We start from the raw sequence: 115,343 nt of genomic DNA, 5'->3' as shown, positions 1-115,343 counted from the left end.
ATGATATGAGAGGAGGGCTGTGATGGCACAGATATGCAGTAGTGCAGGGAGCTTGGTTAACCGGGGAAACTGAGTAAAGGAGCTGGGATTTCCAGAGAAGAGCGCAGAATGACGCAATAAAAAAACCAGCCGTTGCCGGCTGGTTTTTGACTATCGGAGGCGGGATTAACCGACCAGCTGATAGAGGATGGCGGAGATGGCAGTCAGGCCCATCACGGTCACGAAGACGTTGCTGATGTGACCCTGATACTTCGCCATGGCCGGTACGCGCTTGATGGCGTACATCGGCATGATGAACAGGATGGTCGCGATGATGGGGCCGCCCAGCGATTCGATCATGCCCAGGATGGAGGGGTTGGCAATGGCAGTGCCCCACAGGGTCAGGATGAAGAAGGCGATGATGAACATCTCGACTTTCTTGGCGTTCGGCTCTTTGCCAGATTTGCGCATGTTCTGGACGATCATCCCTTTTAGACCTTCACGGGCACCCAGATAGTGGCCGAAGAAGGAGGAGACGATGGCGACGAACGCAACCAGCGGACCGAAGTAGGAGATGATGGGGCTCGCATGCTGGTTGGCCAGATAGGAGAGCACGGCGATGTTCTGGGCTTTGGCTTCAGCCAGCTGAGCCGGTGTCAGGCTCATCACGCAGGAGAAGACGAAGAACATCACGAAGCCCAGCAGCACCATGGCGGTACGCTTGAGGATGGCATCGGCTTTCTCGACGGCCTGATCACCGTGGTCGCGGCGCTGGGCCAGCGAGAAGCTGGAAATGGCCGGGCTGTGGTTGAAGGAGAACACCAGTACCGGGATGGTCAGCCACAGAGTGACGGCGAAATCCTTGGCAGAAGGCACTTGCTCCAGAGCGGCGCCAGTCCAGTCCGGGATCAGGTAGAGGGAGATACCGGCCAGGATGGCGATCAGCGGGTAGACCAGCACTTCGGTCACTTTCAGCATCAACTTCTCGCCTGCCAGCATCACGGACATCATGCCCATGATCAGCACGATGGAGAGGATCCAGCGCGGCGGTGCACTCATCTGCAGCTGGTTGACCATGAAGCTTTCCACGGTGTTGGTGATACCCACGCCGTAGATCAGCACGATGGGGTAGATCGCGAAGAAGTAGAGCAGGGTGATCAGCTTGCCTGCACCGGCACCAAAGTGCTCTTCTACCACTTCAGTGATATCCGCATTGGGCTTTTTGGAGGAGAGAACGAAACGGGCCAGACCACGGTGAGCAAGGTAGGTCATCGGGCCAACCAGCAGCGCCATCACCACCAGTGGCCAGAAGCCGCCCATGCCTGCGTTGATCGGCAGGAACAGGATGCCTGCGCCAACAGCAGTACCAAACAGGCTGATAACCCAGGTTGAATCTTGTTTTGTCCAGCCTTTACTCTGGACGAAGCTTGTTCCTTGCTTCTTTACGGTCGCGACATCCTGTGCGCCAGTGACAGTATTTGACATCTATCTCACCCCGAATTGTGGTTCTTATTAAGTCGGCGGCAAGGATACGGTTTTTTTAATCAAAAATGTTGATCAAATTCATCTTTAACAGACGAAAACCCCGAGTTTCTTATAGAAACGTGATCAAAACAGTAAAAAATCAATTTTTGTTTATCATTTGACACGTTAGTTTAATGTTAATGATTAAATTCCCCCCCCACTAAAAGTTGTCAAATTGTTATTTCTCGAGGTGCTGGGCCAGCTGACAGATCATGCTGGCTGTGGCACCCCAGATGTAGTGCTGTTGCCAGGGGATCCAGTAGACGGTGTGCTGTTTGCCCGCCCGAACAAAGGTGAGGGCGATATGATTGCGGCGATCGAGCAGGTGGTTTAACGGTACCTCAAAGGCATGCTCCACCTCATCTGCACTCAATTCGAGGGGGTAGTCGGCATCGAGCAGAGCCAGTACCGGCAGTACCTCGAAGCGCGAGATGGTATTGAGCGGATTGAGGGTGCCGATCACCTGCACGAGATGAGAGGGGATGCCGAGCTCCTCTCTGGTCTCCCGCAGCGCGGTGGCGATGAGATCCTGATCATCGGGGTCCTGGCGCCCGCCCGGAAAGCTTATTTGCCCGGCATGATGACGCAACCGGGTGCTGCGGCGGGTGAGCAGCAGGTGAAGGCCATCGTGGCGCTCCACGACAGGCACCAGCACCGCCGCCGGGCTGAGGCCGGCGATGGCAAGGCGATGGGCGGGCGCCGGTCGTTGCAGGGAGAAGCGGGTCAGCAGTTCGTGGCGATCCATGGCGTAACGTGGTTCCGTGGCAGTTTATCCGGGGCTCTGGCTCACAGTGCGGTGAGCAGGGGCAGAATGCGGGCGACCTTGTCATAGGTCTCCTGATATTCGCTGTCGGCGTCGGAGTCGGCGATGATGCCACCACCGGCCCAGCAGTGCAGACGGCCCGCTTCGGCAATCAGGGTGCGAATGCAGATGCTGGTGTCCATCCGGCCATGCTGGCTGAGGTAGCCGATGCTGCCGCAGTAGGCGTTGCGTCGCTGGGGCTCCAGCTCCTCGATAATCTCCATGGCGCGGATCTTGGGCGCACCGGTGATGGAGCCGCCCGGGAAACAGGCGCGCAGCAGATCTACTCCTTGCCAGCGGCTATCGAGCTCGCCATGAATGGTGGAGACCAGATGGTGCACTGCCGGAAAGGACTCTACCGCAAAGAGGTGAGGGACGCTGACCGACCCTGGCCTGCTCACCCGCCCGATATCATTGCGCAGCAGATCAACGATCATCAGATTCTCTGATCTGTCCTTGTCCGCCTGTGACAGCTCTTCGGCTATCTCCCGATCGATGACAGGATCAGGATGACGCGGGCGGGTGCCCTTGATGGGCTTGGTCTCGATATGGCGACCATCGAGCAGCAAGAAACGCTCGGGGGAGAGGCTTAAAATGGCGCTGTCCGGCAAGCGCAAAAAGGCAGAGAACGGCGCCTTGTTGGCCGCCGCCAGTGTGCAGTAAGCCTGCCACTCATCGCCCTGGTAGGGGGCACTGAAGCGCTGGGTCAGGTTGATCTGGTAGCAATCCCCAGCTGCGAGGTACTCCTGAATGCGGGCAAACTTCTCGCCATAAGCTTCCCGGCTCATGTTGCTTTGCCAGCTGCCTTGCAGGTGGAAAGGTGGTGCCGGTTCGGCAACTTGCTGCTCGAGCCAGCCGATACGTCTGGCAAGACCCGCTTCATCTCCCCAGTGCACCAGTTGCCAAGCGCCGGTCTCGACGCTGCGCAGCAGCGCCCAGTCATAGATCCCCACCGCCATGTCGGGCACCTTGATATCGGCGGCAGCCTGACTTGGCAGCTGTTCAAAGTGGCGGCCCAGATCGTAGCCAAACAGCCCGAGCGCCCCACCTATAAAGGGCAGCTTGCTGTCATGCGCGGCCGGTTGGCCAAGCAGTTGCTGCTGTAGTTCGGCCAACAGGGTGAGGGGGTCGCCATGATGCTCTTTTTCTACATTACTGCTGCGCACCGTGGTGAGTTGGCCGCAGGTTTGAAGAGTGGCCAGCGGATCGGCGGTGATGATGTCGAAGCCATTGTCGACACCAAGTGGCCCGGCTGACTCCAGCAGCATGGCCCACGGCTGATGTTGTAGCCGTGCAAATAGCGCGTGGAGAGGAGTGTGATGATCTGGATAATGGATATGCAGTGATGGCGTCATTTTATGTTACACAGGCAACAGTTTGATTCCCGAACCCTAGTCGGTGCTGGTGGGCAAGCGTATCATAGGTGTCGGTGACTAAAGAAAAAACTGCTGTGCTTCAGGTTTTTTGCTGACCGATAGTGTTTGGTTTGCGCCTCTACACAGCCATCATATGGAAGCCCTTGTTCATCGCACCCGTGCGACGCAAGGACCAGTGAGGATGATATGAGCATTATAAAAAAACAGGATTTTATCGATTCCATCGCAGATGCCCTCCAGTACATCTCCTATTACCACCCGCTGGATTTTGTCCAGGCCGCCAAAGCTGCTTATGATCGGGAAGCCAACCCCGCAGCCAAGGATGCGCTGGCCCAGATCCTGATCAACTCCCGCATGTCTGCCGAAGGCCACCGTCCGCTCTGCCAGGATACCGGCATCGTCACCTGCTTTGTGAAGATCGGCATGCAGGTGCAGTGGGACAGCGACATGACGGTGCAGGAGATGGTGGATGAAGGTACTCGCCGTGCCTACACCAATCCGGACAACCCGCTGCGCGCCTCTGTGCTGGCCGACCCGGCTGGCAGCCGCAAAAACACCAAAGACAATGCCCCGGCGGTCGTCCATATCGACATGATCCCGGGTGACAAGGTCGAGGTGAGCATCGCCGCCAAGGGCGGTGGTTCCGAGAACAAATCCAAAATGGTCATGCTCAATCCCTCCGATGATATCGTCGAGTGGGTGCTGAAAACCGTGCCGACCATGGGCGCGGGCTGGTGCCCGCCCGGCATGCTCGGCATCGGCATCGGCGGTACTGCCGAGAAGGCCGCCGTGCTGGCCAAAGAGGCGCTGATGGAGCACATCGACATTCAGGAGTTGATGGCCCGTGGCCCGCAAACCACCGAAGAGAAGCTGCGCGTCGAACTCTACGACAAGGTCAACAAGCTGGGGATCGGTGCCCAGGGTCTGGGCGGCCTGACTACCGTGCTGGATGTGAAGGTGAAATCCGCACCGACTCACGCTGCCTCCAAGCCGGTGGTGATGATCCCCAACTGCGCCGCGACCCGTCACGTTCACTTTGAACTCGATGGTTCAGGCCCCGCCGAGCTGACGCCGCCGAAACTGAGCGACTGGCCGGAGATCACCCGTGAAGCGGGTGGCAACGTGCGCCGTGTCAACGTCGATGGCATCACCAAGGCCGAGCTGGCCAGCTGGAAGAGCGGTGATACCGTGCTGCTCTCCGGCAAGATCCTTACCGGCCGCGATGCTGCCCACAAGCGTATCGCCGATATGCTGGCCCGCGGCGAAGGGCTGCCGGAAGGGGTCGATTTCACCAACCGCTTCATCTACTACGTTGGCCCGGTCGATGCGGTGCGCGACGAAGTGGTCGGCCCGGCAGGTCCCACCACCTCCACCCGGATGGACAAGTTCACCGATATGATGCTGGGTGAAACCGGCCTGATCGGCATGATCGGCAAGTCCGAGCGCGGCCCGAAAACCGTCGAGAGCATCAAGCAGCACAAGGCTGTCTATCTGATGGCCGTTGGTGGCGCCGCCTATCTGGTGGCCAAGGCGATCAAGAAAGCCCGCGTGGTGGCCTTTGCCGATCTCGGCATGGAAGCGATCTACGAGTTTGAAGTGGAAGATATGCCGGTGACCGTTGCGGTCGACTCCGAAGGCAACAATATCCACGAAACCGGCCCGGCCTACTGGTCTGCCAAGATTGCCGAACTGGATGGCAAACTCTCCTCCTGATCTAGTTTAAAGCTAGTATGGAATCTAGTTTAAAATCAGCGACTTAGCTCTTGTGAAAGGTCGCGGGGTGTCTGCGCTAGGGTATGATGAATGCTCTTAGTGCAGGCACTTCGCCTTAAACGAGAGGCAAGTTATGTTCATAGAACGCCGCAACAATGGCATTTGGTACTACAAGAAAACATGGATAGTTGATGGGGCTCGTAAGGTAACGAGAAAGAGCCTCAACACACATTGCAAGAAAGAAGCCCAGTTGAGGGCCATGCAGATCTACTTCAATGTTGAAGGGCCTCAATCAACAAATGGTGCTTTTGGCACCGAGGCCATAGGGCCTCAACACACATCTGACATCCCCACACAACAACATAGAACCTATGATGATGGTTTTGTTGTCGCTGCTGTTCCTGCTGTCCAAACAATACAGCCCGAGCCAGTGCCAGCTATTGAAGATGAGAGTCAAGCTGTAGGGGCTCTACAGCTCCAATCCATTATTGATGCTTACATCAAGGAAAACGGGCACTTGTGGGGCGTTAAAGAGACGAATTCCTATAAGTCATTGTTTAACCGATTCATCAAGCAATCTGGTGTGTCCTACTTGGAACAATGCACGAAACAGGTGGCTGTTGAATTCAAGCAGTCATTGATTCAGGCTAATTTGTCTAATATCACCATTAATAAATTTATTGGTAAGTTGTCTAATTTGTTTGATTACATTCATGGCCATTATGAACACCAGAATATATTTGATGGTTTGAAGATTAAGCGAGCCAAGCAAGAGACAACACGCACAGCCTATACAAAACAAGAAGCACAAGAGCTAATCAATTTTGCAAACAAGCAATCTGATAGCCATAAGTATATGATTTTATTGGGCTTGTATACTGGATGCCGTGCTAACGAGTTGGCACAGTTGTACACATCAGATATTGTTAAGATCGATGGTATTTGGTCGATTTTGATTCAGGCCACAAAATATGACCAGAAATTAAAGACAAACAACGCATCACGAATTGTCCCTGTTCATTCTATGTTGATTAAACAAGGCTTCATTGAATTTATGAAGGGTAGGGGGCACGATTGCCGATTGTTCCCAGAGTTTAAATATAGTGAAGCGTCAGGCTGTTCTAAAGCGTTTGTTCAATGGTTCTTGACTAACAAGCCAGTTGCTAAGACATATCATGAAATTCGCCATAGCTTTGCAACACAACTTAGATCGCACGATGTTTCATTAAACATTGCGGCGCAGTTGTTGGGACACGGAACGGGCTCCATCAGCTGGGATCGTTATGGTTCAACAGCACAAACACAGATTCATATTTTGAGAGAGGCAGTGGAATATGTCAGCTATGAATAAATCAATCATGTTGTTATCTCTCACACTATCATCATTTGTCTATGCTTCTGCATATTCACAATACAGGCTCATAAAACAAGAGACGATCAACAACAGCACTGTTTGTACTTACGAGAATGCACGTGGTGATATTGTTACCAGAACACACAAGCCTAAAAGGAAGTGTGCCAGCTACATCAACACAGATAGAAATTAAATCCATGTTTTATCCTGTGACCTATGTCATTGACACAAAACACAATAATAATATAGCCTCATTTAGCCCCTGAAAAGGGGCTCCCTGTTTCATGTGAGATGGGGAACACAACACAAGAGGTTATAGATGACTAATAATAAAATTGAAATATATAGCGGTAATGGAAAACTTCTAAAAGAATACAATGATGTTTGTGGTCATGATCTCTCAAGAACATTGTTTAACCACGTTGCTGAACTGGAAGGTTGGAGTGTTGAGGTTAATGAGATTGGGATGAATGGAGTGGAAAGGGGAAATGATAAAGATAAAGAGGATGAAGGTAAAAGAAGGCGTAATCAAGAGACTAGTGAAAAAGTTAAAATAATGAATTCTTTCTCTAAACATAACATTGGAAAAGTAGTTTTTATAGGTGTGAATAAAGAGTCTTTTTCAATTTCATACAAAAACAATTCGTTAATATTGGATAGGTCTCTGGATTAATTTATAATAATAGGGCGATCTCGATGGTCGCCTAATCACACGTTACAAATAGGTGTCTTGATGTCTATAGAAGAAGCAATTGCCAATAATATGGGAAGCGTTATTACTGGATCTGTAGCTATATTAACCTCATGTATAGCCGCAGGGGTTGCTGTGTGGGTATCTAGTATTAATCACGACAGAGCTTTAGAAAAGGAAAAGAAATCTGTTTTGATGGCTAAACTAGAAGATACCCTAAAAGAAACAATTAGATGGAGAAATGCTATCAGTCTTTATATACTATATATTAAAGATGATGTAATTAAGAGTCGTGACCACCTATCTGACATGAACAAGTTATATGAGAATCACCAGATATCATTAAATGATACAAATATTGATTCATTAACATTATATGTAAAACTGAGTATAAATGATGAAGTTATAAGCTCTTACGAAGACCTTTATAAAAAAAATTTGGCTTTGATGGACTTCATTATTAAATATTCTAAAGATAGTTCAGTTGAGGAGCTTGAAAGTATAGGTATGGCAATTCAAGTTAGTATTGTTAGGTTAATTGAGAAAATTGAAAAAGAACTTAGAGTACTGCTTATGTGACGCACACGGGTGCGAGACTAGGTAACGCATACGTATGCGTAGGTAGTGACGCACCCGTGTGCGAAGGGGTCACGCAGATATGTGCGTCGTAAAAGAATAGATATAATAAAAGATTAAAAGAAAAGATATTAAAAGAATATAAGGCTCGCCCTTGTCGTTGTCGTTGTCGCTTACGCTACACAACAACAATGTCGCCACCGCTTCGCTTGTGGTCGCCCTAAACACAGTCATGGAATGATAATGTAATGATTGTGTTATTTCTTATTTTATATATTTAGTTAGATAAAACAAATAACCACAACAATACATTCGCTATCACTCATTCCTTGTTGTGGTTTATAAGAATAGATAACACAAATATTATGTTCGTGTGCCACTCACTCCATACTTGTGTTTAAGGAACACATGGAATGAAAATGTAATGGGTTTCTTATTGTTCTTATAATACATAGAAGAATATATAACAAACTCAATACGCTAACGCTTCATGAGTCTGTTATGCACTGCCAACACAAAAATATAATATGTTTGTTGTGTTATAAATTTTATGTTGTGTTCAATATGGCCATGCCATTATATAAACTGTATGTGTTGTGTGATACCTGCATGACCACATGCTATATAACCTCACAGGACACGCGCTAAGCGCTTCTATTGTGTTGGGTAGTGTTGCGGTAGCCCAAGAGGGCGAGCATTGAGATTGGAGCAATACAGCTGGATTTATGTTGGTGATGGCGTGAAGCCTCAGATGCAAATTGTCATGGATAGCTTGCTATGTATTTTGTGGCTATCATGAAATGTAAGAAAAAGCATTATATTTTTTCATGAAAGCTTGAATTTTTTAAATTTAACTGATATAATGTATATTATGAAGTGAGAAAAGAAAGCAATTTTTCCTATAACTCCTTCATATCCCTACAAAATAAACATTATGCTTTGTGCCTTCTTGCACAACGGCAGATTTTTTATATTCAAAAACAAAAGAGGAATAATGGCCTATTACGACACACCAGACCAAACCGCGAAAGAGTTAGCAAACAAATACGGCATCACTAAAGCATTAGCTCGGGCTTCAGCCAATCGCTGCCGTGCAGTTGATGCGTTGAGGTTTGATTATTGGGATTCTGTTTTAGATGTCCTGAAATCAATGAAACCAAAGAAGCAATTCAAATCTAAAGAGGACGTATGAAATGCGGATCAATCTAGCCATCCCCGCACACTTAACAGCTTTTGTTAATAGCCAGCGTGGTACAAAATCAGTGCAGTCATACCTAATCGAATTGATTGCGGAGAAAAAAGAACTATCCCCGAACTATGAGGAACTAAATGAATCAGAAGAAAACCGAATCTAACTTTTTCCGTGCCTTTGATGAAATCTATAAAATTAAGAAAATCAAAGGTATAACCTTCAATCTAAACCACAAATCAGTTTACTGCTTTCTTCTAAATTATCAAATGATGAGCGGTAAAGTCTTCCCCTCTTATAAGCATATTCAAGATAATCTAGGTATTGGCAGCGACAATACAGTAAAAAAATATCTGGATGAATTAGAGGAAATGGGATTAGTAAAAGCCACAAGCCGGAAAGGAACGTCAAAGATTTATGAACTTGTGACACTGTCAGACTTCAATGCATTAGATACAGTAGAGCAACAGACAAGAAAACAACCAAATAAAAATTTACATATTAAGACCGTCGAGCAAAAAACTAAAGGTTGGGGTTATGGATCTGGAGATGAAGCTGAAATTGCTGTTACTGAAACTACAAGTACTAAAAATGCAAAAGGATATTCAAATTCACCAAGTTATGGCCAGCCTGTAAAACAAGACTACTTGCCAGACCCATTCCTTGATGATTGTGGTGTGTCCCATGATTCTATGTTTGAGGAATACAGCAAACCCCAACCAACAAAACAAACCAACTACCAAGAATATGGACGAAAGTGCTCTCAGTGTTACCAAAACCCTAATGGTGAGTGGGATTGCAAAGATAGTTGGTGTAGTAACAATATACCATTCTGATAGGACAATATGAGTAGACCAAAAAACCGTAGACGGTACTTTTACTTTCTGTCAAAACTAAACAATAAATAACCAAACTGGAGATATGAGAACATGAGTATTACAACCGAACAACTTACACACCTTGGCGGCATGATTTCCAAGAGCTCAATCAGCCAAGATGATAAATATGAAATTCTGGGTTTTCTTGATGAAATTATTGGATCGCAAAAGCACAAAGACCACTTCATTTTAAATTTAGCGGTTTTGTTTGACCAAAACGGTTACGCAGAGATGGCGACCGAATGCCGACAGTTTGTATTTGAATAATTTTAAAACTTAGTTTTCAGGGGCGTAAGCCTCGATGAATAATTAAAAAGAAAATAAGAATAACAAGAGGTTACGTGAACTATAAAGAATATAAAGCTCTGAGCAAATTAGAGCAAACAGCGGTTTTTGAATCCCAGACTAAACGGAAATACTTCCCAACCAAACGGCTCTATGGCATTGGTGTTTGTGATGTTGATTTTCCAGTCGTTCTAAATTTTGAAGGAAAACAAGCAGTGTGTCCTGCCTATACCACATGGCAAAACATGCTTCGCCGCTGCTATTATACAAAGAACACTACAAATTATAGCCCTGCAATTGTGTGTTCAGAGTGGCAAAAATTCAGTAATTTTCTGAGATGGTGGAAAAGTAATTTTGTGGAAGGCTGGGAGTTAGACAAGGATTTTAGAAGTCTACTAATGTTCCAAGATACACATACAAAACTATATTCTCCCGAGACTTGCCGATTTGTTCCAAAGTGGATGAACCTAGTTCATAGAACCAGAGATGGCAAACTGCTAAATATAAACCAAGCAGATTAATACTTTATAATACTATCCCAAAGCTCCTGTATCGCTCTATATTCAATTCTCTGATAGTTGTCTAAGCTACCCTACTGCTTATATCTTACAAATCGTTATAGAGCGTTATATTAGGTCTTATAAAATATCAAAATTAGTATGAGGAATAATGAGCCTATATGAACTACATGAAAACATGCTACCTACAAGCGAGCATTATTATAAATACGAACAAGCCATCAATCTTATAGCAAAGGATAAATGGAGTGTGTATAGAGTTAATGGTTGCGTCATTGCAATCAAAATGAGAGCCCTTCAATACATGCAAGGTTATATTGATAACCGTTCCTTTTTTGTACGCCATGGTGAATGGCTACAACATTCCTTCCGGTGTTACTCAGGGAACTTTGAAACAAACGTTACTAACCTCAAGAACTTTGGCAGATCATTAGTATTTGTTGAGAATAAGTGTAGATTGATTGGCACATATGACAATCTTTTAGATATTCCTATTCCCAAAAAACAAAATAACAATCATGAAATTATTAAAACAAAAGAAGAACTATCATATTCTTCACTCATTACATTTTAAAATAGAGGAATAATGACCGATCAAACCGTCTCCAAAATTGTCAATTTAATAACATTCAAGACAGACAATAACAGTTATAATGCAGCATTGAAAAAGATTCGCCGTGTAGCAGGCGCTTTCTCCGCCGCAACAAACCAATATAATAAGTCTATGGCAGCAGGAAAGCAGATTGCAGGAAGCCAAGCCAAAGCACAAGATAAGTTAATCCGTGCAGAAATCAGGGCTAACAAGACCCGCCGTGATACATTGAAAGCAGACCAAATTAGATATAAAGATCAGATTAAAAATAACAGTGAATTTCATAAAGGTCTACAGCGTATTAATAACGAGTTCTTACGGGGAAACATCAGTTTTAAAGAGCGAGCAGCCGCCGTGGGCCAGCTCAACAAACAATACCGAGCCTTGAACAACAATGCAGGCAAGCACAATTCGATTATCAAAGGTTTTGGTAGTCGCATCGCCTCTGGTGCTGTAGGGATGGCAGCAGGGGGCACAGCCCTACTTGGTGCGTCTGGTTATGCTACTACCCGTGGCTTTGATCGGGTTAAGGCAGAAGGGCAAAGCTATGAATCTCTCGTTATCAGCCTACGCAACACGTTTGGTAATGAGACGGTAGCTGTGAGTAACATCATCCGCCAAATCGCTACAGAGGGCGGTAGAGACCTTTTAGAGACAGGCCAGCAACTTGTTAACTACGTCTCGATTGTGAAATCCCTGGGCATTGATACCACCCAGGCGATTGATATGTTCAAGAAGCAAACGAACATGACAGCATCTTATGGCATGAGTAAGGATGCGGTAGCGGGTTTCCAGTATGGCCTCATGCAAACCATGGCATCCAATACCCTTGAAGACTTTAAACAGGCAATGGACTGGAGCCCACAAATTAAGGCCGATTTGTTGAAGTTTGTTAAGGACACCATGGGATTAAGTCAGAAAGATTTCATGTCTAATTTAACAAACGGCAAATACAACTTCAGAGACATATGGCTTAAGTTTGTTGAAGCATCAGCGCCACGCTATGCCCAGATGGCACAGGGATATAAAAATAGCTCAATGGCCCAAGATGCAAGGGCAGGGAATGCCGTTAGTATTGCACTCTATCGCGTTTTTGAGAGCACAGGATTTAAAACGGCGATGCAATATGGCTCTTTAATGGTCGAGCGCTTTGGTAGATTCCTAGAGACTAATGCAAACAACATCGGTCTAGTCTTTGGCAACCTATATAAAATTGCAGGAGAATTGTCTGATGGGGCATTACAGGAGCTTTCAACATGGCTTAAATCGTTAACTTCTGATGATATTAAGAAATATTTTGGTGATTTGAAACAAGGGTTAATGGACCTAGCTTTTATAATCAAGAGTGTTGCTAATGTTCTTCGTGGCATTATTCCAAATAACAACTCTGGTGTTACAGATGCACAACGGAACACAAAAGAATATCAAGACCTATATAACAGTAGCAGACACGTTTCACCGATTAAGGCTCAAGCGGAAGCAGATGCTCGATATTTAGCTTTGAAACAACAACAATTGTCGTTTACACCTCCATCTCTAGAGAATGCCTTGGTGTTACGTTCAAGCCAGAATACAAGCCAAATCTCTAACCTTGCAGGCAAGCTGTCTCTCGACATTGAAGCCAATGTTAAACAGTCTGGAATGACCGAATTCTTCGATTTTCGATATAACGAGAAACAAACACAACAATTCAATATTTTAGCCAACGGCTATTAATAATAAATAGTGCTTTGGCACAGAGGCTCACGCCTCAATTAATAAATATATATAGCATAAAGGGTCACACTTGATGGCCCTTATTTTCAATTTTATTCTAAGAGGATTAATGGAAAAGACCTATACCATGTTTATCGGAGGACTCCAGTTTGGCAGCCCCCAGCAAGACCGAGATGCAAAGCTAGTTAATTTAGCTCAAAACAATATCGCTATCATTTTTGATTCTATTGATTCATATTCTTATAATCACAGCAACGAGAAAACATCATATGCGGTCGAGAGCCGCACCTCTGTAACTGACCATGTATTTAGTCCTGATAGCAAATTCTCATTCACTGGTAGAATAACAAGTAGTCCTTTTATCCTAAGAAGCCAAAACGAGTGGGACAAGAATACAGACCCCACGAATCCTAAAGGCAGTAACAGGTTTCAGGCCGCGTATGATGTGTTGAAAGCGGCAAGGGATGCAAAGCAAGCCATCACCCTAAGCACCGAGGAAACCGTCTTAACAAATTACGTGATTGTTAATTTAAATATTGTCAGGGATTCGTCATTAGAGCAAATCATTGTCTCTATTGATTTGGAAGAGATGCGTACTGTGACAGTTGGCAAAACAGTATTAGCAAATGTTGGTGATAGCTTGAAAAATGAAGCTGGTGGCCCAAAAAACAAAGGGGCTACAGCAGCCAAGCCCGCAGGAGCAGATTCCCAAGTTAACACAGCACTGAAGAACCCTAATCCATTATCACAAAAAATGTTTGAATATGTTTTGCAGAAGTAGATAAATAAGAATGTATATTGACAAAACAACCAAAAATATCATCAAAATATGGCTGTAACTATTGAATTTTTCTTAATTAAATGTTACAATATATTTATATATTGAGAACACTAACAATCACTCTCAATATGTAACCTCTTAGGGCTCCTCTTAATTTCTCCAGAGTTGAGGGGAGCACCTTTCATTATCTCTAAGTGTTTTGCATTAGAATATTTAAAGATAAGTGATACTCCTCATCTTCGTTGTTTTCATTTATTCATAACCTCCTTGTTAATTTAATATGCCGGATAGGTAATAGTAGTCTGTCAACTTACCTCACCAATTCGGCCTATTTTTAAAGTGTTTTATAATAGAATATTTTAAAGATAGGATACACGTAACCTCTCTAGTCTTCTTCTCCAGAAGATATTTAATAAAGCTCCTGTGCAATGCAGGGGCTTTTATTTTGCTACTCAACAGCCATTTTTTGATTATTTAATGATTTAATTCAAAAATAAATCAATTTAATTCTCTAAATTTAGAGTCTATTTGGCTGCAAGCCTTATGTATCAAGGCTTCAGCACACATATTTTTTAATTTAAATTAGGAAATTAAATGAATGTCAAATCAAATATGTTGGCTGAATTGGAAAGGGTTAGACAAGATGCACAGTCTAAACAACCAGAACAGCCCGTAAAGAAAGAATCAAAACAACTTAGCCCGCACCTCGCCTTGTGTCACACAGACAACCCGAGCGCAAACAACCGCCACAAATCATTGATGCTGAAATCGAAAGATGATGCAAATGAAATTGGTATTGTTAGCTTAGTTAAATCTGAACATGAGGCCATTGAGTTTGAACAGTTCTGCAAAAGCATTAATGATCAACTTCCTGCTCTTTATGAATATGCTAAAGAAAATGGGATCCTTGAAGAAATTCTAAAGTCCCAAACACAACAACAATAATAATATTAATAAATATTACGAGGAATAAAATGGCTACCCTAGCTACTGAATTTAAAACACGCTCTGACGTGATGCAATACTGCATTGATCCACAGTTCGCTGTCAAAACTCTTGACCTGCCTTCTGCACTTACCGTTGACCTGCCAGCAGGCTCTTGTATTGATCCTGCAACTGGCGCACTCCTGAGCGGCTCTACCGCAACCGCCGTTGCTGTTGTCTCCGACTTTGTACCAAAGGGCAGCAAGGCTTTCTGCGTGTTCTACAAGCATGTGATCCTGCTTAAATCTGGGCTGACTGCTGGTAATGCTGCTGGCCTAACGAAAGCAATTTCACTACTTGACGCTGATCCCTATATCGAATTCAGCAAGTAATTAAAACATTACCACAATAACAATAAATAATAACAAGAGGATTACAATGGATTTTAATTATCTAGATTATACAGAAGTATTTGAACAGCACGGTTTTCCACTTAATCGTCTTTTGCTTAGTCTAAATGTCTTTGAAGAAACACCAGTTAATGAATTTAAAATTAACTTTGATTATCTTGTCTCCCAAGACCAAGAGCTTGCTGAACAGGTAGCAATTAATGCCCGAGAGTTTGGCGGTGTCTATCGTCCAAAATCACAACTCAAACTATTCGAGCTTGTTGGTTATGCCCTTGAGAACAGCGTCTCTGTGCAGGACTGGAAGGGCAAGCGCAAGACGGGCACCAAAGACACAGAAATGACTGCCGAAGATGTAGCAGCCGAGCTTCTCTTTGAACAACGCAAGAAGTACCAGCGCACCATGAATGCCCAACTAGCTGACTGCTTGGTTCGAGGTGTTCAAAATAACAAATATGGCAGCGAACAAGTTGTAAGTATGGCAACTGAGTTTGGTTCTAGTGCTGTGACCAAGAACATTGATCTGAATGCTTCTAGCACCCTTGTTGATATCGAACTAGACACCATCCAAACCACTATTCGCAAGAATCTAGGCCAAAAAGTTGATTACCTGAAGGGTTTTGTTGCACTGTGCTCTCCTGAATATTTTCGGGCACTAAAGAGTAACAGTTCTGTTCGTGATACTTTTAAATATTCTCAAGGTTCAGGCCAATATGGCATTGAAAACCTAATTGATTACAAAAACGAATATCCCAGCCTGCAAACATTCTTCTATAACAACGTAACGTTTATTATGGTGGACGATGCAGATATTGGCATCGGTGCAAATAAAGCTGTTTATTTCCCTGTCCTCATGAAGGGTGCAGGTGTGTTCAAGTGGTTCTGTGGCCCAATCAGCAAACATCAAGACCTAGCGGCAAACTCTAGCGGTGCTCCTGTGCATCATTACCGGATTAAAGATCCGAAATTTGGAGATATGTTTGCCATTAGCGAATGGTCAGCGCTGGCAATGAACATGCTGCCTAGCTGTATTGTCAATTCTGAAAACAAAGCATAAATAACACAAAGGGTTTGTTGGTTAATAGTCTAATAAACCCTTGTTCACAACTTGCAGGATAAGGGTAATTATCATCATGGACAACCTTATAGACCCCGTTGTTGCTGTTGTTATTGGCTTGTTGATACTAATTTTAATGTTTCCATTAATCTATGTATTATTTAAAGCAGGGTATTTTTATATATATCTTGTTTGGTTTTTTCTGCTTCAAATGTTTAAATGGTTGTATAGGAAATTACGAAAATGACAACACGATATCGAATTACGATTGAAGAATTTCAAGAAGGTTCTGGATGGGTGCAGATTGAGAAAACAACTGACAAGAACGTATGGAGCCAGTTTATTAACTTCTCTGCATTCTCTAAACTTGTTGGATTGACACGCGCACAACTCCGCTATCGCTTGAAACTTTAATTAATAAAGGCTACTTCATTAAATTGATGTGGCCTTTTTTGTTATCTGCAATTTGCTGCGGATTCAAATGACACTTGATATTTAATGAGTATTAAAAAACAATATTAAACATTAAAAACGATTTAAATTGATTTAATTTAAATAATTAAATTTGGCTGAAGCCTTGATACATAAGGCTTGTAGCCCTGTTTTACTTCTTAACCCCCGCCAGAAAAAAATTAATTAATACCCTATATGCCTATATATCTGCATTCCATAATATCTCAATTATCAATTCTCTTAGGCTGTATTAATTGACACGGAACACCTCGCCCCACAAGTTCCTCGGCATGAGTTCGTAATATCACAGCACTATTTATGCACCAATAGAGCCGATAGGCCGTAGCATCCTTGTTTATCCACAACCATCCTATTTATCCACAGAACACACTATTACAGCCATGTTGGCCTGTTCTATCCTGTCATTTCTCTATCTTTCATAAGCTACACAACAAGGTGCCTCAGCACTATTGCTATAAGCTACTGTTGTTATTGGTGTTTATAGGCATGTTGCCTCATATGTGCATACATGTCTGTATGTGGTCGGCGTAGATTGCCGATTCATATCTCGATGATCCTTGTTATCTCTCACACATTCATATTGTCAGTTTCAATCGTGGCATTCAATTTAGTTGCATATAGCAACTTTTCATATATTCACTAACTATTCTAGCACGTCATTTCCCCTTTATGACGAATGTAGCACGTCAACTCCCCTATGAGAGGGTGTTTTTGTAACGTGTGAAACAAAATAGGATTGAAAAGTTGGTATTGTCTAACACTGGATAAAATTACAGCCATTATCAAAAGTTGGTTCAAGTCAGGCTAGGCAAGGGGCAGAGGGTTGGGCAGTCAGTTTTACTTCGTGCTGGTTGTTCTGATTTAGATGCTTGTGGCCCTCTTGGGTGAGAATCTGGGGCCGATTATCAGGCTATTTAAGCGTGTTTAATCTGGTTTTATTGTCTGTTTTGGATAGGTTGGTTGTTGTATGTACTTGCTGTATAATCCCTTGTGAAAGAATGAGTTAAGTTACTGATAGGACTACTGGGATTGCTTGCAATCCACGACCCTGAAAGGGGAGTGACAGCCAAGATTGCCGAACTGGATGGCAAACTCTCCTCCTGATCCGGCGTGCGGCCCTGGTGCCGTGATTGGCTGGATAGAGCAGATAAAAAAGGATGGCCCGCAAGGCCATCCTTTTTGTTATCCACTCTTCCAGTGACGAAGTGCCGGAACCGGTAAAAAGAAAAAGGCGGGATAACCCGCCTTTTGTCGTCATGCCAGTGGCTGCTTAGTCGCAGGCAACCTGCATGACCTTGATGGCCAGACCGCCACGGGAGGTTTCACGGTACTTGGAGTCCATGTCCTTGCCGGTGACGTACATGGTGTCGATCACCTTGTCCAGCGAGACGCGCGGCTTGGAGGTACGACGCAGGGCCATACGGGAGGCGTTGACCGCTTTCATGGCTGCGATGGCGTTACGCTCGATGCAAGGCACCTGTACCTGACCGGCAACCGGATCACAGGTCAGACCCAGGTTGTGTTCCATACCGATTTCCGCGGCTTCGCAGACGTGCTCCGGGCTACCGCCCATCAGCTCGGTCAGACCGGCAGCGGCCATGGAGCAGGAAACACCCACTTCACCCTGGCAGCCCACTTCGGCGCCGGAGATGGAGGCGTTCATCTTGTAGAGGATGCCGACGGCACCGGCAGCCAGATAGAAACGGGTGTACTCGTCGCGGCCAACCGGCTGGATGAATTTGTCGTAGTAGGCCAGTACGGCCGGGATGATACCGGCAGCGCCGTTGGTCGGAGCGGTGACTACGCGGCCACCGGCTGCGTTCTCTTCACTCACGGCCAGAGCGAACATGTTGACCCAGTCAACGATGTTCATCGGGTCGCTCGAAAGGTTCTCGTTGGTGTTGAGCTGGCGGTAGAGCGGAGCCGCACGACGGGGCACGCGCAACGGGCCGGAGAGAACGCCTTCGGTACGGCAGCCGCGCTCGATACCTTCACGCATGGTGTTCCAGATCTTGCCGAACTTCTTGTAGATCTCTTCCGGAGTGTTGAAGCACTTCTCGTTCTCCATCATCAGTGCAGAGATGGAGAGACCGGTCTGGCTGCAGTGGGCAACCAGCTCGGCGGCGCTCTTGAACGGGTAACGTACGGACATGTCGCCGCTGTCAGCCTTGCCGAAGTTCTCTTCGTCAACGATGAAACCGCCACCAATGGAGTAGTAGGTCTTGCTGTAGACCACTTCATCTTCGATCAGCGCAGTCAGCTTCATGCCGTTTTCGTGCAGCGGCAGGGCTTCGTCGTGGAATACCATGGCATCGCGCGGGAAGCTGACGGTGTGGCAGTGCAGGCCGATCGGCAGGCGCTCGGTCTGTTCTACGCGGGAGATAAATTCAGGAATGGCATCGATATCGACGTTCTCCGGCAGGTTGCCGGCCAGGCCCATGATGATGGCGGTGTCGGTGTGGTGGCCTTTACCGGTCCAGGAGAGGGAGCCGTAGACATCGACATTGATGCGGGTGATATCGCGGATCTTGCCGCCTGCACGCAGTTCGTCAACAAACTGTTTGGCTGCTTTCATCGGGCCAACAGTGTGGGAAGAAGAGGGGCCTACACCGATTTTGAAGATATCAAAAACGCTGATCATGTCACTATTACCTCAGGGTAGAAGGGGGCGGCATGCCCACTCACAGAAATTTGGGAGATCCATGGAACGCGCTGGTTTGCGCAGGTCACTGAACCAGATAACCGTAGTGTAACGGCTCGCGACCTAAAAAAAGTTGAAATAGATCTATTTTTGTTGAGTTTGAGGTGCGAGTATAAAATTTATTTTGGTGCTTATCCATTTTGTTAAGCGTTTGCCCATAAAAATACCCGGCGATGCCGGGCATTTCGGAACCAAATGGAGTCAATTGCCGTTTTTTAACATTCGGTAATGTTAACGGCGAGGCCGCCTCGAGCCGTCTCCTTGTACTTGGTCTTCATGTCGTTGCCGGTCTCCCACATGGTTTTGATCACCTTGTCGAGCGACACCTTGTGCTCGCCGGTGCCGCGCAGGGCGAGACGGGCGGCATTGATCGCTTTCACTGCGCCCATGGCGTTGCGCTCGATGCAGGGCACCTGTACCAGCCCGCCAATGGGATCGCAGGTGAGCCCGAGATTGTGCTCCATGCCGATCTCGGCGGCGTTCTCTACCATGGCCGGACTGCCACCCAAGAGTTCGGTCAGCGCGCCGGCCGCCATGGAGCAGGCCACGCCCACTTCACCCTGACAGCCCACTTCCGCTCCCGACAGGGAGGCATTCTTCTTATATAAGATGCCGATCGCTGCCGCAGTGAGGAAAAAGCGCACCAGCTCGTCATCATCGACCTTGTGGACGAAGCGATCATAGTAGTGAAGCACCGCCGGAATGATGCCGGAGGCGCCGTTGGTGGGGGCGGTGACTACTCGTCCGCCTGCCGCATTCTCTTCGTTGACGGCCAGCGCAAACAGATCGACCCACTCCATCACCATCAGGGGATCCTTGTTGAAGTTGGTCTCGCAGCTGAGTTGGCGAAATAGCCCCGGGGCGCGGCGCCGTACCTTGAGCCCGCCCGGCAGAACCCCTTCGCTCTTGCAGCCCCGCTCGACGCAACCCTGCATCGCCTGCCAGATCTTGCGAAGACCGCTCTTTATCTGCTCGTCGCTGCGAAAGACACGCTCGTTGGCCAGAATGATGCCGGAGATAGAGAGACCGCTCTCCTGACAGTGTGCCAGCAGTTGGGCGCCGCTCTCGAACGGGTAGGGGATCGGGTGTTCGCTATCCGTTCTGGCTGCTTCCTCCTTGGCGGTTGCGAAGTGGCTCTCTTCAATGATGAAGCCGCCGCCAATCGAGTAGTAGGTCTGGCTGAGGCGCAGGTTTTCCTCTTTATCAAAGGCGCGCAGAGTCATGCCGTTGGTGTGGGCCGGCAGGGTTTTACGGCGGTTGAAGATGATGGCACCGGTGCGGGGAAAATGGCTTGGCTGTTCGCCTGCCAGCTGCAGGCTCTGCTCCTTTTCCACTAGCGCCAGAATGGCGGGGATGGCATCGATATCGACCGACTCCGGTTCAAAGCCCGACAGCCCCAGAATGATCGCCTTGCCGGTACCGTGTCCCTTGCCGGTCTGGCCCAGCGAGCCGTAACACTCCACTTCGACTCGCGCAGTATGAGGAAGATGACCATGGAGCTTGAGCTGCTGCACAAAGGCATAAGAGGCGCGCATGGGACCTACTGTATGGGAAGAGGAGGGGCCGATACCGATAGAGAAAAGGTCAAACACACTGATCATGACACCACTCCGGTGATGGTTTATGTCTGTTTATTCTAGGATTTTTGCCATGGATGAAAAGCGGGGATGTGCCGCGCTGTGACATGGGTAGAGATATGAAGAGCAGGAGGGGGAGAGAGGGCTGAAGGGATGAGCCCCTTCAGCCGGACAGATCAGTCGAGAAATTCACACAAGTAAGCGGTGGGGGTAGTCACCTCCAGTTTGAAGGAGGAGTGGCCCGCAACCAGGAAGGATTCACCTTGGCTGTAGGTGTGCCACTCATCTTCATCCGCCAGCTGGATGGTCAGGGCACCCTTGATCACCGTCATCCGCTCAGGGGCGGCGGTATTGAACAGGTATTCACCGACGTTCATGACGCCGACAGTAGATTTCTCGCCTTTTTGCTCAAAACCGATGGATTTTACATTTCCGTCAAAATATTCGTTAACTTTCAGCATCTTTACATCCTTGTATGTTCGGTTGTGCAGCCAAGCTAGCACAACATTTTGCCAATTGTCATTGGGCTGACTGCAAAAAACGCAACCAAAGGGTGGGAAATGCGCTTTTTAGAAAATTATTAATAGCTTCTGTTAACGATTTGTCGATTTCAAACAGCAATGAAATATGCGATAACACGCCGCAGCAGGGGAATGTGCAGGAGCTCATTCCCCTGTCTGGTTTATTGCACTGGGAAAGTGCGAATGTAGCTACATAAAGGAAAGTACTGTGTTGACTAAAGGACTCATAAAAAATATCGGCTTCCAGGTTGTGGTGGCCATGGTACTGGGGGCGGTGGTCGGGGTGCTCATGGGTGAGCAGGCCACCATCTTTGCCCCACTCGGTACCCTCTTTATCCAGCTCATCAAGATGCTGGTGATCCCGCTGGTGGCGGTTGCCATCCTCTCCGGCGCCGCCAATCTGGGTGCAAGCCCGGCTGCGGGCAAGATAGGGGTGGCCACGCTGGCCTTCTTCCTTGTCACTTCGGCACTGGCCGTGTTGCTGGCACTGGTGATGGGGCAGATCTTCAAGCCGGGTGTCGGTGTCGATTTTGGCTCAGTCTCCTCCATGTTTGGCGGTGATTATGCCGATAAAGGGGCGCTGCCGGATGCCGTCGCAACCCTGCTTGGCATGATCCCGACCAACGTGTTCCAGTCCCTCAACGAAGCGAACATTCTGCAGATCCTGGTGTTCTGCATGTTCCTCGGCATTGCGCTGGCCAAACAGCCGCGCGAGCGGGCCAAGCCGCTGGTCGATGGCCTCAATACCTTGGTGGATGCCTTTGTCTGGATGATCAACAAGGTGATGATCATCGCGCCGCTCGGGGTATTCGGTCTGATGGCTGATGCCATCGGCACCTATGGCTTCGATGTGCTGACGCTGGTGCTCAAGCTGTTCGTGGTCTATGTTGCCGCGATTTTGATCTTCGGCTTTGTGGTCTACCCACTGCTGGTGGCGCTCTTCTCCAACACGCCGGTGATGACCTATATCTCGGCGATGAAGAAGCCGCAGATCGTTGCCTTCTCTACCGCCTCCTCCATGGCGACCCTACCGGTCAATATGGAGACCTGCGAGCAGGATCTGAAGGTGACCAATGCAACGGCCTCTTTCGTGTTGCCGCTGGGGGCCACCATCAACATGAGCGGCAACGCCATCTATTACGGTCTGGTCGCCATCTTCTTTGCGCAGGTTTACAACATTGATCTGAGCGTTGGTGCCTGGGCTGCCATCATAGTGACGGCCACCCTGGGGGCGATTGGTCAGGCCGGTGTACCGGGCCCAAGCTTCCTGGTGGTGGCGGTGCTGCTGGCGGCAGGGATCCCCATCGAAGGATTGCCGCTGCTGTTCGCGCTGGATCGTCTGTTCGACATGATCCGGACTTCCCTCAATATCACCGGCGACGCAGCCTGCGCCGTGATCGTTGATCGCTTCAGCCCGGAGTATGACCCGCAGCGCTGGAACAAGGCATAAGCGGGATTAACCTTCTGGTTATGCCAAAAGCCTCCACCTTCGGGTGGGGGCTTTTTTGTGCCCGCTGGTTACAGAAAAAAAGGATTGGTCTGAACAAACAGCAAAGCGGTAGAAGAGGAAGAAAGGATAAGGAGAGAGCAAAGGTGTTGTCAGACGGCAGGTAGCAAAAAGGGGAGCTTGGCTCCCCCGAGGATGGTCTGACGTTGGCTCAGTCAGAGGTGTGGTTAAACAAGCAACCACAACAGCTTGAAATCATATCCATGTTGACCATTTCGGCACTGATGGCTGAAAACGCCAGTTTGTGGCGATTAAAGCGTCATGCCAGAGAGGCTCGTTCCCGATTGATGCCTCTCTATCCGACTCAGAGCTGTGACAGCGAGGGCAGAGAGACAGCAACCAGGGTGAAAAACACGGTAAAAACAGCGGTAACAACAAACTCTTTCATCTTTTTTCTCCCCAGGTTGTTGGTTGATGAGGTCAAGATACCATAACAGGAGCTTAAAACAAGGGTTTGGTTGATAAAATTGAGCTTTGTGTTCTTCGTGATGATGAAGGCTCTGTTTTTGCAATCTTGTGGCTATTTTATCCTCTATGCTTGAGGTGTTGGTTGTTTTAATGGGGCTTATATATTAAAAGTTCTTTATTTTCAGTGTGTTAGTTAAGTGAGTGGAATCTGAATTAGGGGTTTTGAATGGAGCCATTAATTGGTTTTACATTTTTTGTCGGGCTAGGCAGCCATTTTTAGCGTCAAAAAATGGCTGTGAATCTGGTTTTACCGCTTCTGGCGAAGATAATCCCCCTCTGAAAGAGAGTAATGCCGGTATCGGCATGCAATCCAGCGCCATGGTTAGGGTTTTATCACGATCTTCTGTTCATGGATCTGCATAAATAGCCCTGCTTTTAGCGATGTAGCCGGATCTGAGAGAGAAAAAATGCAGAGGTAGCCCATTTTTTAGCCTCTGACTATGGATGAGATAGCGTGATTGATATTGGTTGGTGCAATAGTGGCTTGGGAAGCGGTTTTTCCCTCAAGGGGACAAGTTGCAACCTGCAGGGGGGAGCGAGATAGGCCCCCGATCTGCGACTGCCTGTATCTGTAGCCAATGTTGAGCCCCGTCGGTGCGGATTAGAGATAACGCATCGCCTAACAGGAGCACTAGAGGACAACAGTAACAGTGGGGGAATAAGAGAGAGCGGATGAGATGATAAAGAGATGATGCTGGGCAAGCTGTCGGTAGCGACTGCAACGGTGGATTTGAAGCGCAACCTCAATCCCAACCTCAAGCCGGTTATATAGGCATTGTTGTTATTTCGCAGTTGGCAGATCAGCCTGATGACATTGCCAAATGTGCTGGCACCAATCCATTTTCTGGGCACCACGGTGAGTGACGGCTAGAAATAGAAAAACCCTCCGGATGGAGGGTTTTTGCATAACCAGCTTGTTCCGGCAGTGCTTAGAACAGGGTGGTGGAGAGGTTGTAAAGCTCCTGATCGAACGGACGCTTCATGTTCTCGATGCAGTCGATGATGTCGTGGTGTACCAGCTCGTTGCGCTGGATACCGACGCAGCGACCACCGTGACCAGCCAGCAGCTGCTCAACGGCATAAGCACCCATACGGCTGGACATGATGCGGTCACGGGCAGTCGGGGCACCGCCACGCTGGATGTGGCCCAGGATGGTGGCGCGGGTTTCACGACCGGTCAGGGCTTCGATATCTTTGGCCAGCGCGTTCACGTCGGTAACGTGCTCGCAGATAGTGATAATGGCGTGCTTCTTGCCCTTGGCTTCGCCTTCCTTGATCTGCTTGAGCAGCTTCTCTTTGTCGAAGGCTACTTCCGGCACGATCACGTACTCGGCACCACCAGCAACGGCGGCAGACATGGCCAGATCGCCACAGTGACGACCCATGATCTCGACCACGGAGATACGGTGGTGGGAGCTGCAGGTATCGCGCAGGCGGTCGATGGCGTCAACCACCACGTTCAGGGCGGTATCAAAGCCGATGGTGAAGTCGGTACCGGCGATGTCGTTGTCGATGGTGCCCGGCAGGCCGATGCAGGGGAAACCCTCTTCGGTCAGCTTCTTGGCACCCATGTAGGAGCCGTCACCACCGATGACGACCAGCGCATCGATACCGTGCTTTTTCAGGTTTTCGATCGCTTCGGCGCGCACTGCGGGGTCTTTGAAAGCAGGGAAACGGGCGGAGCCGAGGAAAGTACCACCACGGTTCACTACATCGGAGACGCTGTGACGCTCCAGTTTGACGATGCGATCCTGGTGCAGACCGAGGTAGCCATCATAAATACCGTAAACTTCCAGGCCGTAATGCAGACCGGCGCGAACCACAGCGCGGATGGCTGCGTTCATACCCGGTGCGTCGCCACCACTGGTCAGAACACCAATACGTTTGATTTGTTTGGTCATGAGTGCCTCTGGATCTGAGTTGTCAAATACGAATGTTTGGAAATAGACAAGCCACTTTTACTATATCGGCTTTCGTATGGGATGCGGGGGCCACCATAGGAAAAGCGATACAAGAGAGGGGACAAGCCCCTCTCTTTGCCGTAATCAGTGATTACTTGGCCGCGCCAGCGATGATCTGGGAGAAGTCGTCCACTTTCAGGGACGCACCACCGACCAGGCCACCGTCGATGTCCGGCTGACCGAACAGGTCGGCAGCAGTGGCGCCAGTGACGGAACCGCCGTACAGGATCTGTACTTTGGCAGCAACGGCGGCATCAAAACCGGCCAGGTACTGACGGATGTGAGCGTGAACGGACTGAGCGATCTCCGGAGTGGCAGTCTTGCCAGTACCGATGGCCCATACCGGCTCGTAAGCGATAACGGCGTTGTTGAAGGAGGCGATACCGCAACGGTCGATAACGGCTTTCAGCTGGGTCTCAACCACGTTCTTGGTCACGCCGGCTTCGAACTGCTCCAGAGTTTCACCGATGCACAGAACCGGCACCAGGCCGCCTTTCTGGATCGCTTCGTACTTGGCAGCAACCACGTCGTCACTCTCTGCATGCAGGGTACGACGCTCGCTGTGGCCGACCAGAGAGTAGGTGCAACCGAAGGCTTTCAGCATGGACGGAGCGTTTTCACCGGTGAAGGCGCCAGACTCGTGTACGTCGGCGTTCTGGGCACCGTAGGCGATTTTGGTGCCAGCGGTCAGCTGCTCAACCAGACCCAAAAAGATAACCGGCGGGCAGACGGCGACTTGCACAGAAGGATGAGCGGCAGCAGCCGGTGTCAGTCCTTTGATCAGAGCTTCTACAGAAGCCTTGGTGCCGTTCAGTTTCCAGTTACCCATTACCAGGTGCTGTCTCATCTTCTTAATCTCCTAGGCATTTGATTGCGCAACATTATATGAATTGAACCGAGCCCAAGATAGCTGACCCGGCGGCAAATGACGTAATTTTTTTTCGCTTTCCTGATCCAAATCAGGAATGAAACGCTTGATTGCTCATTCGTTAACCTGCCCCCGCAAGCGAGCCCACCATACCCCAATCCATTCGTGGATGGCAGCTTCGGAATACATCAGATAGCGCCCTTTGGGTAAATAACTGTAGAGCGGTTGGGCCACCTGGCTCTGCTTGGCGGTGTAATCGGTGGGGGCCGGCACGGCGTTGAGCCCCTGACCCTGATAGAGGGCCATGGCGCGCGGCAGGTGGGTGGCAGAACTGACCAGCGCCACCTCTTTTCCCTTCAGATGGCGGCTGATACTGACCGCCTCATCATGAGTGTCTTTGTTGTTTTCAAACAACGTCATTCGCGAACGGGGTATGCCGAGGCTCTCGGCCATCCGGGCGTTGACCTCGGCGTTGGAGAGGGTATCCCCCGACACATAGCCGGAGAACACCAGCTCGGCTTCGGGATAGGCCTGGGCAAGGCGCACCCCCTCCAGAGTTCGTGCCAGCGAGATATTGTTCTGCCAACTGCGCATCGGTACCGCCGGATCGCTGACATGGCCGTTGCCGAGCACCACGATGGCATCGATGTTGGGATGCTGGCTCACCTCGAACGGCGGGAAGGTTTGCTCCAGCCCGCGGGCCAGTTCGTAGCTCACCGGCCGCATTCCCAGCAGGGCGACCAGCAGCAGCGAGAGAGTTGCCAGCAGCTTGCCGGTTTTCTGAAAACGGGTAAACCAGAGCAGCAGCAGGGCGACCAGAAGCAGGGAGAGGGAGAAGGGGAGCGGCATCAATAGCTGACCCAGCCACTTTTTGAGCACAAACACGGCAGACACTTCCTTGAGTTTTCAGCAAATTCGGGATGTGACAGAATACCTCTCTTTTTTGGGATGGCCACAACCCTGTGGCGCTAATGTTGAGTTTCTCCTTGAAGCACGATCAGAGTTTTGACGGGCGCGCCGACAAGTTCGCCCGCAACATTTACGACTCCACCAAGGGGCGCATCCGCACCACCATTGTCTGGAGCGACATAGAAGCCTGCCTGGCCCGCCTTGGCAACCGACCGCTGCGCATCCTTGATGCGGGGGGCGGTTTTGGCTATTTCGCCCAGAAGCTGGCGGCCATGGGTCATCAGGTGGAGCTGTGCGATCTGTCAGCAGAAATGCTGGAACTGGCCCGCAGCCAGATCGCCGAGAAGGGGCTGGAAGACAAAATTCGTCTCATCCATTGCCCCATTCAGGATCTGAAGCAACACGTGACCGGGACCTTTGATCTGGTGCTCTGCCATGCGGTGCTGGAGTGGCTTGCCGAGCCGCGTCAGACCTTGCTGGGTCTGTTCCCTTTCGTCAATGCCGGGGGCATACTGTCGCTGCTTTTTTACAACCGTCATGGTTTGCTGTTCCAGAGCCTGGTGGTGGGCAATTTTGACTATGTGCGCCTTGGTCTTCGCAAGAAGCGCCAGACCGCGCTTACGCCCACCAATCCCCAGCTGCCGGAGCAGGTCTATGACTGGATTGGTCGCGGGGGGCTGCGCATCATCGGCAAGACCGGGGTGCGGGTGATCCACGACTATATGCGTCACAAGCAGGATCAGGTGGAGAAGTTCGACGATCTGCTGGCCATGGAGCAGCAATATTGCCGTCAGGAGCCTTTTGTCTCCCTCGGTCGCTATATCCATGTGATGGCCCAGAAGCCGGCCAGCTGATTGTTCGCTGTTCACGTCGATGTGGACCATGTTTTCGATGCTACCGGATGTAGCCGCGCGCACGATTTTGCGCCCAATACAACAACGAGATGACAACATCATGATGAGTACATCCCGTACCCTGCCAGAGATGGTGGGATGGGTCAGGCAGGAGGGGTTGGCGTTGAGCCTGCCGACCGACCGGCTGGCCTTTCTGATTGCAATCAAGACCTTGTCCGAGGATGAGTCGGACCTGTCGGAAGCGGCGCTGCACGATGCCTTTGGCTATGTCAGCAGCGCCTTCGGCCAGATGGACGAGACCCTCACCGGTCGCGCCAACAACGCCATCAACGATCTCATTCGCCAGCAGCTGCTGTCGCGTTTTAACACCGACATGGTGGCGGGGGAGAGCCTCTACCGCCTGTCGCGCCTGGGTGTGAGCATCGTCGACTTCTTTATGGATCAGCGTCAGGTTGACTCCATCAAGCTCTCCATTCTACTCGAGCACCTGGCTTCCGAGCTCGACACCGCCCGCAAGGCGGCGCTTGAAACCAACACCCGCGAGCAGTGGGATGCCGAGGTGCTGCCACGGCTCACCTTCTCGCTGGAAGAGACGCTGGGGCGGATCGATCTCACCCAGCGCGCCATGGATGAACAGCAGAATCAGGTCAAGAGCGAAATCGCGGCCCTGCTGACCCAGAACTGGGTCGATGCCATTCACAGTTGCGAAAAGCTGCTGCACGAGACTGGCCAGACCCTGCGCGAGCTGCAGGATACCCTGGATGCTGCCGGTCACCGCCTGCAGGCGGGGCTGCTCAATATTCAGGAAGCAGCGCAGGGGCGCGACGATCTGTTCCACGTCGAGGAGCTGACTCACGCCTTGCAAGGTCGTCTTGACGTCATCACTAGCTGGGGTCAGCAATGCATCGAGCTGTGGTCCCGCTACGACAGGCACGTCCACAAATTTATCCGCAACGCCATCGATATGGACAAGAACCGCGCCTTCAGCCAGCGGCTGCGCGAGTCCATCCGCAACTTCGAGCAGCACAACTGGCAGCTGCGGGTGGCCGAAGAGCCCCGTCTGCTGGAGCTGCGCGATGAAACCATCGCCATCCACGACGAGGAGGTGACCGGTGAGGTGCCCCTCGAGATGGAGTACGTCGAGATGGTGGACATCAATCAGGAGCTGGCCGAGCGCATCGAGCGCTATCTGGCCCGCTACCCTGAGCAGGGCCAGCAGCTGGATCTGGCCGATGTGCTGCGGGAATACCTGCTGGACTACCCGGCTCATGCCCACTTCGATGTGGCGCGTCTTCTGATCGACCAGGCCGTGCGCCTGGGCCATGCCAGCGGCGAGCGCGAACTGCATCGCCAACCCGCATGGAAACCCATTAACCAAGCTGGATCCAAGGTTCAGGCCTATGTCATTGATCAATTCTGAGTTTCCCTTGCCGCTGCGCCTTGCAGAGGCGATTGCCAACCCCTTGTTTCCGCGCATCGACACCGCCTTGCGCTCCGGTCGCCACATCAGTGCCGACGAGTTCGAGCAGCATTCGGCGCTGGTCGAATATCACAGCGAGCTGGAGATCTTCTACGGCCGCTATCAGGTGGAACTGATCAAGGCGCCGGAAGGCTTCTTCTACTTGCGTCCGCGCCCGAGCTCCGACATCGGCACCACAGTGCTCTCCGAGCTCGATATGCTGGTGGGCAAGGTGCTCTGCTACCTCTACCTGAGCCCGGATCGTCTGGCCTCGGAAGGGGTATTCGCCATGGCCGAGCTGCAGGAAGAGGTGCTGAGCCTCGCCGACGAGAAGCAGCTGCTGCGGATGGTCAACAGCCGCTCCGGCGGTACCGATCTCGACAAGAAGAAGTTGCTCGAAAAGATCCGTACCTCCATGCGCCGTCTGCGCCGCCTTGGCATGATCACCGCCCTTGGCAACGGGGATAAATTCCGGGTCAACGAATCGGTGTTCCGTTTCGCCGCCGACGTGCGCTCCGATGAAGATCCGCGCGCTGTCCAGCTGCGGATGATCCAGGAGGGTGAAGCCATCTTCCACGACGACGAAATGCCGAGCAGCGACTCGCTCTTTGATGACATCGAGGCGGATCTCGATGAAGAACAACTGGATCTGGAGGTATAACCGGTGCGAGGCAAGTTCAAATCCCTGACCATGGTCAACTGGAACGGCTTCTTTGCCCGGACCTTCGATCTCGACCAGCTGGTCACCACTCTTTCCGGCGGCAACGGCGCGGGCAAGTCCACCACCATGGCGGCCTTTATCGCGGCGCTCATCCCCGACCAGTCATTGCTCCATTTCCGCAACACCACGGAAGCGGGATCGAGCAGCGCCTCCCGTGACAAGGGGCTCTACGGCAAGCTGCAGCGCGGCCACTGCTACTCCCTGCTGGAAGTGATGAACAGCCGCGAACAGCGGATCTGGGTCGGCGTGCACCTCGAGCAGGTGGCCAACCGCGACAACAAGGTCAACATCACCCCGTTCGCGCTGGTGGATGTGCCGGAGAATCTGGCACCGACCGATCTGCTGCTGGAGAAGCTTGATGGCGGCAAGGGGCGGGTACGCGCCTTTACCGATCTGAAAGGGGCGGCCGCCGAGCTGGGGGCGCTGAAAGTCGCCAAATTCAATACGGTGACCGACTATCACAACTTCATGTTCGAGTTCGGCATCACCCCGAAGAAGCTGCGTGATCAAAAAGATCGCGGCAAGTTCTATCGCCTGATCGAAGCCTCCCTCTACGGCGGCATCTCCTCGTCCATCAGCCGTTCCCTGCGTGAATATCTGCTGCCGGAGAACTCCGGGGTACGCAAGGCGTTTGCAGACATGGAGGCGGCCATCTATGAAAACCGCCGCACCCTGGAGGCCATCAAGGAAACCCAGGGTCAGCGGGATCTGTTCAAGAACCTGATCACCGAGACCACCCACTATGTGGCGGCGGACTATGTGCGCAACGCCGCCGAGAAGAGCCGTCTCTCCGAGCTGGCCCTCAAGGCGCGCCAGGAGCTGGCCGACAAGCGCCGCATTCTGGCCGAAGAGAAACAGCGCGCCATCTATCTGGCCGACGAGGTGGAGCAGCTCACTAACCGTGAGAAACTGCTGACCGACGAGCTGGAGTCTGCCTCCGAGCATCTGGCCAAGGTGATGGCGGCTGTCAGTTTGCAGAAGAAGATAGAGATGTACCGCGCCGATCTGGCGGATCTCTCTGACAAACTCGAACAGCAGCAGGCTGTGGTGGAGGAGATCCACGGCCAGCTGCTGGAAGTGGAAGAGCGCAAGGAGCTGGCGCAGGCAGAAGTCGACAGCCTCAAGACCCAGCTGGCCGACTACCAGCAGGCGCTCGATATCCAGCAGACCCGCGCCATCCAGTACCGTCAGGCGGTGCAGGCTCTCGATGCTGCCCGCGAGCAGTGCGAGCTGCCGGGGCTGACCGCCGAACAGGCGAGCGACACCCTGCACCAGTTCCGCGCAGCCGAGCAGAGCCTCACCAGCCGAGTGCTGGGGGCCGAGCAGCAATTGGCGCTGGCCAAGGCAGCAGTGGCCGAGCACGAAGCGGCGCTGGCGCTGCTTTTGAGCATCGCCCCCGAGACAGTGCGCGAGGCCGCCTGGCCCACCGCGCAGGCGCTGCTCAAGCGTCACATCGAAGACAAGGCCCGTATTGCCCAGGGGCAGGGGCTGCGCGCCGCGCTGGCTCGCCTCGAGAAAGAGAGCGAAAGCCAGAAAAATCTCTTCAAGCTGCGTGACGAACTGCAGCAGGCCTCTGGCCAGCTGATTGCCAGCAGCGATGAGCTGGAGATCTTCCTCGAAGCCCAGCGCACCCGTCAGGAGGAGCTCTCCGAGCAGCAGGCCGAGGTGAACCAGCGCCGCGCCAGCCTCGAGCATCAGGGCTCCCAGCTGGGCCGTGATATTGCGGAGCTGACCAAGTTGGCGCCACGCTGGCTGAAATCCTTTGAAAAGCTCGAGCAGCTGCGCGAGCAGAGCGGTTTACCGCTGACTACCGCCGAAGAGCTTTCGGCCGGTATGCAGACAGTGCTCGACAAGGAGCGCGAGTTCGAGCAGGAGAGCAACCGCATCGCGGCGCAGAAACAGGCGCTGGAGCTGCAAATTCGCAACCTGCAGCTGGGAGCTGGCGAGGCGGATCCCCGTCTTGCCCGCATCGCCGAGCAGGTGGGGGGCGTGCTGCTCTCCGATGTCTACGACGACATCTCCATCGACGATGCCCCTTACTACTCGGCGCTCTACGGCCCGGCTCGCAGCGCCCTGGTGGTGCTCGACCTTGAGGGCGCCATCGAGCGGCTGAAAAAGCTGGAAGATTGCCCGGAAGATATCTACCTGATTCAGGGCAACCCCGACTCCTTTGACGAGGATCTGGTGGAAGCGGACGAGCTGGGGGACGCCGTGCTGGTGCGCACCAGCAAGCGTCAGGTGCGCTTCTCCCGCTACCCCGAGCTGCCGCTGTTTGGTCGCGCCGCCCGGGAAAAACGGATCGAGCAGCTCGACCTTGAGCGCGAAGGGCTCATCGAGGGTTACGCCAAGGCCGCTTTCGAGCAGCAGAAGTACCACCGTCTCTACGGTCACTTCCGCGACTTTATCGGCCAGCATCTGGATATCGCCTTCCGCCCCGACCCCGAAGCCGAAGTGCAGGCCAAGCAGGCCGAACTGCGCGCGCTGCAAGGGGCCATCGGTGAGTGCGACAAACAGCTGAGTGATGCCAAAGCGGCCGCCGCCCAGCTGACTCGCCATATCCAGCTGGTGCAGGGGATGCTGCCCTTTGCCCACCTGTTTGCCGAGACTGATTTGGCGGCCCGCCTCGAGGCGGCTCACGCCGATGTGGAAGCGCTGAAACAGGCCGAAGCCTTTATCGCCAAACACGGCAAGTCGCTGGAAAAACTGGAAACCATGGTGCAGGTGCTGCGTCAGGACCCGCAGGATCTGGCCGCGCTGCAGGCTGCCTATGATGAGGTGAGCGACCTGCTGGCCGAGCAGAAGCGCCGTTGCTACGCCCTCGATCAGCTGGTGGCCCGTCTGCCGCACTTTGCCTATCAGGATGCACAAAACCTGCTGGGCAAGGCCTCCGAGATGAGCGAGCGACTCAAAGAGAAGCTGAAAGCGGCCGAGCTGGCGGCCCGCACCGCTGGCGAGCAGCACAAGCAGATTGCCCAGCGCCATACCGAGGCGTTGCAGCTGCGCACCGCCCTCAACTCCAGCGTCGAGGCCAAGCGCCAGACCCTGACCGAGTTCGAGCTGGAGCTGGCGGCCATGGGGCTGACCCTCTCTGACGATATGGAAGAGAAGGCGCGCGCCCACAAGAAAGAGATTGAAGAGCTGCTGATCCGCACCCGTTCCCGTCGCACCAGCGCCGAGGCCCAGCTGCAGGTGACCAAGCGCGAGATCGAATCCCTTGGCGGTCGTCTCAAGCTGGAAGGCAAGGATTACTACAGCGCCCGTAAATCTCTGGTGGGTCACAAGGCGAGCTGGTCGCGGGTGGTGCGGCTGGCGCGGGAGACCGACGTCGAGAAGCGCCTCAACAAGCGCGAGCTGGCGTACCTTGACAGCGACGAGCTGCGCTCCATGTCGGACAAGGCCCTCGGCGCCCTGCGGGTGGCGGTGGCCCACGACGAAGCCCTGCGCGATGCGTTGCGTCTCTCCGAGGGCAACCGCAGCACCGAGCAGAAGGTCGCCTTCTACGTGCAGGTCTACCGCTACCTCAAGGATCGCATTCGCAACGACATCATCCGCTCCGATGATCCGGTCGAAGCGATCGAGGAGATGGAGATCGAGCTGGCCCGTCTGGCTGACGAACTCAAGCAGCGGGAAACCCACCTGTCGCTCTCCTCTCACGAGGTGGCGGCCAAGATCACCAACATCATCCGCCGCGAGCAGAACCGCATCCGGGTGCTCAACCAGGGCTTGCAGAACATCGCCTTTGGTCTGGTGCGCGGGGTGCGCCTCAACGTCAATATCCGCGAGGCCCACACCCGTCTGCTGACGGCGCTGGCCGATCAAACTGCCATGCACAACGATCTGTTCGCCGACAAGGAGCTCAGCTTCTCCGAGGCGATGGCCAAGCTGTTCCAGCGCCTGAACCCGCAGATCGAGCAGGGAGATCGCAGCTATCAGGTGATGGGCGACGTGCTGCTCGACTATCGCAACTATCTGGAGCTGGAGATCGAGGTGCAGCGCGGTGCCGACGGCTGGCTGCGTGCCGAGAGCGGTGCGCTCTCTACCGGTGAGGCGATCGGTACCGGTCAGGCCATCCTGCTGATGGTGCTGATCAGCTGGGAGGAGGAGTCCCGCCGTCTGCGCGGCAAGGATATCGCTCCGTGCCGTCTGTTGTTCCTCGACGAAGCGGCCCGTCTGGATGGCAAATCCATCGCCACCCTGTTCGAGCTGTGCGAGCGGCAGGATATGCAGCTGCTTATCGCCGCGCCGGAGAACATCAGTCCCGAGAAGGGTACCACCTACAAGCTCATCCGCAAGGTACAGGGCAAGCACGAGCATGTGCATGTGGTGGGTCTGCGCGGTTTCGGCTTTGCCGACGACAAGCTGATCGCCTGACTCTGATGGGCAAATAGCAGGAGAAAAGGGAGGCATTCGCCTCCCTTTTTATTGGGGAAATATGGCAAAGTAGCGGCGCTGCCCCTGATGGGGTAAGGCTGCGGATGAACGGGCTTGCCCGGTTCTGGTTAAGTATCCCTCTTGTTGTGCTGCGTTTCGGACGCAGATCGGAGGGTGTTTGCGTGCTCGAGTTGGCAAACGAGAGCAGAGAAGTTGCCCTTTGATTGTCTCTTGGGTGCAACAGTGGTGATTTAAATCCTGTGTTAATTGCAACAATCGCGGTGGCCACTGCACTGGCACCGGGCTGGGCGCCATGATGGCAAGGGGCCGCCTACATTGCGGTGGCTTGCCGGTATGGGGAGAATCTCCCCGTTACTGCGACGTGAGATGATCCGCCGGGCTATCTACCCGGCAAGGTGAGCGAGGAGAAGTAGATGCGCGGCATCGGGAGAGAAGGAGTGGTGCAATCGGCCTGCAAAGGGGGGCTGTTGCTTGTCTGCCTGCTGCTGGCAGCCTGTAGCAGCCGTTATGACGAGAGCCACGGCGGCAGCTGGCGCGGCTATAGCGAGACCGGTTATGCCAGCTATTATGCCGACCGCTATCACGGCAAAAAGACCGCCAGCGGCGAGCTCTATCGCAACAATCTCAATAGCGCCGCCCATATGGAGTTGCCCTTTGGCTCCATGGTGCGGGTGACCAACCTCGCCAATGGCAAGAGCGTAGTGGTCAAGGTCAATGATCGCGGCGCCTTTAAAAGCGGGCGAATTATCGATCTTTCCAAATCCGCCTTCGGCTCCATCGCCAATATTCGCGAAGGTGTTATCAAGGTGAAGGTTGAGGTGTTGTGACCGCTCGTGATGCTTCAGAATCTGCAGTCGTTTGGAAAAATCGTAATAGGGTGATTGTGCGCTCACAGCGTATCCCAATTATGGCTTGAGCAGGGAAAGAGATGGATATTGAGCTGATTAATATGCCGCAAAGTGAATTTGAGCAGGTCTTTATTGTCGTGAAACAGGGGATTTTTCCCTATGTTGAGTCGCTCTTTGGCTGGGATGACCAATTTCAACGCGAACGGCTAGCCAGCTCATATTTGCCGCAATGGTTTTCGTGGATCCTGCATGGGGGAGAGCGCATTGGTCTGTTATGTTGCAAGCCATATGAGGATGCCCAGCATGTTCATCTGCTGATCATTTTCCCTCAGTATCAGGGGCGGCAGCTTGGCGCTGCCGTGATGGAACGGCTTCATCAGGAGGCTGAGCGTGAGGGGAAATGCCGGGTCACCCTGTCCAGCTTCACAGAGAACCATGGGGCGATACGGTTTTATCAACGCCTTGGTTACAACGTGGTCGAAGAGGATCAGGCGTTTGTCTCCATGTCCCGGCCGTTGGGCAGTGACCTCGGATTGAAAAAAGTGGTTAATGGAGAGTTGTGATGGCGATTTTGAATATTTTGACGGCTCCCGATCCCAGGTTGAGGCTCAAGGCCGAGCGGGTTGAGGATATTGCTGCCGTACAGGGGCTGATCGATGACATGCTGGAGACCCTGTATGCGACGGAAAACGGGATTGGTTTGGCCGCGACTCAAGTCGGGCGTAAAGAGGCCGTCGTTATTATCGACTTGTCCGAGAGCAGGGATCAGCCGCTGGTTTTGATTAATCCACAAGTGATAAACGGTACTGAAAAGGTGCTTGGACAAGAGGGCTGTCTCTCCGTGCCGGATTATTATGCGGATGTCGAGCGTTACAGCTCGGTGGTGGTATCTGCACTGGATCGAAAAGGCAATCCGATCACCATCGAAAGCAGCGATTTTTTGGCCATTGTCATGCAGCATGAAATTGATCATCTGGATGGCAACTTGTTCATTGATTACCTGTCACCGCTCAAGCGGCAGATGGCACTCAAACGCGTTAAAAAATCGCTCAAGTCCGCCAGCTAATGTCTGCGGATAGTGGCTGGCCGTTTTAGTTATGTGGGGAGCAGGCAGAATGAAAGTGGCAAGATGGAATGTCAGGGCACTGTTTGGCCGCAATGGCAATGAGGTACGGGGACGTTATGGGCTGAAGGCACTGCTGTTGCTGGGAACATTGTGGGTCGCTCTCCCCGTATCAGCCGATGAAGAGCAGCTGCCGGCCGAATATCGCCCCTTTGTGCAGCAGTTGGTCGATGCGGCAGAAGCCCGGGATCATCAGGCCCTTGCCAACCAGATGAAGTACCCCTTCAAGCAGGAGTATCCCATTCCCGCCATCAAAACCCCGGCGGAGATGCTGATCCGTTTTGACGAGGTGTTTGATGACGCCATATTAAAAAGCATCGCTACCTCCCGGGTCGGGCAGGATTGGCAGACCATGGGCTGGCGCGGCATCATGCTGGGCAGTGGCGAGGTCTGGATGGATTTTGATGGCAAGGTCATCGGTATCAATCATCAGACGGCGCAGGCCGCCAAATTGAAAGCCGAGCTTATCGCCAGGCAGAAAAGCGGTCTGCATCCCAGTGTGCGGGAGTACAAGAGCCCCGCGTTGATGTGGCAGACCGAGAAATTTATCATCCGCATCGACGAATTGGACGATGGCCACTATCGCTATGCCTCCTGGGCCAGGGGCAAGACGCTCGCCGACAAGCCGGATCTGGTGCTGAAAAATGGTACCGTCAGGGTGGAGGGGACGGGGGGCAATCATACCTATCTCTTCACGAGCGGCCCCTATCGCTACGAGTGCGTCGTCACCGTATTGGGTGAGCGAGGCGTGCCACCGGGTGAGCTGGTGGTCTATAAAGACGACGTCGAGATAGTGCACCAACCGGTGATCAAGGTGCTGTGACAGCAAATCCACATAAAGAGAGATCAAGGAGCGGCCAGGTGCCGCTCTTTTGCTTTCGCAAACTGAGGGATGAGCTTCGCTAGCTTTGCGGCACCCTGACCCCTTTATCGAGATAGAGGCTGCTGTAGTTGGCCCTGTGGGTGACAAACATCACCTGATGGCGGCTACCGTCGGAGAGGATAAGGAAATCGCCCGCCTGGGCAGGGCTTTGCAAGGAGACCTCCTGCTCGGGGGCGGTCAGGCGGTCGACATCATCCTTGAAGGTGAGGGTGTAAGAGAACATATGGCGCTCCACTGCTGGCTCATATCAAACACTGCCTCCAAGGCTAGTTGCTGCGAGCACTGCATGCGGCGCCCGATTGGCGCTGTTCGACCAAATTTCTGAAACGGTATGCAAAGAGAAGGGGGATCACCTGGCATCGTCAAGCCAGTCCAGCAGTTGTGCACCGACCTCCGGGCTGCCGAGCAGGGCCATATGAGTGGTGCGATAGACAATCAGGGTATGTTCGGGGGGAAAGTCGAGTTGATGTGCGCGCTCCCGGTGCAGGCCCAGCGCGCTGCGCAGGGGGACCAGTCCATCGCCAATCAGCCGTTCTGCCAGCAGGGTGCGTTTGGCGGATGTGGTGCCGGCGATGGCAAAGCAGGCTACGTCGCTTGGAAGCGGGAGCGGTTGGCGGGGATCACGCCCTATGGTGCGCTCCCTGTTATTGCGGGAGGCGTCGATGACCTTGCCATGGCGAAGATCCCGAATGCCCTGGCTGCGTATGCGGGTCAGATTCACAAAGGGCATGCTGTAAGGGGTGACTGGCAGCAGCTGCTCCAGCCAGTGGCCAGCGGATTCGAGCGGCGCGCCGTGGTGCGGTGTGCCAAGAAAGATGAGATGCCGCAGTCGCTTGGGCCAGCGCAGTGAGTGGATTTGGGCGTAATGGCAGGCACTTCGGATAACCAGTCCCCCCATGCTGTAAGCCAGCACGCTGAGCTGCTTGATGGCCCCCGGCCATCGGTCACACAGCTCCTCCAGCTGCAGCGCCAGCGCCTGCCCGTTGCTGGCAATGGAGAGACCCGAGTTGTAGCGCAGATAGAGAGGCAGATAGCCAAGCGCCTTGGCTACCGCTTCGCCATGGTTGACGGATTTCCCCTGATAGCGGGTGTGCCACTGCAGATCGTTCATGCAGAGGCCATGGATCATCAGCAGCACTCGCCCCGTGTGGGGAAGGTCGGCTGGCATGGTCTGCCAATCGAGCTGCTTGCCCTGATAGCGCAGAGTCATCGGGGTGGCGAGGGCGTTTTGCTGCTCGACCAGCTTGTCACCCAGCACGCCATTGAGGGTTGCAAGCAGAGCAGCGCGCTTGGGCGTCTCTGCCGCAGAAGGTTGCGTCGGGAGTGGCAGGCGGGCCAGCAGGCCATTGATACCACTGCCGAGGCTATTGGCCGCCCCGTGAACCCCCTTGTAAATAAGCCCGGTGAGACCCGCCGTTTTACCCTTGTCCCGTCCCTTGATACCCATACCGCCCAGCACCGCCTGATGCACCGCTTCAGTTATCTGCACGGTAGCGGGCAGCGCCTGGGTCAGCAGTTGCGCCAGCTCGCGGATATCCGAAAGCTGCCAGGAGGAGGGCGACTTGTCAGCGGCATCGGTCATAAGCACTCCTTGCTGTGGTGAGTAACGTGGGTGGTAGCCATGCTGCGAATGGTCTGCAGGCCAAACCAGCTTGCGCCCTTTGGCCTGTGTTTACCAGTTTCATCAAATGCATTGGCGGGCGCACAGGCGTTGAAAAGTTCTCTTGCGAAGCTGGTCACGGTAACCGCAAGGAAAATCACATCTACTTCCTCATATGACGCTGTCAGGGAGAGGTGAGATGTCGTTGTTTGATGAGATCCGGGTACAGGAGTTGTGTGCAAGGTTGCTCGATAGCCGGAACGAGAAGGGTTGTTCTCTTGAGAGCAGACATGGTCGCGAGTTGAAGGAGCTGTTGCAGACTCATTGTGGCTTAAGACCTGTCGGACGCAGTGCCCGTCATGTATTGACCGAGGCGGGACGGGCTTATTTGATCGGACAATTGGCGCAGGTGGTGCCACCGGAACCGAACAAGCGTGAGCAACTGGCGCTTCTTGGCGTGACGTTGCCGCCGCGGCTGAATCAAGCCTGCGGGTATGCGCTCTGGTATGGGGACAGCAAGCATCCGCGCACTGAATGTCCGGATCCACAACTGGCGAATCTGACGCTGACACAGGATGAGGTGATCCGAATCCGTACCCTCGAACCGCTCTCGCTGGTCGATATGCACGGTCAGCAGCAAGATATGACGGCAGTGATGGCGCTGCTGGGGGAATTGGCGTTGCCGGAGCGGGCGCTGGGCACGCTGGCGGCCATCGGCTGGCAAGGGGAGCGCGTTATTACAGTGGAGAACAAAGGGGCCTTTATCGACTACCCGCTGCAGCCGGGACAACTGTTGCTGTTTGCCCCCGGGCGCAATACCAGACTTGCCAAACGGCTGATCCCCTTGCTGCCTCAAAGCATAGAGTGGGCTCACTTTGGCGATCTTGATCAACGTGGCATCGATATCGCCGTTGAACTGGCCCGTGAGCTTCATCGTCCCGCCATGCTCTGGCTTCCCGACGCTATCCACACTTATCTGGAACACTATGCCCGTCCCGTAGGAGCTTTTACGGAGGTGGTTGGCAAGGTGCACTGGCGTAAAGAGGAAAGAGTGAGGGGAGCTCTCCCTTGGCTCGATGAGTTGATCACCGATGGAAAGTGGCTGGAACAGGAGGTATTGATTGCTGCGCCGCACTGGCGTCTGTGGGCGCTTGAGTAGCAGAGTGTTAAAGGGGAGGGCAGTCACCTCCCGGCTGCTTATCATAATGATAAAGTTGGTCTGCTTTATATCATTTCAGCCCCGAGCGATGCGTCCAGATGATAATTATCTCTACCGTGACTCGGTTTTATCACCCCATAGGTATGTGGTCGCAGCAGGATAAATTCAGTGCGCGCATTACCTCATCAGCCAAATAGGGCTAATCGCTACTATTTTTGTGGCGCTCATCACATACTTTTGCCATTTTTTATTATTCCACAGCAAATCTTTACCTTGGCACGCTTATTGATTGCCCTATATCGACGCTAACCGATGAGCTCACCCATAACCGGGATGCTGGTGACATCGTGAGTGACTGGGGAGCTATTCATATATCATCCAACGAATTGGGGCGAACGATGAAAGCAGTGAACGAGTTAATCAAAGAGATCAAAGCACTCAAATCCAACCTGCATGAAAAAGATTTTCTGCTGACCTGGGAGCAAACACCTCAGGAGCTTGAACTGGTATTGAAACTGGCCGAATCCCTCAAGACACTGCGTGCCGAAAATATTGCTACCAAACTGTTTAACAGCGGGCTCGGTATCTCGGTTTTCCGCGATAACTCCACCCGAACCCGCTTCTCTTATGCCTCTGCACTGAACCTGCTCGGTCTGGCCCAACAGGATCTGGATGAGGGCAAATCCCAGATCGCCCACGGTGAAACCGTCCGTGAAACCGCCAATATGATCTCCTTCTGCGCCGATGCCATCGGTATCCGCGATGACATGTATCTGGGGGCCGGTAACGCCTATATGCGTGAAGTGGGCGCCGCACTGGACGAAGGGTTCGAGAAGGGGGTGCTGCCCCAGCGTCCGGCACTGGTCAACCTGCAGTGCGACATTGATCACCCGACCCAGTCTATGGCTGATCTCGCCTGGTTGCAGGAGCACTTCGGCAGCCTGGAAAACCTCAAGGGCAAGAAGATTGCGATGACCTGGGCTTACTCCCCGAGCTACGGCAAGCCGCTCTCCGTGCCGCAGGGCATCATCGGCCTGATGACCCGCTTTGGCATGGATGTGACCCTGGCCCACCCGGAAGGGTATGACCTGATCCCGGACGTGATCGAAGTGGCCAAGGAGAATGCCAAGGCATCCGGCGGCAGCTTCCGTCAGGTCACCTCCATGGAAGAGGCGTTCAAGGATGCCGATATCGTCTATCCCAAGTCCTGGGCTCCCTACAAGGTGATGGAACAGCGTACCGAACTGCTGCGTGCCAATGACCACGCCGGCCTCAAGGAGCTGGAGAAACACTGCCTTGAGCAGAACGCCAAGCATAAGGATTGGCACTGCACCGAAGAGATGATGAAGCTCACCAAGGGGGGCGAAGCGCTCTATATGCACTGCCTCCCGGCCGATATTTCCGGTGTCTCCTGTAAAGAGGGCGAAGTAACCGAAGGGGTATTCGAGAAATATCGTATCGCCACTTATAAAGAGGCGAGCTGGAAGCCCTATATTATCGCTGCCATGATCATGGCCCGTAAATTCTCCGCCCCAGGAGAGACCCTCGAAACGCTGCTGAAAGAGGCCCAGAAGCGGGTTAAATGAATAGCGTTGGCTGAAATAAATAAAAGAAATGGCAGGGGTAATCATTCCCCTGCCTGCTACAACAGCGGAATTGTCGTGAGTTTTCTCCCCGTGGTATCTGAATATCGGATTTCCCGGTGAGATGGCTCCCGACCCCATAATCTGGATGAGGTACGCATGTCCCAATTTTCTCTGAAGATGGATATTGCCGATAACCGTTTTTTTACCGGTGAACCATCTCCCCTGTTTTCTCGCGCCGAAGCACAAAAGGCCCGTGCCTTTCATAAAAAACTGGCCGGTTATGAACCGACTCCCCTGTGCGACCTGAAAGATCTGGCCGCCTATATCGGGGTAAAAAAAATTCTGGTCAAGGATGAGTCAAAACGCTTTGGTCTTAATGCCTTCAAGATGCTCGGTGGCGTTTACGCCATTGCCAACCTGCTCTGTGAAAAATACGGGGTGGCCGTCGAAGATTTCTCCTTCGATCTCATCAAACGCACCATCAAGGAGCCGATGACCTTCGCCACCACCACAGATGGCAACCACGGTCGCGGCGTTGCCTGGGCCGCCAAGCAGGTGGGTCAGCATGCGGTGGTCTACATGCCCAAGGGCTCTGCCCAGGAGCGGGTTGATCACATTCTCAATCTCGGTGCCGAGTGCATTGTCACCGATATGAACTATGACGACACCGTGCGCCTGACCATGAAGATGGCCGAAGAGCGCGGCTGGCACATAGTGCAGGACACCGCCTGGGAGGGCTACACCAAGATCCCGACCTGGATCATGCAGGGTTACTCCACTCTGGCCGACGAAGCGGTCGAGCAGATGCAGGATATGGGCATCAAGCAGCCGACCCACGTGCTGCTGCAGGCCGGGGTAGGGGCGCTGGCGGGCGGTGTGCTCGGCTATCTGGTGGACTGCTTCGGCGCGAAAAACCTGCACAGTATCGTAGTCGAGCCGGATCAGGCCGACTGCATCTACCGCTCCGGCGTGGCGGGGGAGATGGTCAACGTGGGGGGCGACATGCGCACCATCATGGCCGGTCTCGCCTGCGGCGAACCCAATCCGCTCGGCTGGCCGCTGCTCAGGGGCTGCACCACCCAGTTCATCTCCTGTCACGACAAGGTGTCGGCACTAGGCATGAGAGTGCTTGGCAACCCTCTTGGCAATGACCCCCGCATCATCTCCGGTGAATCGGGCTCGGTCGGCACCGGCGTGCTGGCGGCGGTGCGTCACCACCCGGATCGCGCGGCGCTGATGGAACGTCTGGGGCTGGATAGCAACTCGGTCGTACTCATCATCAACACCGAAGGGGATACCGATGTGAAGCACTACCGGGAAGTGGTGTGGGAAGGCAAACATCCTGCCTGCGATTAACCCCGGCTGTGAGTAATCCCTGCGAGAGCAGAGAGACGAATTGAAGAACTGATCGCGCCTCGCCAACGGGGCGCGGTAACGGGCACAGGGCGCGGCCGACGAACAGGCCGCGCACTCTCAGTTGTTATGGAGAATCACAATGAGCAAGCAAATTCCGTTTGAAATGGTGTTGGAGAAGGCCTACCAGTACAAGGCCGAGATGAGTCAGTTCCTGCGCGACATGATCGCCATCCCGAGCGAGAGCTGCGATGAAGAGCGCGTCGTGCTGCGCATCAAGCAGGAGATGGAGAAGGTTGGCTTTGACAAGGTCGAGATCGACCCCATGGGCAACGTGCTGGGCTATATCGGCCACGGCCCGCACCTGATCGCCATGGATGCCCACATCGATACCGTGGGCGTCGGCAACATGGCCAACTGGAAGTTCGACCCCTATGAGGGGATGGAAGATCACGAGATCATCGGTGGTCGCGGCGCCTCCGATCAGGAAGGGGGCATGGCCTCTATGGTCTATGCGGGCAAGATCATCAAGGATCTCGGGCTGGAAGATCAGTATACCCTGCTGGTGACCGGTACCGTGCAGGAGGAGGATTGCGATGGCCTCTGCTGGCAGTACATCATCGAGCAGAGCAAGATCCGCCCCGAGTTCGTGGTCAGTACCGAACCCACCGACTGCCAGATCTACCGTGGCCAGCGTGGCCGCATGGAGATCCGCATCGATGTGCAGGGGGTCAGCTGCCACGGCTCCGCGCCGGAGCGCGGTGACAACGCCATCTTCAAGATGGGCCCGATCCTTGGCGAGCTGCAGGAGCTGAGCCACAACCTCGGCAACGACGACTTCCTCGGCAAGGGCACCCTGACCGTCTCCGAGATCTTCTTCACCTCCCCAAGCCGCTGCGCCGTGGCGGATAGCTGCGCCGTCTCCATCGACCGCCGCCTCACCTGGGGCGAGACCTGGCAAGGTGCGCTCGACGAGATCCGCGCCCTGCCTGCGGTGAAAGCCGCCGGTGCCGAGGTCTCCATGTACCAGTACGACCGTCCGGCCTACACCGGTCTGGTCTACCCGACCGAGTGCTACTTCCCGACCTGGAAGGTGGAAGAGGATCACATCACCGTCAAAACCCTCTCCAAGGCTTATCGCGAGCTGTTCAACAAGGAGCCGGTGGTGGACAAGTGGACCTTCTCGACCAACGGGGTCTCCATCATGGGCCGCCACGGTATTCCGGTCATCGGTTTTGGCCCGGGTAAAGAGCCGGAGGCCCACGCCCCGAACGAGAAGACCTGGAAAGAGCATCTGGTCAAGTGCGCCGCCATGTACGCCGTGATCCCCATGCTCTATCTGGCCGAGCTGGACAAGTAAGGGGGCGCCGGGTGGTGACTCTCATCACCGTCCGGCAGTTGCAAGTGCCCCGTCTCAATTGAGGCGGGGCTTTGCTGTTTGAAGTGATGTTCGAGGTGGTGGGGATGAAACGGCTGATCAAAAACGGTGTGCTGGTCGATGCACAGGGTGAATATCGTCAGGATCTGCTGATCGATAACGGGGTGATCCGCGCGCGGGCCACCGCTATCCAGCCCGATGGCGAGACCGACGTGATCGATGCCAGCGGCTGTTATGTGATGCCGGGTGGCATCGACGTCCATACCCACTTCAACATCGATGTGAGCATTGCCCGCAGTTGCGATGACTTTTTCAGCGGTACCCGTGCCGCCGCCTGTGGTGGCACTACCACCATCGTCGATCACATGGGATTTGGCCCGGCGGGGTGCAATCTGCATCACCAGCTGGCCCGCTATCACGACTATGCCGCCGATCAGACGGTGATCGATTACAGCTTTCACGGCGTGATCCAGCATGTGGATGACGCCATCCTCCACGAGATGGCCGCCATGGTGCAGGAGGAGGGGATCAGCAGCTTCAAGCTCTATCTTACCTACCAGTACAAGCTCGGAGATCACGATGTGTTGCGCGCCCTGGCCCGCCTCAAGGAGGTGGGGGCGCTCGCCACCGTCCACCCCGAGAACGATGCCGCCATCGCGGCGCGCCGGGCTGCCCTATTGGCCGCAGGCCATCATGAGCCTTGGTATCACCCGCAAAGCCGCCCACTGGAGTGCGAAGCCGAGGCGGTGGCCCGGATGATCAATCTGGCGCGGCTCGCTGGCAATGCGCCGCTCTATATCGTCCACCTCTCCAACGGCTTGGGGCTGGAGTATCTGAAACTGGCGCGTCGTCAGGGTCAGCCGGTCTGGGTGGAGACCTGCCCGCAATATCTGCTGCTCGATGAGCAGTGTTATTACAAGGAGAACGGGGTCGACTATCTGCTGAGCCCGCCGCTGCGCTCACGCTGCGAGCAGGACAAGCTGTGGGTCGGTATCGCTGCGGGCGACATCGATACGGTGGCGACCGATCACTGCAACTTCTCCCACGCCCAGCGCATGACCCTCTCGGGCGGCGATTTCAGCCGCTGCCCCAACGGCTTGCCCGGGGTCGAAAACCGGATGCTGCTGCTGTTTGCCCACGGGGTATTGGGCGGGCGCATCTCGCCGTCGCGCTTCGTGGCACTCACCAGCGCCAACCCGGCGCGCCTGTTTGGCCTCTGGCCGCGCAAGGGCAACTTGCAACCGGGATCTGACGCCGATCTGATGATCATGGATCCCCGTGGTGACACCCTGATTTCCCATCAACAGTTGCACGACAACGGCGACTACAGCCCCTACGAGGGGATGTGCTGCCCCGGCCGGATCAGGCTGACCCTGAGCCGTGGCGAGATAGTCGCTCGCGATGGCGAGTTTCTCGGGCGACGTGGTCATGGCCGCTTTCTGGCCAGAGCGCCCTTTGATCCGGCGTTGGCGCCGGATCTGCACCCGCCTTGCCCCTTGGTGGCAGGCTGACAATCCGTTCGAAATACGCAAATCAGCAAGCTTATGTGAACAACGAAAGGTGGGCCGGTATTGCGCCGGCTTGTCCCATCACTGGAGAGAACAAGATGAAACAGAGAATCGTACTGGCCCTTGGTGGCAATGCGCTGGGCAACAACCTGCCCGAGCAGATGAAAGCGGTGCAGAGCACGGCGGGCACCATTGCCGACCTGATCGCTCAGGGGCATGAGGTGGTGGTGACCCACGGCAACGGCCCGCAGGTAGGGATGATCCAGCAGGCGTTCGAGGTGGCGGCCCGCCACGACCCCAAGGCGCCCCATCTGCCCATGTCGGTCTGCGTGGCCCTGAGTCAGGGTTATATCGGTTATGACCTGCAAAACGCCCTGCGCGAGGCCTTGCTGGCGCGTGGTATTCACAAGCCGGTTGCCACTTTGGTGACCCAGGTGGAGGTGGATAAAAACGATCCCGCCTTCCTCGACCCGAGCAAACCCATCGGCGGTTTCTTCAGCAAGGAGGAGGCCGAGGCATTGATGGCCAGGGGCGAGCGGCTCAAAGAGGATGCCGGCCGTGGCTATCGCCGGGTGGTCGCATCCCCCAAACCCGTCGATATCATCGAGAAAGAGACCGTATCTGCCATGCTGGCCGCTGGTCAGGTGGTGATCACCGTCGGTGGCGGCGGCATTCCGGTGCTGCGGGAGGGCAATCACCTGCGCGGTGCCAGCGCGGTGATCGACAAGGATTGGGCCAGTGCCAAGCTGGCGGAGCTTATCGATGCCGACATGCTGATCATCCTTACCGCGGTAGAGAAGGTCGCCATCAACTTTGGTAAGCCCGATGTGCAGTGGCTCGATCAGCTGAGCGTGGCCGATGCCAACAGCTTTATTGCACAGGGACAGTTTGCCAAGGGCTCCATGCTGCCCAAGGTGGAGGCGGCGCTCTCGTTCGCGACCTCCCTGCCGGGGCGCAAATCCCTGATCACCTTGCTGGAGAAGGCTGCCGACGGCATTGCCGGCAAGACGGGAACCCTTATCAGCCGCTAGGCGTTCCAGCTCGGGTTGAGTGTGATTGCGGGGGCCGTCGGCCCCCTTGTTCATTTCGGGGGCGACCATGGTCAGTGGAAGATGAGCGGCGTAAGATGGCCGCCTTCAAGCGCGGGCAAGACGCCGAGAGCAGATCCGGCGAATGAGTGACAAGAGGTGAGTAACAAGCAAATGAGCGGAAAGATCAATATGGCGGCGCTGGGGGGGCTTGTTCTGCTCACCGCCATCTGGAGTTACAGCTGGATCGTGATGAAGCAAGTGATGCTCTACACGGGGGCCTTCGAGTTCACCGCCCTGCGCTGCCTGTGCGGATCTCTGGTTCTGCTGCTTGTATTGGCCCTGCGCGGGCGCCGTTATCTCAAACCCACCCCGTTTCGCTATACCCTCGCCATCGCCCTGTTCCAGACCTGCGGCATGGTGGGGTTGGCCCAGTGGGCCCTGATCAGCGGTGGGGCGGGCAAGGTGGCTATTCTGAGCTACACCATGCCGTTCTGGGTGGTGATCTTCGCGGCGCTCTTTCTCGGCGAGAGGATGCGCAAGCTCCACTATCTGGCGGTCGGGGTGGCCGCCTGCGGCCTGCTGCTGGTGATCGAGCCCTGGCAGCTGCATCTGGATTCCATGAAGAGTGCGCTGCTGGGGATTGCCTCCGGCATCTGCTGGGGGATCAGCGCCATCATCGCCAAGCGGATGTATGCCCGCCACCCCGCGGTGGATCTGATGTCCCTCACCACCTGGCAGATGATCTACGCCACCATGGTGATGGCCGTGGTGGCGGCGCTGGTGCCGGAGCGACCCATCGACTGGCAGCCCTATGTGTTTGGTGCGCTCGCCTACAGCGCCATCTTCGCCACGGCGCTGGCCTGGAGCCTATGGTTGTTCGTACTGAAAAAGCTGCCGGCCGGGATCGCCAGCCTCAGCACCCTGGCGGTGCCGGTGAGCGGCGTGCTGCTCTCCTGGTGGCTGCTGGGCGAAAATCCGGGGCCGGTGGAGGGGAGCGGCATCGCCCTTATCGTGCTGGCGCTTATCGTCATCAGCCGCAAGGGCAAGCGCTCGGTGGTGTCGGTGGCGGGGGAGACCCGTATCAAGCACGGCTGAGTCGATTGTCGGCAACGAAATACAAAGGGCCCACCATCATGGCGGGCCCTTCTGGTTTTAAGAACACTCTCTTATCGGCGCTGGGCCAGATGCATCATGGCTTCCAGCACGGCACCGCCGATGGCGCGGGCCTTGTCCGATACCGTAGTTGCGTCGGCCCGCTCGCCTCTGGGGTCGATGTCACCGATCTTGAAGCCGATGGTCACCTCAATGCCATCGCTGAGCAGACCTCGCACCATGCCGGAGAGCGGCGCGATAATGGGAGCGTCCCCCACATGGGCGATTACATCCCCCTCCTGCACCAGATCACCGAGCTTGATAATGCTCTTCATCACTCCGGCGACGGGGGCGCGCACCACCCGGCGGGCGGAGTGCCCCTCGATCACCCCGGGAATGCCGGTATTGGGCTGGGCAGGGCCCTGATAGATGACCCGGCCCAGATGGTGGCCACGGTTGGTCTCAATGACCGCATCGCAGTCGCGCCCCGCCTCAAACCCCGGGCCAAGGGCCACCGTAATGGGGGCCATCTCCTTGTGAGTGCCGAGATTTTGCTTGGCGAGGATGGCATCCACCAGATAGCGGGGCTTGAGCTCGGCAAGGGTGGCGCAGTCGGGGTCAACCAGCAGCGGAATGACGCCCCGATCCAGCTGCTCGAACGCCTGCTCGACGCTCTCGACCCGCTTGGCACGCACTCCTTCGACGCTTGTTTCACCGTCGAACATCCCCTGAGCGAAGGCGACAGTGCGGCGGATCACCGTGGGTTTGTCGAGATCCAGCATTACCACCTTGAAACCGGCATTGTGCAAGCGCAGTGCCACCCCGGTGGCGATATCGCCGGAGCCACGCATCACCACCAGTTGATCCCGCTTGAGGCGCACATCATCCTGCATCAGCCCACCCGATTTGCCGTTTTTCACCTGCAGCAGCTCGGCGAGGATGCTGATGGCGATCTCCTCGGGGGTTTCAGCTCCGATGTTGTAACCGATGGGGGCGTGCAGCTGCTGCAGTTGCTCCTGGCTCACCCCTTGCTGGCGCAGCGCCTGGGTGAAGGTCTGCACCTTGCGCTTGCTGGCGAGCAGTCCCAGATAGGCGAGGGGACGGCTGATGAGCCGATCCAGCGCCTCCTTGTCCTGATGGTTGGTGGCGATGATGACGAAGTTGGCGGACTCGATGGCCAGTTTATCGATCACCGCGCTGATGGTATCGGCCTGCACCAGATGGGTACCGGCGGGGAAGAGGTCAGGGTTGAGGCTCCCCTCGAAGCAATCCCCTACATGGACATCAAAGCCGAGCGGCGCCGCAGCATGGGCCACAGCCCGGTTGACGTGGCCGGCACCAATGAGCACCAGCCGTGGTCGCAGACCATAGACATCGATATAGACCGACATGGCACCACCGCAATCCGACCCGACCGCATGCTCACCGTTGCGCGCCATCCGGCCATGGAAGATGCGCGGCTTGCGCTCGGCAATGGCAGCCATCGCTTCCTCGATCACCAGCCGCTCGATCATGCCGCCGCCGATGGTACCGAGGATCTGGCCATCGGCCATTACCAGCATCTGGGCCTGATGGCGCGGGGTGGAGCCCCGGCTTTCGATGATCTGGGCCATGGCAAACGGCGTGTTCTCCTGTTCCAGTCGGGCTGCGTGTGCAAACAGATTCATAAGGTACCTCTTTTCATCCTTAAAACGTCAGGGGCGAGGCTAAAGCGCCTCCCCGTGCGGAGCTGTGCAGATCAGGTGACGGATGGGGGGGGATTCGCGCACGGCCCCCTGCCAGATGGCGTGGATCTCGGGGTGGCGGCTCTGCAGCTTTATCAATTCCGCCAGCCACGACGCCTCATTTTGATAATCGCCATTGATAAACCAGATCCGGCGCGCCCCGGGCGGGGTGCCCTTGAACACCCCTTCGGGGTGGGAGAGCAGCCTGTCAAACAGTGCCCAATCCAGTGGCTCACCGGCTGCAATCCCGCACAGGGCCTGCAATTCAGCCCAGCGGTGGATCTGCGCCGGTTCGGCATTGGCTCCCACCATGGCGCCGCCCAGCAGGGCGATCACCCAGTCACTCTGGTGTGGAATGCAAGGTTCGTGCAAAGCGGGCACTTTCAATAACTTGTGATGGGCGCCATCCGCTTCGACCAGGATGAGATCGAAGCGCTGCTGTCCTTTGAGCAGGTCGATTTGGCGCAGATCCGGCCCTGCAACTTTGCCGGTGCGCTCGTCGAGATGGCTGAACAGGGCAACCAGGGTCGGGCCATCCGGCAGAGCCTGACAGCGAGTAAGTTGACGAACGGGATCCGTCTCGATAATCAATTCCCGATAGTGTGACGGGGCTGGCAGAAACATCCGGGTGGTGGTGGTAATTAGCACCCTTTTACCCTGCTTATAAAAATATTCCGCCAGCCAGAACAGGGTGCTGGTTTTTCCGCCGGCACCACAAAGGCTAATTAGTGTGGTATGGTTGTCACTATTTTCAAGCAGTGGATTTAAAAGCGAACCAATATCCGGAAACGCGTGAATAACAGAGTGTGGCAAGGACATGGCAATGACCGAAATAAATAGCGAGGTGAATGAAAAGGTGCAGGCTCGGGGGCGTGAACAGTGTGACTGTATAATTACCGCAGCAGGTTTGTCATCCCGCATGGGGGCATGGAAAATGATGCTACCTTATGGCTCGGGGACAATTCTTGATGCAAGTCTCAAAAATGCCCTGGCCTTCTGCTCCCGGATTATTTTGGTCGTGGGCCATCGCGGGGCCGAGCTCGCTGCCTGTTATGGAAATCGCCCAGACATCCTCATCGTCCACAACCCTGACTATGAGCAGGGGTTGGGCAGTTCCATCCGCTGCGCTCTGGCGGCCAGCGATGCTGACTACCTCTTTATCAGCCACGGGGATCTGCCCTGTATCCCGCGCGAGGTCTATCAACAGTTGTGGCAGGCACGCGGAGAGTTCGCCCTGTTCCCGAGCTATGAGGGGGAGGCGGGCCACCCGGTCTTGCTGCCAAAATCCCTCGCAAGGGCGCTGGCTGCCGCGCCAGCACAGAGTTCGGTGCGCCGCTGGTTGCTGCAACGTCCCCATCGCACCATACCGGTCGAGAGTCCTACCATCCTCTTTGATATCGATACCCCCGAGCGCTATCAGGCGCTGATCCGTGGCGAACTGGAGCTGCGTTCTGCCGACGAGTTTACGACCGAGCAGGGCTGAGTCGCATCGTTGGGGCCCACCTCCCTCTGCGTGCAATGGCAGCCAGCGGGGCGGTAACGCCGAGTCATCTCGCAGCCTTTGGATAAACTGAAATAGCGACGACCGCCTTTTATATAGCAGTGACTTTTAAGCAAACCCCGGCCATATTGGCCGGGGTTTGCTTGCGATAATGCTGGATGATTTTTACCCTATCAAAGTGATATTTATCGCTGCCGATTTGATACTTTTCATTTTTCTCTGGCATTGCCTTGAATAAAATTTCAAGTGAGTGAGAACCACTCTCATCAATCATAATGGCGACATGCCAAACCGCCTTCATTAATTCGAGCCATCTCACGCTTTTACCCTAAAAAATAGTTTTGCCGATGGAGTGGCCTGATAGTTGCTCCTCTCCTTGCCAAGGGGTAATGCCCGTGCGGGATACCCCATTTATTCATGCTGCCAATGCGCAGAACAGCTGCAAGGAGATAGCCATGGGCGATATTATGCGACCCGTTCCCTTCAAGAACCTTCTGACCCGTATTTTTGCGGAATATAAAGATAGTCAGACTATTTTCGGTATTCCCGCCGCACAATTTTATCGCAAGCAGGACGAGCGCAAGATCAAGGTGTTCGGTGAAACCTGCGAGACTCCCATTGGCCCGGCAGCCGGCCCCCATACCCAATTGGCCCAGAACATCGTCACCTCATGGCTGACCGGCGGGCGCTTTATCGAGCTCAAGACGGTGCAGATCCTGGACCGTCTCGAACTGGAAAAGCCCTGCATCGATGCCGAAGACGAGTGCTTCAACACCGAGTGGTCTACCGAGTTCACCCTGCCCAAGGCGTTTGACGAGTATCTGAAAGCCTGGTTTGCCCTCTACCTGCTGGAAGAGGTGTTCGATCCCCGTCTCGACGGAGAGGCCAAGTCATTCATCTTCAACATGAGCGTGGGTTACAACCTCGATGGCATCAAACAGCCACCGATGCAGCAGTTCATCCACAGCCTGATGGATGCAAGCCAAAGTCCGAAATTTGCCGAGTACCAGCAGGTGGTACGTGACCTCGTGGCCGACGAGCAGTTTATCGCCGAGCTGGGACTGGGGGCGCGCCGCGCTCGCCTGCAACAGCTGGTGGATCGTATCCCGGCCAATCTGGTGCACGGCGTTACCCTCTCTACCATGCATGGCTGCCCGCCCAACGAGATAGAGGCCATCTGTCGCTACATGCTGGAAGAGAAGGGGCTCAACACCTTCGTCAAACTGAACCCGACCCTGCTGGGCTACCCGCGGGTGCGCGAGATCCTCGATACCTGCGGCTTTGATTACATTGGTCTGAGCGAAGAGTCGTTCGATCACGACCTCAAGCTGGATCAGGCCAAGGCGATGCTGACCCGTCTGATGGCGCTGGGGGCCGAGAAGGGGCTCACCTTCGGGGTGAAACTCACCAATACCCTTGGCACCATCAACCGCAAAGGGGCGCTGCCGGGGGATGAGATGTATATGTCCGGCCGGGCGCTGTTCCCGCTCTCCATCAACGTGGCCGCCGTGCTGTCCCGCGCCTTCGAGGGCAAGCTGCCCATCTCCTACTCCGGTGGTGCCAGCAAGTTCAACATCGCGGAGATCTTCGAGACCGGTATCCGTCCTATCACCATGGCCACCGACCTGCTCAAGCCGGGTGGCTACCTGCGTCAGATTGAGTGCCTCAAAGAGATAGATGCGTCGGACAGCTGGGGCATGAGTCAGGTGGATGTGGTCAAGCTGGAGGCACTTGCTGCCAAGGCGCTCACCATGGATTACACCCAGAAGGAGTGGAAGTCCGAGGATCGCATCGAAGTGGGTGGTGGCCTGCCGCTGACCGACTGCTACGTGGCGCCCTGCGTCACCGCCTGCGCCGTGCATCAGGATATCCCCGAGTACATTCGTCTGATGGGCGAGGGAGAGTATGTGGCAGCCCTTGAGCTGATTTATCAGCGCAACGCCTTGCCTGCCATCACCAGTCATATCTGTGATCACCAGTGCCAGTACAACTGCACCCGTCTCGACTACGACAGCGCGCTCAATATCCGCGAGCTGAAAAAAGTGGCGCTGGAGCGTGGCTGGGAAGGGTACAAGGCCCGCTGGCACAAACCGGCAGGCAGTGGTGACAAGCATCCGGTGGCGGTGATTGGCGCCGGCCCGGCCGGTCTCTCCGCCGGTTACTTCCTGGCCCGTGCCGGCCACCCGGTCACCGTGTTCGAGCGAGAAGCGGATGCCGGTGGTGTGGTCAAGCACATCATCCCCGAATTCCGCATTCCGGCCGAACTGATCCAGCACGATATCGACTTTGTCGCCGCCCACGGGGTCAAGTTCGAGTTTGGTTGCGATCCGGCGCTCACCGTCGACAAGCTGCACGCCCAGGGCTTTACCTATGTCTTTGTCGGCATCGGCGCTGACAAGAATGGTGGCATGCGCCTCGAGGGGGGACACGAGCGGATTTACAAATCCTTCCACTTCCTGCGCAGCTTCAATCAGGGCAAACCGCTGCCGCTGGGCCGCCATGTGGCAGTGATCGGTGCCGGCAACACCGCCATGGACTGTGCCCGCGCCGCCCTCAAGGTGCCGGGTGTCAGCGATGTAACCGTTATCTACCGCCGCAGCGAAAAAGAGATGCCCGCCTATCGCGAGGAGTATCTGGAAGCGGTAGAGGATGGGGTACGTTTCTGCTTCCTCACCAATCCGGAGCGCTTTGACAAAGATGGCAAGCTCACGGTGCGGATGATGGCGCTGGGGGATCCTGACGAGCAGGGCCGCCGCCGTCCGGTGCCCACCGAGCAGACCGAAGTGATGCAGATGGATGCCCTGATCACCGCCATCGGCGAGCAGCCTGACTGCGAGGTGCTCAAAGCGATGGGGATTCCTCTTGGCAACGATGGCTGGCCCGAGGTGGATGGCCAGACCGGCGAAACCAGCCGTCGCAACGTCTTCCTCATCGGTGACGTGCAGAGCGGCCCGTCCTCCATCGTCGGTGCCATCGGTGGTGCCCGCCGCGCCGCGGATCTGGTGCTCTCTCGCGAGCATATCGCCAGCCAGCAGAGTGAAGTGACCATCCAGCCGTCGGGCAAGGATGAGATCTACCGCCGCAAGGGGAGCATCGCCATCACCATGGTTGACAAGAACGAGCGCGATGCCTTCGTGGCGCAAGAGGCGCACCGTTGCCTCGAGTGCAACTACCTCTGCAGCAAGTGCGTGGATGTCTGCCCCAACCGGGCCAACGTCGCCATCGCGGTGCCGGGCTTCAAAGACCAGTTCCAGACCCTGCACCTGGATGCCTACTGCAACGAATGTGGCAACTGCGCCCAGTTCTGCCCGTGGCAGGGCAAGCCCTATCAGGACAAGGTCACCATCTTCAGCCTGCCCGAGGACTTCGACAACAGCCGCAACCCCGGGTTCTATCTGGCGGATGGTGGCGAACTGCGGGTGCGTCAGGATGGCGAGACCTATCGCCTGACCATAGACGCCCAGAGCCGGATCAAGGATGCCCCCGAGGCGCTCGCTGACATGTGCCGCATCATCAGCCATGTCCACGCTCATCACCACTACCTGCTGGGGGCCGTCGAGGCCTGAGCGAACCACGAATAAGCGAAGGAGCAAACCATGTTTATTCTGAAGAACGTCACCGCTGTCCAGCTGGAGCCGACCCGGGTGCTGGAAGGGGTGGATATCGCCATCGAAGGATCGCTTATCAAAGCGGTGGGGCCCAATCTGCGGGCCCTCTACCCGGAGGCCAACTATCGGGAGATGGGGGGCAAGCTGGTGATGCCGGGCATCGTCTGTGCCCACAACCACTTCTACTCCGGACTGTCGCGGGGGATCATGGCCAATATCGCCCCCTGCCCGGACTTTATCTCCACCCTGAAAAACCTCTGGTGGCGCCTCGATCGGGCGCTCGATGAAGAGTCCCTCTACTACAGCGGCCTCATCTGCTCGCTGGAAGCGATCAAGAGCGGCTGCAGCGCGGTGATCGACCACCACGCTTCGCCCAACTTCATCAAGGGCTCCCTGAATGTGCTGCGCAAAGGGTTTATGGAGGCGGGCCTGCGCGGCATGACCTGCTTCGAGACCACGGATCGCAACGGCGGCCTCGCCGAGCTGCAGGCCGGGGTGGAGGAGAACATCCTGTTTGCGCAGGCCATTGATGCCGCCAAGGCCAAGGGGAGCGAACCCTATCTGGTGGAGGCTCATATCGGCGCCCACGCCCCCTTCACCGTGCCCGACGAGGGACTCGCCATGCTGCGCGAAGCGGTGCAGGTCACCGGTCGCGGGCTGCATATCCATGTGGCGGAAGACCGCTACGACATGGCCCACGGTCACCACCACTATGGCAAGGAGCCCATCGCCCGGCTGGACGAGTTTGGCCTTGTCGACAGCAAGACCCTGATCGCCCACGGCATCTACCTGAGCCCGGCTGACATCGAGCTGCTCAACAGCCGCGATGCCTTCCTGGTGCACAACGCCCGCTCCAACATGAACAACCACGTGGGCTACAACATGCACCTGCCGGAGTATCGCAATCTGGCACTCGGCACTGATGGTATCGGCTCCGACATGCTCGAAGAGCTCAAGTTCGCCTACTTCAAACACAAGGATGCCGGCGGAGCGCTCTGGCCCGACAGCTTTGCCCGGTTCCTCTGGAACGGCAACACCCTGCTGGAGCGCAACTTCGGCGCCAAATTTGGCCGCCTGGAGCCGGGTTACAAGGCCGACCTCACCATCTGCGACTACGCCGCACCGACCCCGCTGGCGCCGCGCAACCTCGGCGGCCATCTCGCCTTCGGTATGGGCTCATCCTCGGTCAACAGCGTGATGGTCGAGGGACGCATGGTCTATCAGGATCGCGAGTTCGCCTTTGACGTCGAGCCCATTTATCAGCAGGCCAGCAAGGTGGCGAGCCGCCTGTGGCAACGGATGGATCAGCTGGCCTAGGGCCACCCTCCACAGTTTTGGACTGGATTGCCCGCCCTGTGGATTTGCCCGGCGGCGGGCTGCAAGAGTAAGGACTACACATGATTGAGCAATTCTTCCGACCCGAGCAACTGGGTCAGGCTTTGGAACTCAAGGCCCGCTTTGGCAACGACGCCGTCTACATGGGGGGAGGCAGCAAGCTCAACGCAGCCCCGACCCGTACCGACAAGAAGGTCGCCATCTCGCTGGACAAGCTCGGACTTGGCCAGATTGAGCAGCAGCACGGTCAACTCCACATCGGTGCCACCGTCACCCTGCAAGCCCTCAAAGACGACCCTCGTACCCCGGCCGCCCTGTGCGAGGCGCTGGGGTTTGTCTACTCCCGCCATCTGCGCAATCAGGCCACCCTCGGCGGCGAAATTGCCTGCCAACAGCAGGACTCCCCGCTGCTGCCGGTACTGCTGGTCCTCGAAGCTGTGGTGGTGCTGGAGAACAATCAGTTGCAACCCATCGATGCCTATCTGGCGGGCCAGCGCAAGGAGCTGGTGTTGGGGGTGGTGCTGCCGGAGCCCGCGCTGCGCTGCGCCACTCGCCGCATCAGCCGTAACGCCGACGGTCTGGCGGTAATGACCGCCGCTGTGGCCCTCGATACCCTTGGCGAGATGCGGGTCGCCGTTGCTGGCGTTACGCCGCAGCCGATGCGCCTGCGTGATGTGGAGCGCCGCGATCTGCACGATGCCGCGCTGGAGGCGGCCGTGAGCGAGCTGGTTGCACCGCGCGAGGATCTCGGCGGCAGCGTGACCTACAAGCGCTATATCAGCGGGGTAGTGGTGGCGGATCTGCTGGTCGAGTGCCAGCAGCAGGAGGTACAGGCATGATGGAACTCAACTTCACACTGAACGGTGCCCTGCGCACCGTCATCACCCCGGCTGGCGAGAATGCCCAGCGGGTGCTGTTCAACCAGTGCCGGATGCACTCGGTGCGCAACAGCGACGACGGTTTTGGCTTTGCCGGCTCCGACGCCATCCTCTTCAACGGCAAGGTGATCAACGCCTCCCTGCTGATCGCCGCACAGCTGGATGGGGCGCAGGTGCGCACCGCCGAGTCGCTGGGCAGCTGGAACCAACTCAGTCTGGTACAGCAGGCGATGGTAGATGTGGGCGTGGTGCAGTCCGGCTACAACGATCCGGCTGCGGCGCTCATCGTCACCGACCTGCTTGATCGCCATCCCGAACCGACCCGTGATCAAATCGACGATGCTCTCTCGGGTCTCTTTCACCGGGACGGCGGCTACCAGCAGTTCTATCAGGCTATCGAGCTTGCCAGTTCACGGATGAAGGATCCCGATTACCTGTGCCAGATTGCCCCCGAGTTTCGCGACGATCTGCGCCATATCGGCAAGAGTTGCCCGAAAGTGGACGCAGCCAAGATGGTGCAGGCCAAGCCCTGCTACGTGGAGGATCGGGTCACCGAGGATGCGCTGGTCATCAAGATGCTGCGCAGCCCCCATCCCCATGCGGTGATCACCAAACTCGACGTGAGCCGCGCCGAAGCCATGCCGGGGGTGGTGCACGTCATCACCCACCTCAACTGCCCGGATATTTACTACACCCCGGGTGGCCAGAGCGCGCCCGAGCCGTCACCGCTGGATCGCCGCATGTTTGGCCGCAAGCTGCGTCACGTCGGTGACCGGGTGGCCGCCGTGGTGGCCGAGAGCGAAGCCATCGCATTGGCCGCGCTCAAGCTCATCGAGGCCGAGTATCAAGTGCTGCCGGCAGTCATGAGCATTGACGAGGCGATGGCCCCCAATGCGCCGCTGGTCCACGACGAGCCCATCGTCTACATGGCCGGCGCTCCGGCGGATCTCGAGCAGCAGAACGCCTGCTCGGTACGCCGTGGCGACGAGCACATGATCATCAACTTCCCCATCGGTTCCCGCCCGCACGAGAACCTGGCCGCCAGCGTCCATGGCCAGATCGGTGACGTGGCCAAAGGCTTTGCCGAGGCGGACGAGATTGTCGAGCGCACCTACGAATCGACCCAGGCCCAGCAGTGCCCGACCGAGCCGCACATCTGCTTCACCTACATGGATGGCGATCGTCTGGTCATTCACGCCTCTACTCAGGTGCCCTGGCACGTGCGTCGTCAGGTGGCGCGCATCGTCGGCATGAAGCAGCACCAGGTGCATGTGATCAAGGAGCGGGTAGGGGGCGGCTTTGGCTCCAAGCAGGATATCCTGCTGGAAGAGGTGTGCGCCTGGGCGACCAAGGTCACCGGCCGTCCGGTCACCTTCCGCTACACCCGTGAAGAGGAGTTCATCAGCAATACCTCCCGCCACGTGGCCAAGGTGAAGGTGAAAGTAGGGGCCAAGAAAGATGGCACCATCACCGCCATCGAGATGGATTTTCGCGCCAACACCGGTCCTTACGGCAACCACTCTCTGACGGTGCCGAGCAACGGCCCGGCGCTCTCCCTGCCGCTCTATCCGTGCGACAACGTGCGCTTTACCGTCAACACCTACTACAGCAACATCTGCCCGACCGGCGCCTATCAGGGCTACGGCGCGCCCAAGGGCAACTTTGCCCTGACCATGGCCATTGCGGAACTTGCCGAGAAACTGGGCATCGATCAGCTCGACATGGTGGAGCACAACCGGGTGCATGAAGGGGACATCCTCAAGGTGCTGGGTGCCATCGGCGAGGGCAAGATGCCTACCTCGGTGCCCCACGCGGCCAGCTGCGCCCTTGAGCCCATCCTCAAGCAGGGCCGCGAACTGATCGCCTGGGACAGCCCCAAACCCGCCGACGGGGATTGGCGCATAGGTCGTGGCGTCGCCATCATCATGCAGAAATCGGGGATCCCGGATATCGATCAGGCCAACTGCATGGTCAAGCTGGAATCGGACGGCACCTTTATCGTCCACTCCGGTGGCGCCGATATCGGCACCGGCCTCGATACCGTGGTGGCCAAGCTGACCGCCGAGGTGCTGCACTGCCCGCTTGGGGATGTGCACGTCATCTCCGGTGATACCGACCACGCCCTGTTTGACAAGGGGGCCTACGCCTCGTCAGGTACCTGCTTCTCCGGCAACGCGGCCAAGAAGGCGGCCGAGAACCTCAAGGAGAAGATCCTGTTCCACGGCGCCGCCATGCTGGGCGAGCCGGTAGCAGATGTTGAGCTGGCGTTCCCGGGCGTGGTGCGCGGCAAGCTGGGGGAGGTGAGCCTTGCCAAGCTGGCCCACAAGGCCGAGACCGGTACCGGCTTCGGTATCCTCGTGGGCACCGCCAGCTACATCACCTCTGAGCTTGCCTTCCCGTACGGGGCCAACTTCGCCGAGGTGGCGGTCAACGTCAGAACCGGCGAGATCCGGCTCGACAAGTTCTACGCCCTGCTCGACTGCGGCACCCCCATCAACCCGGAACTGGCGCTCGGCCAGATCTACGGGGCAACCATGCGGGCCATCGGCCACTCATTGACCGAGGAGATCTGCTACGACGGCAAGGGCATTCCGCTCACCCGGGATCTGAAGAGCTATGGCGCGCCCAAGATTGGCGACATTCCGCGCGACTTCCGGGCCTTCCTGGTACCGAGTGACGACAAGGTCGGCCCTTACGGCGCCAAGTCCATCTCGGAGATCGGGGTCAACGGCGCGGCGCCTGCCATCGCCACCGCTATCCACGACGCCTGTGGTGTCTGGTTGCGCAAGTGGCACTTCACGCCGGAGCAGATCCTGCGCGAGCTGGGCAAGCTGTAGTCATAAAACGGCAGAGACCGGCAGGCGGAGCAGACTCCGCCTGCCGGATAAACCCGGGTCACTGTGGGGTGTGATGCGCCGGGGTTATTGGATCGTGTTCGATACACCGGAGTAATGAAGGATGTCTGAGAAATCGCGCAAGGACTCTGACCTGATCTATGCCTTGGAAGATCAGCCCCCCTTTGGCCAATCCCTGGTCGGGGCGGTGACCCATCTGCTGGCCATTCTGGTTCCCATGGTCGCACCTGCCCTTATCGTGGGGGCGGCCCTTAATCTCTCGCAAGAGATCACCACTTATCTGGTGTCGATGTCGATGATTGCATCGGGCATCGGTACCTGGTTGCAAGTCAACCGTTATGGCCCCATCGGTTCGGGCCTTCTCTCCATTCAGTCGGTCAACTTCTCGTTCGTCACCGTGATGATCTCGATCGGGACCGCCATGGGCAAAGAGGGGATCGACGAGGCTCAAATCATCTCCTCACTGATGGGGATCTCCTTTGTCGGGGCCTTTCTGGTGATGGGGGCATCGTTCGTGCTGCCCTATCTGACCCGGGTGATCACCCCGACCGTGAGCGGCATTGTGGTGCTGATGATTGGCCTGTGCCTCATCAAGGTCGGCATTATCGACTTTGCCGGTGGCATGGCGGCCAAGAGCAGCGGCACCTTCGGCAACTATGAAAACATCGGTGTCGGCCTGCTGGTGCTGGCGGTGGTGATCGGGTTCAACTGCTGCAAGAGCCCCCTGCTGCGGATGGGGGGAATCGCCATCGGCCTGCTGGTGGGATATATCGCCTCCATCATGCTCGGGATGGTGGACTTCTCCGTGTTGCAGGGACTGCCAGTGGTGACCGTCCCCATGCTGTTCAAATATGGCTTCTCCTTTGATTTCGGCGCCTTCCTGGTGGCCGGCACCATCTATCTGCTGAGCGTGCTGGAGGCGGTCGGGGCCCTGACTGCCACCGCTATTGTCTCCCATCGTCCGGTAGAGGGAGAGGAGTATACCCGCCGCCTCTCCGGCGGCGTGCTGGCAGATGGGCTGGTATCGGTGATCGCCTCGGCGCTGGGCTCCCTGCCCTTGACCACCTTCTCCCAGAACAACGGGGTGATCCAGATGACCGGGGTGGCGTCGCGCCATGTCGGCAAGTTCATCGCCATGATCCTCGTAATCATGGGGCTCTTCCCGGTGGTTGGCCGCTTCTTTACCACCATCCCGTCCCCGGTATTGGGCGGAGCCATGACCCTGATGTTCTCCATGATCGCCATCGCCGGTTGCCGGATCATCCTGACTCACGGCATGGATCGACGGGAGACCCTGATCGTCGCCACCTCGCTGGGGCTGGGGCTCGGTGTCTCCTACGACCCGAGCGTATTCAGAGTCTTGCCTGATGCCCTCTACGTGCTTGTAGAAAACCCCATTTGCGCCGGCGGTATTACCGCCATCATCATGAATCTGGTATTGCCCCAGAGCCGCACCCGTAAGGCAAAGACTGCTGCCAAAGCGCTCAAGACCGCCGATGCGGTAGAGGTGATCCAGCTGAGCGACAAACCGGATGTGACTTTCACGGCCCGTCCTGTCAGCACCGCGAACCGCCGCGATGAAGAGGCACTGGCCGATACCAAACCGGTCGCCGTCGTCCAGATCGAACGGGTTTGATGGTCACAACAGAACAATAAAAAGTAGGGGAACGAGGTATGAAATACGACAACTCCGTCAAAGCCGTGCGCGGCAGCTTCTTCGACATCACCCGGGTGGTGGATCAGCCCGAGGAGATTGAGTCCAACGCCCGTCTTATCGAGGATGGTCTGCTGATCATTCGCAACGGCTGCATCGACTGGTTCGGTGAGTGGGAGGAGGGCCGTGATCGCATTCCTGCCGAGGTGCGGGTGCGCGATTATCGCGGCAAGATGATAGTGCCGGGCTTTGTCGACACCCACATTCACTATCCCCAGAGCGAGATGGTGGGGGCCTATGGCGAGCAACTGCTGGAGTGGCTCAACCGCCACACCTTCCCGACCGAGCGGCGTTACAACGATCTCGAGTATGCCCGCGAGATGTCCACCTTCTTTATCAAGCAGTTGCTGCGTAACGGCACTACCACGGCGCTGGTGTTCGGCACCGTTCACCCCGAGTCGGTGGATGCTTTGTTCGAGGCGGCCAGTCGCATCAACATGCGGATGATCGCGGGCAAGGTGATGATGGATCGCAACGCGCCCGACTATCTGCTCGATACCGCCGAGAGCAGCTATGAGCAGAGCAAGCAGCTTATCGAGCGCTGGCATGGTAATGGTCGGCTTCTATATGCCATCACACCAAGATTTGCACCCACTTCGACATCCGAGCAGCTGACGATGGCGCGGCGGCTTCGCGAAGAGTTTCCCACCACCTATCTGCACACCCATCTGTGCGAGAACAAGGACGAGATCGCCTGGGTGAAATCCCTCTTCCCGGCGCACAAGGGGTATCTCGACGTCTATCACCAGCATGGGCTGACCGGCCACAACTGCGTCTTTGCCCACTGCGTCCATCTGGAAGAGCAGGAGTGGGATTGCTTGAAAGAGACCAATTCCACCATCGCGTTTTGTCCCACCTCCAACCTTTATCTCGGCAGTGGCCTGTTCAAGCTGCACAAGGCGTGGCGCAAGCAGGTGAAAGTGGGGATGGGTACCGACATCGGCGCCGGTACCACCTTCAACATGCTGCAGACCCTCAACGAGGCCTACAAGGTGATGCAGTTGCAGGGCGAGCGCCTCTCGGCCTATCAGGCCTTCTATCTGGCGACCCTGGGCGGTGCCCATTCGCTCGGGCTTGATGAGAAGATCGGCAGCTTTGCGGTAGGCAAGGAGGCGGATTTCGTGGTACTCGACCCGGTCGCCACCCCGCTGCAACAGCTGCGTTATGACAACTCCACCACCTTGCGCGACAAGCTCTTTGTGCTGCTGACGTTGGGTGATGACAGAGCCATCTACCGCACTTATGTGGATGGTCAGCTGGTCCACGAACGGGGTTAGGGAGAATAAACCGGGCAGGGCCGCAAGAGAGCCGCTCTGCCACGAATACGGAGGCTGGCGTGCCCGCCCGGGGCGCCAGCGCCGCGATACATCAGGGCGCTCCCCTGATAACCAACCTGAAATGGCCCGGTTTTTTTGATCAGCAAGGCAAACGTTTGATTGATGCTGCCAGCCCTGGTCTCTGAGTTGCACCTTCCGTGTGCAATGGCAGATCCACAGATCCTGTCGCCATTTCGTGATGAAACATTCAGGCGCTTGTGAAGGAGTTGGGTATGACCCAAGCAAACAGCAGGACAAACAGCGTGGAAGGGCTGGCCAGTCAAGACACCGGCAAGACCGTATCACAACAGCAACCGCTCACCGCTCTCGATCGCTATTTCATGATCAGCGAGCGGGGCAGCAACGTCAGACAGGAGGTGCTGGCCGGGCTCACCACCTTTCTCGCCATGGTATATTCGGTGATCGTGGTGCCCGGCCTGCTCGGCAAGGCAGGTTTTCCACCGGGCGCCGTCTTTGTGGCCACCTGTCTGGTGGCGGGGTGTGGTTCATTGTTGATGGGGCTCTGGGCCAAGCTGCCTATGGCTATCGGTTGCGCCATCTCGCTCACCGCATTTACCGCTTTCAGTCTGGTGCTGGGGCAGAAGATCCCCATTCCGGTCGCGCTCGGTGCCGTCTTCCTGATGGGGGTGTTGTTCACTGCCATCTCTGTGACCGGGGTGCGTAGCTGGATCCTCGACAACCTGCCGATGGGGATTGCCCATGGCACCGGTATCGGTATCGGCCTCTTCTTGTTGCTGATCGCCGCCAACGGGGTAGGGCTGGTGATCAAGAACCCGCTCGAGGGGCTGCCGGTGGCGCTGGGGGCCTTTACCTCGATGCCGGTCATCATGACTCTGCTCGGCCTTGCGGTGATCTTCGGGCTGGAGAAGCTCAAAGTCCCGGGCGGGATCCTGCTGGTGATCATCGCCATCTCCATCTTTGGCCTTATTTTTGACCCGGCGGTGAAGTATCAGGGATTGTTCGCTCTGCCGAGTCTCTCCGACGATCAGGGCAAGTCTCTCATCTTCAGCCTGGACATCATGGGGGCGCTCTCGCCGCTGGTGCTGCCCAGCGTGCTGGCACTGGTGATGACCGCGGTATTTGATGCCACCGGCACCATTCGCGCCGTGGCGGGGCAGGCCAATCTGCTGGATAAAGATGGTCACATCATCAACAGCGGCAAGGCGCTGAGTGCCGACTCGGTGAGCAGCATCTTCTCCGGTCTGGTGGGGGCATCTCCGGCCGCCGTCTATATCGAATCGGCGGCGGGCACGGCGGCGGGGGGCAAGACCGGCCTCACCGCTACCGTGGTGGGCGGCCTCTTCCTGCTGATGCTGTTTCTGGCGCCGCTCTCCTATCTGGTGCCGGCCTATGCCACCGCACCGGCACTGATGTATGTGGGTCTCCTGATGCTGAGCAACGTCACCAAGCTCGATTTCAGTGACTTCGTCGGGGCCATGTCCGGTCTGCTGTGCGCCGTCTTTATCGTGCTCACCTGCAACATCGTCACCGGTATCATGCTGGGCTTCAGTGCGCTGGTTATTGGCCGCATCTGCTCCAAGGAGTGGCACAAGCTCAACACGGGCACCGTCATCATCGCCCTGGCGCTGGTGATTTTCTATGCTGGGGGGTGGGCTATTTAGGGATAACCCGCCCGTTTCGGGGCTGCCATCGGCAGCCCCGCTTTTCTTTGCCAAACCTGCATGTTTCTTTGATTTTCACCCCGTACCATTTTGATAAATCCCCTTTACCAGATTGATAGCACTGTGGGAACTGGTTGCATCGGGGGATGCTGCTTCGTCTTCGGCAGGCACCTTGTCGGCCAGAAAAAGGAAGACAGATGGGATCCTCTTCACACTTCTTCCCATCGCCGGGGAGAGAGGGGGAAACAGGCGCATATCTTGCTGTTTTTTATCTCGGTTCTGGATTTTTCTTCCCTGAAAAAGGACTTGATCATGTCCATAGGATTACCGCTCAAGCGGGTGGATGCCGAGGCCAAGGTGACCGGCAGTGCCCGTTATACCGATGACAACATCATGCTCGGCATGCGCCACGCCAAGTACGTGCGCAGCAATATCGCCCACGGCAAGGTGCTTGCCATCGACGCCAGCGAGGCGCTGGCGCTGCACGGGGTCGAAGCCGTGTTCACCCACGAGGATGTGCCCACCACCTGTTTTCGCACTGCCGGCCACGCCTGGTCCCTTGATGAGGCCAAGCGGGATGTGAAAGACCGCCGTCTGCTCACCGACCATGTGCGCCACTTTGGCGATGGGGTCGCCATCGTGGTGGCGCGCGATCCGCTGGTCGCCGAGAAGGCTGCCGCGTTGGTCAAGGTGACCTATGAGCCGCTGCCGGTGATGACGGATGCGGCCAGCGCCCTGGCCGAGGGGGCCTATCCCATTCATCCGAATGGCAACCTGTTGCGGCAAAGCCAGATCCGGGCGGGTGAGCCGGAACAGGTAATCGCAACAGCGGATCTGCAGTTCAAGGCGCACTATCAGACGCCGGTGGTACAGCATTGCCATCTGGAGACGGTGACCTGCTACGCCTATATGGATCAGCCGGACCACATCATAGTGGTCAGCAGCACCCAGATCCCCCAGATTGTGCGCAGCCGGGTGGCCAAATCCCTCGGTCTGCCCTGGTCGAGCGTGCGGGTGATCAAGCCCTATATGGGCGGCGGTTTTGGCAACAAGCAGGATGTGCTGGAAGAGCCGATGGCGGCGTTTCTGAGCTACAAGCTCGGCGGCGTGCCGGTCAAGGTGACTCTGAGCCGGGAAGAGTGTTTTTTTGCTTCCCGCACCCGCCACGGCTTTGCCATCGATGGCAAGATGGGCCTCAACCGCGACGGCACCCTCAAGGGCTATCAGCTCGACGTGCTCTCCAACACCGGCGGCTATGCCTCCCACGGCCACTCCATCGCCAGCGCCGGGGGCAACAAGATCAGCTACCTCTATCCGCGCAGCGCCTTTGGCTACGACGCCAAAACCTTCTACAGCAACCTGCCCACCGCTGGTGCCATGCGCGGTTACGGCGCGCCCCAGGTGATTTTTGCCCTCGAGTGCATGCTGGATGATGCCTGCGCCGAACTGGGGCTGGATCCGCTCTATGTGCGGATCGCCAACGTGGCGCGCGAGGGGGATGTCAATCAGGTCAACCAGAAGACCATCTACAGCGCCGGGTTGCCGGACTGCCTGCTGCGTGGTCGCGAGCAGTTCGAGTGGGATCGGCTCAAGGCCGAGTGCTTGGCGCAGGATCCGGCAAGCCGGGTGCGGCGTGGCATCGGGGTGGCGTGCTTTAGCTACGGCTCCAACACCTATCCGGTGGGGGTCGAAATTGCCGGCGCCCGCATGCTGCTCAATCAGGATGGCACCGTCAATCTGCAGATCGGTGCCACCGAGATAGGGCAGGGGTCGGATACCGTCTTTGCCCAGATGGCGGCCCAGACGTTGGGCATTCCGTTTGAGCAGATCCGAGTCATTTCGACTCAGGATACCGACATCACCGCCTATGACCCGGGCTCGTTCGCCTCGCGCCAGAGCTATGTGGCGGCCCCTGCCATCCATCAGGCGGCGCTGCAGTTGCGGGCCCGCATTTTGTCGCTGGCGGCCCAGCTCTGTCATCAGGATGTAGGATCCCTCACCCTGATCGACGGCTACGTGGTGCTGGCCGGTGCGCCGGACAAGGTGTTGATCAGCGTCGCCGAAGTGTCGGTCAACGCCTACTACCACCTCACTATCGGCGGTCAGATCACCTCCGAGGTCTCCCACAAGACCACCACCAACCCGCCGAGCTTTGGCTGCACCTTTGTCGATCTCAGCGTCGATATCGATCTCTGCAAGGTGACTATCAATCGCATCATTAACCTGCACGATGCGGGCAAGATCCTTAACCCGCAACTGGCGGAGGGACAGGTGCATGGCGGCATGGGGATGGGGATCGGCTGGTCCCTGTTCGAGGAGATGATCATCGATGCCAAGAGCGGCGTGGTGCGCAATCCCAACCTGCTCGACTACAAGTTCCCCACCATGCTGGATTTGCCGGAGCTTGAATGTGACTTCGTGCAGACCTATGAGCCCCAGTCGGTCTATGGCCACAAATCACTGGGGGAACCGCCCATCATCTCGCCGGGCCCCGCAATCCGTAACGCCATTCGAATGGCGACCGGCGTCGCCATCAACGAGCTGCCTATCACCCCCAAGACCCTGTTTCGGGAGTTTGTCGCGGCGGGTCTGATTGGCGAGGGAGCAGGGGAGGAGCAACACCATGTTTGATATTGCCCGTTACTACAAGGCGCACAGTGTGGCCGAGGCGGTCGCCCTGCGTCAGGCTGACCCCGAGGCGCGTCTCTTGGCCGGTGGCACCGATGTGATGATCCAGCTGCATCACCTCAACGCCGCCTATCGCCATATCGTCGATATTCACGACTTGCCCGAGCTCAAAGGGGTGAGTGAGCTGCCTGATGGATCGATCCGTATCGGCTCTGGCACCACCTTTACCGAGCTCATCGAAAACGAGCTGGTGCAGCGCCGCCTGCCGATGCTGGCCGAGGCGGCCGCTACCATCGCCGGCCCGCAGATCCGCAACGTCGCCACCTATGGTGGCAACATCTGCAACGGCGCCACCAGTGCCGACTCGGCGGCGCCTACAGTCGCGCTGGAAGCTGAGCTGGAAATCGCCGGACCCAATGGTACGCGCCGCATCCCCATAGCCGGATTTCATACCGGCCCCGGCAAGGTGGCGCTGCAACCGGCGGAGATCCTGGTGGCGTTTCACTTTGCCCCGGACGCGCACCCCCAGGTAGGCTCCCACTACTTCAAATACGCCATGCGCGATGCCATGGATATCGCCACCATCGGCTGCGCCGCCTACTGCCAGATTGAGGATGGTCACTTCAAGCGCCTGCGGCTGGCCTATGGGGTGGCGGCACCGACACCGGTGCGCACGCCGCACGCGGAAGCGGCGGCCGAGGGGCAACCCCTGACTCGCGCCACACTGGCCGCGATTGCCGAGGCGGTGGTGGCCGATGTGGCGCCGCGATCCTCCTGGCGGGCGGAGAAGGAGTTTCGCCTGCACCTTATCAAAACCCTGGCGCAGCGGGTGGTCGCCTGCGCAGTCGAACGTGCCGGAGGCAAGATCCTATGATGCAACCACAAAGCTGTCCCGCTGTGGAGATCCAGTGCGAGATCAACGGCAAGCCTTACTCCTATGCAGTGCCGCCCACCATGTCGCTGCTCCACTTCCTGCGCGGGCAGGGGCTTATCAGCGTGAAAGAGGGGTGCAGTGTCGGTGAGTGCGGCGCCTGTACCGTGCGGGTGAATGGCACGGCTATCGACAGCTGCCTCTACTTGGCGGTCTGGGCCGATGGCAAATCCATTCGCACCGTGGAGGGAGAGCGCAAGGGGAATGAGCTCTCCGACGTGCAGCAGGCCTTTATCGACGAGGGGGCGGTGCAGTGCGGTTTTTGCACCCCGGGCCTCGTGATGGCGAGCGCGGCATTGCTCGACAAGACCGAGCGCCGTCCGCTGACCGATGCGGAGATCCGCCGCGGCCTCTCGGGCAACCTCTGCCGCTGTACCGGTTATCAGAACGTGGTGCGGGCGGTGAAGAAGTGCTGCAAGGGTTGAGCAGCAGTTTGTCCCTTCGATGACGAACGCCGCATAACCGCGTAACAAGTCATAAAACCAAAGGCCCGTCTCGCAAGAGGCGGGCCTTCTCTCTTTGAGTCGTTAACCGGGTTGATTACCCTTTTTGCGGCTCGATCACCAGTTTGCCATCCTTGACCGGAATGGTGGGGCCGGGAGCCTGTTTCATCCGGATCACCCCCTCCTGACCGGCTAGGCGGTAGGTCACGTCATAGCCGATAGTGCGGGTACTGCTATCCTGCACTGTCTTGCAGCGCTGCTCGGTGGTGGTATAGGTGTCGCCCGCCTGCATATTGCCTTGCACCTGATTGCCGGCGTAGCCACCCGCAACCGCTCCGGCGGCAGTCGCAACCTTCTTGCCGCTGCCACCGCCAAACTGGTGGCCGAGCACACCACCCAGCGCGGCGCCAACCACGGTGCCGAGGATCTTGTTCTCATCCTGCACCGGCTTGCGGTGGGTGAGCGTGACGTTGCGACACTCCTGACGCGGGGTCTGGATGGTCTCTGTGACCGGCTTGCTGGCAATCACCTCGGCAAAGGTGGGGGTAGGTGTAAAGAGCGAGCCACTGGCCGCCGCCGACAGCGCCAGTGCGGATGCGACGCCAATACCGATACCTGCCATCATGGATCTGTTCATTTTGTTGTTCTCCTGCAATGTCCATTCGAGCTGTTCCAATCTGGCGCCATCTTGTCATAGCCGCTGCAGCGGACAAGGCGAGAGGGATGAGGGTGCGACAGCCGGTGACAAGGTCAAAAAACAGCCACCATGAAAAAGTGTCTGACTTTGGCGACAGAGCCGTAAAAATGACCATTTTGGCGATAATGAAAAGGAGGCGAGGGGGGGAATGGCCCATTATGAGTCGCATTTTGCAATGAAAAAATGACGGTTGTCTGGCATGTGGCAAACTGCTTCCGCCCGCGAGGTCAAGTGGAGAGTGTGAGTCCCCATATGCTGCCGCCAACTCATTGATAAAACACTGCCGCCAGATCGTCTTTGTGCCGATAAGAGAATACGGCAAGCCTTTTGCTTGGATTGGGGTAAGGAGAGTGGGGCGTTAGGCACCAAGGGGCCGCGCCAGACAGGAGACCACCTCCGAACCGGAGCAATGAGGGGGAGATATGTCAATGTTACCCAGCTGGATCACCCCGGCCATTCAGGCCAACATCATCACGGTGCAGCAGGCCGAACGTCTGCTCTCATCCCTCTACCGGCCCCTGGCCGAGCAGGGTGAAGAGTTGCCTGCTGAGTTGGCCGACATCAGTCTCAAACTCTACTGCTTCCGCCAACAGGGGCGGGTACGTCATTAAGGCTGACAAGAGAACACCCCGCGCTAGGCTCGGGGTGTTTTGTTGGGGGATCACAAAGCTAGCCAATCAGGCCATCATCACTTGCGCCACCAGCATCAGGGCGCCAAATCCTAGCACAAAGCCCACCATGGGCAGCACGAACCTGACCCACTGGTTGAACTGGATGCCGAGCATTTGCAGGGTGACCAGCACCAGCCCGGTGGGGGCCAGGAACAGCATGGCGTATTGCCCCCAGTTGTAGGCCGACACCACTATGTAGCGCGGGATCATCACGGTATCCGCCAGCGGGGCCATGATAGGCATGGAGAGCACCGCGAGCCCCGAGGAGGAGGGCACTACCAGCCCCAGCAGGGTGAACACCAGCATCTGCGCCACCGCAAACACGGCGCCGTGCATGCCGGCCACCAGACTGGAGGCATAGGCCAGGATGGTGTCCGAGATCATCCCCTGATCCAGCACCAGATTGACTCCCCGTGCCAGCCCGATGATGAGCGATACCGCCACCAGTTCCGACGCCCCCTGGGTGAAGGCTTCGACCGCCTCCTTCTCTTTCAGGCCTGAGATAAAAATGATGACGATGGCGACGGCAAGGAAGGAGGCCGCCATCTGCGGGAACCACCAGCCAGCCATGGATACGCCCCACACCATGAGCGGAAAGGCGAGGATAAACAGGGTCAGGATGATCTTGCGGCGCAGGGTGAAGGGAACCCCTTCATCGAGAGAGCCCTCTTTCAGGAAGCGGGCCCGGAAGCTCTCTCTGTCTTCATAGGTGTAGGAGAAGGCCGGGTTGACCTTGATCTTCTTGCAGTACCAGTAGAGATAACCGATTACCACCAGGGTGCCCACCAGACAGCCGACGGCGCGAAAGATCAGCCCCTCGGTAAAAGGGATGCCGGCGGCGTTGGAGGCGATCACCACCGAGAAGGGGTTGATGGTAGAGAAGGTGGTACCCATGGAGGCGGCAAGGAAGATGGCCCCCACACAGACGATGGAGTCATAGCCGAGCGCCAGAAAGATGGGCACCAGGATGGGATAGAAGGCGACAGCCTCTTCCTCCAGCCCACAGGTGGTGCCCCCCAACGCCATCACAAAGCAGACCAGCGCCACAAACAGGAACTCATTGCCCCGGGTCTTGCGCGAGAGGGCGACCAGCCCGGCATTGAAGGCGCCGGTCTTGTTGATGACGCCGATCAGTCCCCCCAGTACCAGAATGAAGACGATGATGTCGGCCCCCTCTATGGTGCCCTTGACCATGCTCACCGCCACGTCGGAGAGCCCCTTGGGCGCTTGGGCCAGTCGCTCATAGGTACCGGGGATAGCGATGGGCTTGCGGATGGTGCCGTTGACGAACTGCTCCACCCCGATATTGATGTCGAGTCTGGTCAGTTCATCCTGAGTGGCGGGCACTCGCCGGGTTTCCCCTTGCGGCGTATTGATGGTCAGCATATGGCTGGCGGCATTATAAGAGAGTTTGGCATAGGCTCCCGCCGGAATTATCCAGGTCAGCCCGATGGCCAACAACATGATCAAAAACAAAATGGTAAACGCGGTGGGAAATTGTCTGCGGGTCTGGGTATTCGGCTCGGCACACATAAAATGCTCCTCGATAAAGCAGGTTAGGGCTCGGCGGAATATCGGGTCGATAGGGTTCCTTCGTCATGCAGCGGGAGTGCGTAAACTCACTGGTTGTGGCGCATCGTATGGCGAGAAATCTGGCCTGATATTGAACATCCGGTAGATTGTTTCACCAAGAAACCATAACCCGCCGAGGGGAAGCATGAACAGCGCTGCGGGCCTGCTTTATGGAAGCCGTCACAAAATATATTTAATGGGAAGTTTGTCATTAATTTACTGGCGATAAAGCGATGCGCTTGTTTATGCCATAAATATCCATGCAAACTATCTTACTTAATAAGTCAATATTGATGCCCCTGCAACCTAATATGGTTTGGTTGCATGCCAATATCAGCGTATTCATTATTTGACGGGTTTTATGCTGAGAATATTGGCCGTCGACATTTGTCGTTGAAAAAACAGGCACCAGAATGCAGTTCGGTCAGATTAGCGTCGTCGGTGCAGCGCCTCTAAGACGTTTTGCTAATACCTGTGTCGAGCACCTCGCTGTAGGCTGTGATCCCCGATACGAGCACCATCTGGCAGGACGCCAGACGATGGTTGCCGGCGCTCCCGGGAGCGCACCGCTTTTGCTACCTGCGAGGAAGGAACCCGATGACAGAGCAGAACATCTATCAGCGCGATCTGGAAAAAAATCCCGCCAATTACGAGGCGCTGACCCCCATCAGCTTTCTGGGACGGGCGGAGCGGGTCTACCCCGACTATCCGGCGCTGATCCACGGCCCGCTGCGCCAGAGCTGGGCTCAGACAGCCCGCCGTTGCCGCCAGCTGGCCTCGGCCCTGCGGCTTCGCGGTATCGGGGAGGGGGATACCGTCTCCATCGTCGCGCCCAATATCCCGGCAATGTTTGAAGCGCACTTCGGGGTGCCGATGAGCGGCGCCGTGCTCAACACCATCAATACCCGGCTCGATGCCGAGTCGATGGCCTTTATCTTCCAGCATGCCCAGAGCAAGGTGGTGCTGGTGGACAGGGAGTTTGGCCCTGTGGTGCGCAAGGCATTGGATCTGCTGGAGAACCAACCGCTGGTCATCGCCATCGACGATCCCCTCTACAGGGAGGGGGCGCTGATCAGTGAGCTCGACTATGAGACGTTTCTTGCAGAGGGGAATAGGGATGAGCCTGGCTGGTTGCCGCAAGATGAGTGGCAGGCCATCTCCCTTAACTACACCTCCGGCACTACCGGCAATCCCAAGGGGGTGGTCTATCACCATCGTGGTGCCCACCTCAACGCCATCAACAATGTGCTCTCCTGGGAGCTGCCCAAACATCCCGTCTACCTCTGGACCCTGCCGATGTTTCACTGCAACGGCTGGTGCTTCCCCTGGACGCTGGCGGCGACGGCCGGGGTGAGCGTCTGCCTGCGTCATGTGCAGGCGGCCGCCATTTATGAGGCGTTGCACGAGCACAAGGTGAGCCACTTCTGCGCAGCGCCCATCGTGCTCAATATGCTCAACAATGCCGATCCGGCGCTCAAGCAGGGACTGGATCACCCCATCAAGGTGATGACCGCTGGCGCTGCGCCTCCCGCCACCGTGATCGCCGGTATGGAGGCGATGGGGATCGCCGTGACCCACGTCTATGGCCTGACCGAAACCTATGGCCCCTGCGTGTTGTGCGAGCCGCAAAGAGGCTGGCAGGGGCAGGATGCCACCACGCTGTCGCGCCTAAAGGCACGGCAGGGTGTCGCGTCACCCCTGCAGGGGGAGATGCGGGTAATCAATCCAGTCAGCGGCGAGCCGGTCCCCCGGGATGGCAAAACCATGGGGGAGATAGTGCTGCGCGGCAATGTGGTGATGAAGGGCTATCTGAAAAATCCGGTGGCCAGCGCCGAGGCGATGGCGGAGGGGTGGTTTCGCAGTGGCGATCTGGCGGTGTGGCACCCGGACGGTTATGTGGAGATCAAGGACAGATCCAAGGACATCATCATCTCGGGCGGCGAGAACATCTCCAGTCTGGAGGTGGAAGATGTGCTCTATCGCCATCCCGATGTGGATGAAGCGGCGGTGATCGCCATGCCCGATGAGAAGTGGGGGGAAGTGCCCTGCGCCTTCGTGAAATTGAAAGAGGGGCGAGAGACAACCCAGGCGGAGTTGATCGCCTTTTGCCGTGAGCAGATGGCCCACTTCAAGGCGCCCAAGCGCATCATCTTCACCCCGTTGCCGAAGACCTCGACCGGCAAGGTGCAAAAGTTTGTGCTGCGCAAACAGCTGGGCTAGGCGCTAATCGGGCGTGAGTGAAAGCAGCGTGCAATAGGATGGCTAAGCTGTCGGGATAAATGCAGCAAGGGAAGTGGGAGTGCCTGACTGGCCAGCCAGCTATCGCGCCTTGCACGCGACGCAGTTGCGGCCGGACTGTTTGGCCTGATAGAGCATTTGATCGGCGCGGGCGTAGAGGCTCTCCATCAGCTCCCCCTCGCCATTTTCCACCAGTCCGGCACTGATGGTGATGACCAGCTCATCCCCATCGGGCAGGGGCAGCGTGCTTTGCATCACCTGCAGGCGCAGCCGTTCGGCCAGTGATGCGGCGGCCTGGAGGGTGGTGTTGGGCAGTAAAATGGCGAATTCGTCGCCACCGATACGAGCCAGCACATCTTCGCTGCGCAGCACCGATTGCATCACCCTGCCCAGATGTACCAGCGCCCTGTCCCCCAGGGGATGGCCGAAGCGATCGTTGATGCACTTGAACTGATCCACATCCAGCACCATCAGCACCGAGGTGAGGTGGTGGCGCATGTCCAGACTGAGGTTCTTCTCGCACATCTCGAAAAAGAAGCGGCGGTTGTAGAGGCCGGTGAGGCCATCGCGCACCGACTGATGGTGCAGCTGCTCCTTGAGCTGGTGCAGTTCGGTTATATCGGAGGAGATACCGATCAGGGTCGGGGTGCCATCCCCCAGCAGAAAGGGTACCTTGACCGACCAGTAGTAGTGCTGATTGCCCTCGATATCGGTCAGCGTCTCTTCTCCGGCTTGCAGTTCTCCCGTTTCGAATACCCGGTTGTCCATTCGCCACAGCTGGCAGGCGCTGGCGGCCGGGATTACCTCATCATCGCGCCGGTTGATGATCTGCTCGGCAGGAAGGCCAAGCAGGTCGGAGACCTTTTGATTGACGTAGAGAAAGCGGTGCTGGCTGTCTTTCATGTAGATATGGGCATCGACATTGGCGAGGATGATCTCCAGCAACTGGTGCTGCTCGGCCAGCCGCGCTTCTATCAGTTTTTGCTCTGTGATGTCGGTGGAGATGCCGCATAGTCCGATAAGTTGTCCCTCACCGTCGTAGAGCGGTTTCTTTACACTCCAGTAGACCCGCTTTTCTCCGGTGAGTTTGAGGTAGTTCACTTCCTCTCTGGCGATCGCAACCTGTTGTTCCAGTACCAGCCGGTCGTTGCGGGAGATGGAATCCGAAATATGCAGATCGAAGAAGGCACTGTCATCCTGCCCCTGCAACTCGCTCAGTGAGCAACCAAACAGGTCGAGGACTGCCTGATTGGCATAGGTGTAGCGCCCCTCCAGATCCTTGGTAAACATGTAGGCGCCCGTCTCGTTGAAGATGGATTTGAGGTGATCCAGCTCATGCTGCAATCGAATGGAGAAGGGTTCATCCTTCATGTGGTTAACCATCCTTGGTCAATGGAGTCGTTGTATACCGCGCGAATATATGTACCAACGGTTTAAATTAAGCACTGAACAGGCCATATTTCGCGTTTATTTCCGCAGGATCTGCGCGATGTCACACGATTGTCATCGTTGGTGTGGTCAAAGGAAATCAGCTGAGTCCGTGGCTATTCAGATAACTGTCCCATCCATATCGGCCCGGCATCGTGGGCCAGCAGCAGAGAAATTGCCCGGCAATCAAATGCGCCACTCCGAGCGGCAGAAAGGGCAACAAACAGGTCTTTAATCAAACTATTTTCACTGTGCCCCTGATATCATCCTCAGCAACGCAATATGGAGAGATACGAGATGGCAGTGGCACCGTTTAAATGGGATGACGCAGTTCAGTGGGACGGGCCGGGGGCCATTGCGGGTAGCGAAGAGATCTTGAGTGCCGATCGGCTGGAGCGCGCCCGCTATGCCGAGTTTCTTACCAACTACCTCGCTGCCGAAGGCAAGCAGCGCAATTATGTGCTTAACCTCAATGCCGAGTGGGGAGCGGGTAAAACCTGGTTTATCAAGCGCTGGTATATGGAGCTGAAAGCGCACTATCCCACCGTCTATATTGATGCCTGGCAGCAGGACTTTTCCGATGATCCCTTATTGACGGTGATTTCGTCGATCATCGATCAGCTCAAAGAGGTTGCAGGGAAAGATAACCCTATTCCAGAAATGATGCGGCAGCGGCTGCTTGGATTATTTAAGGTTGGCGGAAAACTAGTGCTGAAAGCGGCCATTAAGAAGGCTGGATTGGAAGAAGATGATTTCTCTCTGGATGGGGATGATGCCAATCAACTGGTCGATGCCTTATGCAGTAATCAAAAAGAGCGTTATGAATCCATCCAGTATCTTAAACAAGAAATTAGGCAATGGGTGGAAGGGGCTGTTGGTTTAAGTGAAGGTGAATTGAATTACCCAGCTTTTATTTTGATTGATGAGCTGGACCGTTGTCGTCCCTCTTATGCAGTGGAAATGCTGGAAACCATCAAGCATATCTTTGATATTAAAGGTGTGGTGTTTGTGTTGGCAACGGATACTGAGCAGTTGCAGCATGCTATCAAGGTCATTTATGGCGAAGGATTTCATGCATCTGCTTATTTAAGACGTTTTTTCAGGCGGCAATTTGCCTTAAAGGAAATATCCAAAGCGTCATTCATTGAAAGCTATATGACAATTGATGATGCATCATGTGAGCATCTTTTCCCAAGATTTAAAACAATAAACGAATTTTCATTTTTGCTATCTGTGCTCGCAGATGCATTTGGTCTTCAGCTTAGAGATATTGAGCAATACATAGACAAAGTAAATGCCGCAATATCAAATTTTAGTGATGATTTTGATTTGGTGATCTTCTCTATACTTCTTTTAACAAAAGAGTATGAGACTGACTTATATAAACAGATAGTTAATTTAGAACTATCACTTAGAAATGATAATAAAAAACCGGTCTCCAATATTGGGTTCTACGAACAAATCAACTTCAATAAAGAATTGAGTTTTTATTTGCCTTTGGAGAACAATTGCTCAGAGCTTTTAAAAGCTGAAGTAAGTATATCAAAGTACATCGGTTGTTTCTTTTACTCCATCAAACACAAAGCTCAATTAGTTGCGGCAAAGGAAGCCATTTCGATAGGTGGGGTCTTGGGTAAACATTCAATAGATTCATTTTCCGAGGCTAGGCATGAAGAAGCACTATTGGCATATTATTTGGCCAATCAGAGCATCAATATTAATGAGTATCAAGATTTTGTTGAGCTAGCATGCAATTTAAAATAGAAATGGGCATAAGCCCATTTCTAGATAGGAATATTATTTCTGATGCCGCTCATAAAGCCGCTGCACGACATCTTTCAATTCCAGCCCTTCGTTTTGCAGCAGCACGGTCAGGTGGTAGAGCAGATCGGCGGATTCGTTAATGAGCTCCTCCCGATCCTTGGCCATGGCGGCCAGCGCCACTTCCACACCCTCTTCACCGACCTTCTGGGCGATACGCTTGGTGCCCTTGGCGTAGAGGCTGGCGGTGTAGCTGGTGGCCGGATCGGCCCCTTTGCGGGCTGCCAGCACCTGCTCCAGCTCCGCCAGAAAACCGAGCGGCGGCAGTGGGTGACCATGGAAGCAGGAGGTAGTGCCCTTGTGGCAGGTGGGGCCGACGGGGTTGGCGGCAATCAGCAGAGAGTCCTGATCGCAGTCGGTGCTGATGGTCACAAGGTTGAGCACATTGCCCGAGCTTTCACCCTTGGTCCAGAGCCGCTGTTTGCTGCGGCTAAAGAAGGTGACCTGACCGGTACTCTGGGTCTTCTCCAGTGCTTCACGGGTCATAAAGCCCTGCATCAGCACCTCGCCGCTGGCGGCGTGCTGGACGATGGCGGGGATCATGCCGTCGCATTTTTCCCAGTCGAGCTGATCGGCAAGGGGTCGCGCGCTGGCGGAGGTTTGTGTGTTGTCTGAGAAGTTATTCACGGATGGCGACTCCTTCGGTTTTCAGCCAGCGTTTCAATTCGGGAATGGGGATAAGGCCCTTGTGGAACACAGAGGCGGCCAGCGCCCCGTCCACATCGGCGAGGGTGAAGGCATCGCGAAAGTGCGCCATGGCACCGGCGCCGCCGGAGGCAATCAGCGGCACCTTGCAGACGCTGCGCACCAGTTTGAGCTGGTCGAGATCATAACCCTGACGCATGCCGTCCTGATTCATTACGTTCAGTACGATTTCGCCCGCGCCGCGCTTTTGCACCTCCTGCACCCAGTCGAGGGTGTGCCATGCGGTGGTGCGGGTGCGGCTCTCGTCACCGGTAAACTGTTTGACCTGATAGTGGCCCGTGTCGGCGTCGAAGTAGGAGTCAATGCCCACCACCACGCACTGCACGCCAAAGCGCTCGGCCAGTCGGCTGATCAGGGTCGGGTCGGCAAGGGCCGGAGAGTTGATGGAGACCTTGTCGGCGCCAAATTCGAGGATCTGGCGGGCGTCTTCGACGCTCTTGATGCCACCAGCGACGCAGAAGGGGATATCGATCACCTCCGCTACCCGGCTCACCCAGCTCTTGTCCACTACCCGCGCATCGCTGGAGGCGGTGATGTCATAGAACACCAGCTCGTCAGCGCCCTCTTCGGCGTAGCGGCGCGCCAGCTCGACAATGCCGCCCATCACCTCGTGGTTGCGAAATTGCACCCCTTTGACCACCACGCCATCTTTCACGTCGAGGCAGGGGATAATGCGTCTTGCCAGCATCAGTTGCCTCCTGTGGTATCGGCTGCGGGGGCTTGCCAGCAGGCGATGGCGTCACCCACCGAGAATTTTCCCTCCAGCAGGGCGCGGCCAAGGATGATCCCCTTGACGCCGGAGCCCTTGAGCGCCTCGATATCCGCGATGCCGCCAATGCCGCCGGAGGCTTGAAAGGCGACGCTCGGGTAGCGGGCGCAGAGATCACGATAGAGCTCGACATTGGTGCCAGCCAGGGTGCCGTCACGGCTGATGTCGGTGCAGAGCACGTGCTTGAGCCCGGCGGGGAGGAAGCGCTCGATCAGCGCCTCGATGGTCACTCCGCTGTTCTCCTGCCAGCCTGCCACCGCGATATGGCGATTGCCCTGCTCATCGATATTGACGTCCAGCGCCAGCACGATCTGCTCGGGGCCATATTTCTCCATCCAGCTGGCCACCAGATCCGGGGATTTGACGGCGGTGGAGCCAATCACCACCCGGCTGGCACCGGCGGCCAGCAGATCCGCCACATCCTGCTCTGTGCGCACACCACCGCCAACCTGCACCGGCGCTTCGGTGGCCGACAGCAGTTGGGTCAGCAGGGGCAGCTGGCGCGTCTTGGCATCCTTGGCACCGTCCAGATCCACCAGATGTAGCTGCACCGCTCCCTGGGAGACATATTCATCGAAGCGGGCCTGCGGGCTGCTGCTGTATTCGGTCTTCTGCTGGTAGTCCCCCTGATAGAGGCGAACCACCTGACCGTTGATAAGGTCAATTGCGGGAATGATCATTCAAAGCTCCAGAAAATTTTGCAGCAAACGGGCACCGGCTGCGCCTGAGCGCTCCGGGTGGAATTGGGCGCCGAAGAAGTTGCTGTGCTCTGCAACCCCACCGACGATGGCGGTAAACGGCTGGCCGTAGTCGCAGGTCGCCAGCGTCGCTTCGGTTACCTCCAGCGCATAGGAGTGCACGAAGTAGAAGTAGCTGCCGCTCGGGATCCCCTTGAGCAGAGGATGGGTCTCGTCATGCTCAATCTGGTTCCAGCCCATATGGGGCAGCCGCAGCTTGCCGACCTCCATCAGCCGGATCTTGCCCGGCACTATGCCAAGGCAGTCGATAAGCCGCTCTGACGAGTCATCCGTACCCATGCTCTCTTCGGAGGTCTCAGCCAGCATCTGCATACCGAGGCAAAAGCCCAGCAGCGGCTGCTTGGCGGCGCGAATAAGGGGCACTAGTCCGCGCTCGTTGAGGTTTTTCATGGCGGCCACCGCGGTGCCGACACCGGGCAGGATCAGCTTGTCCGCCTGCTCGATATCAGCCGCCTGACTGGAGACCAGCGGCTGCACGCCGAGGCGCTCGAAGGCCATTCTGACCGAGGCCAGGTTAGCGCAGCCGGTGTCGATGATGACCAGTTTCTGCTTGCTCACATCCATCACAGCACTCCCTTGCTGGAGGGGAGGTCGCTCCCTTCCACCCGAATGGCCTGACGCAGGGCGCGGCCAAAGCCTTTGAACAGCGCCTCCACCTGATGGTGGGTGTTGCCGCTGCCCACCTTCATCTGCAAGGTGATGGCCATGGCATCCGACAGCGAACGGAAGAAGTGGGGCACCATCTCGGTGGCCATCTCGCCCACGCTGTCGCGACCAAAGCCGCTCGGGCAGTCAAACACGAAGTAGGGGCGACCGCTCAAGTCCAGCGCGGTGTTCACCTCCAGCTCGGTCAGCGGGCGCGCATCGATCACCGCCTGCACTTCGTCCATCGCCAGCACGAAGCCGAAGCGACCGATACCGCGCTTGTTGCCAAGGGCCTGGCGCAGCGCCTGGCCCAGGGCCAGCCCGACGTCTTCCACCGTGTGGTGATCGTCTATATGCAGATCGCCGCTCACTTTGAGCTTGAGTCGAAAACCAGCGTGGGTAGCTATCTGATCCAGCATGTGATCAAAGAAGCCGATGCCGGTGGCAATCTGGTTGCCGTTGCTTTTGTCCAGATCAACGGCCACCTGAATGCGGGTCTCCTTGGTGTAACGCTCCACCTCGGCGGTGCGCCCCTTGGATAACAGCTGATCACGGATGGCAAGCCAGTCGTGATCCTGCGGGTGGTAGCGGATACCGCCAATGCCCATATTCTCGGCAAGCTGCAGATCGGTCTGGCGATCACCAATCACGAAGGAGTTGGCAAAGTCGATGCGACCCGAGGCGAGGTACTCCTTCACCAACCCGAGGTGGGGCTTGCGGCAGCTGCAGCCATCGGTGGGGAAGTGCGGGCAGATCAGCACCTGTTCCCACTTCACTCCTTGCGATTCAAACAGGTGCATCATCAGATCATGGGGGGGCTGGAAGTTCTCCAGCGGCAGGCTGGCGGTGCCCAGTCCATCCTGATTGGTCACCATCACCAGCACGTAACCGGCGGCCTGCAACTCGCGCAGCACCGGAATGACCATGGGCTCGAAGCGCAGCTTGGCGAGGCTATCCACCTGCTTGTCGGTCACCGGCTCTTCAATCAGGGTGCCGTCGCGGTCGATAAACAAAAACGGGGTCTTCATCGCTACATCCTTGTCTTACAAAGTGGGAGAGGGCAGATCACGCAATACCGCCAGCACGGCATCCATCTCGCCCTGATAGCCGATGGTGATGCGAATGCTGTTGTCCAGACACGGCTTGCTGGAGAAATCCCGCAGAATGATGCCGGCGGCCTTCATGGCGGCAAAGACGGCTGCGCCATCCACAAAGCGCACCAGCACGAAGTTGCCCTTGTCCTCGAATACTTCCTTCACGCAGGCAAGCGTTGCCAGCTCTGTCTTGAAGGCGGCTTTTTGCTTGTTGAGCTCTATTACTCGCTCGCGCATCAGCTCCAGCCCCATGGGGGAGAGTGCCTGCGCCGCAATCTGGGCGATGGGCTCGGGGATGGGATAGGGGGCGATCACCTTGGCCAGCATGGCGATCACCTCGGGGCTTGCCAGCGTAAAGCCGCAGCGGATCCCCGCCAGGGCAAAAGCCTTGGAGAGGGTGCGGGTCACCACCAGATTGGGGAAGCGGGCCAGCAGATCCACCACGGATGCCTCGGGACAGAACTCGATATAGGCCTCGTCCACCACCACGATGGCGCGATCCCGGGCTTTCTCCAGCAAAGCGATGAGACCGTCGCGACCCACCAGATCCCCGGTGGGGTTGTTGGGGGAGCAGAGAAACACCAGCTTCACGTCACTGAGGCGATCGGCGATGGCGGGCCAGTCAGGCTGGCGGCTGGCGGTCAGCGGCTGCTCAACAATCCCCACGCCACAGGTCTCGGCGCTGATGGCGTACATGCCGTAGGTGGGCGGGCAGATGATGATCTGATCTTCACCCGCTTCGCAGAAGGTGCGAATAAGCAGCTCGATGGCCTCGTCGGCGCCGCGGCTCACCAGCACCTGATCGGGATTAACCCCGGCATAGGCGGCATAGCTGTTCACCACCTCGGCCGGTTGGCACTCGGGGTAGCGGTTGAGGCGGCTTCCCTCGATGGTGAAGGGATAGGCCTGTGGCGCCTCGTTGGCGTTGAGCCAGACGTGGCCCTTGCCGCCGATGCGGCGGGCGGATTGATAGGGGGTGAGGGCCCGCACCACGCGGCGCGCCAGATTGGCAATGCTCATGACAAATCCTTCTGCTGTGCTGTTGGTTGGGGCGCGGCGGCCAGGGTGCTCAATCTCAGCGTCACGGCATTCTTGTGGCCATCGAGCCCTTCGGCCTCTGCGATGCGCTCGACAATGGGGCCAAGGCCGCGAATGCCTTCGGCGCTCAGCTCCTGCACCGTGTAGCGGCGCTGATAATCGGCGAGGCCCAGGCTCGAGCAGGTACGGGCATAGCCATAAGTTGGCAGGGTGTGGTTGGTGCCGCTGGCGTAATCGCCGACTGACTCGGGTGTCCACTGGCCAAGGAAAATTGAGCCAGCGTTCTCAAGCTGGTCCAGTAGCTCACGGGGAGCGCGGGTCTGCACAATCAGGTGCTCCGGCGCATAGGCGTTAGAGATGGCACACGCCTCGGCCAGATCGTCACAGAGGATCACCAGACTGCTGCCGAGCGCCTGCGCGGCGATATCGCGGCGGCTCAGTTTGGCCAACTGGCGCTTGATTTCCCCTGCGATAGCATCGGCCAGCAGCGGCGAGGTGGTGACCAGCACCACCTGGCTGTCGGGGCCGTGCTCGGCCTGGGAGAGCAGATCCGCCGCCACGAAGGCCGGGTTGGCGCTCTCGTCGGCAATCACCAGCACCTCGGAGGGGCCAGCGGGCATGTCGATGGCAGCGCCGCGCCAGTCGCGGGAAACCTGCCCCTTTGCTTCGGTCACATAGGCGTTGCCCGGGCCGAAGATCTTGTCCACCTTGGGAATGCTCTCGGTGCCGTATGCCATCGCCGCGATGGCTTGGGCGCCGCCGATGGCGAACACCTTCTCGACCCCGCAGGTGCGGGCGGCAAACAGGATCTCGTCGCTAGCGGGGGACGGGGTGCAGAGCACCACTTCACGGCAACCGGCGATAGCAGCCGGAATAGCCAGCATCATCACGGTGGAGGGGAGCGGTGCGCTGCCCCCTGGCACATAGAGGCCGACCCGGCTGATGGGCTGGGTGCGCAGCTCGCACACCACCCCGGGCTGGGGTTCTACTCGTACCACTGGCTGCACTTGCGCGGCGTGGAAGGTGCGAATATTGGCAATGGCCGCTTCGATGGCGCTTTTTATCTCATCATCCAGCCGCGCACAGGCGGCTTCAATCTCGGCCTCGCTGACGCGCAACTGTTCACGGGGGGCGCGCTCGAAGCGCTGGCTCAGCTCGCGCAGGGCCTCATCGCCACGGCTGCGCACCGCGGCGATGATTTCTTTGACCACGGCGCCAATATCGGCCTCGTCATTGAGGGCTGGTCGTGTCAGCACGTCGGCCTGCTGGGCAGGGGAGAGGGTCTTCCAGATCAGGGTCTGCATGATGTCCCTTCCTTATTCCATCATCTTTTCGATGGGCAGCACCAGAATGGAGCTGGCACCCAGCGCCTTGAGCTGCTCCATGGTCTCCCAGAACAGGGTCTCGCTGGAGACAACGTGCAGCGCCACCTGATTGGTGTCACCGGCCAGTTGCATGATGGTGGGACGCTCGGCACCCGGCAGCAGATCGGTGATGGCGTCGAGCTTGTCTTTGGGGGCGTGCAGCATGATGTACTTGCTCTCGCGGGCCTGCTGCATCCCCTGAATACGGGGCAGCAGTTTGTCGATGAGTTTCTGCTTGGCATCGGACAAGGGGTTGGGGGCCTGTACCAGTACAGCCTTGGAGCGGTAGATCACCTCTACTTCTTTCAGGCCATTGGCTTCCAGGGTTGCACCGGTGGAGACCAGATCGCAGATGGCATCGGCCAGGCCCGCGCGGGGCGCCACTTCTACCGAGCCGCCCAGCATCACGCTCTTGAAGCCGAGACCCTTTTCGTCAAAGAAGCGCTTGAGCAGCCCGGGGTAGGAGGTGGCGATGCGCTTGCCTGCCAGACTCTCTGGCCCTGTGTAGGTCACATCTTCCGGCACCGCCAGCGAGAGGCGGCAGCCACCAAAGTCCAGCTGCTTGAGGGTTTTGACCTCGAAGGGTAGTCCCTGTGAGGCACGAATGAGCTGCACCTCTTCCAGCACGTTCTCGCCGATGATGCCAAGATCGACCACCCCTTCCATCACCAGACCCGGGATGTCGTCATCACGCACCCGCAGGATATCGATGGGCATATTCTCGACATGGGCGATAAGGCGCTGCTCGCGCAGGTTGATCTTGAGGCCACAGCTCTTGAACAGGGCTTGGGAGTCCTGGCTCAGACGACCGGACTTTTGCATGGCGATACGAAGACGTTGTGTTTCCATTGCTCGATTTCCTTCTAGTCAAAAACGAAAAAACCCTCGGAAGTGGGTGCTTCCGAGGGTTTATGAATCTTGCGGTCCTTTTGGAAGTCACCAGTAACGTGTCTTCCAGCAGTCAACCTCCTGAAAGACTAGTCGGGATGATGATGGTGGTGATGAGTCTTCAGGCTGGTGAACTGCATGTAATCAATCCTTTACAAATAAGATGTCGTTGTTGACGCCCGATTTAAACTACCTGCCTTGACGGAAAAAGCAACCGGAAAATGTAATTTGGTCGATTAAAGTTGAGAAAACGGTTTTCTGGTCGATAACTAGACAATAACCCCTTGCAGGAGTTCGTATCATGCCGAGCCAGGACCTGTTGTTCCCCATTTTGCCCCGGGCCCCCGCCACCCCCGGCAGCGAAGAGATCAAGCGGGAAGTGAATCAGATCAGCAAGAAGCATCAGCTGCGCAAGACCAGCACTGACAACAGTGACTCCCAGCAGCGCGAGCAGGCTTATAGCCAGAAAAAGCACGATCAGCAGAAGGTGGAAGAGAGTGATCACAAGCCGGATCCCGACCACCAGATCGATCTCTTCGTCTGAGCAGATTATCTGTCCCGCTTTTGCCGCACTTTTGGCATAATGGCCGCTTTGACCGCGGGACGCCCCTTTGACCATCCAGACCCTGTTCAAGCCAGATGGCCCTCTGGCCAGCCATATCGACGGTTTCAAAGCTCGCGCTCCCCAGCTGGAGATGGCCGAGGCGGTCGCCCGCGCCATCAAGAGTCATGGTCGCTTGCTGGTGGAGGCGGGGACAGGTACCGGCAAAACCTACGCCTATCTGGTGCCGGCGCTGGAGTCCGGCAAACGGATCGTGATCAGCACCGGCTCCAAAAACCTGCAGGAGCAGCTCTTCTATCGGGATCTCCCGACCATTACAGGCGCACTCTCCTATACCCCGCCGGTGGCCCTGCTCAAGGGGCGCAGCAACTATCTCTGCATCGAGCGGATGAACCGGCTCTTGAGCGAATCCCATCTGCAAAAGCCGGAAGTGCTCAATGATCTGGTCAAGGTGAAGTCCTGGTCTACTGCCACCGACAATGGCGACGTGGGGGATATTCCGGGGCTGCAGGAGAACGCCGAAATCCTGGCTCATGTCACCAGCACCAATGAAAACTGCCTCGGTCGGGATTGCCCCTATTACGACGACTGCCATCTGGTGGTGGCCCGCCGCCGCGCCATGGACGCCCAGGTGGTGGTGATCAACCATCACCTCTTCTTCGCCGATATGGCGGTCAAAGACACCGGATTTGGTGAGCTGGTACCGGAAGCTCAGGTCTATGTGTTTGATGAAGCCCATCAGCTGCCGGAGATCGCCACCAGCTACTTTGGCAAGTCGGTGGGCAGCCGTACCATTCTGGATCTGGCACAGGATATCCAGCTTGCCTATCGGGCCGAAGCTCACGATATGGCCCAGCTCGGCAAGGCGGCTGACAGGCTCGCTATTGCCAGTCAGGATCTGCGGCTCGCTTTCGGTGTGGATGGAGGTCGCGGCAATACCCGCGACATGCTGCGCCAACCGCTCTGGGGCCAGGCACTGGCTCGTCTTAACGATGCCATCGGGCTCTGCTATGAAGTGCTGAAGCTGGCGCTGGGGCGGGGTGAACAGCTGGATCACGCCTTCGAGCGGATCAGTGAGCTGCGCACCCGCCTTGGCGAGGTGCTGGCGGTCAATCAGACCGGATTCTCCTACTGGTATGACTGCTCACGGCTTCATTTCACCCTCAACCTGACGCCGCTCTCGGTAGCCGAGCGCTTTGGCTCCGAGGTGCTGCGCCCTGAGGTAGCCTGGGTCTTTACCTCTGCCACGCTGACCGTCGATCAGCGTTTCGATCACTTCAAGGCCGAGCTGGGACTGGCGGGCAGCGCCGAGCTAATCCTCGACAGTCCGTTTGATTATGGCGAGCAGGCGCGGCTCTGCGTGCCGCGTTTCCTGCCCGAGCCCAACGCCTTCGGCCGCGGTGAGCAGTTGGCCAATCTGATGATCCCCCTTATCAACAAGACGCCGGGGGGCTGTTTCTTCCTCTGCACCAGCCATCAGGTGATGCGTCAGGTAGCCGAGGTGCTGCGTCGGGAGATTGGCCGTACCGTGCTGCTGCAGGGGGAGGACAACAAGCAGCGGCTGCTCAAGGAGTTTGTCGAGAATGGCCGCGCCGTGTTGGTGGCGACCAGCAGCTTCTGGGAGGGGATCGACGTGCGAGGCGCTGCGCTCTCCTGTGTTATCATCGACAAGCTTCCCTTCGCGAGCCCCGATGACCCTCAGCTCAAGGCACGGGTGGAGGATTGCAAGTTAAAGGGCGGCGATCCCTTTGCCGAACTTCAGCTGCCCAAGGCGGTGATTGCGCTCAAGCAGGGGGTGGGGCGGCTTATTCGTGATCGCAGTGATCACGGCGTGCTGGTTATCTGTGATCCGCGTATGGTCAACAAACCCTACGGCGCCACCTTCATCAAGAGTTTGCCCGCCATTCCGCGAACCCGCGAGCTGGCGACGCTGGGCAATTTTTTTGACCGCAGTTGAATATACCCGCCTGACATGGGGCCTATTGCGGCCGTTCAGGCGGGGAATTTTCGCTAACAAACGATTTGAACAACGGGCGAGCATCTCTCGCTTGCTCGTTATGTAATTGACTGATTTTATAGAGATTGGAAAGCATGAACGAGTTGAAGATCCTGGCCGTTGATACCGCCACCGAAGCCTGCTCCGCCGCCTTGCTGGTGGGTGACAAGGTATTCTCCCGTTGGGAGGAGGCGCCACGGGATCATACCCGCAAGATCCTGCCGATGGTTCAGGCTCTGTTGGATGAAGCGGGGATAACCTTGGACAAGCTCGATGCCATCGCTTTTGGCCGTGGCCCGGGCTCCTTTACCGGCGTGCGGATCGGTATCGGCGTCGCACAAGGGCTGGCATTTGGTGCTGGCGTGCCGCTGATAGGCATCTCCACTCTGGCGGCCATGGCGCAAGGGGCTCATCGGCTGGAAGGGGCCGAGCGGTCGCTGACCGCCATCGATGCGCGCATGGACGAGGTCTATTTCGGTCACTACGAGCTGATCGATGGTCGTATCCAGCTGGTGGGTGAAGAGGTGGTGAGTGGCCCGGCCGCGCTGGTGGAAGCCCGTGGCAAGCACTCTGGCTGCTTTACCTGTGTCGGCACCGGTTTTGAGACCTATGGTGAGACCCTCAAGGTCCTTGCCGACGAACTGGTGGTCAGCCAGGTGCGTTTCCCGGCCGCAGAAGACATGTTGCCGCTGGCCCGCACCGCCTGGCTGGCGGGTGAAGCGGTAGCGGTCGAGCAGGCGACCCCGGTATATTTGCGTGACAAGGTGACCTGGAAAAAGCTGCCGGGTCGCGAATAAGGGCAAAGGCGCCATGGCTTTCATGTCGCCTCTGCCACCGAGACTCGCCCTGTCATGGGTTGTGTCGTGGCCTTGGGGCTGTTCGGCGAGAGGAGAGTGACATGTTGAAACGTGCGATGGTGATTGGGGTGACAGCCCTGCTGCTCGGGGCCTGCAGTACGGTGCCCAAGGAGCTGGTCTATCAACCGGAGAACCAGCTGGTGGCCTATCAGCCGGCCCTCGGTGGTATGGAGGGCAAGCCGGCCCGCTGGAGCGGCATCATTTCCGCGGTGCACAACAAGGCGGATCAGAGTGTCATCGAGGTGGTCTATCTGCCGCTGCAGGCTAACGGCGTGCCGGAGCAGACCGAGCAGAGCCCCGGCCGTTTTCTGGCCATCATGAAGGGTTTTGTCGACCCGACCCTCTATGCCAAGGGGCGCAGCCTGACGGTGCTCGGCACCATCGGCAAACCGGTGGACAGCCAGATTGGCGAGCACAACTATCGCTTCTCGGTGCTCAATGTAACGGGTAGCAAGTTGTGGCCGCCGGTCAAGGAGGTGGAGGTTCGCTATGTGGATCCCTACTTCTACGACCCCTTTTACGATCCCTTCTGGCCAAGACGGCCACTCCATCGCTAGGAGCAGGCATTGAGTACCCCGATGCAAGAGCGTTTCGTCACCCTGGCGGATGGCCGCAGGGTGGCCTTGCTCGAGAACCGGCAAGCGGCTCCCGAGTTGCCACAAAAGCCCCTGTTGATAGCCCTGCATGGCTGGCTCGACAATGGTGCCAGCTTTCTGCCTCTTGCCCCGTATCTCGATGATTTTCATCTGGTGTGTGTCGATCTGCCGGGGCATGGTCACTCCGATCACAAAACCACGCCCTATGTCTTTGTCGACTGGCTCGACGATCTCTACCAGATCACTCAGGCCGCAGGCTGGCCCCGTTTCATCCTGCTGGGCCACTCCCTTGGCGCCCTCATCGCTTCTGCCTATGCCGGCGTGTTCCCCGAACAGATAGAGCGGCTCATTCTGCTGGAGGGGCTCGGGCCGCTGACGCAACCTGACGAGGCGGTTCCCGCCCAGATAAGACGGTCGATCCTCAATCGCAGCCGCACCCGCGAGCGAAGCGCGGCTGGCTTTGCCTCCATCGATGAAGCGGTCGCGGCGCGCTGCAAGGTGGCGGATATCACGCCTGAGGCGGCGCGCCTGATCTGCGAGCGACAACTCGAGAAGCGGGCTGGGCGCTGGCAGTGGCGCAGTGATCCTCGCTTGCGAGATCTCTCGCCGCTCAGAATGAGCGAGGGACAGGCGCAGGCGCTGATCCGCGCCATTTGTTGCCCGGTGCTCTTTATCCGCGGTGAACAGGGATTTGCCGAGCTGGAGGCACAGTGGCAGTTGCGACAGGGGGCCTTCAGGCAGATAGAGCAGGTGATTTTGCCGGGAAATCACCATTTTCATATGCAAAATGGCGCAGCAACCGCCGTTTGTATCGTAAATTTTTGTCAAGTTCGGTAGAATCACCGGCTTTCTATAATTCCAGGTTTGTCATCCCCCTCACATTTTTCCGTTGTTAATTTGCTGTTAATTGATGTTGCGCTGTGTAAATATGGGCGGCATTAGAGTACGTGCTTAAAACAGTTGATTGAAATCGATGTGAACAGGGACGGAGGCAACAGAGTGAGCGCACAGGTGCTAGTTATGCAGGAGAAGTTCGTGGAAAAAGTTTGGCTCAAGCGTTATCCACAAGGGGTCCCCGCCGAGATCAATCCGGAGCAGTTCAGCTCGCTGGTCGAGATGTTTGAATCCTCAGTGAGCCAGTTCGCCGACCAGCCCGCTTTCGTCAACATGGGGCAGACCATCACCTACCGCCGACTGGAAGAGCAGTCCCGCGCCTTTGCTGCCTACCTGCAAAACGAGCTGAAGCTGGAGAAGGGTGATCGGGTCGCGGTGATGATGCCGAACCTGCTGCAATACCCCATCGCCGTGTTTGGCATCCTGCGTGCCGGCATGATAGTGGTCAACGTCAACCCGCTTTATACCCCGCGCGAGCTGGAGCACCAGCTCAAGGACTCCGGTGCCAAGGCCATCGTTATCGTCTCCAACTTCGCCCATACCTTGGAAAAAGTGGTCTACGACACCCCGGTCAAGCACGTCATCCTGACCCGCATGGGTGACAACCTGGGTCTGGCCAAGGGCACCCTGGTCAACTTCGTGGTGAAATACGTCAAGAAGCTGGTACCCAAATACAACCTGCCGCACGCTACCACCATGCGCCAGGCGCTGGCCAAAGGGCGTTATCAGCAGTACATCAAACCGGAGATTGCCTGCGAAGATCTCGCCTTCCTGCAGTACACCGGCGGTACTACCGGTCTCTCCAAGGGGGCCATGCTGACTCACCGCAACATGATTGCCAACGTCGAGCAGTGCCTCGGCGTCTATGGCCCCATGCTGGAGCGGGGCAAGGAGTTTGTGGTTACCGCCTTGCCGCTCTACCACGTCTTCGCGCTGACTGTGAACTGCCTGCTCTTTATGCGCCTTGGCGGTTACAACCTGCTCATCAGCAACCCGCGCGATATCCCGGGTTTTGTCAAAGAGATCAAGAAATACCCCTTCACCTGCATCACCGGCGTCAACACCCTGTTCAACGCCCTGGTCAACAATGCCGAGTTCCAGAGCATCGCTTTTGACAAGCTCAAGCTCACCATCGGTGGCGGCATGGCGGTGCAACGGGCTGTGGCGGAGCAGTGGAAGAAACTGACCGGCACCCCGCTGCTGGAAGGTTACGGCCTGACCGAGTGCTCGCCGCTGGTGAGCGTCTGCCCCTACGATCTGAGCGATTACAACGGTTCTATCGGCCTGCCGGTCTGCTCCACCGATATCCGTCTGGTGGATGACAACGGTCAGGTGATCCATGAATTCGGTACCCCGGGCGAAATGCAGGTACGTGGCCCGCAGGTGATGGTCGGCTACTGGCAGCGCCCCGAGGCCACTGCCGAAGTGATGCAGGATGGCTGGCTCTGTACCGGTGATATCGCCGTGTGCGACGAGCAGGGCTTCTTCAAGATCGTCGATCGCAAGAAGGACATGATCCTGGTCTCCGGCTTCAACGTCTATCCAAACGAGATCGAAGATGTGGTGGCGCTCCATCCGAAAGTGCTGGAAGTAGCCGCAGTCGGCGTGCCGCACAAGGTCTCCGGCGAGCTGGTGAAGATCTTTGTGGTCAAGAAAGATCCAAAGCTGCAGGAGGACGAGATTATTGCCCACTGCCGCAAACATCTGACTGCCTATAAGGTGCCGAAACTGGTAGAATTTCGTGACGAACTTCCCAAGACCAATGTGGGCAAGATCCTGCGCCGCGTACTGCGTGACGAGGAGATTGCCAAGCAGTAAGGCGTTGCACCGGGCTTTCTGGTGTGTCGCAGTGATGCAAAACCGTGGGTCATCCCACGGTTTTTTCTTTTTGGCCCTGATCAACCGCGCAGGCACAGATGCAATATCAACTTATCACTCAGCAAGCCGAACTTGAGCAGTATCTCGCTTCTCTGGCCGACGTTCCCCTGGCTATCGATACTGAATTCGTTCGCACCCGCACCTATTATCCCCAGCTTGGCCTGTTTCAGATCTATGACGGCCAGCAACTGGCGCTGCTTGACCCGCTTACTCTCGATCTGGCTCCGCTCTGGCAGCGGCTTGGCCGGGCAGGGCAGATCGCCATTTTGCACGCCTCCGGTGAAGATCTGGAGCTGATCCAGCATCAGGCCGGCCATCTGCCCAATCAGATGCACGATACCCAGCTGGCCGCCGCATTCCTCGGCCACGGCGTATCGGTCGGTTTCGGCGCGCTGGTCAAGGAGTTCCTCGGCGTGGAGCTGGAGAAGGATCAGGCCCGTACCGACTGGCTGGCTCGCCCGCTGACCCCGCGCCAGCTTGAATATGCCGCGGCTGACGTCTTCTACCTGATGCCGCTCTACGAGAAGGTGATGGCCAAATTGCGTGAAAGCGGCAAGTTTGCCTGGTTCGAGCAGGAGTGCCACAGCCACTCCGCCCGCAAGACCCAGGGCAGCGATCCCCGTCAGGCCTATCTCGATATCGTCAACGCCTGGCAACTGGGGCGCCGCGAACTGGCCATCCTGCGTGAACTGGCCGCCTGGCGCCAGCAGGAGGCGGTACGCCGCGATCTGGCTCTGAACTTTGTGGTCAAAGAGCTGCACCTGTTCAAGGTCGCGGAGCGCCGTGCCGCTTCCCTGCGCGATCTCAACGAGCTCGGTCTCTCGCCCATCGAAATCAAGATCCACGGCAAGCGGATGCTCGATATCGTTGCCAAGGCGCAGCAGAGCGATCCCGACAGCTGGCCCGAGCCCATTCGCCGGCTGGTGGACTATCCCCAGTACAAGGGCGAGCTCAAGCGGATCAAGGCGCTGGTGGAGGAGAAGGCCAAGGCGAGCAACATTCCGCCCGAGCTGATTGCCAGCAAGAAGATCATCCACCAGTACTTCACCTGGAGCTGGCGGATGGGAGATACGGAGCGTGCCCGTGCCGACAAACCCATGCTGCTGCAAGGGTGGCGCCATGAGCTGGTCGGTCACCTTTTGGAACAATAAGCGCACTGATTGTTGCACCTATGAATCAATCCTCACCCTCGGGTGGGGATTTTTTATCGGGCGACATTCAGAGAGAGGCAATGACGTGGCTGCCGATCTGGCCAAGCGATCAATTTGGCTGGTGCTAGCGGGAATAGAGGAAGAGTGAAAAAGGCAGCGGAACACCGCTGCCTTTTTTGATCACCAGATAGGCTGGGTCAGGTAGGGGTTGCTCGCCTTCTCGCGGCCGAAGGTGGAGCTGGGGCCGTGGCCCGGGATAAAGACGATCTCGTCACCCAGCGGCAGCAGGGTCTCGGTGATCGACTTGATAAGCGTCCCGTGATCGCCACGGGGGAAGTCGGTGCGGCCGATGCTGCCGGCAAACAACACGTCGCCCACCCAGGCGAGCCGTTCGGCTTGGGAGAGCAGCACGATATGGCCCGGGGTGTGGCCGGGGCAGAAGTAGACATCCAGCTCGCACTGGCCAAGCTGCACCTTGTCACCCTGCTCAAGCCAGCGATCCGGCGTGAAGGTTGGGGTATGGGCGAAGCCGAACATCTGGCTCTGCTGGGGCAGCATGTCGAGCCAGAAGGTGTCCTCCTTGTGGGGGCCGGTGATGGCGACGCCGGTTTTTTCCCGAAGCTCGGCGGCAGCGCCCACATGATCCAGATGACCGTGGGTCAGCAGGATGTGGGTCAGGGTGAGGCCGCGCTTGGCGATGGCGGCCAGCAGTTTGTCTGCTTCGCCGCCCGGATCGATCAAGGCCGCCTGATGGGTCTCGTCACACCAGATGAGGGAGCAGTTCTGGGCGAACTGGGTGACCGGGATCACCTCGAATTTCAACATAGAGTTCCTCTCTTGGGATGGGTCAGCCGCGCAGCGCGCTGGCATGCTGCTCGGCGAAATAGTCGAGGCAGGCCTGTTTGTCACCGCGAAACACGATGCGCTCCTGCTTGTTGCCAAGCTGGTAGAGATACATGGGGTCGTAGTAGCGGGTCAGCAGCAACGTGATCCAGGCCAGATGCAGCGCGGTATCGCCGCTCTTCTCCTGCTCGGTGAGGGCGGTCTGCATCAGGGCATCCAGCTCGCGGTGGGCCTGATCGCCGAGACGGCGCTTGAGGCGGGCCAGCGCATCGGTGAGGTAGGCAGCAAACAGTGGCCATCCCTCTTCTTGGCCATACATGGCTTGATAGCGCAGCCAGAGATCGTGCACGTAATCTTCGCGGATCTGCTCTGCCCGATCGATTTGCGGAACATCCACCACCACCAGCGGTGCCTGACTCATGGCCTCATGGAGGGAGAGGGGCAGGCAGCAGCGGCCAATCAGGCGGCTCTCGTCCTCGACCACGAAGGTCTGCTCGCCGCGATGGCGGCGCTTGAGCAGTTCGATGGCGAGGTTGTTTTCAAAGTTGATGTTGCTGGGTTGGCCGCCGGGCAGTTGACCGAAGGAGGAGCCCCTGTGATGGGCATGCCCCTCCAGATCCACCGCCTGGGTCACCTGATCGAGCATGTGGGTCTTGCCGGAGCCGGTCATGCCGGTCAGCACGCTCCAGTGACACTCGGCAGAGGCCTTGTCCTGGGTGTCGATCAGGAAACGGCGCAGCTCCTTGTAGCCACCGGCGACGCGGGGGCGAGTCCCCCCCGCTTCAGCCAGCCACTGTTGTACGGTTTGCGAGCGCAGGCCGCCGCGAAAGCAGTAGAGCACGGCATCGGGCTGCTGGCGCAACTGCGCCAGCCAGCCTTCGAGTCGCTCGGCACGTACTGCTCCCCCCACCAGCTTGTGTCCAAGCTCAATGGCGGCGGCCTGACCCTGCTTCTTGAAGCAGGTCCCCACCTGCGCGCGCTCATCGTCTGTCATCAAGGGCAGATTGGTCGAGCAGGGGAAGGCCCCCTCCTTGAACTCGATGGGGGCGCGCACATCAATCAACGGCACATCGTCCAAAAAGAGTTGGGCGTAGTCCGTGGCCAGTGGCAATTCACTCATTGGACAATCTCGATAAAGCGGGAGCCCTCAAGGGGCTTGATCTGGCCGATGGGGGAGAGCGCAAGGCCAGCTTCGCGCGCGATGGCGAGCAGCTCGGCTTCGCTCTCTTTCCCCACGGCGACCAGCAGGCCGCCACTGGTTTGCGGGTCGCACATGATGTTGCGGGTGCGATCGTCCATGGCATCGAGTTTGTGGCCGTAGGAGTCGTGGTTGCGCAGGGTCCCGCCCGGGACGCAGCCCTCGGCGAGGTAGTAATCCACCTCGTCCAGCAGCGGCAGCGCCTTGAAGTCGAGGCGGGCGCTGACATTGGATCCCTCGCACATCTCCAGCAGATGGCCCGCCAGACCAAAACCGGTGACGTCGGTCATGGCGTGGACACCCGGCAGCTCGGCAAAGCGCTGGCCAATCTTGTTGAGAGTGCACATGGCGTTGGGGGCTAGTTGCTCGTGTTCAGGCTTCAGCTTGCCCTTTTTCTGGGCGGTGGTGAGGATACCGATACCGAGGGGCTTGGTCAGATAGAGGGTGTCACCCACCTTGGCAGTGTCGTTCTGCTTGATGGCATCCAGAGGCACGATACCGGTGACCGCGAGGCCGAAGATTGGCTCGGGGGCATCGATACTGTGACCACCGGCCAGCGAAATGCCCGCTTCGTGGCACACCTGACGGCCGCCGTCGATCACCTGCTGGGCCACTTCCGGCGCCAGGGTATTGATGGGCCAGCCGAGGATGGCGATGGCAACGATGGGCTTGCCACCCATGGCGTAGATATCGCTGATGGCATTGGTGGCGGCAATGCGGCCAAAGGTGAAGGGGTCATCGACGATGGGCATGAAGAAGTCGGTGGTGGAGACAATGCCCTGACCGTTGCCGATATCGACCACGGCCGCGTCATCCTTGCTGCTGTTGCCAACGATCAGGGTCGGGTCGTTGAAGCCCGGGATCTGGCTCTTGAGAATGGTGTCGAGCACCTTGGGAGAGATTTTGCAGCCACAGCCAGCGCCGTGGCTGTATTGGGTCAGACGAATGGAAGACATACTTACCCCTTGTTTGTGCACCGTGTGCAGAGGCTCTGCGGGAGCCATCTTGGTCAATGCGCGGCCATCTACCGTCATGTAAAGAGCCGCAAAAATAGGTGGCCTTTGCTGCTTCTGGAAGCAGTGATGTCAGGCAGTCACGCAGGGCTGCCGGGTAGGACGGGGAAGAAGAGGCGACAGATGCGCCAACACAGCCCCGCCAAGGGCCACAGGACAGGGCATTATGCCACAAATGCCCCCTCCGGTTCGAACAGGAATTAACACAAAGCGAAGGGGATTGGCGGGTGGAGGGTTAGGGAGGAGGGCTCTGGCATGAGCCGCTCAGTTATCGGCAGGGGGTGAGCTCTCGTGGATTTGCCCCGCAGAGGTTGGCTTGACCTCTGCGGGGCTATCAGTTGGCGAAAACGGGTTAGCCGGCTTGCTCCAGCACCGGCTGGCGAGCCTTGCCCCAGCGGCGCAGGCGCCGTTGCAGTGGCCGCTCCAGCAGGTTGTAGCTCAGCGCCGAGAGCCCGATCAGCACCGCCAGCATCAGCAAGGTTGCTACCACCCCCAGCAGCGGGTTGGTCTGGCCATACCACCATTCGGTGATCCCCGGCGCCAGATAGTGGATAAGCTCGCAACCGGTGAGCAGCACCAGCGCGTGGAGCAGGTAGATGGAGTAGGAGAGATCCCCCAGCCAGTTGGTGAAGCGGTTATCCAGGAGGCGTAGCAGCGGGCTTTGGCGATCGCCTTGGCAGGCGGCAATCCAGATCAGCAGCACGTAGGAGCCGATCAGCAGCAGTGTCAGTGGTGGCGTCATGGTGAACTGCATCAGCGCGAAGGGCAGCACAAAGGCGACCAGCAGCGGCAGATCTCGCTTCATCATGGGCAAGCCTTGCGCGGCCTTGACCCTCGGCAGCAGCCAGAGGCCAAGCACAAATTCACTCACCCCGCGCCCCACCGCCAGCGCGCCGCTGGTGACATCCAGGGTGCCGCGACTGTGCACGATAAAGGCCAGCACCGTCAGCGCCAGCAGGGGGGCGAGATGGCTCCAGCGACTGCGGGTGACCGCCAGCGGAATAAGCAGCGGGAACAGCAGGTAGCTTATCCACTCCACGCTGAGGGACCAGGCGGCGAAGTTCCAGGTCAACCCGTGATCGGTTACCACCTGTAGCAGCAGAAAGGCGCTCGGCAACGCCTCGGCCGGGGTGAAGGGGGAGCCGAAGGGGGGCATCCCTTCCCACTCCCACATCTTGAACAAGGGGCCGGCGTAGAAACCCACCCCGTGCTGCGCCTTGTAAAGTTCCCAGCCGACCAGCAACAGCAGGGTTACCAGGTAGAGGGGGTAGACGCGGGTCAGCCGCAGCCAGAGAAAACGGCCATAGCTCACGGTGCGGGGTGTGCGGGTGAAGGCCTCGCCATAGACATGGGCCAGCACCACGCCGCTCAAAATAAAGAACAGATCGACCCAGAGGTAGCCATTCTCGATGAGTTGGGTGTGGCCTGCGATCGACTCCATCCACTGGGGAAAGAGCAGCAAGCGAGCATGGAACAGCACCACCATCAGGGCAGCGATGCCCCGCAGCGGCGTTAACAGCGGCAATGATTGATTCATAACGGGATCCCTTGTGATGTTCAGCTTGGCCTGACATCGATTTTTGTTGTTGTACCGTCCATCAATCCTGATGGGACGGTTGCCCCGGCTTGGCTGCCGCAGGCGGGATCACATTACGGGAGAGAGAGTCATTCGAGTGTGATTTAAATCATAAATGTGCAGTTATTGTGCAAAAAAATTTAAACAGATAAAGACGTGGGACGCAGGCAGGGAAATAGGAGGAGAGAGAACATCAATAAAGCAGAGAGGGTGGTCAACGGGGCGAGGGTCAGGTCTATAGGCGTAAAGCAAAACAATCAGGCCCGCAAGGGGCCTGATTGATCACAAGGGGAGGGTGGTTGCCGATCAGCGGGCGCGTACCACCAGACCCTTGAGGTAGAAGCCTTCTGGATAGGCGGTACCGATGGGGTGATCGGAGGCCTGGGAGAGCAGCTCCAGGATCTGGGCATCGCGACCGGCATCGAGCGCCGCATCGGCAACGATCTTCTGGAACAGGCTCTGCTCCATCAGGCCGGAGCAGGAGTAGGTCAAGAGCACGCCACCCGGCGCCAGCAGCTGGAACGCCAGCATGTTGATGTCCTTGTAGCCACGGCAGGCACCCAGCAGCTGAGCCTTGCTCTCGGCGAACTTGGGCGGATCCAGCACGATGACGTCGAACTTCTCGCCCTTCTCGCGATATTCACGCAGCAGCTTGAACACGTCGTGACGGACAAACTGGGTGTTGCTGGTATCCAGCCCGTTCAGCTCGGCGTTCTGGCGGGCGATATCCAGCGCATTCTGGGATAGATCGACGTTGACCACTTCCTTGGCGCCACCCTTGAGGGCATAAACGCCAAAACCGCCGGTGTAGCAGAAGCAGTTGAGCACCCGCTTGCCTTCGGTGTACTTGGCGGCAGCCTGACGGTTGTCCCGCTGATCCAGATAGAAACCGGTTTTGTGACCGTTGCGAATGTCTACCAGGATCTTGACGCCGCCATTCTCCTCGATGACCACCGGCTCGTTCGGGGTCTCGCCATAGATGACGCCGGTGCGCTCTTTCAGCCCTTCCTTCTTGCGCACCGCCACGTCGGAGCGCTCATAGATGCTGCACTCGGGGTAGAGGGTACGCAGTGCTTGCGTTATCAGCTCACGCTGGAACTCGGCACCGGCAGAGAGAATTTGGCACACCAGAAAATCGGCGTAACGATCGATGGTCAGACCCGGCAGACCGTCGGATTCGGCAGCGCAGAGGCGATAACCGGTGAGGCCCTGACGCTTGATGAGCCCGTCACGGGACTCTTGCGCATATTTGAGACGACGGATGAAGAAGTCGAGATCGACGGTCTCATCCTTGTCGAAGGTCCAGACCCGGGCACGGATCTGGGAGCTGCCCGACCAGGCGCCACGAGCGAGCCATTTGCCGTCATGGGTGAGGATCTCGACGGTATCGCCGTCAATGGGGTTGCCCTGAACCCGCTCGATCCCCTTGGAGAAGATCCAGGGGTGGCGACGCAGCAGGGATTTTTCGCGGCCTTTGACGAGATAGATGGAAGCGCTCATGGATGTTTGCCAGATGGTCAAAAGAAAAGGGGCCACATTCTATGTGGCCCGCAGGTAAAACTCAAACGGCCCGGTGCATCAGCGTACCCGAACCGGATGTGACTGACAGATCAGATCCGGATCCCCTTGAGTGCCCGGGTCAGCTCGCTGGCGGTGGCTTTCAGCCCCTGCGTGCCAGCCACCGAGGCGCTGGCAGACTCCTCCACCTGCGCTGCTTCATGGCGTACCTGATCCAGATTGTGGGTGATCTCGGCGGCCACCGAGCTCTGCTCTTCGCTGGAAGTGGCGATCTGGGTACTCATCTCCAGTACCGCATCGCTGTGATTGCTCAGCTTCTCGATATCGAGCCCCACCTCGCTGATGAGTTGCTGGCTGCTGGCCGCGCGCCCCACGGTTTTCTCCATGATGTCGTTCAGCGCCCCGGTGCCGGCTTGCAGCTCTTCGATCATCTTCTGGATTTCGACCGTTGCCTGCTGGGTGCGGCTGGCGAGGGTACGCACTTCGTCCGCCACCACCGCAAAGCCGCGGCCCTGCTCACCGGCGCGGGCCGCTTCGATGGCGGCGTTGAGGGCCAAGAGGTTGGTCTGCTGGGAGATGGCGTTGATGACGCTTACCACCTCGTTGATGCGGTTGGCATTGTGAGTCAGGCGCTCGACTGCACCGGAGGCATTGCCAATCTCGTCGGCCAGAGTGCGGATCGCCTCTATGGTACGGGCCACCCGGTTGGCGCCATTGGCCGCCTCTTCGCTCGATTGACGGGTCTGCTGCAGGGTGTCGTTGGCATTGCGCGCCACTTCGCGAATGGCGGCTGACATCTGTTCCATGGCGGTGGCCAGCGAATCCATGTGCTGGCGCTGGGCGCGCGCCATGTTTTCGCCTTCACTGGCGTGGTCGCGAAACTCGTCGGCGGCCATGGTCAGCGCCTCGGCAGACTCTTCGACCAGCTTGACGATCTGGTGCTGGCGGTCAGTAAAGCGGTCGATGCTGCCCGCCAGGGTAGAGAACTCGTCGCGTACCGGGAAGAAGTTGAGGCGGAAGGTGAGATCGCCGTCGGCCACGGTTTGCAGCGCCTTGTTGGTGGAGTACAGGGCGCCGGAGACAAAGGTCATCATGTAGTGGATCACCAGTGCCATCAGGGCCGCCAGTGCGCCAATCATGGTGAGAGTGGTGCCCTGATCATCCCACATGGAGGAGGTACTGGTGTCGAGCTCGCCGGTCACATAGCCAGCCTGACCCGCTGGTGCGGTGAAGCGGTAGCGATCGCCCTCTTGTTCGAGTCCGCTCACCCCTTGTGGTTGGATGCGCAGATCGGCTGGCAGAGTGAGCGTTGGCTGCTGGCTGACCAGTTGTGCCGTGCTCTCGACCCGCTGCTGCAACTGCTCAACCTTGAGTTTTATCTCCTGCTCGTGGCTGTTTGCCAGCAGATACCAGCTGAGAAAGGCGATGATCAGCAGGGGAAGCCAGAAGGCGATGTGGAATTTTTCACTGATGGTGAGGTGAATGAGATAGCGGTCAACCCACCGGAATTTAACTTCTTTCATAATGGAGCTGCATCCTGCAGAGATAGAGTGTCGGGCACATTATCGTCTCGGGAATTTTTTTCTTAAGCAGAAGGTGTGAGAAATGGGAGAGCAATCGTTTGTCATTCGGGTGTGGGGGCAGGTGCAAGGGGTCGGATTTCGCTACTTCACCCGTGAGCGTGCCTTGCAGCTGGGGCTGCGCGGCCATGCCTACAACCTGGAGGATGGCTCGGTGGAGATCCTCATCAGCGGGCCGACGCAGGGGGTACAGATGATGCTGGGCTGGCTGGAACATGGCCCGCGCACCGCCCGGGTGACCCGGATGGAGTATGAAGAGGCGCTGCCGCCAAGCGGCCAGGGCTTTCATACCAACTGATCTGCCGGGGACATCATGGTTGCCGATACGCGTGATCCCTTGCTGGCGCAGGCCCGGGTGCTGGTTGCCAGCTACCGCCATGCCGCCCGCGCGGTGCGCCGTGAAGCGAGCGAGACCCATGTCCATGGTTACCGCATCGCTGCGCGCCGCATGCAGGCGCTGCTCGCATTGTGGCGACCCGCCCTTTGTCATTCAAAACTGGAACGACGGTTGCAGCGAGCCATTGGCCGACTCTCGGCCCTGCGCGATGCACAGGTTTACGCCGCGCGCTTTGGCGCGTCATCCACAATCGTCTTGCCCAAGGTGACGGTTCCCCTTTTTTCGGGCCTGCTTGCCCGCTGGCTGGATGCATTGGAGCAAACTCCCGATACCTCAGGGCTGGCTCGTCACTACCGGCGCCACCTTGCGCGCCGCCTCGATGGGGCATTGAGCCGACTTGATGAGCACCCGGCTGGCGACGCCTCCCATCGCCAGCAGCTGCGCCGCTGGCATCATCTGCGCCTTGAGATAAAACAGGCGCGCTACGGCGCCGAGTTACTGCTGGAGCTGGGGGCGGGGGAGGCGCAGTGGGTCAGCGCCTTTAGTCATTGGCAGGAGCGGCTCGGGCAGTTGCAGGATTGGCGGCAGTGGCGGCGCGCCCTGAAAGGGAACAAACGGCAGCGCAGGGTGAGGTGCAAACTCAAGCGCAAGATAGTGGCGCGATTGCGCCGCCTCGATTGTCAGCAGGCGGAACTGGTAGGACTCAAGGTGGCGATGCTGGATAGCCCGCTCTAACCATCCTGCTGGATGCTCAATCGCAGAGTTGCAGAAACTAAGAGAGTGCAGAGACAAAAAAAGAGGCCCGCAGGCCTCTTTTGTATGGGGTCGATACGCTTACTTGACGCGCATGCCCGGCTGGGCGCCTTCCTGCGGCTCCAGGATCCAGAGATCCTTGCCGCCCGGGCCTGCGGCCAGCACCATGCCTTCGGACATGCCGAAACGCATTTTGCGCGGCGCCAGGTTGGCCACCATCACGGTCAGCTTGCCTTCCAGATCTTCCGGGTTATAGGCGGACTTGATACCGGCAAACACCTGACGGGTTTCGCCGCCGATATCCAGTTGCAGCTTGAGCAGCTTCTCGGCTTCCGGTACCGCTTCGGCCTTCTTGATCAGCGCTACGCGCAGGTCAATCTTAGCAAAGTCGTCATAGGTGATGGTTTCACTGATGGGGTCATCAGCCAGCGGGCCGGTCACTTTCGGTGCCTGCTCCTTGGCCAGGTCTTCCTTGGATGCCTCGATCATGGCTTCAATCTTCGCAGGCTCGATGCGGGAGAAGAGGGCCTTGAACGGTGCAACGGTGTGATCGACCAGCGGCATCTCGATGCCATCCCAGCTGAGGGTTTCGGCCAGGAAGGCTTCGGCACGTTCGGCCAGCAGCGGCATGACGGGCTTCAAGTAGGCCATCAGTACGCGGAACAGGTTGATACCGACGGAGCAAACCGCTTGCAGCTCGGCATCTGCCCCTTCCTGCTTGGCTATGACCCAGGGAGCCTTGTCGTCCACATAGCGGTTGGCCTTGTCGGCCAGCGCCATGATTTCGCGGATGGCACGGCTGAACTCGCGGCTCTCATAAGCCTCGGCAATAGCGGTACGGGCGTTGGCAAACTCGGCGTAGAGCTCGGGTTCGGCGCAGGTTGCCGCCAGCTTGCCGCCAAAACGCTTGGCAATAAAGCCGGCGTTGCGGGAGGCGAGGTTGACCAGCTTGTTGACCACGTCAGCGTTGACCCGCTGCACGAAATCTTCGAGGTTCAGGTCCAGATCGTCGATGCGGCTGTTGAGCTTGGCGGCGTAGTAGTAACGCAGGCACTCCGGATCCAGGTGGTTCAGGTAGGTGGATGCCTTGATAAAGGTGCCCTTGGACTTGGACATCTTGGCGCCGTTGACGGTCACATAACCGTGCACGTTGACCTTGGTCGGCTTGCGGAAGTTGGCACCTTCCAGCATGGACGGCCAGAACAGGCAGTGGAAGTAGGCGATGTCCTTGCCGATGAAGTGGTAGAGCTCGGCGTCGGAGTCCGCTTTCCAGTAGCTGTCAAAGTCGATGTCGCCACGCTTGTTGCACAGGTTCTTGAAGGAAGCCATGTAACCTATGGGCGCATCCAGCCAGACGTAGAAGTACTTGCCCGGGGCGCCGGGAATTTCGAAACCGAAGTAGGGGGCGTCACGGGTGATGTCCCACTGCTGCAGGCCGCTTTCGAACCACTCCTGCATCTTGTTGGCCATCTCTTCCTGAATGGCGCCGGAGCCACGTACCCACTCTGCCAGCCATTTTTCAAACTGCGGCAGGTCGAAGAAGAAGTGCTCGGAGTCCTTCATCACCGGAGTGGCACCGGAGACGGCAGATTTCGGATCGATAAGCTCGGTCGGGCTGTAGGTGGCGCCGCAGCTGTCACAGTTGTCGCCATACTGCTCCGGAGACTTGCACTTGGGGCAGGTACCCTTGACGAAACGGTCCGGCAGGAACATCGATTTTTCCGGATCGAACAGCTGGGAGATGGTGCGGCTCTTGATAAAACCACCATTTTTCAGGCGGCCGTAGATCAACTCCGCCAGCTCGCGGTTTTCGTCGCTGTGGGTGGAGTGATAGTTGTCAAAGCTGATGTTGAACCCGGCGAAATCGGCCTGGTGCTCCTTGGAGACCGCGGCGATCATCTCTTCCGGGGTGATCCCCATCTGCTGTGCCTTGAGCATGATCGGGGTGCCGTGGGCATCATCGGCACAGATGAAGTGCACCTGATGACCGCGCATTCGCTGATAACGAACCCAGATATCGGCCTGGATATGTTCCAGCATGTGGCCAAGGTGAATGGAGCCATTGGCATAGGGGAGGGCGCAGGTTACCAGCATTTTACGAGGATCAGTTGCCATATTACGTTCTTGATGTGCTTGTTGGGATGATAGAGTGCCGTGCATGTTACCCGAATTGGGGGTAGCCTGCCTAGGGTTGTAGCTGTGCCGGGCTTGGCCGGATACACCATCTGTACCGCAGGCAAGCCACTGATTTGTGTGCGGTAACCGTTCACCTCAAGATAATGACAACATAATGAGGAGTTAATGGTGATTGATTCAGTAAAACAGATCCTCGCCGAATTTAAGCCGGCAGGCTGGAGCAAGGATCTGGTCGGTGCCGGATTTGTGCGCGACGTCATCAGCAAGGATCAAAGTCTCTCTGTCCGCCTGGTGCTGCCCTTTGCCGCGCTGTCGCTGCTCGATACCCTCAAGGAGGAGTTCGACGCCAGATTGCGCGCTGCCACCGGCGCCTCCCGTATCGATTGGGCATTGGAGATCGATGTGGCGAGCATGCCGCGGGCGCAGGGGCTCAACGCAGTGCAGGGGATCCGCAACATCATCGTGGTTGCTTCCGGCAAGGGCGGTGTGGGTAAGTCCACCACCGCGGTCAACCTGGCGCTGGCCCTGAAAAAGGAGGGGGCGCGGGTTGCCATCCTCGATGCCGATATTTATGGCCCCTCCATCCCTACCATGATGGGCACCCTCAAGGAGCGCCCGGTCAGTCATGACGGTAAGCTGATGGAGCCGGTGATGGCCTGCGGTCTCAAGAGCAACAGCATCGGCTATCTGGTCTCCGAGCAGGATGCCACCATCTGGCGCGGCCCGATGGCGAGCAAGGCATTGGCGCAGATCCTCCACGAGACCCGCTGGGGCGAGGTGGATTATCTGGTGGTCGACATGCCGCCGGGCACCGGTGATATCCAGCTCACCATGGCCCAGCAGGTGCCCACCTCGGCGGCGGTGATCGTCACCACCCCGCAGGATGTGGCGCTGGCCGATGCCCGCAAGGGGATCGCCATGTTTCACAAGGTCAATGTGCCGGTGCTCGGCATCATCGAGAACATGAGCTACCACGTCTGCAGCGCCTGTGGCCACCATGAGCCGCTGTTCGGTACCGGTGGCGGCCAGAAGATGGCAGAGCAGTATCAAGTGGCGCTGCTTGGTCAGCTGCCGCTGCACATCGACATCCGCCAGCACATGGATGATGGCTGCCCGACCGTCTTCAGTTCGCCGGAAGGAAGCCTGGCTCAGGCCTATTTGAAGCTGGCGCGCAGGGTGGGAGCCGAACTCTTTTTCAGCGCAAAACCGATTGCGACCCCGCTTTATACTGTCGCGCTGGATGAATAATCAGCTGTCGGTCACCTGATGGGGATTTGAGGGTGGGCATGGCCCACCCTTTTTCATATAATGGATCGGTTTAAACAATCCCCACTGCTCTTCTCTTTTAGGTATTTGTCATGTCTGATACTCAACATTCGTGTGTGATCATCGGTATTGCCGGCGCGTCTGCGTCTGGCAAAAGTCTTATAGCCCAGACCATTTATGAAGAGCTGGTGGCAGAACTGGGTGCAGGTCAGATTGGTGTGATCACCGAAGATTGCTACTACCGTGATCAGACCCACCTGACCATGGAAGAGCGGGTAAAAACCAACTATGACCACCCCAATGCGCTGGATCACGACCTGCTGGTTCAGCACCTGAGTCAATTGCTGAAAGGGGATGCGGTAGACATTCCCCAGTACTCCTACACCGAGCACACCCGGATGAGCGAGGTGACTCCGTTCGCCCCGCGCCGTGTGATCATTCTCGAAGGTATTCTGCTGTTGACCGACAGCCGTCTGCGCGACCTGATGGATGCCTCCATCTTTATGGATACACCGCTGGACATCTGTCTGCTGCGCCGACTGGTGCGTGACGTGCAGGAGCGTGGCCGGACCATGGACTCCGTGCTCAAACAGTATCAAAAGACAGTACGCCCCATGTTCCTGCAGTTCATCGAGCCTTCCAAGCAGTATGCCGATGTGATTGTGCCCCGTGGTGGCAAGAACCGTATCGCGATCGACATGCTCAAGGCGCGTATTCGCCACATGTTGATTGGTTAAGTTGAAACAAGCCGGGTGATGCCCGGCTTTTTTAAAGCATAAAGTAGTCAGGAGAGTCGCCCAATGCGTCTGTGTGATACCGATATCGAACGCCATCTGGATGAGGGCAAGATCGTCATTGAGCCACGGCCCGGTGTAGAACGGATCAGTGGTGTCAGCGTCGATGTACTGCTGGGTAACGAGTTTCGGGTGTTTCGCGATCATACCGCTCCCTATATCGACCTGAGCGGCCCGAGCAGCGAGATGGCCGATGCCATCGATCGGGTGATGAGCGACGAGATCCATATCCCCGATGGCGAAGCCTTCTATCTGCACCCGGGTCAGCTGGCGCTGGCCGTGACCTATGAATCAGTCACCCTGCCAGCAGATATCGTCGGCTGGCTCGATGGTCGCTCTTCGCTGGCCCGTCTCGGTCTGATGGTGCATGTCACGGCACACCGTATCGATCCGGGCTGGTCTGGCCGTATCGTGCTGGAGTTCTACAATGGCGGCAAATTGCCGCTGGCGCTACGCCCCAAGATGAAGATCGGCGCGTTGAACTTCGAGATGCTTTCAGGCACTGCCGCCCGTCCGTACAACAAGCGGGAAAATGCCAAGTACAAGAGCCAGCAAGGTGCTGTCGCCAGCCGTATCAACCAGGATTGATGCAGCCTGCAGGCATGATTGGAAAAGAGGAGCACAAAGTGGCTCCTCTTTTTTTGGCTAGGTTGCAGGCGAGCGGACACTGCGAAGATACGGATGGCTCCTGGCTGGTCGGATGAGAATGGTTGGCAAACGATATTTTTATGCTTTTTTATGCCCATTGGGGGTGAAAAAGGGGGCTGAAAATGACGTTTGTTGGCTGAATTGTCAGCAACTTTGTTGTTCATTGGCAACAACTGCTCGCTTTAATTAATCTCTGGCAAGCCGCATGGTTACTGGCTGTAAGATATTTTTTACCAAAAAGCTCTTTTTTTTTATGGCTGAAATATTTCACGGATAGCTATGGTGTTGGCCGCCATCTGGCATAATCCGCCGCAACTCATAAACAGGCTTTTTTTTATGTTTGAAATGTTTAGTGGTTTGGGTTTGTGGTGGTCAATCGGTTTGGTATTGGCCGTTTTTTTTGTGCTTGCCTATGAATTCATCAATGGCTTTCACGATACCGCCAACGCGGTAGCAACGGTTATCTACACCAAAGCGATGCCCGCTCACCTGGCGGTTGTTGCATCAGGGATCTTCAACTTTTTCGGTGTCATGTTTGGCGGTCTGGGTGTGGCTTATGCCATCGTCCATCTGCTGCCCATCGACCTGCTGCTTGGGATGGACTCCACCCAAGGGTTGATCATGGTCTTCTCGCTGCTCTTTTCCGCCATTGTGTGGAATCTGGGTACCTGGTTCTTCGGGATCCCGGCTTCCAGCTCACATACCTTGATCGGTTCCATTCTGGGGGTAGGCGGTGCCTATGCCTGGATCAGTCACAAGCCGGTGACCGAGGGGATCAACGTGAGCAAGGCGATCGACATCATGCTCTCCCTGATCATCTCTCCTACCATCGGTTTCATCGTGGCAGCGCTGCTGCTGTTGGTTATGAAACGCATCTGGACCAGCAACAAGATCCACAAGACCCCGGAAGAGCGTCAACTTGTTGATGGCAAGAAGCACCCGCCATTCTGGGCTCGCCTCACTCTGGTTGCTTCTGCGATGGGGGTGAGCTTTGTGCACGGCTCCAACGATGGCCAGAAGGGTATCGGTCTGGTCATGTTGGTACTCATCTGCATGGCGCCAGCCTACTTCGCGCTGGACATGAATAGCCGTTCTTACGATCTGGATCGTACTCAGGATGCCAACCAGCGCATCATGGAAATCTACAAGCGCAATCAGGATGCGGTGAGTGGTGTTATCAACTTCAACTCAGCTTCTGCTGTGCAAGAAGAACTGATGACTCACTGTTCAGCAGACAGCGTGTTGCAGGCAATGAACACTCTGGACGCCCGTCTTGGTGCTGTTCGTACCTATGAAGAGATGAGCCTGACCGATCGCCGTGAAGTGCGTCGTCTGCTGCTCTGTATCGATGACACCGCACGCAAAGTTTCCAAACTCTCTCTGCCGGCCAAGGAGCTGACCGATCTGGCCAAATGGCGCAAGGATCTGACTGCGACTGCCGAATACGCTCCGACCTGGGTGATCGTCTCCATTGCGATGGCGCTGGGTTGCGGCACCATGGTGGGCTGGCGTCGTATCGTTCACACCGTTGGTGAGAAAATCGGTTCTACCGGTATGACCTATAGCCAGGGCATTGCTGCCCAAATCACGGCGGCCAGCTCCATCGGTATTGCCAGTCTGACCGGTATGCCGGTATCGACCACCCACATTCTCTCCTCTGCGGTGGCGGGTACCATGGTGGCCAACAAGTCAGGCCTGCAAAGCCAGACCATCAAGACCATCCTGATGGCCTGGGTGCTGACCCTGCCGCTGACCATGCTGCTCTCTGGTGGGCTGTTCATCATCAGCCATCATCTGTTCGCATAATCTCTTCAAGCGTTTATATATCAAAGGGCCTTCGGGCCCTTTTTATTTCAACATGAGTTCCATACCCCTTTTTTCCTATCGATTAGAGCCTGCTGCATCCTGCTAATCCAGATTGATATTATGTAGAGCGACGACTAACAAGTAGGGTGGGGGAGGGATAAGGGATATCCCGTTATTGGTACAAGCAAAGAGCCACATAGTGTGGCTTGTTGTTTTTTAGATACAACCCTGATCGGTGTTTATCGCAGCTCGCGTTATCCTGCGATACCCGGTCAATAGATAGTATTTCACACATAGACATGAGCAAGAGCGCGGTAGTCAATCGTTCTCCAGTCAGCATCATATCTGGTTAGTAGATTTAATTAGCGGAGGGGAGGGATAACTGTAACCTCCAACCAGAAAGTTACCGCTACAAAATATACGATTACATAAGCTGCATTTGCAGCATTGTGTACCTGGGCATAGTATTTGGCTCAATCTATAACACTGTTCCAGATGTAAGTCGGATTGTGGTTTTATATGGAGCTGACTTAATCTGGATAGTGGATTGATTCCTGAGATCTAAATTACATTGACAGTCCAAGCTGTAATCAGCGATTCGGCAAAAATGAATCGGAGCTAGGATGAGGAATGTACTATTGGATGCATGAATAATGAGTTTTATATGCCAACAAACAAGTTTGTGACTTAAGCTTTTATGGCCATTATTTCGAATAAATAGAATTCAGGTAGAAAACTTAGTACGCCTTTAGTTTTACCAAGGACGCCACTGATCCGCTCTACACCGGGCCGTGGCTCAATGACGATCTTGCCCTCAGCCGAATGGTCTCCGATATCGGTATTACACAGACGCATTGCCAAGGGATAACTAGGTGAATGTCACCCATAAAAAAAGAGCCACACATTGTGTGGCTCTTTGCTTGTTCTAACAAGAACTATTAAGGACGACCTGCCGGGCAGGAAGCCACATTGACTGCTGCGGTGCTACCGCCGTGACGGCCTGAGCTAACCACTTCGCCACGAACCAGAGGCGGATAGTCCACCGGTTCACGAGCGGGCAGGGCAGGAGCTTCGGCAGGGGTTGCCATTGGCGCAGATGCCTTGCGAGCTCGGGCCAACAGACCGGCACCGTGCTTAACCTGCTTGGTTACGGCTACGGGAGCCTCTTCAGCTACAACTTTTACCGGCTCTTCAGCAACAGGTGCAGTAGTTACTGCTTCTGTGACCTCAAATGCTTCAACAGCGGCTACCGGAGCTTCGGCAACAACTTCAGCAGGTTGTTCAGCTTGTGTAATCTCAACCTGACTTGCTTCAACTACTGCGACAGCAGGGGCTTCCACTTCTACGGTATCAACAACAGGTGTTGCGGCCACTTCGGTCTGTACCGCATGAGCCTGCTCAGCTGACTCCTCAGCAACAGCTTCGACAACCACGTGTTCGGTCAGTGCAGCAGAGGCTTGCAGAGCAGCAGCGACAGCTTCAGCGCTCGGGATGGTGACAACAGGCACTACCGGCTCTTCAACCTGCGCTTTGGCAATATCGGCCTGGGCGGCGGTAGTCAGAGTAGGCTCGGCTTGTTGCTCTTCATCACGCTGGCTACGTGCTTCTTCATTAATACGCTTGCGACGTTGGCCTTCGATGCGCTGGCTGCGCGGAGTACGGCGGGAACGGCGCTGACCTTCGGCCTGCTCATCCTGGTCGCCAGTCTCAACAGCTGCAACCTGAACCTCTTCTACGACAGGCAGGGCAGGGGTGTCGCTCGCAGCAACATCAACGCGGATCTGCTTGCGCAGCTGGCGACGTTCGCGGCGCTCAGCCACTTTCTGCTCTTTTTCCTGACGTGGTTCGATGGCATCAACGGTTTCCACCGCGTCAACGACAACCTCGGCACGAGGCTCACGGGGAGCGCGTGGCTCACGAGCGGGGCGTGGAGCACGGGGCTCACGTTCTTGACGCGCTTCGCGTGGTTCACGTTCCATCCGCTGTTCAGTGCGAACTTCACGCTCTTGACGGGGCTCGCGCTCTTTACGAGGACGACGATTGCGGTTTTCACCACCTTCGCGATTGCCATTTTCACGTTTCTCGCCAGCTTCCGCATTGTTGCGGTTGCCACGGTTGTCGTCACGACGAGGACGCTGACCACGGCCACGACCTTCTTCGCGCTGATGACGCTGACCCTCTTCCTTGCGTGCTTCACGAGCAGCCGGTTTATCAGCCGGAGCTTTTACTTCGGCAGGGGCTGCATCGCTGCTGAACAGGCCGGTAATGCCTTTGATCAGCTTGCTGAAGAAACCTGCTTCGGCAGGTGCAGCGGCAACGGCCGGGGCTGTCTGCTGCTGTGCTGCAACTGGCGCGGGTTGAGTCGGCTGGGCAAAGCCTTGCAGCAGCGGTTGTTCACGCTCGATCACCTGAGCTTGCTTCGGCTGGTAGACCGGCTTGGCAATCTCGGTTTTCAGCTCATAGCTGGCCGCTTCCGGGATCTCGTTCTGACGAATGCGGGTCACTTCGTAGTGCGGGGTTTCCAGATGCTGGTTCGGAATGATGTAAACACGCACATCATTGCGCTGTTCCAGACTAGCGATGGCAGCACGCTTCTCGTTAAGCAGATAGGCTGCAACATCCACCGGCACCTGACCGTGAACCTGCTCGGTGTTGTCCTTCATGGCCTCTTCTTCGATGAGACGCAGGATGGACAGGGCGAGGGATTCGTTGTCACGGATCACGCCTTGACCCTGGCAACGGGGGCAGATGTGGCTGCTGGACTCGTTGAGGGAGGGGCGCAGACGCTGGCGAGACATCTCCAGCAGACCGAAACGGGAGATCCGACCGAGTTGGATGCGGGCGCGATCCTGATGAACCGCTTCACGCAGACGGTTTTCCACTTCGCGCTGATGGCGAACCGGCGTCATGTCGATGAAATCGATAACGATCAGGCCACCCAGGTCGCGCAGACGCAATTGACGGGCAATTTCGTCGGCCGCTTCCAGGTTGGTTTGCAGCGCCGTCTCTTCGATATCGCCGCCCTTGGTGGCGCGGGAGGAGTTGATATCGATGGAGGTCAGGGCTTCAGTCGGATCGATAACGATGCTGCCGCCGGAGGGGAGGCGCACTTCACGCTGGAAGGCTGACTCGATCTGGCTCTCAATCTGGAAGTGGTTGAACAGGGCAACTTCACCCTTGTACAGCTTCACACGGTTGAGGAAATCGGGACGCACCAGCTCGATATGGGCCTTGGCACGTTCGAAAATCACCGGATTGTCGATCAGGATCTCGCCCACATCGCGACGCAGATAGTCACGGATGGCACGCACGATGACGTTGCTTTCCTGGTGGATCAGTACCGGCGCGGCGCGCTCCTGGGAGGCCTTGTGGATGGAGTCCCAGTGGTTGAGCAGAACGTTCAGATCCCACTCCAGCTCTTCCGGCGACTTGCCCACACCAGCGGTACGCACGATCAGGCCCATGCCTTCCGGCACGGTCAATCCACTCAGGGCTTCTTTCAGTTCGGTCCGCTCATCACCCTCAATGCGGCGGGAGATACCACCGGCACGGGGGTTGTTGGGCATCAGTACCAGGTAGCTACCTGCCAGGCTGATAAAGGTGGTGAGGGCTGCACCCTTGGTGCCACGCTCTTCCTTGTCGATCTGGACGATAACTTCCTGACCTTCGCGGACCACTTCTTTGATGTTGGGACGACCCTGATAGGAGTAACCGGAGGGGAAGTAATTGCGGGCGATCTCCTTCAACGGCAGGAAACCGTGGCGCTCGGCGCCGTAGTCGACAAAAGCAGCTTCAAGGCTGGGTTCTACGCGGGTGATCTTACCCTTGTAAATGTTCGCTTTCTTCTGCTCGTGTCCCGGACTTTCAATATCCAAATCGTAGAGCTGTTGTCCGTCAACCAGCGCTACGCGCAACTCTTCTTCTTGAGTTGCGTTGATAAGCATTCTTTTCATTGAGTTCTCATTATTGTGTCATTTTGATTTCCTCCATCTGGGTCCTGCCAGCGCCGGCCTCGGGTCTTCAGCATACTGGGGCAACCTCCCGGTTGGGGTATGCATGAGGCGCAAACTAAGGGCGTTCTGGTCATCTTTCCTCGAGAAGAGATGAATAAGGATGCCGAAATGGAGACAAATAAACGGTGATGCTTGTGTTCTCCATGCGTTGTACCTCGCACCCGGGAACCGTCATGTTCTTCTAGACACGGTGTATCGGGATTGGGTGGCATACTTTTTGGCCACTTAGTACAAGGCTTGAACACAATGACAAAACCTTGTTTATTATCCCATTTAAACCTCTTTTATAGCAAGGCGCCATTTTTCAACAAACCAGCAGCCAAGGGGCGCTGGCAGTGGTAAAATCCGCGCCATGACACAGATACATCAACAAGTGCAGCTGCTCACCATCGAAGCTGAGCATGACGGGCAGCGCATCGACAATTTTCTCAAGACTCAGCTAAAGGGCGTCCCCAAGAGCCTGATCTATCGCATCCTTCGCAAAGGTGAAGTGCGAGTAAACAAAAAGCGCATCAAACCGGAGTACAAACTCTGCGCAGGCGATGAGGTGCGGGTTCCTCCCGTTCGCGTCGCTGAAAAAAATGAGCTGCCATCCGCCAACCTCGGTGTTATCCAACGTCTGGAGAGCCAGATCCTGTTTGAAGACGATGCCATGATCGTGCTGAACAAGCCCTCCGGCATGGCAGTACACGGCGGCAGCGGCCTGAGCTTTGGCGTGATTGAAGGGCTACGCGCCCTGCGTCCTGAAGCCCGTTTCCTCGAACTGGTTCATCGACTGGATCGCGACACCTCCGGCGTGTTGCTGGTTGCCAAAAAACGCAGTGCCCTGCGTAGCCTTCATGAGCAGTTGCGTGTCAAGACCATGCGCAAGCAGTATCTGGCGCTGGTTCGCGGCAAATGGCAGGCTCACGTCAAGGTGGTCAATGCCCCACTGCGCAAAAACGACCTGCAGTCTGGCGAGCGGGTAGTGCGGGTAAGCGCCGATGGCAAGCCCTCCGAAACCCGGTTCCGCATCGTGCGTCAATTTGCCGAAGCAACCCTGGTCGAGTGCAGCCCCATCACCGGTCGTACTCACCAGATCCGGGTGCACACCCTGCATGCCGGTCACCCGATTGCGTGTGATGATAAGTATGGTGAAGTGGCGTTTGACGAGAAAATGCGCAGCCAAGGGCTGAAACGGCTCTTTTTGCATGCCTGGAAGCTCAGCTTCACTCATCCGGCCGATGGTCGCGAGATGCAGGTAGAAGCGCCGCTGGCACCTGAACTCGACAACTTCCTCAACGGCTTGCCACGCTGATGCAGGATATCCGGCTCGCCATTTTCGATTGGGACGGTACCCTGATGGATTCGGTGGGCCGGATTGTTGCCTGTGTGCAGGGGGCCTCCAGAGATTGTGAGCTGGCGGTACCTGCACCGTCCCAGATCTGGCAGATTATCGGGTTGAGCCTCGATGTTGCCATGTCCCGCCTGTTCCCTTTACGTAGCGACAGTGGCACCGCCATTGATGAGCGCCAGATTGCCACACTCATCGATCGTTATCATCATCACTATCTGCACGATGCTACCCCCAGTCCGCTGTTTGCCGGGGCAGAGGAGCTGCTGCATGACTGGCGCTCACAGGGGCTGCAACTGGCCGTCGCGACCGGCAAATCACGCCGTGGGCTGGATCGGGTATTGGATGAGACCGGGCTGCGTGCGTTGTTTGTTACCAGTCGTGGCGCCGATGAGGCCCGCTCCAAGCCTGATCCGCTGATGCTTGGGCAGATCCTGGCTGAACTGGGGCTTTCACCTAGGCAGGCCGTAATGATTGGCGACTCTGTTCACGATATGGCGATGGCCAAGGCAATCGCCATGCCGCGCATTGGTGTCACCTGGGGGGTGGATAGCCGCGAGGCCCTCAGTCGTTACGAGCCAGTGGCCGTGGTTGACTCTATGACGGCTCTTCGCGCGCTCTGTTGTAGACGCCTCTCTTTGTGAGACAAAAATCTGATATATAAAAATCCCGGTCAATTGACCGGGATTTTTATATTTTCTAGCTCATCTATTCGCCCACCATCAGGGCAGGGCGATGGCGTGGCACTCCAGCAGTTCGATCAGGCCGATAAGCGGCAGACCGATCAAGGCGTTAGGATCACGTCCTTCCAGCCCCTTGAACAGCACGATCCCCATCCCTTCGCATTTGAAGCTGCCAGCACAATCGAGGGGCAGTTCAGCCTCTACATAGCGGCGAATGGCGGTTTCGTCGAGATCGCGAAAGTGAACTGTAAACGGTTCAATCAATTCATGAATCTCCTTGGTTGCAGCGTTAAGTACGCACAGGCCAGTGTAAAAGGTGACGCTGCGCCCCTGAGCCGCCATCAGCTGTGCTATGGCATTGTCTATGGTGCCCGGTTTGCCGAGGATGCGGCCATTGCAGACGCACACCTGATCAGAACCGATGATCAGTCCGTGATCACGACTATTTGCAATGGCCTGAGCCTTTGCCCGGGCAAGTCGGGCCACCAGCTCCTGAGCGGATTCATCTGCAAGCGGGCGTTCGTCTACGTCGGGAGCCGCACATTCAAAGGGGAGGCCGAGCTTTTCCAGCAGGGCTTTGCGATAGCGAGAAGTTGAGGCGAGGATAAGATTCTGTGGCATAATCCGAATACCGATGAAAGCAAGTACCGGCATTCTAGGGACTTGTGGCGTTAAAATCATCGGCGGTAAGGACTTTTTCCTTTGACTATCAGTTGTTGGACCTATATTATTCGCGCCCTATGCAAAAGGTGAAGTTGCCCGTTAAGGTTGATCCAGTCCGTAGTGCCTTGAAGCTGCTCGACTATGTCGGGATAGTGGAAAAGTCGCAGATGCCCAGGCTGGAGGAATCAACCGCTGGCTTGCGGAGTGATATCGAGGTATCGCTGCACTTTGGCAAAGATGTCCAGAAGTTGACCGTTATGAAAGGCACTGCCCATGCCAAGGTTGACCTGGTTTGCCAACGTTGCGGAGAGACTTTCGAGCATCTCTGTGAAGCTGAATTTATCTACACTCCGCTGTTCGAAAGAACAAACGAGGAAGAACTGCCGGAAGCTTATGAGCCCATTGAGTTGGACGAAAACGGCGAGATGGACCTTCATCAAATCCTGGAGGATGAACTCATCCTCTCGTTGCCTCAGGTAGCCATGCATTCTCTGGATGCGTGTCCCCGCGGTAACATGGAGATGACTTGGGGTGAAATCGAACCTGCTGATGAGCGGCCGAATCCCTTTGCAGTTCTTGAAGAGCTTAAACGTAAGTGAATTTAGGAGTTAGCCTACAATGGCCGTACAACAGAACCGTAAAACCCGTGC

The 115,343-nt window shown here is 56.7% G+C and carries 95 protein-coding genes, 1 pseudogene and 1 other annotated feature (1 of these 97 cut by a window edge); of the genes and pseudogenes, 61 read left to right on the top strand and 35 right to left on the bottom strand.

Annotated elements, in window-relative coordinates; genetic code table 11:
* Window positions 1–165 precede the first annotated feature (165 nt).
* The 3 genes from BS300_RS01580 to pabB all read right to left on the bottom strand — a co-directional run bounded on the left by BS300_RS01580 (window position 166) and on the right by pabB (window position 3,573).
* Window positions 166–1,464, bottom strand: coding sequence for a serine/threonine transporter (locus tag BS300_RS01580; RefSeq protein ID WP_042030885.1), 1,299 nt, complete (start codon window positions 1,462–1,464; stop codon window positions 166–168).
* 217 nt (window positions 1,465–1,681) lie between these two features.
* Window positions 1,682–2,248: a CoA pyrophosphatase gene (locus BS300_RS01575; RefSeq protein ID WP_071910295.1), complete on the bottom strand. Its 567-nt coding sequence runs from the start codon at window positions 2,246–2,248 to the stop codon at window positions 1,682–1,684.
* Between the two features lie 41 nt (window positions 2,249–2,289).
* The gene (gene pabB / locus BS300_RS01570; protein WP_239693784.1) at window positions 2,290–3,573 is read right to left on the bottom strand and encodes an aminodeoxychorismate synthase component I; all 1,284 of its coding nucleotides are present in this window, start codon (window positions 3,571–3,573) and stop codon (window positions 2,290–2,292) included.
* Between the two features lie 294 nt (window positions 3,574–3,867).
* Between pabB and BS300_RS01565 the strand changes: the two genes are divergently transcribed.
* The 14 genes from BS300_RS01565 (at window position 3,868) to BS300_RS01515 (ending at window position 16,362) form a co-directional block, all read left to right on the top strand.
* Entirely contained in the window at window positions 3,868–5,394 is a 1,527-nt protein-coding gene (locus BS300_RS01565) for a fumarate hydratase (protein ID WP_042030888.1), read from the top strand.
* 133 nt (window positions 5,395–5,527) lie between these two features.
* A complete protein-coding gene (locus tag BS300_RS01560; RefSeq protein WP_083593327.1) occupies window positions 5,528–6,745 on the top strand; it encodes a site-specific integrase in 1,218 nt (405 codons plus the stop codon).
* Window positions 6,746–7,067: 322 nt separating this feature from the next.
* Entirely contained in the window at window positions 7,068–7,421 is a 354-nt protein-coding gene (locus tag BS300_RS20970) for a hypothetical protein (RefSeq protein WP_143241671.1), read from the top strand.
* A gap of 60 nt (window positions 7,422–7,481) precedes the next feature.
* On the top strand, window positions 7,482–8,018 hold the full coding sequence (locus BS300_RS01555; protein ID WP_143241670.1) for a hypothetical protein: 537 nt from the start codon (window positions 7,482–7,484) through the stop codon (window positions 8,016–8,018).
* Window positions 8,019–9,009: 991 nt separating this feature from the next.
* Entirely contained in the window at window positions 9,010–9,207 is a 198-nt protein-coding gene (locus tag BS300_RS01550; protein ID WP_071910289.1) for a hypothetical protein, read from the top strand.
* 137 nt (window positions 9,208–9,344) lie between these two features.
* Window positions 9,345–10,040 (top strand): helix-turn-helix domain-containing protein, encoded by a 696-nt coding sequence (locus tag BS300_RS01545; RefSeq protein WP_071910287.1) that lies wholly within the window; start codon window positions 9,345–9,347, stop codon window positions 10,038–10,040.
* A gap of 93 nt (window positions 10,041–10,133) precedes the next feature.
* Window positions 10,134–10,349: a hypothetical protein gene (locus BS300_RS01540; protein WP_071910285.1), complete on the top strand. Its 216-nt coding sequence runs from the start codon at window positions 10,134–10,136 to the stop codon at window positions 10,347–10,349.
* 74 nt (window positions 10,350–10,423) lie between these two features.
* Window positions 10,424–10,888, top strand: coding sequence for a hypothetical protein (locus BS300_RS20965; protein ID WP_143241669.1), 465 nt, complete (start codon window positions 10,424–10,426; stop codon window positions 10,886–10,888).
* 148 nt (window positions 10,889–11,036) lie between these two features.
* The gene (locus BS300_RS20960) at window positions 11,037–11,459 is read left to right on the top strand and encodes a hypothetical protein (RefSeq protein WP_143241668.1); all 423 of its coding nucleotides are present in this window, start codon (window positions 11,037–11,039) and stop codon (window positions 11,457–11,459) included.
* 12 nt (window positions 11,460–11,471) lie between these two features.
* Window positions 11,472–13,193: a hypothetical protein gene (locus tag BS300_RS01535; protein ID WP_071910283.1), complete on the top strand. Its 1,722-nt coding sequence runs from the start codon at window positions 11,472–11,474 to the stop codon at window positions 13,191–13,193.
* 109 nt (window positions 13,194–13,302) lie between these two features.
* The gene (locus tag BS300_RS01530; RefSeq protein ID WP_143241667.1) at window positions 13,303–13,974 is read left to right on the top strand and encodes a phage baseplate protein; all 672 of its coding nucleotides are present in this window, start codon (window positions 13,303–13,305) and stop codon (window positions 13,972–13,974) included.
* Window positions 13,975–14,568: 594 nt separating this feature from the next.
* The gene (locus tag BS300_RS01525; protein WP_071910279.1) at window positions 14,569–14,919 is read left to right on the top strand and encodes a hypothetical protein; all 351 of its coding nucleotides are present in this window, start codon (window positions 14,569–14,571) and stop codon (window positions 14,917–14,919) included.
* Between the two features lie 29 nt (window positions 14,920–14,948).
* A complete protein-coding gene (locus BS300_RS01520; RefSeq protein ID WP_071910277.1) occupies window positions 14,949–15,290 on the top strand; it encodes a hypothetical protein in 342 nt (113 codons plus the stop codon).
* Window positions 15,291–15,336: 46 nt separating this feature from the next.
* Window positions 15,337–16,362 carry a major capsid protein gene (locus tag BS300_RS01515; protein ID WP_071910275.1) on the top strand — a complete coding sequence of 342 codons (1,026 nt, stop codon included), beginning with the start codon at window positions 15,337–15,339 and terminating at the stop codon, window positions 16,360–16,362.
* A 1,744-nt stretch (window positions 16,363–18,106) separates the two neighbouring features.
* Here the strand turns inward: BS300_RS01515 and BS300_RS01510 are convergent.
* The 3 genes from BS300_RS01510 to BS300_RS01495 form a co-directional block, all read right to left on the bottom strand.
* Window positions 18,107–19,477 carry an L-serine ammonia-lyase gene (locus tag BS300_RS01510; RefSeq protein WP_041207648.1) on the bottom strand — a complete coding sequence of 457 codons (1,371 nt, stop codon included), beginning with the start codon at window positions 19,475–19,477 and terminating at the stop codon, window positions 18,107–18,109.
* A gap of 275 nt (window positions 19,478–19,752) precedes the next feature.
* Entirely contained in the window at window positions 19,753–21,138 is a 1,386-nt protein-coding gene (locus tag BS300_RS01500; RefSeq protein WP_071910271.1) for an L-serine ammonia-lyase, read from the bottom strand.
* 152 nt (window positions 21,139–21,290) lie between these two features.
* A complete protein-coding gene (locus tag BS300_RS01495) occupies window positions 21,291–21,575 on the bottom strand; it encodes a pyrimidine/purine nucleoside phosphorylase (RefSeq protein ID WP_042030890.1) in 285 nt (94 codons plus the stop codon).
* Window positions 21,576–21,843: 268 nt separating this feature from the next.
* On the opposite strand from BS300_RS01495, the gene BS300_RS01490 reads away from it, so the two are divergent.
* Window positions 21,844–23,085: a dicarboxylate/amino acid:cation symporter gene (locus BS300_RS01490; RefSeq protein ID WP_033113265.1), complete on the top strand. Its 1,242-nt coding sequence runs from the start codon at window positions 21,844–21,846 to the stop codon at window positions 23,083–23,085.
* A gap of 1,454 nt (window positions 23,086–24,539) precedes the next feature.
* Here the strand turns inward: BS300_RS01490 and pfkA are convergent.
* The 3 genes from pfkA to elyC all read right to left on the bottom strand — a co-directional run bounded on the left by pfkA (window position 24,540) and on the right by elyC (window position 27,324).
* The gene (gene pfkA, locus BS300_RS01480; RefSeq protein ID WP_041207654.1) at window positions 24,540–25,511 is read right to left on the bottom strand and encodes a 6-phosphofructokinase; all 972 of its coding nucleotides are present in this window, start codon (window positions 25,509–25,511) and stop codon (window positions 24,540–24,542) included.
* 151 nt (window positions 25,512–25,662) lie between these two features.
* On the bottom strand, window positions 25,663–26,418 hold the full coding sequence (gene tpiA / locus BS300_RS01475) for a triose-phosphate isomerase (RefSeq protein ID WP_041207655.1): 756 nt from the start codon (window positions 26,416–26,418) through the stop codon (window positions 25,663–25,665).
* Between the two features lie 135 nt (window positions 26,419–26,553).
* Window positions 26,554–27,324 (bottom strand): envelope biogenesis factor ElyC, encoded by a 771-nt coding sequence (gene elyC / locus BS300_RS01470; protein WP_071910267.1) that lies wholly within the window; start codon window positions 27,322–27,324, stop codon window positions 26,554–26,556.
* A 101-nt stretch (window positions 27,325–27,425) separates the two neighbouring features.
* On the opposite strand from elyC, the gene cmoM reads away from it, so the two are divergent.
* From cmoM to BS300_RS01430, 8 genes are all read left to right on the top strand, one after another.
* Window positions 27,426–28,202 carry a tRNA uridine 5-oxyacetic acid(34) methyltransferase CmoM gene (gene cmoM, locus BS300_RS01465; RefSeq protein ID WP_033113262.1) on the top strand — a complete coding sequence of 259 codons (777 nt, stop codon included), beginning with the start codon at window positions 27,426–27,428 and terminating at the stop codon, window positions 28,200–28,202.
* Between the two features lie 100 nt (window positions 28,203–28,302).
* The gene (mukF, locus tag BS300_RS01460) at window positions 28,303–29,622 is read left to right on the top strand and encodes a chromosome partition protein MukF (RefSeq protein WP_042030892.1); all 1,320 of its coding nucleotides are present in this window, start codon (window positions 28,303–28,305) and stop codon (window positions 29,620–29,622) included.
* Window positions 29,603–30,322, top strand: a complete 720-nt coding sequence (mukE, locus tag BS300_RS01455) for a chromosome partition protein MukE (protein ID WP_005336835.1) — start codon at window positions 29,603–29,605, stop codon at window positions 30,320–30,322. Before mukF ends, mukE begins: the two co-directional genes overlap by 20 nt.
* Window positions 30,323–30,325: 3 nt before the next feature.
* On the top strand, window positions 30,326–34,753 hold the full coding sequence (mukB, locus tag BS300_RS01450) for a chromosome partition protein MukB (protein WP_071910265.1): 4,428 nt from the start codon (window positions 30,326–30,328) through the stop codon (window positions 34,751–34,753).
* A gap of 434 nt (window positions 34,754–35,187) precedes the next feature.
* Window positions 35,188–35,601 (top strand): septal ring lytic transglycosylase RlpA family protein, encoded by a 414-nt coding sequence (locus BS300_RS01445; protein ID WP_050490001.1) that lies wholly within the window; start codon window positions 35,188–35,190, stop codon window positions 35,599–35,601.
* 101 nt (window positions 35,602–35,702) lie between these two features.
* Window positions 35,703–36,185 carry a GNAT family N-acetyltransferase gene (locus BS300_RS01440; protein ID WP_071910263.1) on the top strand — a complete coding sequence of 161 codons (483 nt, stop codon included), beginning with the start codon at window positions 35,703–35,705 and terminating at the stop codon, window positions 36,183–36,185.
* On the top strand, window positions 36,185–36,688 hold the full coding sequence (gene def, locus BS300_RS01435) for a peptide deformylase (RefSeq protein ID WP_071910261.1): 504 nt from the start codon (window positions 36,185–36,187) through the stop codon (window positions 36,686–36,688). The genes BS300_RS01440 and def overlap by 1 nt, the downstream gene beginning before the upstream one ends.
* Before the next feature lie 49 nt (window positions 36,689–36,737).
* Window positions 36,738–37,568: a hypothetical protein gene (locus BS300_RS01430; protein ID WP_083593323.1), complete on the top strand. Its 831-nt coding sequence runs from the start codon at window positions 36,738–36,740 to the stop codon at window positions 37,566–37,568.
* A 79-nt stretch (window positions 37,569–37,647) separates the two neighbouring features.
* On the opposite strand, the gene BS300_RS01425 is transcribed toward BS300_RS01430, so the two are convergent.
* Both BS300_RS01425 and BS300_RS01420 read right to left on the bottom strand, forming a co-directional pair.
* The gene (locus BS300_RS01425; protein ID WP_033113256.1) at window positions 37,648–37,851 is read right to left on the bottom strand and encodes a hypothetical protein; all 204 of its coding nucleotides are present in this window, start codon (window positions 37,849–37,851) and stop codon (window positions 37,648–37,650) included.
* A gap of 126 nt (window positions 37,852–37,977) precedes the next feature.
* The gene (locus tag BS300_RS01420; RefSeq protein ID WP_071910257.1) at window positions 37,978–39,210 is read right to left on the bottom strand and encodes an alpha/beta hydrolase; all 1,233 of its coding nucleotides are present in this window, start codon (window positions 39,208–39,210) and stop codon (window positions 37,978–37,980) included.
* Between the two features lie 217 nt (window positions 39,211–39,427).
* Here BS300_RS01420 and BS300_RS01415 point away from each other — a divergent pair, with 217 nt between their 5' ends.
* The 7 genes from BS300_RS01415 to BS300_RS01385 all read left to right on the top strand — a co-directional run bounded on the left by BS300_RS01415 (window position 39,428) and on the right by BS300_RS01385 (window position 48,338).
* The gene (locus BS300_RS01415) at window positions 39,428–40,387 is read left to right on the top strand and encodes a Wadjet anti-phage system protein JetD domain-containing protein (protein WP_071910255.1); all 960 of its coding nucleotides are present in this window, start codon (window positions 39,428–39,430) and stop codon (window positions 40,385–40,387) included.
* Window positions 40,388–40,785: 398 nt separating this feature from the next.
* Complete coding sequence (gene ygeW, locus BS300_RS01410; RefSeq protein ID WP_033113254.1) at window positions 40,786–41,973, top strand: knotted carbamoyltransferase YgeW; 1,188 nt, start codon at window positions 40,786–40,788, stop codon at window positions 41,971–41,973.
* Between the two features lie 156 nt (window positions 41,974–42,129).
* Window positions 42,130–43,329 carry a diaminopropionate ammonia-lyase gene (gene dpaL / locus BS300_RS01405; RefSeq protein ID WP_041207666.1) on the top strand — a complete coding sequence of 400 codons (1,200 nt, stop codon included), beginning with the start codon at window positions 42,130–42,132 and terminating at the stop codon, window positions 43,327–43,329.
* 139 nt (window positions 43,330–43,468) lie between these two features.
* Window positions 43,469–44,686, top strand: coding sequence for a YgeY family selenium metabolism-linked hydrolase (locus tag BS300_RS01400; protein ID WP_033113252.1), 1,218 nt, complete (start codon window positions 43,469–43,471; stop codon window positions 44,684–44,686).
* Window positions 44,687–44,790: 104 nt separating this feature from the next.
* Window positions 44,791–46,215, top strand: a complete 1,425-nt coding sequence (gene hydA, locus BS300_RS01395) for a dihydropyrimidinase (RefSeq protein WP_071910347.1) — start codon at window positions 44,791–44,793, stop codon at window positions 46,213–46,215.
* A 95-nt stretch (window positions 46,216–46,310) separates the two neighbouring features.
* Window positions 46,311–47,243: a carbamate kinase gene (arcC, locus tag BS300_RS01390; protein WP_071910253.1), complete on the top strand. Its 933-nt coding sequence runs from the start codon at window positions 46,311–46,313 to the stop codon at window positions 47,241–47,243.
* Window positions 47,244–47,414: 171 nt separating this feature from the next.
* The gene (locus BS300_RS01385; RefSeq protein WP_071910251.1) at window positions 47,415–48,338 is read left to right on the top strand and encodes a DMT family transporter; all 924 of its coding nucleotides are present in this window, start codon (window positions 47,415–47,417) and stop codon (window positions 48,336–48,338) included.
* Window positions 48,339–48,409: 71 nt separating this feature from the next.
* On the opposite strand, the gene yqeB is transcribed toward BS300_RS01385, so the two are convergent.
* On the bottom strand, window positions 48,410–50,002 hold the full coding sequence (gene yqeB / locus BS300_RS01380) for a selenium-dependent molybdenum cofactor biosynthesis protein YqeB (protein ID WP_071910249.1): 1,593 nt from the start codon (window positions 50,000–50,002) through the stop codon (window positions 48,410–48,412).
* A 39-nt stretch (window positions 50,003–50,041) separates the two neighbouring features.
* Entirely contained in the window at window positions 50,042–50,878 is an 837-nt protein-coding gene (gene yqeC / locus BS300_RS01375; RefSeq protein WP_071910247.1) for a selenium cofactor biosynthesis protein YqeC, read from the bottom strand.
* Between yqeC and mocA the strand changes: the two genes are divergently transcribed.
* Window positions 50,877–51,542 carry a molybdenum cofactor cytidylyltransferase gene (mocA, locus tag BS300_RS01370; RefSeq protein ID WP_338429371.1) on the top strand — a complete coding sequence of 222 codons (666 nt, stop codon included), beginning with the start codon at window positions 50,877–50,879 and terminating at the stop codon, window positions 51,540–51,542. The two genes, yqeC and mocA, sit on opposite strands and share 2 nt — an antisense overlap.
* A gap of 109 nt (window positions 51,543–51,651) precedes the next feature.
* On the opposite strand, the gene BS300_RS01365 is transcribed toward mocA, so the two are convergent.
* Complete coding sequence (locus tag BS300_RS01365) at window positions 51,652–51,879, bottom strand: hypothetical protein (protein WP_143241665.1); 228 nt, start codon at window positions 51,877–51,879, stop codon at window positions 51,652–51,654.
* Window positions 51,880–52,015: 136 nt separating this feature from the next.
* Between BS300_RS01365 and ygfK the strand changes: the two genes are divergently transcribed.
* The 10 genes from ygfK to xdhC all read left to right on the top strand — a co-directional run bounded on the left by ygfK (window position 52,016) and on the right by xdhC (window position 68,893).
* Window positions 52,016–55,126 (top strand): putative selenate reductase subunit YgfK, encoded by a 3,111-nt coding sequence (gene ygfK, locus BS300_RS01360; RefSeq protein ID WP_071910240.1) that lies wholly within the window; start codon window positions 52,016–52,018, stop codon window positions 55,124–55,126.
* A gap of 30 nt (window positions 55,127–55,156) precedes the next feature.
* Window positions 55,157–56,485 carry a putative aminohydrolase SsnA gene (gene ssnA, locus BS300_RS01355; protein ID WP_071910238.1) on the top strand — a complete coding sequence of 443 codons (1,329 nt, stop codon included), beginning with the start codon at window positions 55,157–55,159 and terminating at the stop codon, window positions 56,483–56,485.
* A gap of 80 nt (window positions 56,486–56,565) precedes the next feature.
* Window positions 56,566–57,342, top strand: a complete 777-nt coding sequence (ygfM, locus tag BS300_RS01350) for a molybdopterin-dependent oxidoreductase FAD-binding subunit (RefSeq protein WP_071910236.1) — start codon at window positions 56,566–56,568, stop codon at window positions 57,340–57,342.
* The gene (locus BS300_RS01345; RefSeq protein WP_204378234.1) at window positions 57,339–60,218 is read left to right on the top strand and encodes a molybdopterin-dependent oxidoreductase Mo/Fe-S-binding subunit; all 2,880 of its coding nucleotides are present in this window, start codon (window positions 57,339–57,341) and stop codon (window positions 60,216–60,218) included. The genes ygfM and BS300_RS01345 overlap by 4 nt, the downstream gene beginning before the upstream one ends.
* A gap of 121 nt (window positions 60,219–60,339) precedes the next feature.
* Window positions 60,340–61,872, top strand: a complete 1,533-nt coding sequence (locus tag BS300_RS01340) for a nucleobase:cation symporter-2 family protein (RefSeq protein WP_071910234.1) — start codon at window positions 60,340–60,342, stop codon at window positions 61,870–61,872.
* Window positions 61,873–61,910: 38 nt separating this feature from the next.
* Entirely contained in the window at window positions 61,911–63,227 is a 1,317-nt protein-coding gene (guaD, locus tag BS300_RS01335; protein WP_071910232.1) for a guanine deaminase, read from the top strand.
* Between the two features lie 380 nt (window positions 63,228–63,607).
* Window positions 63,608–64,909, top strand: coding sequence for an NCS2 family permease (locus BS300_RS01330; protein WP_239693786.1), 1,302 nt, complete (start codon window positions 63,608–63,610; stop codon window positions 64,907–64,909).
* A gap of 312 nt (window positions 64,910–65,221) precedes the next feature.
* Window positions 65,222–67,540, top strand: a complete 2,319-nt coding sequence (xdhA, locus tag BS300_RS01325) for a xanthine dehydrogenase molybdenum-binding subunit XdhA (RefSeq protein ID WP_071910341.1) — start codon at window positions 65,222–65,224, stop codon at window positions 67,538–67,540.
* Entirely contained in the window at window positions 67,533–68,411 is an 879-nt protein-coding gene (gene xdhB, locus BS300_RS01320) for a xanthine dehydrogenase FAD-binding subunit XdhB (RefSeq protein ID WP_071910230.1), read from the top strand. The genes xdhA and xdhB overlap by 8 nt, the downstream gene beginning before the upstream one ends.
* Window positions 68,408–68,893: a xanthine dehydrogenase iron sulfur-binding subunit XdhC gene (gene xdhC, locus BS300_RS01315; protein ID WP_021230037.1), complete on the top strand. Its 486-nt coding sequence runs from the start codon at window positions 68,408–68,410 to the stop codon at window positions 68,891–68,893. Before xdhB ends, xdhC begins: the two co-directional genes overlap by 4 nt.
* A gap of 115 nt (window positions 68,894–69,008) precedes the next feature.
* Here the strand turns inward: xdhC and BS300_RS01310 are convergent, their stop codons facing one another.
* Window positions 69,009–69,548 carry a glycine zipper 2TM domain-containing protein gene (locus BS300_RS01310; protein ID WP_043850854.1) on the bottom strand — a complete coding sequence of 180 codons (540 nt, stop codon included), beginning with the start codon at window positions 69,546–69,548 and terminating at the stop codon, window positions 69,009–69,011.
* A gap of 482 nt (window positions 69,549–70,030) precedes the next feature.
* On the opposite strand from BS300_RS01310, the gene BS300_RS01305 reads away from it, so the two are divergent.
* Window positions 70,031–70,219 carry a hypothetical protein gene (locus BS300_RS01305; protein ID WP_071910228.1) on the top strand — a complete coding sequence of 63 codons (189 nt, stop codon included), beginning with the start codon at window positions 70,031–70,033 and terminating at the stop codon, window positions 70,217–70,219.
* 66 nt (window positions 70,220–70,285) lie between these two features.
* Here the strand turns inward: BS300_RS01305 and BS300_RS01300 are convergent, their stop codons facing one another.
* Entirely contained in the window at window positions 70,286–71,812 is a 1,527-nt protein-coding gene (locus BS300_RS01300; protein ID WP_071910226.1) for a YfcC family protein, read from the bottom strand.
* Window positions 71,813–72,448: 636 nt separating this feature from the next.
* Between BS300_RS01300 and BS300_RS01295 the strand changes: the two genes are divergently transcribed.
* The gene (locus BS300_RS01295) at window positions 72,449–74,071 is read left to right on the top strand and encodes an acyl-CoA synthetase (protein WP_071910224.1); all 1,623 of its coding nucleotides are present in this window, start codon (window positions 72,449–72,451) and stop codon (window positions 74,069–74,071) included.
* 99 nt (window positions 74,072–74,170) lie between these two features.
* On the opposite strand, the gene BS300_RS01290 is transcribed toward BS300_RS01295, so the two are convergent.
* Complete coding sequence (locus tag BS300_RS01290; protein ID WP_071910222.1) at window positions 74,171–75,460, bottom strand: sensor domain-containing diguanylate cyclase; 1,290 nt, start codon at window positions 75,458–75,460, stop codon at window positions 74,171–74,173.
* A gap of 354 nt (window positions 75,461–75,814) precedes the next feature.
* Here BS300_RS01290 and BS300_RS01285 point away from each other — a divergent pair, with 354 nt between their 5' ends.
* Window positions 75,815–77,281: a P-loop NTPase fold protein gene (locus BS300_RS01285; protein ID WP_083593317.1), complete on the top strand. Its 1,467-nt coding sequence runs from the start codon at window positions 75,815–75,817 to the stop codon at window positions 77,279–77,281.
* Between the two features lie 33 nt (window positions 77,282–77,314).
* Here the strand turns inward: BS300_RS01285 and hisIE are convergent, their stop codons facing one another.
* Genes hisIE through hisG form a run of 8 tightly spaced genes read right to left on the bottom strand, consistent with a single transcriptional unit; the run spans window position 77,315 to window position 84,560 of the window.
* A complete protein-coding gene (hisIE, locus tag BS300_RS01280) occupies window positions 77,315–77,965 on the bottom strand; it encodes a bifunctional phosphoribosyl-AMP cyclohydrolase/phosphoribosyl-ATP diphosphatase HisIE (protein WP_071910220.1) in 651 nt (216 codons plus the stop codon).
* On the bottom strand, window positions 77,958–78,731 hold the full coding sequence (hisF, locus tag BS300_RS01275) for an imidazole glycerol phosphate synthase subunit HisF (protein ID WP_005345639.1): 774 nt from the start codon (window positions 78,729–78,731) through the stop codon (window positions 77,958–77,960). The genes hisIE and hisF overlap by 8 nt, the downstream gene beginning before the upstream one ends.
* Window positions 78,731–79,492, bottom strand: a complete 762-nt coding sequence (hisA, locus tag BS300_RS01270) for a 1-(5-phosphoribosyl)-5-[(5-phosphoribosylamino)methylideneamino]imidazole-4-carboxamide isomerase (RefSeq protein ID WP_071910218.1) — start codon at window positions 79,490–79,492, stop codon at window positions 78,731–78,733. Before hisA ends, hisF begins: the two co-directional genes overlap by 1 nt.
* The gene (gene hisH / locus BS300_RS01265) at window positions 79,493–80,134 is read right to left on the bottom strand and encodes an imidazole glycerol phosphate synthase subunit HisH (RefSeq protein ID WP_071910216.1); all 642 of its coding nucleotides are present in this window, start codon (window positions 80,132–80,134) and stop codon (window positions 79,493–79,495) included. It abuts the gene before it with no gap.
* Window positions 80,134–81,243, bottom strand: coding sequence for a bifunctional histidinol-phosphatase/imidazoleglycerol-phosphate dehydratase HisB (gene hisB / locus BS300_RS01260; protein WP_071910214.1), 1,110 nt, complete (start codon window positions 81,241–81,243; stop codon window positions 80,134–80,136). Before hisB ends, hisH begins: the two co-directional genes overlap by 1 nt.
* Window positions 81,244–81,258: 15 nt before the next feature.
* Window positions 81,259–82,329 carry a histidinol-phosphate transaminase gene (hisC, locus tag BS300_RS01255; RefSeq protein WP_071910212.1) on the bottom strand — a complete coding sequence of 357 codons (1,071 nt, stop codon included), beginning with the start codon at window positions 82,327–82,329 and terminating at the stop codon, window positions 81,259–81,261.
* Complete coding sequence (gene hisD / locus BS300_RS01250; protein WP_071910210.1) at window positions 82,326–83,651, bottom strand: histidinol dehydrogenase; 1,326 nt, start codon at window positions 83,649–83,651, stop codon at window positions 82,326–82,328. The genes hisC and hisD overlap by 4 nt, the downstream gene beginning before the upstream one ends.
* Window positions 83,652–83,663: 12 nt before the next feature.
* A complete protein-coding gene (gene hisG / locus BS300_RS01245) occupies window positions 83,664–84,560 on the bottom strand; it encodes an ATP phosphoribosyltransferase (RefSeq protein WP_071910208.1) in 897 nt (298 codons plus the stop codon).
* 28 nt (window positions 84,561–84,588) lie between these two features.
* Window positions 84,589–84,713: a sequence feature (His leader region), on the bottom strand.
* Window positions 84,714–84,900: 187 nt separating this feature from the next.
* Between hisG and BS300_RS01240 the strand changes: the two genes are divergently transcribed.
* From BS300_RS01240 to rnd, 7 genes are all read left to right on the top strand, one after another.
* Window positions 84,901–85,143 carry a hypothetical protein gene (locus BS300_RS01240; protein ID WP_041207701.1) on the top strand — a complete coding sequence of 81 codons (243 nt, stop codon included), beginning with the start codon at window positions 84,901–84,903 and terminating at the stop codon, window positions 85,141–85,143.
* A 67-nt stretch (window positions 85,144–85,210) separates the two neighbouring features.
* Window positions 85,211–87,118, top strand: coding sequence for an ATP-dependent DNA helicase (locus BS300_RS01235; RefSeq protein WP_041207702.1), 1,908 nt, complete (start codon window positions 85,211–85,213; stop codon window positions 87,116–87,118).
* A 134-nt stretch (window positions 87,119–87,252) separates the two neighbouring features.
* On the top strand, window positions 87,253–87,954 hold the full coding sequence (tsaB, locus tag BS300_RS01230) for a tRNA (adenosine(37)-N6)-threonylcarbamoyltransferase complex dimerization subunit type 1 TsaB (RefSeq protein ID WP_071910206.1): 702 nt from the start codon (window positions 87,253–87,255) through the stop codon (window positions 87,952–87,954).
* 101 nt (window positions 87,955–88,055) lie between these two features.
* Entirely contained in the window at window positions 88,056–88,571 is a 516-nt protein-coding gene (locus BS300_RS01225; RefSeq protein ID WP_071910204.1) for a Slp family lipoprotein, read from the top strand.
* Window positions 88,572–88,580: 9 nt separating this feature from the next.
* Complete coding sequence (locus tag BS300_RS01220; protein WP_071910202.1) at window positions 88,581–89,447, top strand: alpha/beta hydrolase; 867 nt, start codon at window positions 88,581–88,583, stop codon at window positions 89,445–89,447.
* A 198-nt stretch (window positions 89,448–89,645) separates the two neighbouring features.
* Entirely contained in the window at window positions 89,646–91,322 is a 1,677-nt protein-coding gene (fadD, locus tag BS300_RS01215; protein ID WP_108570586.1) for a long-chain-fatty-acid--CoA ligase FadD, read from the top strand.
* Window positions 91,323–91,420: 98 nt separating this feature from the next.
* Window positions 91,421–92,533, top strand: a complete 1,113-nt coding sequence (gene rnd, locus BS300_RS01210) for a ribonuclease D (protein WP_071910200.1) — start codon at window positions 91,421–91,423, stop codon at window positions 92,531–92,533.
* Window positions 92,534–92,713: 180 nt separating this feature from the next.
* Here rnd and BS300_RS01205 read toward each other — a convergent pair whose 3' ends face one another.
* The 6 genes from BS300_RS01205 to BS300_RS01180 form a co-directional block, all read right to left on the bottom strand.
* Window positions 92,714–93,358, bottom strand: coding sequence for an MBL fold metallo-hydrolase (locus BS300_RS01205; RefSeq protein ID WP_071910198.1), 645 nt, complete (start codon window positions 93,356–93,358; stop codon window positions 92,714–92,716).
* A gap of 22 nt (window positions 93,359–93,380) precedes the next feature.
* Window positions 93,381–94,496, bottom strand: a complete 1,116-nt coding sequence (gene mnmH, locus BS300_RS01200; protein WP_071910196.1) for a tRNA 2-selenouridine(34) synthase MnmH — start codon at window positions 94,494–94,496, stop codon at window positions 93,381–93,383.
* Window positions 94,493–95,530 carry a selenide, water dikinase SelD gene (selD, locus tag BS300_RS01195; protein ID WP_043850834.1) on the bottom strand — a complete coding sequence of 346 codons (1,038 nt, stop codon included), beginning with the start codon at window positions 95,528–95,530 and terminating at the stop codon, window positions 94,493–94,495. Before selD ends, mnmH begins: the two co-directional genes overlap by 4 nt.
* 409 nt (window positions 95,531–95,939) lie before the next feature.
* Window positions 95,940–97,124: an acyltransferase gene (locus tag BS300_RS01190; protein ID WP_071910193.1), complete on the bottom strand. Its 1,185-nt coding sequence runs from the start codon at window positions 97,122–97,124 to the stop codon at window positions 95,940–95,942.
* 345 nt (window positions 97,125–97,469) lie between these two features.
* Window positions 97,470–98,663 carry a class I SAM-dependent methyltransferase gene (locus tag BS300_RS01185; RefSeq protein WP_025201720.1) on the bottom strand — a complete coding sequence of 398 codons (1,194 nt, stop codon included), beginning with the start codon at window positions 98,661–98,663 and terminating at the stop codon, window positions 97,470–97,472.
* Window positions 98,664–98,773: 110 nt separating this feature from the next.
* Window positions 98,774–100,204 carry a methyl-accepting chemotaxis protein gene (locus tag BS300_RS01180; RefSeq protein WP_041207712.1) on the bottom strand — a complete coding sequence of 477 codons (1,431 nt, stop codon included), beginning with the start codon at window positions 100,202–100,204 and terminating at the stop codon, window positions 98,774–98,776.
* Between the two features lie 82 nt (window positions 100,205–100,286).
* Here BS300_RS01180 and BS300_RS01175 point away from each other — a divergent pair, with 82 nt between their 5' ends.
* Window positions 100,287–100,559 carry an acylphosphatase gene (locus BS300_RS01175; RefSeq protein WP_033113652.1) on the top strand — a complete coding sequence of 91 codons (273 nt, stop codon included), beginning with the start codon at window positions 100,287–100,289 and terminating at the stop codon, window positions 100,557–100,559.
* Window positions 100,560–100,574: 15 nt separating this feature from the next.
* Window positions 100,575–101,333: a CHAD domain-containing protein gene (locus BS300_RS01170; RefSeq protein WP_071910191.1), complete on the top strand. Its 759-nt coding sequence runs from the start codon at window positions 100,575–100,577 to the stop codon at window positions 101,331–101,333.
* Between the two features lie 99 nt (window positions 101,334–101,432).
* Here the strand turns inward: BS300_RS01170 and metG are convergent, their stop codons facing one another.
* The gene (gene metG / locus BS300_RS01165; RefSeq protein WP_071910189.1) at window positions 101,433–103,466 is read right to left on the bottom strand and encodes a methionine--tRNA ligase; all 2,034 of its coding nucleotides are present in this window, start codon (window positions 103,464–103,466) and stop codon (window positions 101,433–101,435) included.
* A gap of 186 nt (window positions 103,467–103,652) precedes the next feature.
* Here metG and apbC point away from each other — a divergent pair, with 186 nt between their 5' ends.
* From apbC to BS300_RS01145, 4 genes are all read left to right on the top strand, one after another.
* Entirely contained in the window at window positions 103,653–104,735 is a 1,083-nt protein-coding gene (gene apbC, locus BS300_RS01160; protein WP_071910187.1) for an iron-sulfur cluster carrier protein ApbC, read from the top strand.
* 110 nt (window positions 104,736–104,845) lie between these two features.
* A complete protein-coding gene (gene udk / locus BS300_RS01155; RefSeq protein ID WP_041207717.1) occupies window positions 104,846–105,490 on the top strand; it encodes a uridine kinase in 645 nt (214 codons plus the stop codon).
* A gap of 63 nt (window positions 105,491–105,553) precedes the next feature.
* Window positions 105,554–106,135, top strand: a complete 582-nt coding sequence (gene dcd / locus BS300_RS01150) for a dCTP deaminase (RefSeq protein WP_041207718.1) — start codon at window positions 105,554–105,556, stop codon at window positions 106,133–106,135.
* A 396-nt stretch (window positions 106,136–106,531) separates the two neighbouring features.
* Window positions 106,532–108,001: an inorganic phosphate transporter gene (locus tag BS300_RS01145; RefSeq protein WP_041207908.1), complete on the top strand. Its 1,470-nt coding sequence runs from the start codon at window positions 106,532–106,534 to the stop codon at window positions 107,999–108,001.
* Between the two features lie 762 nt (window positions 108,002–108,763).
* On the opposite strand, the pseudogene BS300_RS20955 reads toward BS300_RS01145, so the two are convergent.
* Both BS300_RS20955 and rne read right to left on the bottom strand, forming a co-directional pair.
* Window positions 108,764–108,856 (bottom strand): annotated as a pseudogene (locus BS300_RS20955) (dCTP deaminase); the annotation flags it as partial.
* Window positions 108,857–108,939: 83 nt separating this feature from the next.
* The gene (rne, locus tag BS300_RS01140; RefSeq protein WP_071910185.1) at window positions 108,940–111,954 is read right to left on the bottom strand and encodes a ribonuclease E; all 3,015 of its coding nucleotides are present in this window, start codon (window positions 111,952–111,954) and stop codon (window positions 108,940–108,942) included.
* Window positions 111,955–112,366: 412 nt separating this feature from the next.
* On the opposite strand from rne, the gene rluC reads away from it, so the two are divergent.
* Window positions 112,367–113,311 (top strand): 23S rRNA pseudouridine(955/2504/2580) synthase RluC, encoded by a 945-nt coding sequence (gene rluC, locus BS300_RS01135; protein WP_071910183.1) that lies wholly within the window; start codon window positions 112,367–112,369, stop codon window positions 113,309–113,311.
* On the top strand, window positions 113,311–113,991 hold the full coding sequence (locus BS300_RS01130; RefSeq protein ID WP_071910181.1) for an HAD-IA family hydrolase: 681 nt from the start codon (window positions 113,311–113,313) through the stop codon (window positions 113,989–113,991). The genes rluC and BS300_RS01130 overlap by 1 nt, the downstream gene beginning before the upstream one ends.
* Window positions 113,992–114,069: 78 nt before the next feature.
* Here the strand turns inward: BS300_RS01130 and BS300_RS01125 are convergent, their stop codons facing one another.
* Window positions 114,070–114,651, bottom strand: a complete 582-nt coding sequence (locus BS300_RS01125) for a nucleoside triphosphate pyrophosphatase (protein WP_071910339.1) — start codon at window positions 114,649–114,651, stop codon at window positions 114,070–114,072.
* 119 nt (window positions 114,652–114,770) lie between these two features.
* On the opposite strand from BS300_RS01125, the gene yceD reads away from it, so the two are divergent.
* Entirely contained in the window at window positions 114,771–115,292 is a 522-nt protein-coding gene (gene yceD / locus BS300_RS01120) for a 23S rRNA accumulation protein YceD (RefSeq protein ID WP_041207910.1), read from the top strand.
* A gap of 19 nt (window positions 115,293–115,311) precedes the next feature.
* Window positions 115,312–115,343: the 5' end (the start) of a 50S ribosomal protein L32 gene (rpmF, locus tag BS300_RS01115; RefSeq protein ID WP_005300935.1), read on the top strand. Its footprint extends 136 nt past the window's final position; 32 of the gene's 168 nt are visible here — the first part of the coding sequence; the start codon lies at window positions 115,312–115,314; the stop codon falls past the right edge of the window.

The sequence above is a fragment of the Aeromonas sp. SCS5 genome (assembly GCF_001887375.1).
Lineage (GTDB): Bacteria > Pseudomonadota > Gammaproteobacteria > Enterobacterales > Aeromonadaceae > Aeromonas > Aeromonas jandaei.
The sequence above is the reverse complement of the archived record's forward strand: the minus strand, read 5'-3'. Positions and strand labels throughout refer to the sequence as shown.

Bases quoted from the DNA above. Each gene is read 5' to 3' on its own strand.
- ygeW (WP_033113254.1), top strand. From the start codon at position 40,786: ATGAAAGCAGTGAACGAGTTAATCAAAGAGATCAAAGCACTCAAATCC.
- xdhC (WP_021230037.1), top strand. From the start codon at position 68,408: ATGATGCAACCACAAAGCTGTCCCGCTGTGGAGATCCAGTGCGAGATC.
- BS300_RS01300 (WP_071910226.1), bottom strand. From the start codon at position 71,812: ATGTGTGCCGAGCCGAATACCCAGACCCGCAGACAATTTCCCACCGCG.
- BS300_RS01440 (WP_071910263.1), top strand. From the start codon at position 35,703: ATGGATATTGAGCTGATTAATATGCCGCAAAGTGAATTTGAGCAGGTC.
- BS300_RS01495 (WP_042030890.1), bottom strand. From the start codon at position 21,575: ATGCTGAAAGTTAACGAATATTTTGACGGAAATGTAAAATCCATCGGT.
- BS300_RS01425 (WP_033113256.1), bottom strand. From the start codon at position 37,851: ATGTTCTCTTACACCCTCACCTTCAAGGATGATGTCGACCGCCTGACC.
- hisA (WP_071910218.1), bottom strand. From the start codon at position 79,492: ATGATCATTCCCGCAATTGACCTTATCAACGGTCAGGTGGTTCGCCTC.
- BS300_RS01530 (WP_143241667.1), top strand. From the start codon at position 13,303: ATGGAAAAGACCTATACCATGTTTATCGGAGGACTCCAGTTTGGCAGC.
- BS300_RS01290 (WP_071910222.1), bottom strand. From the start codon at position 75,460: ATGAAGGATGAACCCTTCTCCATTCGATTGCAGCATGAGCTGGATCAC.
- BS300_RS01515 (WP_071910275.1), top strand. From the start codon at position 15,337: ATGGATTTTAATTATCTAGATTATACAGAAGTATTTGAACAGCACGGT.
- yqeB (WP_071910249.1), bottom strand. From the start codon at position 50,002: ATGAATCTGTTTGCACACGCAGCCCGACTGGAACAGGAGAACACGCCG.
- hydA (WP_071910347.1), top strand. From the start codon at position 44,791: ATGAAACGGCTGATCAAAAACGGTGTGCTGGTCGATGCACAGGGTGAA.
- guaD (WP_071910232.1), top strand. From the start codon at position 61,911: ATGAAATACGACAACTCCGTCAAAGCCGTGCGCGGCAGCTTCTTCGAC.
- BS300_RS01240 (WP_041207701.1), top strand. From the start codon at position 84,901: ATGCCGAGCCAGGACCTGTTGTTCCCCATTTTGCCCCGGGCCCCCGCC.
- xdhA (WP_071910341.1), top strand. From the start codon at position 65,222: ATGTCCATAGGATTACCGCTCAAGCGGGTGGATGCCGAGGCCAAGGTG.
- BS300_RS01445 (WP_050490001.1), top strand. From the start codon at position 35,188: ATGCGCGGCATCGGGAGAGAAGGAGTGGTGCAATCGGCCTGCAAAGGG.
- tsaB (WP_071910206.1), top strand. From the start codon at position 87,253: ATGAACGAGTTGAAGATCCTGGCCGTTGATACCGCCACCGAAGCCTGC.
- BS300_RS01310 (WP_043850854.1), bottom strand. From the start codon at position 69,548: ATGAACAGATCCATGATGGCAGGTATCGGTATTGGCGTCGCATCCGCA.
- yqeC (WP_071910247.1), bottom strand. From the start codon at position 50,878: ATGTCCTTGCCACACTCTGTTATTCACGCGTTTCCGGATATTGGTTCG.
- BS300_RS01580 (WP_042030885.1), bottom strand. From the start codon at position 1,464: ATGTCAAATACTGTCACTGGCGCACAGGATGTCGCGACCGTAAAGAAG.
- mnmH (WP_071910196.1), bottom strand. From the start codon at position 94,496: ATGAGTGAATTGCCACTGGCCACGGACTACGCCCAACTCTTTTTGGAC.
- BS300_RS01560 (WP_083593327.1), top strand. From the start codon at position 5,528: ATGTTCATAGAACGCCGCAACAATGGCATTTGGTACTACAAGAAAACA.
- BS300_RS01520 (WP_071910277.1), top strand. From the start codon at position 14,949: ATGGCTACCCTAGCTACTGAATTTAAAACACGCTCTGACGTGATGCAA.
- BS300_RS01535 (WP_071910283.1), top strand. From the start codon at position 11,472: ATGACCGATCAAACCGTCTCCAAAATTGTCAATTTAATAACATTCAAG.
- metG (WP_071910189.1), bottom strand. From the start codon at position 103,466: ATGGCAACTGATCCTCGTAAAATGCTGGTAACCTGCGCCCTCCCCTAT.
- BS300_RS01420 (WP_071910257.1), bottom strand. From the start codon at position 39,210: ATGACCGATGCCGCTGACAAGTCGCCCTCCTCCTGGCAGCTTTCGGAT.
- BS300_RS01185 (WP_025201720.1), bottom strand. From the start codon at position 98,663: ATGAGCGCTTCCATCTATCTCGTCAAAGGCCGCGAAAAATCCCTGCTG.
- BS300_RS01500 (WP_071910271.1), bottom strand. From the start codon at position 21,138: ATGATCAGTGTGTTTGACCTTTTCTCTATCGGTATCGGCCCCTCCTCT.
- BS300_RS20970 (WP_143241671.1), top strand. From the start codon at position 7,068: ATGACTAATAATAAAATTGAAATATATAGCGGTAATGGAAAACTTCTA.
- BS300_RS01415 (WP_071910255.1), top strand. From the start codon at position 39,428: ATGTCGTTGTTTGATGAGATCCGGGTACAGGAGTTGTGTGCAAGGTTG.
- arcC (WP_071910253.1), top strand. From the start codon at position 46,311: ATGAAACAGAGAATCGTACTGGCCCTTGGTGGCAATGCGCTGGGCAAC.
- BS300_RS01175 (WP_033113652.1), top strand. From the start codon at position 100,287: ATGGGAGAGCAATCGTTTGTCATTCGGGTGTGGGGGCAGGTGCAAGGG.
- BS300_RS01340 (WP_071910234.1), top strand. From the start codon at position 60,340: ATGTCTGAGAAATCGCGCAAGGACTCTGACCTGATCTATGCCTTGGAA.
- BS300_RS01145 (WP_041207908.1), top strand. From the start codon at position 106,532: ATGTTTGAAATGTTTAGTGGTTTGGGTTTGTGGTGGTCAATCGGTTTG.
- BS300_RS01330 (WP_239693786.1), top strand. From the start codon at position 63,608: ATGATCAGCGAGCGGGGCAGCAACGTCAGACAGGAGGTGCTGGCCGGG.
- hisF (WP_005345639.1), bottom strand. From the start codon at position 78,731: ATGCTGGCAAGACGCATTATCCCCTGCCTCGACGTGAAAGATGGCGTG.
- BS300_RS01550 (WP_071910289.1), top strand. From the start codon at position 9,010: ATGGCCTATTACGACACACCAGACCAAACCGCGAAAGAGTTAGCAAAC.
- BS300_RS01125 (WP_071910339.1), bottom strand. From the start codon at position 114,651: ATGCCACAGAATCTTATCCTCGCCTCAACTTCTCGCTATCGCAAAGCC.
- ssnA (WP_071910238.1), top strand. From the start codon at position 55,157: ATGTTTATTCTGAAGAACGTCACCGCTGTCCAGCTGGAGCCGACCCGG.
- BS300_RS01225 (WP_071910204.1), top strand. From the start codon at position 88,056: ATGTTGAAACGTGCGATGGTGATTGGGGTGACAGCCCTGCTGCTCGGG.
- BS300_RS01545 (WP_071910287.1), top strand. From the start codon at position 9,345: ATGAATCAGAAGAAAACCGAATCTAACTTTTTCCGTGCCTTTGATGAA.
- pfkA (WP_041207654.1), bottom strand. From the start codon at position 25,511: ATGACCAAACAAATCAAACGTATTGGTGTTCTGACCAGTGGTGGCGAC.
- BS300_RS01205 (WP_071910198.1), bottom strand. From the start codon at position 93,358: ATGTTGAAATTCGAGGTGATCCCGGTCACCCAGTTCGCCCAGAACTGC.
- BS300_RS01345 (WP_204378234.1), top strand. From the start codon at position 57,339: ATGATGGAACTCAACTTCACACTGAACGGTGCCCTGCGCACCGTCATC.
- xdhB (WP_071910230.1), top strand. From the start codon at position 67,533: ATGTTTGATATTGCCCGTTACTACAAGGCGCACAGTGTGGCCGAGGCG.
- BS300_RS01525 (WP_071910279.1), top strand. From the start codon at position 14,569: ATGAATGTCAAATCAAATATGTTGGCTGAATTGGAAAGGGTTAGACAA.
- hisD (WP_071910210.1), bottom strand. From the start codon at position 83,651: ATGCAGACCCTGATCTGGAAGACCCTCTCCCCTGCCCAGCAGGCCGAC.
- dpaL (WP_041207666.1), top strand. From the start codon at position 42,130: ATGTCCCAATTTTCTCTGAAGATGGATATTGCCGATAACCGTTTTTTT.
- tpiA (WP_041207655.1), bottom strand. From the start codon at position 26,418: ATGAGACAGCACCTGGTAATGGGTAACTGGAAACTGAACGGCACCAAG.
- BS300_RS01555 (WP_143241670.1), top strand. From the start codon at position 7,482: ATGTCTATAGAAGAAGCAATTGCCAATAATATGGGAAGCGTTATTACT.
- hisB (WP_071910214.1), bottom strand. From the start codon at position 81,243: ATGAAGACCCCGTTTTTGTTTATCGACCGCGACGGCACCCTGATTGAA.
- rnd (WP_071910200.1), top strand. From the start codon at position 91,421: ATGCAATATCAACTTATCACTCAGCAAGCCGAACTTGAGCAGTATCTC.
- apbC (WP_071910187.1), top strand. From the start codon at position 103,653: ATGGTGATTGATTCAGTAAAACAGATCCTCGCCGAATTTAAGCCGGCA.
- BS300_RS01510 (WP_041207648.1), bottom strand. From the start codon at position 19,477: ATGATCAGCGTTTTTGATATCTTCAAAATCGGTGTAGGCCCCTCTTCT.
- udk (WP_041207717.1), top strand. From the start codon at position 104,846: ATGTCTGATACTCAACATTCGTGTGTGATCATCGGTATTGCCGGCGCG.
- mocA (WP_338429371.1), top strand. From the start codon at position 50,877: ATGGCAATGACCGAAATAAATAGCGAGGTGAATGAAAAGGTGCAGGCT.
- BS300_RS01540 (WP_071910285.1), top strand. From the start codon at position 10,134: ATGAGTATTACAACCGAACAACTTACACACCTTGGCGGCATGATTTCC.
- BS300_RS01565 (WP_042030888.1), top strand. From the start codon at position 3,868: ATGAGCATTATAAAAAAACAGGATTTTATCGATTCCATCGCAGATGCC.
- selD (WP_043850834.1), bottom strand. From the start codon at position 95,530: ATGTCTTCCATTCGTCTGACCCAATACAGCCACGGCGCTGGCTGTGGC.
- ygfM (WP_071910236.1), top strand. From the start codon at position 56,566: ATGATTGAGCAATTCTTCCGACCCGAGCAACTGGGTCAGGCTTTGGAA.
- pabB (WP_239693784.1), bottom strand. From the start codon at position 3,573: ATGCTGCTGGAGTCAGCCGGGCCACTTGGTGTCGACAATGGCTTCGAC.
- BS300_RS01170 (WP_071910191.1), top strand. From the start codon at position 100,575: ATGGTTGCCGATACGCGTGATCCCTTGCTGGCGCAGGCCCGGGTGCTG.
- rluC (WP_071910183.1), top strand. From the start codon at position 112,367: ATGACACAGATACATCAACAAGTGCAGCTGCTCACCATCGAAGCTGAG.
- rne (WP_071910185.1), bottom strand. From the start codon at position 111,954: ATGAAAAGAATGCTTATCAACGCAACTCAAGAAGAAGAGTTGCGCGTA.
- BS300_RS01430 (WP_083593323.1), top strand. From the start codon at position 36,738: ATGAAAGTGGCAAGATGGAATGTCAGGGCACTGTTTGGCCGCAATGGC.
- BS300_RS01180 (WP_041207712.1), bottom strand. From the start codon at position 100,204: ATGAAAGAAGTTAAATTCCGGTGGGTTGACCGCTATCTCATTCACCTC.
- hisH (WP_071910216.1), bottom strand. From the start codon at position 80,134: ATGGATGTGAGCAAGCAGAAACTGGTCATCATCGACACCGGCTGCGCT.
- BS300_RS01385 (WP_071910251.1), top strand. From the start codon at position 47,415: ATGAGCGGAAAGATCAATATGGCGGCGCTGGGGGGGCTTGTTCTGCTC.
- hisC (WP_071910212.1), bottom strand. From the start codon at position 82,329: ATGAGCATTGCCAATCTGGCGCGCCGCGTGGTGCGGGCCCTCACCCCC.
- mukE (WP_005336835.1), top strand. From the start codon at position 29,603: ATGTCATTGATCAATTCTGAGTTTCCCTTGCCGCTGCGCCTTGCAGAG.
- BS300_RS01295 (WP_071910224.1), top strand. From the start codon at position 72,449: ATGACAGAGCAGAACATCTATCAGCGCGATCTGGAAAAAAATCCCGCC.
- BS300_RS01130 (WP_071910181.1), top strand. From the start codon at position 113,311: ATGCAGGATATCCGGCTCGCCATTTTCGATTGGGACGGTACCCTGATG.
- BS300_RS01575 (WP_071910295.1), bottom strand. From the start codon at position 2,248: ATGGATCGCCACGAACTGCTGACCCGCTTCTCCCTGCAACGACCGGCG.
- BS300_RS01400 (WP_033113252.1), top strand. From the start codon at position 43,469: ATGAGCAAGCAAATTCCGTTTGAAATGGTGTTGGAGAAGGCCTACCAG.
- BS300_RS01285 (WP_083593317.1), top strand. From the start codon at position 75,815: ATGGCAGTGGCACCGTTTAAATGGGATGACGCAGTTCAGTGGGACGGG.
- mukF (WP_042030892.1), top strand. From the start codon at position 28,303: ATGATGAGTACATCCCGTACCCTGCCAGAGATGGTGGGATGGGTCAGG.
- def (WP_071910261.1), top strand. From the start codon at position 36,185: ATGGCGATTTTGAATATTTTGACGGCTCCCGATCCCAGGTTGAGGCTC.
- BS300_RS20960 (WP_143241668.1), top strand. From the start codon at position 11,037: ATGAGCCTATATGAACTACATGAAAACATGCTACCTACAAGCGAGCAT.
- hisG (WP_071910208.1), bottom strand. From the start codon at position 84,560: ATGGAAACACAACGTCTTCGTATCGCCATGCAAAAGTCCGGTCGTCTG.
- BS300_RS01190 (WP_071910193.1), bottom strand. From the start codon at position 97,124: ATGAATCAATCATTGCCGCTGTTAACGCCGCTGCGGGGCATCGCTGCC.
- ygfK (WP_071910240.1), top strand. From the start codon at position 52,016: ATGGGCGATATTATGCGACCCGTTCCCTTCAAGAACCTTCTGACCCGT.
- BS300_RS01305 (WP_071910228.1), top strand. From the start codon at position 70,031: ATGTCAATGTTACCCAGCTGGATCACCCCGGCCATTCAGGCCAACATC.
- dcd (WP_041207718.1), top strand. From the start codon at position 105,554: ATGCGTCTGTGTGATACCGATATCGAACGCCATCTGGATGAGGGCAAG.
- yceD (WP_041207910.1), top strand. From the start codon at position 114,771: ATGCAAAAGGTGAAGTTGCCCGTTAAGGTTGATCCAGTCCGTAGTGCC.